The organism is Falsirhodobacter sp. 20TX0035 (assembly GCF_028307215.1).
Lineage (GTDB): Bacteria > Pseudomonadota > Alphaproteobacteria > Rhodobacterales > Rhodobacteraceae > Falsirhodobacter.
Window position 1 is genome coordinate 1 of sequence record NZ_JAQMHV010000014.1, and the last position, 83,175, is coordinate 83,175.

General features: G+C 65.7%; 110 protein-coding genes. 50 read left to right on the forward strand and 60 right to left on the reverse strand.

Annotated features, from left to right (window positions below):
- Positions 1-16: 16 nt before the first annotated feature.
- The 6 genes from PIJ50_RS13480 to PIJ50_RS13505 are packed head-to-tail and all read right to left on the reverse strand — an operon-like array spanning position 17 to position 9,411.
- Complete coding sequence (locus tag PIJ50_RS13480; protein WP_271975953.1) at positions 17-811, reverse strand: hypothetical protein; 795 nt, start codon at positions 809-811, stop codon at positions 17-19.
- A gap of 14 nt (positions 812-825) precedes the next feature.
- The gene (locus PIJ50_RS13485; protein WP_271975954.1) at positions 826-2,838 is read right to left on the reverse strand and encodes a hypothetical protein; all 2,013 of its coding nucleotides are present in this window, start codon (positions 2,836-2,838) and stop codon (positions 826-828) included.
- Positions 2,839-2,845: 7 nt separating this feature from the next.
- The gene (locus PIJ50_RS13490) at positions 2,846-3,385 is read right to left on the reverse strand and encodes a hypothetical protein (protein ID WP_271975955.1); all 540 of its coding nucleotides are present in this window, start codon (positions 3,383-3,385) and stop codon (positions 2,846-2,848) included.
- 19 nt (positions 3,386-3,404) lie between these two features.
- Positions 3,405-4,235: a hypothetical protein gene (locus PIJ50_RS13495; protein WP_271975956.1), complete on the reverse strand. Its 831-nt coding sequence runs from the start codon at positions 4,233-4,235 to the stop codon at positions 3,405-3,407.
- Complete coding sequence (locus tag PIJ50_RS13500) at positions 4,235-5,122, reverse strand: hypothetical protein (protein ID WP_271975957.1); 888 nt, start codon at positions 5,120-5,122, stop codon at positions 4,235-4,237. The genes PIJ50_RS13495 and PIJ50_RS13500 overlap by 1 nt, the downstream gene beginning before the upstream one ends.
- Positions 5,119-9,411, reverse strand: a complete 4,293-nt coding sequence (locus PIJ50_RS13505; RefSeq protein ID WP_271975958.1) for a hypothetical protein — start codon at positions 9,409-9,411, stop codon at positions 5,119-5,121. Before PIJ50_RS13505 ends, PIJ50_RS13500 begins: the two co-directional genes overlap by 4 nt.
- Before the next feature lie 65 nt (positions 9,412-9,476).
- Between PIJ50_RS13505 and PIJ50_RS13510 the strand changes: the two genes are divergently transcribed.
- Positions 9,477-9,851: a hypothetical protein gene (locus PIJ50_RS13510; protein WP_271975959.1), complete on the forward strand. Its 375-nt coding sequence runs from the start codon at positions 9,477-9,479 to the stop codon at positions 9,849-9,851.
- 26 nt (positions 9,852-9,877) lie between these two features.
- Here the strand turns inward: PIJ50_RS13510 and PIJ50_RS13515 are convergent, their stop codons facing one another.
- Genes PIJ50_RS13515 through PIJ50_RS13530 form a run of 4 tightly spaced genes read right to left on the reverse strand, consistent with a single transcriptional unit; the run spans position 9,878 to position 11,361 of the window.
- Complete coding sequence (locus PIJ50_RS13515; protein ID WP_271975960.1) at positions 9,878-10,048, reverse strand: hypothetical protein; 171 nt, start codon at positions 10,046-10,048, stop codon at positions 9,878-9,880.
- Complete coding sequence (locus PIJ50_RS13520) at positions 10,045-10,404, reverse strand: hypothetical protein (protein WP_271975961.1); 360 nt, start codon at positions 10,402-10,404, stop codon at positions 10,045-10,047. Before PIJ50_RS13520 ends, PIJ50_RS13515 begins: the two co-directional genes overlap by 4 nt.
- Positions 10,401-11,156 (reverse strand): phage antirepressor KilAC domain-containing protein, encoded by a 756-nt coding sequence (locus tag PIJ50_RS13525; protein ID WP_334212731.1) that lies wholly within the window; start codon positions 11,154-11,156, stop codon positions 10,401-10,403. Before PIJ50_RS13525 ends, PIJ50_RS13520 begins: the two co-directional genes overlap by 4 nt.
- Before the next feature lie 40 nt (positions 11,157-11,196).
- Positions 11,197-11,361 carry an Arc family DNA-binding protein gene (locus PIJ50_RS13530; protein ID WP_271975962.1) on the reverse strand — a complete coding sequence of 55 codons (165 nt, stop codon included), beginning with the start codon at positions 11,359-11,361 and terminating at the stop codon, positions 11,197-11,199.
- 103 nt (positions 11,362-11,464) lie between these two features.
- Between PIJ50_RS13530 and PIJ50_RS13535 the strand changes: the two genes are divergently transcribed.
- Both PIJ50_RS13535 and PIJ50_RS13540 read left to right on the forward strand, forming a co-directional pair.
- Positions 11,465-11,866: an Arc family DNA-binding protein gene (locus PIJ50_RS13535; protein WP_271975963.1), complete on the forward strand. Its 402-nt coding sequence runs from the start codon at positions 11,465-11,467 to the stop codon at positions 11,864-11,866.
- A 72-nt stretch (positions 11,867-11,938) separates the two neighbouring features.
- Complete coding sequence (locus tag PIJ50_RS13540; protein ID WP_271975964.1) at positions 11,939-12,100, forward strand: DUF2256 domain-containing protein; 162 nt, start codon at positions 11,939-11,941, stop codon at positions 12,098-12,100.
- A gap of 179 nt (positions 12,101-12,279) precedes the next feature.
- On the opposite strand, the gene PIJ50_RS13545 is transcribed toward PIJ50_RS13540, so the two are convergent.
- Positions 12,280-12,627 (reverse strand): PRC-barrel domain-containing protein, encoded by a 348-nt coding sequence (locus PIJ50_RS13545; protein ID WP_271975965.1) that lies wholly within the window; start codon positions 12,625-12,627, stop codon positions 12,280-12,282.
- 407 nt (positions 12,628-13,034) lie between these two features.
- Between PIJ50_RS13545 and PIJ50_RS13550 the strand changes: the two genes are divergently transcribed.
- Entirely contained in the window at positions 13,035-13,520 is a 486-nt protein-coding gene (locus tag PIJ50_RS13550) for a hypothetical protein (protein ID WP_271975966.1), read from the forward strand.
- 183 nt (positions 13,521-13,703) lie between these two features.
- On the opposite strand, the gene PIJ50_RS16450 is transcribed toward PIJ50_RS13550, so the two are convergent.
- From PIJ50_RS16450 to PIJ50_RS13575, 5 genes are all read right to left on the reverse strand, one after another.
- On the reverse strand, positions 13,704-13,952 hold the full coding sequence (locus PIJ50_RS16450; RefSeq protein ID WP_442900743.1) for a phage tail assembly chaperone: 249 nt from the start codon (positions 13,950-13,952) through the stop codon (positions 13,704-13,706).
- A 203-nt stretch (positions 13,953-14,155) separates the two neighbouring features.
- Entirely contained in the window at positions 14,156-14,560 is a 405-nt protein-coding gene (locus PIJ50_RS13560) for a hypothetical protein (RefSeq protein WP_271975968.1), read from the reverse strand.
- A gap of 83 nt (positions 14,561-14,643) precedes the next feature.
- Positions 14,644-15,093 carry a phage tail protein gene (locus tag PIJ50_RS13565; protein ID WP_271975969.1) on the reverse strand — a complete coding sequence of 150 codons (450 nt, stop codon included), beginning with the start codon at positions 15,091-15,093 and terminating at the stop codon, positions 14,644-14,646.
- A gap of 86 nt (positions 15,094-15,179) precedes the next feature.
- Entirely contained in the window at positions 15,180-15,431 is a 252-nt protein-coding gene (locus tag PIJ50_RS13570; RefSeq protein WP_271975970.1) for a hypothetical protein, read from the reverse strand.
- Positions 15,432-15,444: 13 nt separating this feature from the next.
- Positions 15,445-15,861 (reverse strand): phage tail terminator-like protein, encoded by a 417-nt coding sequence (locus tag PIJ50_RS13575; protein ID WP_271975971.1) that lies wholly within the window; start codon positions 15,859-15,861, stop codon positions 15,445-15,447.
- 14 nt (positions 15,862-15,875) lie between these two features.
- On the opposite strand from PIJ50_RS13575, the gene PIJ50_RS13580 reads away from it, so the two are divergent.
- On the forward strand, positions 15,876-16,082 hold the full coding sequence (locus PIJ50_RS13580; RefSeq protein WP_271975972.1) for a hypothetical protein: 207 nt from the start codon (positions 15,876-15,878) through the stop codon (positions 16,080-16,082).
- Here PIJ50_RS13580 and PIJ50_RS13585 read toward each other — a convergent pair.
- The 8 genes from PIJ50_RS13585 to PIJ50_RS13620 are packed head-to-tail and all read right to left on the reverse strand — an operon-like array spanning position 16,039 to position 21,078.
- The gene (locus tag PIJ50_RS13585; RefSeq protein WP_271975973.1) at positions 16,039-16,506 is read right to left on the reverse strand and encodes a hypothetical protein; all 468 of its coding nucleotides are present in this window, start codon (positions 16,504-16,506) and stop codon (positions 16,039-16,041) included. The genes PIJ50_RS13580 and PIJ50_RS13585 overlap by 44 nt on opposite strands.
- On the reverse strand, positions 16,506-17,531 hold the full coding sequence (locus PIJ50_RS13590; RefSeq protein ID WP_271975974.1) for a putative phage head morphogenesis protein: 1,026 nt from the start codon (positions 17,529-17,531) through the stop codon (positions 16,506-16,508). The genes PIJ50_RS13585 and PIJ50_RS13590 overlap by 1 nt, the downstream gene beginning before the upstream one ends.
- A complete protein-coding gene (locus tag PIJ50_RS13595) occupies positions 17,531-17,890 on the reverse strand; it encodes a hypothetical protein (protein WP_271975975.1) in 360 nt (119 codons plus the stop codon). The genes PIJ50_RS13590 and PIJ50_RS13595 overlap by 1 nt, the downstream gene beginning before the upstream one ends.
- Positions 17,890-18,363 carry a DnaT-like ssDNA-binding protein gene (locus PIJ50_RS13600; RefSeq protein ID WP_271975976.1) on the reverse strand — a complete coding sequence of 158 codons (474 nt, stop codon included), beginning with the start codon at positions 18,361-18,363 and terminating at the stop codon, positions 17,890-17,892. Before PIJ50_RS13600 ends, PIJ50_RS13595 begins: the two co-directional genes overlap by 1 nt.
- A 4-nt stretch (positions 18,364-18,367) precedes the next feature.
- Positions 18,368-18,556 carry a hypothetical protein gene (locus tag PIJ50_RS13605; RefSeq protein WP_271975977.1) on the reverse strand — a complete coding sequence of 63 codons (189 nt, stop codon included), beginning with the start codon at positions 18,554-18,556 and terminating at the stop codon, positions 18,368-18,370.
- A 3-nt stretch (positions 18,557-18,559) separates the two neighbouring features.
- Positions 18,560-19,504, reverse strand: a complete 945-nt coding sequence (locus PIJ50_RS13610; RefSeq protein WP_271975978.1) for a DUF2184 domain-containing protein — start codon at positions 19,502-19,504, stop codon at positions 18,560-18,562.
- A 20-nt stretch (positions 19,505-19,524) separates the two neighbouring features.
- Positions 19,525-19,956 carry a structural cement protein Gp24 gene (locus tag PIJ50_RS13615; RefSeq protein ID WP_271975979.1) on the reverse strand — a complete coding sequence of 144 codons (432 nt, stop codon included), beginning with the start codon at positions 19,954-19,956 and terminating at the stop codon, positions 19,525-19,527.
- 3 nt (positions 19,957-19,959) lie between these two features.
- Positions 19,960-21,078, reverse strand: a complete 1,119-nt coding sequence (locus PIJ50_RS13620; protein ID WP_271975980.1) for a DUF2213 domain-containing protein — start codon at positions 21,076-21,078, stop codon at positions 19,960-19,962.
- Positions 21,079-21,132: 54 nt separating this feature from the next.
- Between PIJ50_RS13620 and PIJ50_RS13625 the strand changes: the two genes are divergently transcribed.
- Positions 21,133-21,399: a hypothetical protein gene (locus tag PIJ50_RS13625; RefSeq protein WP_271975981.1), complete on the forward strand. Its 267-nt coding sequence runs from the start codon at positions 21,133-21,135 to the stop codon at positions 21,397-21,399.
- Between the two features lie 92 nt (positions 21,400-21,491).
- Here PIJ50_RS13625 and PIJ50_RS13630 read toward each other — a convergent pair whose 3' ends face one another.
- The 5 genes from PIJ50_RS13630 to PIJ50_RS13650 form a co-directional block, all read right to left on the reverse strand.
- Positions 21,492-22,052: an HNH endonuclease gene (locus PIJ50_RS13630; protein WP_271975982.1), complete on the reverse strand. Its 561-nt coding sequence runs from the start codon at positions 22,050-22,052 to the stop codon at positions 21,492-21,494.
- Positions 22,053-22,122: 70 nt separating this feature from the next.
- On the reverse strand, positions 22,123-23,526 hold the full coding sequence (locus tag PIJ50_RS13635) for a DUF1073 domain-containing protein (protein ID WP_271975983.1): 1,404 nt from the start codon (positions 23,524-23,526) through the stop codon (positions 22,123-22,125).
- Positions 23,511-24,902 carry a PBSX family phage terminase large subunit gene (locus tag PIJ50_RS13640; protein WP_271975984.1) on the reverse strand — a complete coding sequence of 464 codons (1,392 nt, stop codon included), beginning with the start codon at positions 24,900-24,902 and terminating at the stop codon, positions 23,511-23,513. The genes PIJ50_RS13635 and PIJ50_RS13640 overlap by 16 nt, the downstream gene beginning before the upstream one ends.
- The gene (locus PIJ50_RS13645) at positions 24,850-25,323 is read right to left on the reverse strand and encodes a DUF2280 domain-containing protein (RefSeq protein WP_271975985.1); all 474 of its coding nucleotides are present in this window, start codon (positions 25,321-25,323) and stop codon (positions 24,850-24,852) included. Before PIJ50_RS13645 ends, PIJ50_RS13640 begins: the two co-directional genes overlap by 53 nt.
- A gap of 255 nt (positions 25,324-25,578) precedes the next feature.
- The gene (locus PIJ50_RS13650; RefSeq protein ID WP_271975986.1) at positions 25,579-26,193 is read right to left on the reverse strand and encodes a putative metallopeptidase; all 615 of its coding nucleotides are present in this window, start codon (positions 26,191-26,193) and stop codon (positions 25,579-25,581) included.
- Between the two features lie 608 nt (positions 26,194-26,801).
- Between PIJ50_RS13650 and PIJ50_RS13655 the strand changes: the two genes are divergently transcribed.
- Positions 26,802-26,927, forward strand: coding sequence for a hypothetical protein (locus PIJ50_RS13655; RefSeq protein WP_271975987.1), 126 nt, complete (start codon positions 26,802-26,804; stop codon positions 26,925-26,927).
- Between the two features lie 18 nt (positions 26,928-26,945).
- On the opposite strand, the gene PIJ50_RS13660 is transcribed toward PIJ50_RS13655, so the two are convergent.
- The 19 genes from PIJ50_RS13660 to PIJ50_RS13750 all read right to left on the reverse strand — a co-directional run bounded on the left by PIJ50_RS13660 (position 26,946) and on the right by PIJ50_RS13750 (position 34,893).
- Entirely contained in the window at positions 26,946-27,071 is a 126-nt protein-coding gene (locus tag PIJ50_RS13660; RefSeq protein WP_271975988.1) for a hypothetical protein, read from the reverse strand.
- A 49-nt stretch (positions 27,072-27,120) separates the two neighbouring features.
- Positions 27,121-27,366: a hypothetical protein gene (locus tag PIJ50_RS13665; RefSeq protein ID WP_271975989.1), complete on the reverse strand. Its 246-nt coding sequence runs from the start codon at positions 27,364-27,366 to the stop codon at positions 27,121-27,123.
- 164 nt (positions 27,367-27,530) lie between these two features.
- Positions 27,531-28,136: a hypothetical protein gene (locus PIJ50_RS13670; protein ID WP_271975990.1), complete on the reverse strand. Its 606-nt coding sequence runs from the start codon at positions 28,134-28,136 to the stop codon at positions 27,531-27,533.
- The gene (locus PIJ50_RS13675) at positions 28,133-28,282 is read right to left on the reverse strand and encodes a hypothetical protein (protein WP_271975991.1); all 150 of its coding nucleotides are present in this window, start codon (positions 28,280-28,282) and stop codon (positions 28,133-28,135) included. The genes PIJ50_RS13670 and PIJ50_RS13675 overlap by 4 nt, the downstream gene beginning before the upstream one ends.
- Positions 28,282-28,479 carry a hypothetical protein gene (locus tag PIJ50_RS13680; protein WP_271975992.1) on the reverse strand — a complete coding sequence of 66 codons (198 nt, stop codon included), beginning with the start codon at positions 28,477-28,479 and terminating at the stop codon, positions 28,282-28,284. The genes PIJ50_RS13675 and PIJ50_RS13680 overlap by 1 nt, the downstream gene beginning before the upstream one ends.
- Positions 28,479-28,979: a winged helix-turn-helix domain-containing protein gene (locus PIJ50_RS13685; protein ID WP_271975993.1), complete on the reverse strand. Its 501-nt coding sequence runs from the start codon at positions 28,977-28,979 to the stop codon at positions 28,479-28,481. Before PIJ50_RS13685 ends, PIJ50_RS13680 begins: the two co-directional genes overlap by 1 nt.
- A 102-nt stretch (positions 28,980-29,081) precedes the next feature.
- Positions 29,082-29,366: a hypothetical protein gene (locus PIJ50_RS13690; protein WP_271975994.1), complete on the reverse strand. Its 285-nt coding sequence runs from the start codon at positions 29,364-29,366 to the stop codon at positions 29,082-29,084.
- Positions 29,363-29,953, reverse strand: a complete 591-nt coding sequence (locus PIJ50_RS13695; protein ID WP_271975995.1) for a hypothetical protein — start codon at positions 29,951-29,953, stop codon at positions 29,363-29,365. Before PIJ50_RS13695 ends, PIJ50_RS13690 begins: the two co-directional genes overlap by 4 nt.
- Positions 29,946-30,236 (reverse strand): hypothetical protein, encoded by a 291-nt coding sequence (locus tag PIJ50_RS13700; RefSeq protein WP_271975996.1) that lies wholly within the window; start codon positions 30,234-30,236, stop codon positions 29,946-29,948. Before PIJ50_RS13700 ends, PIJ50_RS13695 begins: the two co-directional genes overlap by 8 nt.
- Complete coding sequence (locus PIJ50_RS13705; RefSeq protein ID WP_271975997.1) at positions 30,236-30,439, reverse strand: hypothetical protein; 204 nt, start codon at positions 30,437-30,439, stop codon at positions 30,236-30,238. The genes PIJ50_RS13700 and PIJ50_RS13705 overlap by 1 nt, the downstream gene beginning before the upstream one ends.
- The gene (locus tag PIJ50_RS13710; RefSeq protein WP_271975998.1) at positions 30,436-30,651 is read right to left on the reverse strand and encodes a hypothetical protein; all 216 of its coding nucleotides are present in this window, start codon (positions 30,649-30,651) and stop codon (positions 30,436-30,438) included. Before PIJ50_RS13710 ends, PIJ50_RS13705 begins: the two co-directional genes overlap by 4 nt.
- Entirely contained in the window at positions 30,648-30,899 is a 252-nt protein-coding gene (locus tag PIJ50_RS13715) for a helix-turn-helix domain-containing protein (RefSeq protein ID WP_271975999.1), read from the reverse strand. Before PIJ50_RS13715 ends, PIJ50_RS13710 begins: the two co-directional genes overlap by 4 nt.
- Positions 30,896-31,168 (reverse strand): DUF6378 domain-containing protein, encoded by a 273-nt coding sequence (locus PIJ50_RS13720; protein ID WP_271976000.1) that lies wholly within the window; start codon positions 31,166-31,168, stop codon positions 30,896-30,898. Before PIJ50_RS13720 ends, PIJ50_RS13715 begins: the two co-directional genes overlap by 4 nt.
- A complete protein-coding gene (locus tag PIJ50_RS13725; RefSeq protein WP_271976001.1) occupies positions 31,165-31,734 on the reverse strand; it encodes a hypothetical protein in 570 nt (189 codons plus the stop codon). The genes PIJ50_RS13720 and PIJ50_RS13725 overlap by 4 nt, the downstream gene beginning before the upstream one ends.
- Complete coding sequence (locus PIJ50_RS13730; protein WP_271976002.1) at positions 31,731-33,023, reverse strand: class I SAM-dependent methyltransferase; 1,293 nt, start codon at positions 33,021-33,023, stop codon at positions 31,731-31,733. The genes PIJ50_RS13725 and PIJ50_RS13730 overlap by 4 nt, the downstream gene beginning before the upstream one ends.
- Positions 33,020-33,496 carry a hypothetical protein gene (locus PIJ50_RS13735; protein WP_271976003.1) on the reverse strand — a complete coding sequence of 159 codons (477 nt, stop codon included), beginning with the start codon at positions 33,494-33,496 and terminating at the stop codon, positions 33,020-33,022. Before PIJ50_RS13735 ends, PIJ50_RS13730 begins: the two co-directional genes overlap by 4 nt.
- Before the next feature lie 67 nt (positions 33,497-33,563).
- Positions 33,564-34,283, reverse strand: coding sequence for a helix-turn-helix domain-containing protein (locus tag PIJ50_RS13740; RefSeq protein WP_271976004.1), 720 nt, complete (start codon positions 34,281-34,283; stop codon positions 33,564-33,566).
- Positions 34,280-34,630, reverse strand: coding sequence for a hypothetical protein (locus PIJ50_RS13745; RefSeq protein WP_271976005.1), 351 nt, complete (start codon positions 34,628-34,630; stop codon positions 34,280-34,282). The genes PIJ50_RS13740 and PIJ50_RS13745 overlap by 4 nt, the downstream gene beginning before the upstream one ends.
- Positions 34,627-34,893, reverse strand: a complete 267-nt coding sequence (locus tag PIJ50_RS13750) for a hypothetical protein (protein WP_271976006.1) — start codon at positions 34,891-34,893, stop codon at positions 34,627-34,629. The genes PIJ50_RS13745 and PIJ50_RS13750 overlap by 4 nt, the downstream gene beginning before the upstream one ends.
- Before the next feature lie 189 nt (positions 34,894-35,082).
- On the opposite strand from PIJ50_RS13750, the gene PIJ50_RS13755 reads away from it, so the two are divergent.
- From PIJ50_RS13755 to PIJ50_RS13860, 22 genes are all read left to right on the forward strand, one after another.
- The gene (locus tag PIJ50_RS13755; RefSeq protein ID WP_271976007.1) at positions 35,083-35,529 is read left to right on the forward strand and encodes a helix-turn-helix domain-containing protein; all 447 of its coding nucleotides are present in this window, start codon (positions 35,083-35,085) and stop codon (positions 35,527-35,529) included.
- A gap of 202 nt (positions 35,530-35,731) precedes the next feature.
- Positions 35,732-36,088, forward strand: coding sequence for a hypothetical protein (locus PIJ50_RS13760; RefSeq protein ID WP_271976008.1), 357 nt, complete (start codon positions 35,732-35,734; stop codon positions 36,086-36,088).
- A 1-nt stretch (position 36,089) separates the two neighbouring features.
- The gene (locus PIJ50_RS13765) at positions 36,090-36,317 is read left to right on the forward strand and encodes a hypothetical protein (RefSeq protein WP_271976009.1); all 228 of its coding nucleotides are present in this window, start codon (positions 36,090-36,092) and stop codon (positions 36,315-36,317) included.
- Positions 36,318-36,392: 75 nt separating this feature from the next.
- Complete coding sequence (locus tag PIJ50_RS13770) at positions 36,393-36,929, forward strand: hypothetical protein (RefSeq protein ID WP_271976010.1); 537 nt, start codon at positions 36,393-36,395, stop codon at positions 36,927-36,929.
- A 321-nt stretch (positions 36,930-37,250) separates the two neighbouring features.
- Entirely contained in the window at positions 37,251-37,463 is a 213-nt protein-coding gene (locus PIJ50_RS13775; RefSeq protein WP_271976011.1) for a hypothetical protein, read from the forward strand.
- 2 nt (positions 37,464-37,465) lie between these two features.
- Positions 37,466-37,828: a hypothetical protein gene (locus PIJ50_RS13780; protein WP_271976012.1), complete on the forward strand. Its 363-nt coding sequence runs from the start codon at positions 37,466-37,468 to the stop codon at positions 37,826-37,828.
- Positions 37,828-38,046, forward strand: coding sequence for a hypothetical protein (locus PIJ50_RS13785; protein ID WP_271976013.1), 219 nt, complete (start codon positions 37,828-37,830; stop codon positions 38,044-38,046). The genes PIJ50_RS13780 and PIJ50_RS13785 overlap by 1 nt, the downstream gene beginning before the upstream one ends.
- 115 nt (positions 38,047-38,161) lie before the next feature.
- Positions 38,162-38,620 carry a hypothetical protein gene (locus PIJ50_RS13790; RefSeq protein WP_271976014.1) on the forward strand — a complete coding sequence of 153 codons (459 nt, stop codon included), beginning with the start codon at positions 38,162-38,164 and terminating at the stop codon, positions 38,618-38,620.
- A complete protein-coding gene (locus tag PIJ50_RS13795) occupies positions 38,617-38,850 on the forward strand; it encodes a hypothetical protein (protein ID WP_271976015.1) in 234 nt (77 codons plus the stop codon). The genes PIJ50_RS13790 and PIJ50_RS13795 overlap by 4 nt, the downstream gene beginning before the upstream one ends.
- On the forward strand, positions 38,847-39,335 hold the full coding sequence (locus PIJ50_RS13800) for a siphovirus Gp157 family protein (protein WP_271976016.1): 489 nt from the start codon (positions 38,847-38,849) through the stop codon (positions 39,333-39,335). The genes PIJ50_RS13795 and PIJ50_RS13800 overlap by 4 nt, the downstream gene beginning before the upstream one ends.
- Entirely contained in the window at positions 39,335-40,012 is a 678-nt protein-coding gene (locus PIJ50_RS13805) for a Rad52/Rad22 family DNA repair protein (protein ID WP_271976017.1), read from the forward strand. Before PIJ50_RS13800 ends, PIJ50_RS13805 begins: the two co-directional genes overlap by 1 nt.
- Positions 40,012-40,311: a hypothetical protein gene (locus tag PIJ50_RS13810; protein WP_271976018.1), complete on the forward strand. Its 300-nt coding sequence runs from the start codon at positions 40,012-40,014 to the stop codon at positions 40,309-40,311. Before PIJ50_RS13805 ends, PIJ50_RS13810 begins: the two co-directional genes overlap by 1 nt.
- A gap of 2 nt (positions 40,312-40,313) precedes the next feature.
- Positions 40,314-40,607 carry a hypothetical protein gene (locus tag PIJ50_RS13815; protein ID WP_271976019.1) on the forward strand — a complete coding sequence of 98 codons (294 nt, stop codon included), beginning with the start codon at positions 40,314-40,316 and terminating at the stop codon, positions 40,605-40,607.
- Positions 40,585-40,779, forward strand: a complete 195-nt coding sequence (locus tag PIJ50_RS13820; RefSeq protein WP_271976020.1) for a hypothetical protein — start codon at positions 40,585-40,587, stop codon at positions 40,777-40,779. The genes PIJ50_RS13815 and PIJ50_RS13820 overlap by 23 nt, the downstream gene beginning before the upstream one ends.
- Positions 40,779-41,243, forward strand: coding sequence for a DUF1367 family protein (locus PIJ50_RS13825; protein WP_271976021.1), 465 nt, complete (start codon positions 40,779-40,781; stop codon positions 41,241-41,243). Before PIJ50_RS13820 ends, PIJ50_RS13825 begins: the two co-directional genes overlap by 1 nt.
- Positions 41,240-41,641, forward strand: a complete 402-nt coding sequence (locus PIJ50_RS13830; RefSeq protein WP_271976022.1) for a DUF968 domain-containing protein — start codon at positions 41,240-41,242, stop codon at positions 41,639-41,641. The genes PIJ50_RS13825 and PIJ50_RS13830 overlap by 4 nt, the downstream gene beginning before the upstream one ends.
- Positions 41,638-42,036, forward strand: coding sequence for a hypothetical protein (locus PIJ50_RS13835; protein WP_271976023.1), 399 nt, complete (start codon positions 41,638-41,640; stop codon positions 42,034-42,036). The genes PIJ50_RS13830 and PIJ50_RS13835 overlap by 4 nt, the downstream gene beginning before the upstream one ends.
- Positions 42,033-43,235, forward strand: a complete 1,203-nt coding sequence (locus tag PIJ50_RS13840; RefSeq protein ID WP_271976024.1) for a Lar family restriction alleviation protein — start codon at positions 42,033-42,035, stop codon at positions 43,233-43,235. The genes PIJ50_RS13835 and PIJ50_RS13840 overlap by 4 nt, the downstream gene beginning before the upstream one ends.
- Before the next feature lie 179 nt (positions 43,236-43,414).
- Positions 43,415-44,005 carry a hypothetical protein gene (locus tag PIJ50_RS13845; protein WP_271976025.1) on the forward strand — a complete coding sequence of 197 codons (591 nt, stop codon included), beginning with the start codon at positions 43,415-43,417 and terminating at the stop codon, positions 44,003-44,005.
- Positions 44,002-44,664 (forward strand): hypothetical protein, encoded by a 663-nt coding sequence (locus PIJ50_RS13850; RefSeq protein WP_271976026.1) that lies wholly within the window; start codon positions 44,002-44,004, stop codon positions 44,662-44,664. Before PIJ50_RS13845 ends, PIJ50_RS13850 begins: the two co-directional genes overlap by 4 nt.
- On the forward strand, positions 44,657-44,827 hold the full coding sequence (locus PIJ50_RS13855) for a hypothetical protein (RefSeq protein WP_271976027.1): 171 nt from the start codon (positions 44,657-44,659) through the stop codon (positions 44,825-44,827). Before PIJ50_RS13850 ends, PIJ50_RS13855 begins: the two co-directional genes overlap by 8 nt.
- Entirely contained in the window at positions 44,824-45,807 is a 984-nt protein-coding gene (locus PIJ50_RS13860; protein WP_271976028.1) for a tyrosine-type recombinase/integrase, read from the forward strand. Before PIJ50_RS13855 ends, PIJ50_RS13860 begins: the two co-directional genes overlap by 4 nt.
- 230 nt (positions 45,808-46,037) lie before the next feature.
- Here PIJ50_RS13860 and PIJ50_RS13865 read toward each other — a convergent pair whose 3' ends face one another.
- Positions 46,038-46,727: a superoxide dismutase gene (locus PIJ50_RS13865; protein WP_271976029.1), complete on the reverse strand. Its 690-nt coding sequence runs from the start codon at positions 46,725-46,727 to the stop codon at positions 46,038-46,040.
- A 304-nt stretch (positions 46,728-47,031) separates the two neighbouring features.
- Here PIJ50_RS13865 and PIJ50_RS13870 point away from each other — a divergent pair, with 304 nt between their 5' ends.
- The 12 genes from PIJ50_RS13870 to PIJ50_RS13925 all read left to right on the forward strand — a co-directional run bounded on the left by PIJ50_RS13870 (position 47,032) and on the right by PIJ50_RS13925 (position 62,837).
- Complete coding sequence (locus PIJ50_RS13870; RefSeq protein ID WP_271976030.1) at positions 47,032-48,207, forward strand: PP2C family protein-serine/threonine phosphatase; 1,176 nt, start codon at positions 47,032-47,034, stop codon at positions 48,205-48,207.
- A complete protein-coding gene (locus tag PIJ50_RS13875) occupies positions 48,204-48,545 on the forward strand; it encodes an STAS domain-containing protein (RefSeq protein WP_271976031.1) in 342 nt (113 codons plus the stop codon). Before PIJ50_RS13870 ends, PIJ50_RS13875 begins: the two co-directional genes overlap by 4 nt.
- Position 48,546: 1 nt before the next feature.
- Entirely contained in the window at positions 48,547-48,951 is a 405-nt protein-coding gene (locus PIJ50_RS13880; RefSeq protein WP_271976032.1) for an ATP-binding protein, read from the forward strand.
- Positions 48,952-48,955: 4 nt separating this feature from the next.
- On the forward strand, positions 48,956-51,859 hold the full coding sequence (locus PIJ50_RS13885; protein WP_271976033.1) for an ATP-binding protein: 2,904 nt from the start codon (positions 48,956-48,958) through the stop codon (positions 51,857-51,859).
- Positions 51,860-51,865: 6 nt separating this feature from the next.
- Positions 51,866-53,953 carry a DUF3131 domain-containing protein gene (locus PIJ50_RS13890; protein ID WP_271976034.1) on the forward strand — a complete coding sequence of 696 codons (2,088 nt, stop codon included), beginning with the start codon at positions 51,866-51,868 and terminating at the stop codon, positions 53,951-53,953.
- A complete protein-coding gene (locus PIJ50_RS13895; RefSeq protein ID WP_271976035.1) occupies positions 53,950-55,110 on the forward strand; it encodes an acyltransferase in 1,161 nt (386 codons plus the stop codon). Before PIJ50_RS13890 ends, PIJ50_RS13895 begins: the two co-directional genes overlap by 4 nt.
- A gap of 4 nt (positions 55,111-55,114) precedes the next feature.
- The gene (locus PIJ50_RS13900; protein ID WP_271976036.1) at positions 55,115-56,962 is read left to right on the forward strand and encodes a glycosyltransferase; all 1,848 of its coding nucleotides are present in this window, start codon (positions 55,115-55,117) and stop codon (positions 56,960-56,962) included.
- Positions 56,959-58,284 (forward strand): DUF3131 domain-containing protein, encoded by a 1,326-nt coding sequence (locus PIJ50_RS13905; protein WP_271976037.1) that lies wholly within the window; start codon positions 56,959-56,961, stop codon positions 58,282-58,284. Before PIJ50_RS13900 ends, PIJ50_RS13905 begins: the two co-directional genes overlap by 4 nt.
- Entirely contained in the window at positions 58,284-59,330 is a 1,047-nt protein-coding gene (locus PIJ50_RS13910) for a peptidoglycan-binding domain-containing protein (RefSeq protein ID WP_271976038.1), read from the forward strand. Before PIJ50_RS13905 ends, PIJ50_RS13910 begins: the two co-directional genes overlap by 1 nt.
- Positions 59,331-59,338: 8 nt before the next feature.
- The gene (locus PIJ50_RS13915) at positions 59,339-60,889 is read left to right on the forward strand and encodes a hypothetical protein (protein ID WP_271976039.1); all 1,551 of its coding nucleotides are present in this window, start codon (positions 59,339-59,341) and stop codon (positions 60,887-60,889) included.
- Between the two features lie 15 nt (positions 60,890-60,904).
- Positions 60,905-61,801, forward strand: coding sequence for an alpha/beta hydrolase (locus PIJ50_RS13920; RefSeq protein WP_271976040.1), 897 nt, complete (start codon positions 60,905-60,907; stop codon positions 61,799-61,801).
- Between the two features lie 64 nt (positions 61,802-61,865).
- Positions 61,866-62,837, forward strand: coding sequence for a nucleoside hydrolase (locus tag PIJ50_RS13925; RefSeq protein ID WP_271976041.1), 972 nt, complete (start codon positions 61,866-61,868; stop codon positions 62,835-62,837).
- Here the strand turns inward: PIJ50_RS13925 and PIJ50_RS13930 are convergent.
- From PIJ50_RS13930 to PIJ50_RS13965, 8 genes are all read right to left on the reverse strand, one after another.
- Entirely contained in the window at positions 62,834-63,643 is an 810-nt protein-coding gene (locus tag PIJ50_RS13930) for a glycosyltransferase (RefSeq protein ID WP_271976042.1), read from the reverse strand. The two genes, PIJ50_RS13925 and PIJ50_RS13930, sit on opposite strands and share 4 nt — an antisense overlap.
- 250 nt (positions 63,644-63,893) lie before the next feature.
- A complete protein-coding gene (locus PIJ50_RS13935) occupies positions 63,894-64,754 on the reverse strand; it encodes a DMT family transporter (protein ID WP_271976043.1) in 861 nt (286 codons plus the stop codon).
- Between the two features lie 14 nt (positions 64,755-64,768).
- The gene (locus PIJ50_RS13940) at positions 64,769-65,782 is read right to left on the reverse strand and encodes a DctP family TRAP transporter solute-binding subunit (protein ID WP_271976044.1); all 1,014 of its coding nucleotides are present in this window, start codon (positions 65,780-65,782) and stop codon (positions 64,769-64,771) included.
- 24 nt (positions 65,783-65,806) lie between these two features.
- Entirely contained in the window at positions 65,807-67,084 is a 1,278-nt protein-coding gene (locus PIJ50_RS13945; RefSeq protein ID WP_271976045.1) for a TRAP transporter large permease, read from the reverse strand.
- The gene (locus PIJ50_RS13950; protein WP_271976046.1) at positions 67,081-67,617 is read right to left on the reverse strand and encodes a TRAP transporter small permease; all 537 of its coding nucleotides are present in this window, start codon (positions 67,615-67,617) and stop codon (positions 67,081-67,083) included. Before PIJ50_RS13950 ends, PIJ50_RS13945 begins: the two co-directional genes overlap by 4 nt.
- 1 nt (position 67,618) lies before the next feature.
- Positions 67,619-68,785, reverse strand: coding sequence for a fumarylacetoacetate hydrolase family protein (locus PIJ50_RS13955; RefSeq protein ID WP_271976047.1), 1,167 nt, complete (start codon positions 68,783-68,785; stop codon positions 67,619-67,621).
- A gap of 123 nt (positions 68,786-68,908) precedes the next feature.
- Positions 68,909-69,625 (reverse strand): FadR/GntR family transcriptional regulator, encoded by a 717-nt coding sequence (locus PIJ50_RS13960; protein ID WP_271976048.1) that lies wholly within the window; start codon positions 69,623-69,625, stop codon positions 68,909-68,911.
- 25 nt (positions 69,626-69,650) lie between these two features.
- Complete coding sequence (locus tag PIJ50_RS13965) at positions 69,651-71,081, reverse strand: FAD-binding oxidoreductase (protein ID WP_271976049.1); 1,431 nt, start codon at positions 71,079-71,081, stop codon at positions 69,651-69,653.
- A gap of 96 nt (positions 71,082-71,177) precedes the next feature.
- Between PIJ50_RS13965 and denD the strand changes: the two genes are divergently transcribed.
- The 3 genes from denD to PIJ50_RS13980 are packed head-to-tail and all read left to right on the forward strand — an operon-like array spanning position 71,178 to position 74,817.
- The gene (denD, locus tag PIJ50_RS13970) at positions 71,178-72,161 is read left to right on the forward strand and encodes a D-erythronate dehydrogenase (RefSeq protein WP_271976050.1); all 984 of its coding nucleotides are present in this window, start codon (positions 71,178-71,180) and stop codon (positions 72,159-72,161) included.
- Positions 72,158-73,039: an NAD(P)-dependent oxidoreductase gene (locus tag PIJ50_RS13975; protein WP_271976051.1), complete on the forward strand. Its 882-nt coding sequence runs from the start codon at positions 72,158-72,160 to the stop codon at positions 73,037-73,039. The genes denD and PIJ50_RS13975 overlap by 4 nt, the downstream gene beginning before the upstream one ends.
- A complete protein-coding gene (locus PIJ50_RS13980) occupies positions 73,036-74,817 on the forward strand; it encodes an IlvD/Edd family dehydratase (protein WP_271976052.1) in 1,782 nt (593 codons plus the stop codon). The genes PIJ50_RS13975 and PIJ50_RS13980 overlap by 4 nt, the downstream gene beginning before the upstream one ends.
- Positions 74,818-74,841: 24 nt before the next feature.
- Here PIJ50_RS13980 and PIJ50_RS13985 read toward each other — a convergent pair whose 3' ends face one another.
- The 3 genes from PIJ50_RS13985 to dld all read right to left on the reverse strand — a co-directional run bounded on the left by PIJ50_RS13985 (position 74,842) and on the right by dld (position 77,837).
- A complete protein-coding gene (locus tag PIJ50_RS13985) occupies positions 74,842-75,006 on the reverse strand; it encodes a hypothetical protein (RefSeq protein ID WP_271976053.1) in 165 nt (54 codons plus the stop codon).
- Between the two features lie 314 nt (positions 75,007-75,320).
- A complete protein-coding gene (locus PIJ50_RS13990; protein ID WP_271976054.1) occupies positions 75,321-76,112 on the reverse strand; it encodes an SDR family oxidoreductase in 792 nt (263 codons plus the stop codon).
- A gap of 81 nt (positions 76,113-76,193) precedes the next feature.
- Positions 76,194-77,837 (reverse strand): D-lactate dehydrogenase, encoded by a 1,644-nt coding sequence (gene dld, locus PIJ50_RS13995; RefSeq protein WP_271976056.1) that lies wholly within the window; start codon positions 77,835-77,837, stop codon positions 76,194-76,196.
- A 128-nt stretch (positions 77,838-77,965) separates the two neighbouring features.
- On the opposite strand from dld, the gene PIJ50_RS14000 reads away from it, so the two are divergent.
- From PIJ50_RS14000 to uvsE, 6 genes are all read left to right on the forward strand, one after another.
- A complete protein-coding gene (locus tag PIJ50_RS14000) occupies positions 77,966-78,361 on the forward strand; it encodes a VOC family protein (RefSeq protein ID WP_271976057.1) in 396 nt (131 codons plus the stop codon).
- 51 nt (positions 78,362-78,412) lie between these two features.
- A complete protein-coding gene (locus PIJ50_RS14005) occupies positions 78,413-78,928 on the forward strand; it encodes a hypothetical protein (RefSeq protein ID WP_271976058.1) in 516 nt (171 codons plus the stop codon).
- A complete protein-coding gene (locus PIJ50_RS14010) occupies positions 78,925-80,490 on the forward strand; it encodes a GMC family oxidoreductase (protein ID WP_271976060.1) in 1,566 nt (521 codons plus the stop codon). The genes PIJ50_RS14005 and PIJ50_RS14010 overlap by 4 nt, the downstream gene beginning before the upstream one ends.
- A gap of 54 nt (positions 80,491-80,544) precedes the next feature.
- Positions 80,545-80,916, forward strand: coding sequence for a ribbon-helix-helix domain-containing protein (locus tag PIJ50_RS14015; protein ID WP_271976062.1), 372 nt, complete (start codon positions 80,545-80,547; stop codon positions 80,914-80,916).
- A gap of 74 nt (positions 80,917-80,990) precedes the next feature.
- The gene (locus PIJ50_RS14020) at positions 80,991-82,040 is read left to right on the forward strand and encodes a DHH family phosphoesterase (protein ID WP_271976064.1); all 1,050 of its coding nucleotides are present in this window, start codon (positions 80,991-80,993) and stop codon (positions 82,038-82,040) included.
- Positions 82,037-83,098, forward strand: a complete 1,062-nt coding sequence (gene uvsE, locus PIJ50_RS14025) for a UV DNA damage repair endonuclease UvsE (RefSeq protein WP_271976066.1) — start codon at positions 82,037-82,039, stop codon at positions 83,096-83,098. The genes PIJ50_RS14020 and uvsE overlap by 4 nt, the downstream gene beginning before the upstream one ends.
- The last annotated feature ends 77 nt before the right edge of the window (positions 83,099-83,175 follow it).

Sequence of the window (83,175 nt, forward strand, 5' to 3'; positions counted from 1 at the left end):
GAAGGTTCGTCATGGCTCAGGCCCCATAGGTGGCGGCGTAGCGGATCAGGTCCGCGCGCAAGTTGTTCATGGCCGCGGTGCCGTCGAAGATGTCGCCTTGGATCAGCGCAAAATCGAGGATGGAGCCGCTGAAGGGCTGGTTCCCCTGCCCTTGGCCGACGGTCCACTGCCAGACGGTACCTCCGGTCGCCAGAAGTTCGCTCCACCGGCCATAGGTCACGCTGGTGGGCGCCTCTGCCCCGTGCGCGCCGGACACCGCCCCGGTGGTGAAGTCGAAGGACACGAAGCCCACGTCCCGGGTGTTGAGGGCCGGGGCATTGGGATAGGTCAGCAGCGCGTTGATGGCCGGGTTGATCAGCACCCCGCGCACCTGCGAGGCGCCTGCGGTGCTGCGGGCGACGTGGAACACGCGGGCGCCGTCCCCTTCGGCTACGGACGGATCGGAGTTCCGCAGGCTGATACCCCAGTCCTCGGTGTCGATGGCTGCCGCCTTGCGGACGCTGAACATCGTCCACCGGCCGGTCAGCTTGGCGGTGTCGAAACCGAGGACCGGCTGGCCCTGCGTTCCGGCGAAGCTGGCCGCCTCGTAGCCCCCATCCGCGACCCACGGCTGCACGCCGGTGCCGTCGAGGGTCAGCGTCCCGATGCGCGGGGCGATCCGGGTGCGTCCGGTTGTGGCGTCGGCCGTGGCCTGCCCCTTGGTCAGGGTCCACCAGTTCTTCAGAGCCGGATACTTGGCGAAGACCTCCTCCCAGACGAAGGCGTCGGTGATCGGGCGGGCGATTATGCCGGGAAGCGTGGCGATGGGCATGGTTCAGCGCCTCCTCAGCGCACAACAGGGGCGCGGCCGGAGCGCGCGTAACGGTAGTGGGTGGCGCCGTTGACGACGCGGCTGGCTTGCGACCACTGGTCGGTGAGAGACCCGCGGTTGGCCGTGAAGCCGTCGCCCCGGTCGCCGGTCTGGCCCCAGGCATAGCGGACCGTCAAATCGCCCAAAGGTTCGGCCGTCATGGTGATCAGAACGCTCGTGCCGGTAACGGCGACACTCTCGATCGTCGCGCCGTTCGTAACGCCGGCCACGGTAAAGCCGTGATTGGCCGGATCGCGCAGGATCAGGTTGCTCAGGGCCGTGAAGGGCGCGGTGATGACGCGCCCGGCGATGCTGCATTGCGCGTCGATGCAGGGGCCATACCACGAGCGCCGTGCCAACCGCTCGGAGACGGCAATTGCCTCCAGCTCGCTCAGCAGAAGGGCGGATTGCGCCGTCAGGGTGGCGGCGGTGCCCGGCTCCAGAGGATACGGGTAGCGCGGCCCGGCGATGACGAAGGCCAACGAGAAGTGCGCGAAGTCCAGTTCCCCCTCGGCCAGAATGACCTCCGACGTTCCGTCCGTGCGCGTCCCGGCCGACTGCGACACCACCACCATCGGCAGCGGCGCCTGCCCTGCGGCTTCGGCCACCTCCATCCGCAGGCCGTTCGCGACAGCGGCATAGTGCAAATCCGCCGTGGCCTTGGGTGTGGCCGGCGCGCCTTCCAGCAGCGCCAGCGAGATGCGGTCGATGAACAGTTCCTTCCCCCACGGCGCGAGGGCGGCCTTTGCAGCGGCGATGCGCTGGATCAGCGCGGTACGGGCCGGGGCACCGGGCAGCGCGTCCGCTTCCACGGTCGACGACAGCACCTGCGTCAACGCCACGACCGTCGGCAGCCCGCGATAGATCGCCCGTTCTCCGGTCAGATGCGCGACCGCCTGCGCCGTGGCCGCCAGACCGTCCTTGGGGGCCAGCAGGGTCTCGTTCACGACGTGATACGGGAAATCATCCGGCAGCGCGCGGATCACGCCAGCCGACCCGCCCCCGAACGACACGATGCCAAGCGCCGGGTTCTGGGTCTGGGCGAGTGTGATGGTTCCTCGCTTCTCGAAGCCCCAGACGTTGCCGTCCCATTGCGTGGACAGGTAGCGGAAGACCTCGCCGCCGGCGTCCGTCGTCTTGATGCTGTTCCACGCCTCGCCCACGTTGTCAGGGTCGGCGAACTCGACGGCCGATCCGCCGCCACCCCCGCCGCCGGTGTCCTCAAGGCCGAGGATGTCTTCGGCGAGGAAAGTCCCGCGCAGAACCCCGTCCTGGCGCATCGTCAGCGCCGGCCCGTTCGCGGCTTCCACCAGAACGATGGAGTCGCTGGGCTTGGCCACCTCCGGCGGCTCCGGGGCCGCCAGTTCCTCCAGCTTCGGCACAAGACCCTTCACGTCGTCGGGGAGGAAGTTGCCGCGCGTGGTGCCGTCCTTCAGCGTGACGAGCGCCGGGCCGTTCGGGGCCGCCACGATGACCACGCTGTCGCCGGGGGCCGCGATGTTGCGAAGATCGAGGACATCCTGCGCGATGGCGGCCACCTCCGCCTTGTTGGCCTTCGCTGCCAGCGCGCCCTGGCCGATATAGGCCCACGCCGTCCCGCTGTAGCTGTAGTAGCCGCCCCCGCTGGCCTCGGGTGCCGTCACGAAGCCGATGTCGTTGACGACCGCCCCTTGCACCTCGTCCAGCTTTGCCTTCGTCGCAACGGTGTATTTGGCGGGCAGCACATTTTCGGCAGCCGCCGCAGCAGCTTCAGCTCGGGCGGTGCTTGCGATCCCCTCGTTCACCTTTGCGGCGACAGCCTCTTGGAGCAGCGTGATCGCATCGGGCGACAGGGAAGCGACATCCGCCAGGAACTTGCGGATCGATGGGCGTGAGTGGCCTTCGGCGTCCTGCCACTCCTCCGCCTCGCCGCCGTTGGCAAAGGCGTCGAACCGCTCTTCGTTTGTAAAGAAGCGCCGGACGGCCTCATCAATGGGAAGCTTTGCCATTTCTACCTCATGCCGCAGCGCTAAGCGTTTCGGAAAGCCGACGCATCGTGGCGTCGAACAGATCTTCGATGGTCAGGAAGGTGTCGCCCGGCAGCCCGGCCACAGTGCGATACCGCACGATCGGGGTCGGCTCGATTTCGATGCTGATGGTGCCAATCACCACGTCGTCCGCGCCATTCACCCTCACTCGGAAGGACATGACGACGCCAGCAAACCAGTAGACGAGGCCATCCTGAAGGGTGACGCGGAAGAACGCCGGTGATCGACGCTCCTTAGCCGCCTCAACTGCGTCCTGCCCTGCGTCCGATGGGTCAAGCGCCAGCGTCGGTGACACCGCGCCGTTGTTGAAGGCGCCTTTGCGCTTGTCGGTGCCGCGCCGATCTAGCGCCTGATGGGTGACAGTGGAAAACTCGCGCCCAAAGCTCCCGATGTTGGTCACCTCGCCGATGGTGACGGGCTGTAAGGCACCAAATCCATCCGCATCATAGGACGCAGGCGCAGCAAGGCTGATCGCCAGCGAGACGCCGGCGCCGGTTTGCGCTGTCATAGTGGTGATCCTTGGAGATTTAGCCGACGACCATGAACATGACGCGGCCAGATGCGAAGTTGTTCGCGCTCGTCCGAAGCGTCAAGGTGAACTCGGTGGCGGTTTTACCCTTGCCGTCCTGTAGGGCAACAAGCGAGAACGCATTGTCCGTCCTCTGACCGCTTACTGCTACAGCGTAATTCGCGCTTGGCATCGCCTTGGCCAGAGTGATGCGGTACCCCCCACCATCCGTCACGATGGAGGCCACGTTTCCCGATCCGTTGATGGTGATCGCCCCGTCTGCTTCCGCAGTAAAATCGCCCCACGCCCGCACCGCATAGATCGGGGCCATGCCCTCGGCGTTCACCGCCTGACGTGTGGCCGCCGGCGTCATGATCTTCGTGGTCAGCGTTCCTGCCGCCGCTTCCGCGGGCGTGGGTCGCTGGCCGCCGAACCAGTCCTGTGTGCGCAAAGGCGTCATAAGTACGTCATTGGCATCGGCAGCGGCCGCCTGTGTCGAGGACGCCAACCTCGTGGTAAACCACGCCGCGATCAGCTTCGCGAACTGCTGCGCCCCGCGTAGAGGCGACAGGACCTTCGTTGTCGCGGCTCCCGCCTCGGCTTCTGCTTGGGTGGCATAATCCATCCCCAGCGACGCGCGCGCTTGCTGGGCATTCGTCGCCTTGAAGAAGGTGTAGACGTAGCTGGACATGTCGCCGAGCTGGAGTTGGTTCAGTTCCACCGCGAAGTTGTTGATCCCCGCCATGGTCGCAGGCATCGCTCCCACGAAAGCCTCGGCCCGGTTGTTGAAGGACGCTGGGTCCGCCAATGTGGGCGGTACGGGAAGCGGAGGGATACTGGAGAATGCCATCAGACAAGTCCTTCGATCTCAAGGGTGGCGAAGCTGGACCCATGGGTCAGCGGAATGTCGAAGTCCGAGAAGAAGCCGAAGACCGTGGCGCCCAGATCGGTTGCCGTCTCGTCAACGAAGTAGACGGCCGCCGTGGCCCGCAGGCGGGACAGCAGCGTCTTGACGCGTCGGGCATCCGTGGGCGGCATCTCGAACTGGAACGTGGTCGTGTCGGCGAAGGCGCGCTGCACGATGACGGGGTTGCCCCACTCGTCGCGCTCCTTGATTGAGTAATCCGTGATGCCGATCGAGGTGCCTTCGAGGCTGGTGCCCAGACGGTTGACCCGCCCTACGACGATCTCCGAGATGCTGGTAAACGCTCCGACCGACTGCAGCGTGATGGCGATCTGGGAGCCCGCCAGTCCTGGAAGGCCCGTCAGGATCATCTGGGTGTCGTATTCCGGCTCGTAGGTGAAGAAGGAATACCAGTCGACGATGGCAGATGTGTCGAGGATCTGGAACGTCTGGTCATAGAGGGTCGAGCCGGACGCTGTGATCTTCACGTTGACCGACGACGCTCCCACACCAAAGAGCGCCAGCCCGTCAGCGCGCGAAACCGGCGTGACGGTCCAGCTCATGTTCATCTGCCGGGTCACGGCGTCTGAGAGCTTGGCGTCGAAGGGCTTGTATCGATCCGTCGCCCCCACCAGCACCCACCATGTTCCGTCGTCGGTGGTGGGGCTGTGTCCGGTGTTCGCTGCTTGAACCGATTGCCAAACCTGGTGGGAGGCCGCCGTGATCACCCGCGCGCCCGACGCGTATGTGGTGCCGTTCGCCCAGGCTGGGTAATCGTCCTCCGGCACGTTCGTGGTCAGCGAGGCGATGGGATCGGGAACGATGACCTTCATGCGGCAGTCCCCGTTGCGGCTTGCTCGGGCGGTTGCCCGATGGTGTCCCACTTCTTCGCGATCTTGGCGGACTTCGACGTGTCCGAACGGATCGCCATCAGCAGCTGCCGGTTCTCCTCGCGAAGCGACCGGACTTCTGCCACCAGATCCGCCGATGCCGATGCGTCGACCGGCGAGGCGGCCGTGTAGATCGTCGCCGGGCCCGCAGCGGCCATTCCCGGGGTAGCATCGGTCACCAGACGGGCCTGCGTCACCTCGGGCTGGGTGATGCGGCTGGCGGACATGAAATCGCCGCTGGCGTAGGTGCGGTTGGATGCTCCCTGCCCGTTCTCGGCCAGATACGCTTGCCGCAGCGCTTCAATCGATGCGGCCAGGGTGCCGATGCTCGTGCCGATGGCCGAAGGCGACAGGGCGATGATGGCTCCCTGCACCGACGTCATGGTGCCGCTCAGCATCGCCAAGGTGGAGCCCAGGTCCATCAGATCGGTGCCATTGAGGTAGTCGCGGATCGCCGTCAGGGCGTCCAACTGATCCTCATAGAGCTTGGCCAGCTTCTCCTCGGTGCTACCCTGCCCTTCGGCGTAGTCCGCTGCCTGACGCACCCCCGCCACCACCTGCGCCGCCATCATCGCGTAGTCGATCTGCGACGACGACGCTTGGCGGTATCCGGCGAGCAGAGTGGAGGCCGAACCGGTCAGCCCCTGCGCGGCCTCGTTGTCGCCGGCAAGTGCCCGCGCCAGCTGCGTGTCGAACTGCGACCGCTGCCCCACAAGCGCCTGCGCGGCCGACACATAGGCCAACTGGCTGCTGTTCAGATCGTGCAGGAAGCTGCGCAGGCTTTCTGCGGTCCGATACCATAGCGCCGACGACTGCGCGTGCGTCTGCGCCGCCTGCTGTGCTCCGTCCATGGCCGCCGTCAGATCCGTCGCGATGGTGCCGGCGATCTTGGCCATCTCCTCGGTGAAGCTGCCGATTGCCGGAAGGACGGTATCCATTCCCGCGGCCAGCTGGATCAGGGCGGCATAAGCCTCCCGGCCCTTCTCCGTCGTCAGGTCCTGCGCCTCGATCATCGCCATGTAGGCGTCCCGCGTCCGCGGCATCGCGATGTCGAGCTTGTCCAGCTGCTCGGTCATCTGCCGCTGAAGGGTCAGGCGCCGCTGCTCCTCCGAATAGAAGGCGTTGTAATAGGTCTGGGTGGCTGTCCCCATTGCATCCAGGCCGCCGAACAGTTCGGCCAGAGCTGATGCCATATCCGCGCCCGCGAGACCGGTGGCGCTGAAGCTGTGCCCGAGCGTGTCCATGATGCTGGTCACACCAACGAGGGACTGGGAAAGGCGGGTAAGCGTGTCGAGCGCCTCCTCCCCGCTCTTGGCGTACTTGTCGATGCCGGCGATCATGTCCGCCATGGCGTGACCAGCATCCTCAAGCTTCGCCTGAAACTTCTCGGCGATCTCCTCAGACGACTTGTCGTCGGTCGAGAAGCGGAACTTGTAGATGAAATCGTCGAACGTGTTCCCGGCGAGGCCCAGCGTGTCGGCCATGCCCACGACGCTCTTGCGCAGCTCGGCGAAGCTCTGGGACAGCGTGTCCTGCGTGGCCTTATCCAGCGCTTGCCGTTCCGTGCTGTCGCTGCCGAACACGCCGCCCTTGTAGTCCTGATAGGTGCTGCCGCTGAACCCGTCCGTCCCGTAGAACTTCCCTTCGATGCCGGCGCCCGCCAGCCGCTTGCCGAACAGCCGGTTGGTCAGGCCGCCCAAGGCACCACCCACAAGCCCACCCAGAGGTCCGCCGATCAGCGCGCCGAGGCCAGCGCCGATCATCGACGTGGTGGATCCGCCCAGACCGGCGATCTTGTAGTCGCCCGCCAGTAGGCCGCCGATGGCCGTGCCCGCGATGGCTGGGCCAAGGTAGGCGCCGATCTGCATGCCCAGGCCGTTGAAGCCCGCGGCGTTGGCGCTCAGGCTCGTGGAATAGGACTGGAAGCCCTGCATGATGCCGCCGCTGGTCGCGCTGGAAAGGGCCGCTTGCAGGGGTGCCGTGATGCCCGACAGGATGGAGGAGCCGAAGCCGGTGATCTTGCCCAGCAGCCCGGCACCTTGCATCAGGCCACCGAGCCCACCGCCACCGGTAGCCGCCGAAGCCGCACCCGCCACACCCCCAGTCCCGCCCATGCCAACGCCGATCACCAGCTTGTTCTGCGCTGCCAAGCGGATCATGCTGACCAGCATCGTCCGGAAGCCGCCGATCATCGCAGACTTGAACGATGCGAAATCAGCCGCCCCACGCTCCAAGAAGTCCCAGAACGAGTTAGACAGCTGCTCCATCAGCGGGTTGCCCTCACGTACCTCCTCGTTGATGAGGTTCTGCGCCCGGGCGAACTGCTCCGCCGTCAGCTTGCCGGCCGCCTGCAGCGACGTGATCTCGGCAAGCTGCTCGGCATATTTCTCCGTCGGCGTCTGGATGCGTTTTAGCCAGCTGTCTGTCAGAGACTGAAGCTCTTTCGTTTGCTTCATGGCAGAAGACGCGCCAGATTTAGCGGCCCTTCCGGCTACAGCCTGAGCTTCGGTTTCCGTGCGGATCAGGCCCAGCAGCTCCTGCCGGCGTTCGATCGACGCATTATCCAGCGCAAGCTGTGCATCCGCGATGACCGCAAGCTGTCCAGAAGCCACTTGGCGATCTCGGTTGGCCTGTGCCTCCAACCTGAGGCTCTCGATGGCGACTGCCGCGGACGCATCGGCCTTATTCCTCACCGCATCGAGTTGAACCTCCAGTAGGTGGACGCCCTGATCGAGGTTCGCCGAGAACCCGGCTGCCGTTGCAATGGCTTGAGCAAGACCACGCGCGGCATTCGCTGCATTGTCCAGTGCGCCAGCAGTTCCATTGCTGGTCGCTGTCATGCGCTCGCTCTCAGCTACCGCCTGCGTCAGGTTGCTTGCGAGAGCCTGGATGCTGGGCGGCATGCTTTCAACCGTGCCGTATGCCTGCTCTAGGAACGTGAGAAGATCGCGAGCCGCAGACGTGACTTGTTCGGGTCCCTTCGATTGACCCAGCCGGTCCACTCCCTGCCCTAGGGTCACCACCTGATCGGCGCTCAGCTTGGTCTCCCGCAGAAAGCCCCTCATCTCGTTGGTGAGCAGACCAAAGCCCCCGGCTTTCTCGATCAGGGCGTCCATTTCCTTCGCCATGGTGGAAAGGCCGGTCATGCTTTTCACGGTCTCGCGCAGAGACCTCAGCGCGGCTTGTTGGTCCAGTTCTGCCTGAAGGCGGAGAATGCCCCGCATGGCCTCCGCTTGCGATCCAAATTCCGCCGTCAGGTCAGCTACAGAAGCACGTGACTGATCGGCGGATGAAGAATATCGATCCACGGCGCCCGCCAAGTCGCCGAATAGATCGGAAGTTTTCTTGGCTTTATCGCCCATGTCGAAGAGCATCGGCGCGACAGCGGAACCCACTGCAATCAGGGTTGCGATACCAGCCACAGCGACCCCTAGCGGGCCCGACATCCCCAACACGCCGAGGGCTTGCGGAGCCTGCTGCCCGATTACCATCATGGCATTGGCGCCCATCGCGAGTTGAACCGCAGCGTCTTGGACTTGGTAGCCGACCTGCGTGAAGGTCTGCCCGAACGCACGAGACCCGCTGGAGGCTGACTTCTGTGCGCTTGAGAGCTGGTTGGTCGCGCGCACCAGCTGCTCAGTCGGTGCTACGTTCCCTTGATATTGTTGCCGCGCGACAGCCAGAACGCTGTTCGCCTCGGTGCGTGAGATAGCGCCAGCGCGCACCGCAGCATTCAGTTGCTCCTCTGCTGCTTCAAGTCGCATCGTAGCGGCATAGGCGGGGTCCAGCGATGCCTTCAGACTGTTCACAGCATCCCGATGCGCTTGTACCGCATTGGATACACCAAGGTAACGGTCCTGAGCTTGAGCCAAGACGCGGTTGGCCTGATCCTGTGTTGCCTCTCCGCGCTTCACCGCTGCCGTAAGTTCGTCTTGGATCTTTGCGTATCGCTGCGTTGAGGCGAAAAGCGGATCTAGGCTGGCCCGGATGTCGTCGAACGACCGCGCCGCCTGCTGGGCTGGCCGCTGCGCCTGCTCCAAAGCCTTCGCGATCGTGGATGAGTATCCAGCAAGCCCGCTAGACAGGTTGTTCAAAGCATCAGTGGCCTTGCGAACAGCCTCAACGACGCCCTTCTCACTTCGGCCGGCAGAAGCCGTGAGCTTGTCCAGATCGACGGCCGCTTTCGCGGCAGGTGCGCTGTCAATCGATAGGCTGAGGGCCGCGTCGGTCATGTGGCGCTTCCTTGATGAACGTGAAAAAGCCCCCTACCGTTAGTGGGGGGCTGGAGGAGTTTGCTTTGAAAGCGATTGTTGTTTTGGCGGCGCTGGCTTGGGCACATCCGGCATTAGCGGATGATCGCCAGTCTGAGATCATGGTCGAGTTGCTCAATCAGTATGCCGAACACGCGGGAAGTCTTGATGCCTGCGGTCAAGGGCCGGGAAAATCTGGCGTGTCTGATCTGTCTGATCGGATCGCTGAATGGCGCTTCCCGGGCCTATGGGCAGCATGGTTTGGAGGAAGATCCTCGTTCCGTGACGACCTTCAAGTTTCGTCTGATCTGTCGTTCAGTTTGGGCAGGCTTAACGGCTGCCCTTCCCCAATCTTCATTGGAACGACACGCATGCTTGTCGATACTATCGAGCAGACATTGGAAAGCGAGATGGACGGATAGCGGCCCCGTTACAGGGCCGCTTGTCGTCACACGACCAAACTGTCCCTATGCCGTCGAAGGGCATCCAGCATCTGCAACGCCGCCGGGCTGCGGAAGTCTCGGTTCGCCTCCAGCTTGCCGATCATGAAGCTCACATCGGCCGAGTTGGCCGAAGCCAGGAACCAGCTCCACTTGTCCTGATCCGTGGCGGTGATCATGCCGCCACCTCGACCATGGCCGCCATCTCGGCCCAGAGCTCCGGCATCACGCTGTCCGACAAGGCGAATGCTCCGAACGACGTGTAGGCGCAGATCTTCGCGGCCAGATCCTGCATGCTCTGGCAGGGCATCGCGATCATCTGGTTCTCGATCTCGATAGCCTCGGCCAATGCTGCGTCGGCCGTCTCCTCATCCAGGCCGCGTTCGTTCGAGTAGTCGTGTGCCTGCTTCCATTGCTGGAACATCGCCATGATGGGCGTCTCGCCCTGCGCTTGGGCGATGACCGGCACTGCGCCCGCCAGCAGCGCGGCCATGCCCGCGGCGGGGGCGCAGCGGATCAGGGAACGGCGGTTCATGCTGCACCCCCGATCAACCGGACTGTCGGGAAGATCAGTTTGGCCAGGAGCGACAGCCCCTTCGGCGTGATGCGGACTTGCTCGCTGATCTTCTCACTTCCGTCGGCCCGGATCACGGTCGTGCTCTTGTGTTCCAGAAGGCCCTGATTGCACTTGGTCTGATAGCCGAGCCAGTTGGAGGCGCCGGGGCGCTTGTAGGTCCAGCCATTGTGCGACAGCCAGTCGAACAGTTCCTTGGGCCGGATGCCGAGATTCTTCGCCGCCTCGGTCACGTTCAGCGATCCCTCAGCCTTCGTCAGGCGCTCGTGGGCAGCCACGTCCTCCTTCATGCCCTCGATCTGCGCGGCTTGCGCCTTCATCGTCGCGTCGGCCTCGATCAGAGCTGCCGCCATCAGTTGCGGCCCGGTTAGCGCCGCCGTGCGCGGCCCCTGCCCTTCGAGTTCAAGCCAGCGGTCAATGATCCGTTTGCGCAGCTTCACGTTGTAGCCAGCGACCAGCGTCAGCGTTAGGTCTTTGGGCAAATTGAAGCAGGGGTTCTGCTTGCCGTTGCTTGCGATGTAGTAGCCCGCAAAACTGCTGGCTACTTCGTCCAGCTGCTCCAGCATGACACGGATATCCCGAAGGACGTCTGCGTGGTTCTTTTCACAAAGCTCTGCGACCTCGCGAGACGACATCGTAAGAGGACCATTGAAATCTTCTGTGTTCACAAGCATATTCATGGCCGAAGCCCTTTCGTAGTTGGTTGGGTTCATCGAGGCCGTTGGGGTTGCAGCCCCGGCGGCCTTTCTCGTTTCAGGATGCCGCCTCAAGCTGCACTCCCTTGATCCGCATCGCCGTTTCGATGGCCGCGATGATCTCCGCGTTCATCGACCGATGGGACTTTTTCGCCTCGCTCTTGATCGTGTCGCGCCAACCTTCCGGCAGACGAACCACGAACTTGTTGAGGTCTTTAGACACAGGATTCTCCTTTGTGGCACCGTGCCACCTATACATGGCACCGAGCCACTAGTGCGTCAAGGGCTGATTTAAGGCACGGTGCCACCAGCACGGAGATTCGTAGATGTCAGTTCCCACCAACCGCGATAGCGACAAGTTCGTCCTCCGCCTCCCGGATGGGATGCGGGACAGGATCAAGGCTGCTGCTGAGGCTAACAGCCGCAGCATGAATGCAGAGGTCGTGGCGACGCTGGAGGAGAAGTATCCAGCGCCGGAGCCTGAAGATCTCGGCGAACGTCTCAAAAATCTAACGATAGAAATAGCAGAGATGCCCGACCCTGACGAACGGGCGGAAATGTGGGATTACCTTCGGGGAACCCTTCTTGAGATGGCTGACAACATACTGACGGCCAAACGGGCATCGGGAAACCTCACCACGGAAGAGGAGCAACGGCATATTGATCGACGAAAGAAGATCGCTGACTCGGACATATCTCATTTCGATTTAAGTAAGCTCAAACGGTGATGGTGCCGCCGGAGCGCGTTCAGCATCCGCAGGTTCGTAGAACGTTCGTGTGGGGACGAAAGGTACTCTCGCATGAAGATGAAGAAGAAGTCCGAGCTGCCAAGTAAGGTCTGCCCAGTCTGCGGACGACCGTTCACTTGGCGCAAGAAATGGGAACGCGACTGGGATCAGGTGGTCTACTGCTCCGAACGGTGCCGCCGGGAGGTGAAGGGCAAGCTGGCTAGCGGCAAATAGGCCTAACAAACCTGTGCCTAAATCCTATGGCTCCCCAAGCCCGCAGCACCTCGTTTCCCATCCTGCGGAAGATAACCCCAAGGTCGCCTTGTTAGCCCCGCCAGCGCGGGCGATACAAAAAGCCCCGCACTGGCGGGGCTTGGTACTCTCAGGTTTCAGGACTTGAGCCTGATCTACCCTCAGACGAGCGGAGGAGCGTAGACCGTAAAGCCCACGTCGTCATCGGTCCTCACGTGCTCCGGCCGGTCCTTGAGTTCGTCCTTCGTCCAACCGATGTGCGCATGGATGTCGCCACCCACACCGTCGTGTACGAACTGAAGCGCTTCGAAAGGAACGGCCACGTGCTTGGCGCCGATGCCCAGGAAGCCTCCGACATCGATCACCGCGGAACGGATCGTTTCGTCTGCCGACAGCAGCAGATCGCCGACAACGCCCACCTTCTCGTGTTCCGGACCATAAACGGAAACGCCCGTCAGGTTTTCGATCGTCAGTTCAGCGCCCGTCAGGATAACGTGTTCATGTGCCATGGGTTGTCTCCTTCTGGCGCACAAACAGCGATGGAAGTCATTGCGTTCCACGTTGCGTCGACATCTTTCAGTCGGGATCTTCTGGTGGGGGGGAACGTTCCCGTAGCCGCGTGCTCTGTAATGGTAGGCGGCGAAGCGATGTGTGCCCTCAACCTCGCCTCTCGCCTAAGCCGACTCGTGAACATCTATGGTGGGGGCTAATCTTGGACCGATCCAAGCGAGCCGGTTGCATCCTTCATATGTGTACTCTGATTGTCATCGGCCCCTCGATGGGACCGCTCTCTCACACCACCAAGCCATCCCGGTGCCGCCGTAGGGCATCCTACCGATCGCGGTTAGCGGAACGTTCCCGTAGACGGATCATGTGATTCTCGTCGAGCGTGCATATACATCGGCGGGAGGGATACATGGGCGAGCTTTTAGACCGGGAGTATCAGCTGCACCTGATGAGGCGCTTTGCCGAGTTTTACCCCCAGACCCCGATACTTCGCCGGGAATTTCCGGATCGGGACAACAAGTTCAACGTGAACGTCATGTATCTGACGGAGAATGGCCTGCTGAAATCCGAATGGATCGAGCCCTTGCATGGGGGCAAGCAGCCAACGACTGTCGAGATCACCGCACGTGGTCTAGACTTCCTTCAAGATGATGGGGGTCTTTCAACAATTCTAAACGTAATGACGGTGCGGCTTCATGACGACACAATCCGTCAACTTCTCATCGCCAAGGTCAATGCCTCCGATGCCGAGGCATCTGCCAAAGATCAGATGATCGCTGCGATCAAGGCGTTACCAGCTGCTTCGCTGACATCATTGGCGCAGAAGGCCATGGATGCTGGTCTGGAGAACCTGCCGGCAGCAATTGGACCACTTCGAGGATGGCTTGGCCTTTGATGAAGGCGATGTAGCTCAAGAGCGCTTGGCCGATCGGTCCATGCGGCCCCGAAAGATCAACCAACAACTGTTGCCCCTCGTGGAAATAGAACCCAGCTGCATGCTCTGGGGAAACTGCCAACCTGATCTTCGTGCTTTTCCCATCATCCGATAGGTCCGGCCACATCTCGTCGATTATCAGCATCATCGCCTCTTTTTCTGCTCCGCCATCAGCGCATCCAGCAGCTTGCCCAGATCCTGGCTCACCTGCGCCGCGCTCTCTTGCACCGGGGCATACGGCGCCGGCACCCGCTCTCCGTTGCTGTCCTGCACTTGCGCAAGATAGACGCGCGACAGGATCATCAGGGTGTCCGCCTCCCAAGGGGAAGGGCTGTATCCGGTGAGAGACGCCCAGGCTTGGATCTCCGTCCACGAGACAGGGGATGCTGACATCCCTCCGGACGCCAGCGGTCCGACCTGCAGCAGCCAGATCGCGATGTGATCGTCGAACCCCACGTCGGGCAGGTCGACGCCCTTCCCCGCCTTCTCCAGCTTCTGCCAGCGCGTGGGCTGGGGCGCCGGGGTCGATCCGTCCTTCTGCTTCGGAGGCTTGTCCTCGGGCGTCGACAGCCACGCGTGCTGCCGCGCCCACAGGATCAGGCGGGCTTGCCGTTCCCGAAGAAGTTTCCCCGGTTACCGATGAAGCGGTCGATCTGCTCCCGGATGAAGGGACGCTCGCGGTAGAGCATCGCCGCGTTCTCGCGGGTGAACTCCAGCGGCACGCCCTTGTAGACGATGCCTTGCCAGCCGAGGGTTAGACGGGCCAGCAGGTCGACCGAATGTGCCTCGGCGGCGGCGAGCGACTGGCGCTTTTTGCCGGCCTGCTTCTCGGCCAGATCGGACAGTGCAGCCCGGAATTCGCGGCTGTCGTTGCCCAGCAGGCGGATGGTGATCTCCTCGCCCGTGTCGGTCACTAGCGGCTCGCCGGTCACCGGGTGTTCCAGCTGCATGTCGGCGCCACGATCGGCCGCGGCGGTCAGGTCGAAATCTGCGAGATCCATGTGAATGTCCTTTGGTCTGGGGATGATCCGGGTTCATGAGGTGGGCGGCGCGCCCCGAACCACACGCGCCGCCCGTTCCCCGCTCAGGCGGCGGGGATCTTGACGATCGGGGTGCTGTCGACCTCGATCGTGCAGGCGGCGGTCACGACGTCGTCCACGCCGCCTACAGTCGGGCGGTAGGACATCACGAGACCGGCCAGCCAGTAGGCGGTGCCGTCCTGCAGCGTGACCTGGAAATAGGCGGGCTGATCGCTCTCCAGCGCCGTTTCCATGTCCTGCTGACCCTCGTCGGAGGGGTCCAGCGCCATGGTGGGCGACAGGGTGCCATTGTTGTAGCTGCCCTTGCGCTTGCCGGTGCCGCGCTCGGCCAGCGGGTTGTGAGTGACGAGGGCGAACTCCTTGCCGAACTCGCCGACGTTGGTGACTTCCCCGACGACCTTCGGCGTCAGGGCGGAATAGCCGGCTTCCGTGAAGGTCGCGGGCGCGGTCAGGCTGATCGCGAGGGACGCGCCAGCTGCGGTTTGCCATGCCATCAGCATGTCTCCTATGGATGTGAAAAGCGCCGCGCGGGCGCGGGGGTATCCGGAAGCCGGATGAGGTGTCGCCCGAAGGCGGAATGTCAGTAGGTCAGGGGCCCGTCGAACTCGACCAGCACGTCGCCGTCCAGATCCGTCACGGCCAGCACCTTGCCGGTGTAGGTCACGCCGTCAGCCAGAGTGAAGGCCAGCTTGCTGCCCTTGCGGGGAGCCTCGCCCTTGAGGCGCGCGTGCGGCTTCATCTCGTTGCCGACCCGCATCGGGATCAGCTTCACGCCGGTCATGGGCGCAGCATCGGCCTTCACTTCGGTCTTGGTGTCGTCCTTCGCAGCCATGGGGGCTCTCCTGTCAAAGGGATGTTTCGTAGCGGACCTGCACGGTTTGGTGCCACCAGCCGCCGTCCTGATAGGCGCCGGTGACGGACGCCTTCTCCCGGACCCGGACGCTCTGCCCGTCGTATTCCAGCAGCAAGTCGGCCGGGAATGCTGTCGCGATCTGAGCGGCGGCCTCACGCCACACTTCCCGCTCCTGCTTGTCGCTCATCGGGATGGAGAGGCGCAGGAGGAGCGAGCCGCGGAGCCGATGCGGATCTGAAGCGCGCAAGGATCGCCGTTCCGCGGGGGTCATCACCTCGGACACTGCAAGGAACGTGCCGGTGGGCTCGAAAGCCTCCCCCGGCCAGGCCACGGGAATATCGCCGGCGGCGACTTCAATCTGCCGCTTCAGCGCGAGCCAGATTTTCGTCGCGGCGGTCGGTTCAGCCATGCTATGCACTCTCCATGTCGAAACCGCCCATGACGGATCAGGAAATCTACGAAGCCCTGCATGACGCCCTGAGGCCCTTCTTCGGGCGGTCGGGGGCCACTCCGCATGGGGACACGGTGATCAAGGCGACGATCAAGGCGCTCAGCGGCATGCAGATCGGCCTGCTGATGATCGAGGCTAAGGGCGAGCAAACGCCCCCGCCACCTGCCCTTGAAGCCTGACGGCCTCCTCGGCCACGATGCGTTGCCACTGCTGGGCCACGCCCTCGATGAAGTGGTAGCCTTCCTGGTTGTAGCTGCGGCCTTTGCTGTCCTCACCCACGAAGCCGTTGTTCAGGCGCCGGGCATAGGCGGCTTGGAAGCCCAAGTAGACCGTCTGACCAAGCTCGGCGGTCCCGATGGTCAGGGCGATCTCGCCGGACTGGTCGCTGAAGTCCTTGGCCGTGCTCACCGTCGGGAGTGCCGTGGTGGACGCCAGCAGGGAGCGTCGCAGGTTGCCGGTCTTGATCGGCAACCGGCCGCCTTCATTAACCGTCTGCCGCACCTCGTTCGCCACCCGCTGCGCGCTGGACCGGAACACGGCCGTCTGGCGCTGCTTCGTGGCGGCCGCCCAAGCGGAGATCGTTGCTGCGAAGCCCGTGGCCATCAGGTCAGTCCCCAGCTGTAGTCCACGTTCAGTTCAAGGTCACATGTGCAGCGCGCGCAATGACGGGCGCCGCCGGCCGGATCGAGCGGGTGCATCATCCGCGTGCCGTCCGGCAGGATGAAGGGCTCCGTCAGCCCCTGCACGGTCTTCCCGTTCATCTGGATGTGCAGCAGCCGCGGCTCCAGCCCGCCGCCGCCATGACGCCACTTCCGGATTACTGCCTGCTCGGGATAGCCGGTCTTGCCCAGCCCCTGCCGGAAGCTCTCCTGGCGCGCCGCCATGACGGCCATACCCGTTTCCGTGCGGGCGATGGTCTCCGCGCGCAAGGACAGCAGCCGGTCGCTGTAGCGGCCCGTGATCTTGGCCACGTCATCCTGCGAGAGCTTCTTGCCGTCGCGGATCGCCTTAGAGATGGCGCGGTCGAAGCGCTTGTCGCGGCGGGTCATCTCCAGGACCTTCGCCATTTCGGCAGGATCACCGGACAACAGCCGGGCGCGCATGGAGGCGACGTAGCCCTCCTGTGGTCCCGACAGGCCGATGATGCCCCCGGTGCGTTGGTTCTGCCCCTTCCCCACCCGGCCCGCGAGATCCAAGGCGATGCGGTTCGGGTGCCGTCCCTGCTGGAACCCCGACAAGATCGCGGAGCGTGCCGCTTGGCGGTCCGTCTCGATGATGTTGGTCACCCGATCGGCGGTCACCTGACGGATGACCCGCTGCGCCGCTGGATCGGCCACATCGAAGCGGAAGACCACGCGTTGCCCGGGCGGCTGGGGAATGTTCGACGACTGGAGCATGCCCGCCGCCGTGAATGTCTCGTTCAGCACCATCCGGAAGCTGGCATAGGCAGCAGGATCAAGGTTCAGCGCCTCAATGGCCCCGTCCAGATCCTGCCGCTCCAGCCGCTCGACCAGGAGGCGGATCTGCACCCCGTTGCGCAGGTCGGCGATGGCGGCTTCGAACGCCTCCCGCACCCGCGGCTCCAGTTTGGCAAGAAGTTCGGCGAATTGCGCCAGCAGCGATGCCATCAGCCCCTCACGATCAGTCGCAGGACAGCTGCCTGCCCTGCGGCCGGGATCGGCGTCACACGCACGATGGCCGCGCGCTTGCCGTCGATGATGATCGTATCCGTGACGTCCACGCCCATCGCCGGCGGCACGCACAGCACCTCAAGGTCGGAGGCCAGCACCGCGGTACCGTCGACGAAGGCCGCCGATACACCTTTCACGGTGGCGGTCAGGCCCTCGGTCTGCACGGTGAGCTGCACAGGCACCCACGGCTTTGCGGGGTCCACCTGCCCCGGCACCTCGCGCGACAGGACGACGACGCCCTGCTGCGCGCCGGTCAGCAGGCGCTTGGCTGTGGCGGCTGCGCGGGCGTAGTCCATCAGACCACCCACCCGCCGATCATGCGGACGTTGTCGGGGCGCAGGAACGGCGCCAGCAGTCCGTCCAGACCCGGCACCAGTGGCGCAGCCGAAGCCGCATTAGCGGGGGGCTGGAAAAACTCTTCTTCGATCACGTCCACCTTGGATCGCTTCACGATCGGCGCCGTCGGGTCGACCGTGCGGGACAGGCTGAACCCCTGCCCCTCGGCCAGCGCGGCCCGGTAGGACGCCTGCACGACGGCCAGCGGCACCGCGTTGTCGGGCAGAGGCCGCCCGTTCACGACGACGCTGGAGCGCGGCCACTGGTTGGGCTGGTCCACGGCCGTCGTCACACCCTTGAAGCGGGCCCCGAATGTGGCGTCGATGTGGGCGCTGCCCCGCGCGCGCAGGACAGCCAAGCTGGGCGCCGACACGGGCAAGCTGATGCCTTGGCTGTCGAGCCATGCCGCAAAATCTTGATCCGTGCCATACATGCCGTCAGCCTTTCGCCGCAGCTTTCGCCTCGACCTTGAAGACGCCCGAGGCGACCGCAGCCTTGTAGCTGGCCGTCTCGACCGGCTCGCCTTCGCCCGTCGCGCCGGGCTCGATGGTCAGCGGCTTCACCTTGCCGTTGACCTTCACGTTGATGATGCGCACCGCGCGGGAGGTGTTGGTGATGCTCGCCATGGCTCAAATCCCATCCAGGTAGATCGCTTCCTTCGGAAGCAGGAAGTCGACACCGCCGATGCGGAACATGCCCGGCACGTCGAAGCGGAACGGGCCCGTCTGCCAGACCGGGAAGAAGCGGAATGGCATCGGCATGTTCAGCTTCACGACCTCTTCGCTGTTGCGATAGGCCATTGCCCGAGCCACGCCGCCGTCGCCGGCCGTTTCCAGCCCGCGGATCGCGCGGATGGTCAGCGGCTGACCCGTCTCCATCGTGTAGACGTTGTTCTCGCGCAGCCATTCGAGGATCGTCGTCTCGCGGTTGTCGCTGACGGTCGTAGTCCCGATGTAGTGCATGCGCGTCGGGGGCAGCAGCAGCGTGTCGGAGACGACCGTGGTGGCGGTGGCCGTGTAGACGCCGGTCAGCAGAGCGTTGACGTCGCCCATGATCTGGCCGGGGGTCTTGTCCTCCCATTCCGTGGAGGAACCGGCGCCGGTGGCGGCCGCGTCCTGCACGGTGACATCCGGGTTGTTGACCATGCCGGTCAGGCCCTTGGACGCATCACCCAGGAAGGCCACGCGATCGGTCATTTCCTCGGCGGCACGACGGGCGGCGATGCCCTTCTGCGCGTTGAGGTCGATGCCCAGCAGCTGCGCCTGACCCAGTTCGCTCAGGCTCCAGCCGTAGCCGATGCCGGCTTCATGGACCGTGGTTTCCATGCGACCGCGGGTCAGCTCCGCCTTCGGCACATCGTCCGAAGCGGCGTTGATCCAGTCGGCGGCGCCCACGCCGTCCAGCGAGAAGTAGGTCACGGACTTGACCCATTCGGGGCCGGTCGTGTCGACGGGCACCAGCCCGCGGTAACGGACGGCCGGATACTGGGTCCGGTAGACCGTCGCGTTGATGCGCGAGGCTTGGCTGACCGCGTAGGCCATCGCCACCTGTGCATCGAAGGTTTTCATCTGCATCGTCATTTCCTCTCAGATGCTCAGGTGATGTTCAGAACGGCGAGGCCGCCGGCGGCTGCCGAGGTCTCGAACTTGCCGATCTGGGTGTTGCTCGTCGCGACGTTCGTCAGCACGCCGGTGGCGGGCACGTAGAACGCGGGCTGCCCGGCCTGAACGGCAACCGAGGCGGTGACGACGACCGGGCCCTTCGTGCGCACGCGGGCTGTGGCATAGCGGGGATAGCTGTCCTGCAGCTGGGTGGTGTCGAGCACGGTGATACCGATGAAGGCGGCCGAGGCAGCCGAGACCTTGATCTGATGATCGAGGGTGCCCTGCACGGCGACTTTGCCGAAGCCGATGCCGCCGATCGTCTCCACGTTGCGGGAAACGTCTTGGCCGGGCGTGCGCATGTCGGGGATCATGCCCTCGATGAAGCGCGGCTGCGAGGCGGTGTAGGTGTCTTGCAATGCCATGTCTCAGGCCTCCTTGCGAGCGGGGTTGAGGCCGGCGAGGTAGTCCTTGAAGGCGGCGTCCTCGTTGGCGGCGTCGGTGACGATCGGCTTGGCCGTGCGAAGGGCCGTGGCGACCGGATCCGCGGCCTTGGCGGCATCCTCGGTCAGGATGTCGAAGCGCGCGTCGATGTAGGCGGCGGGCTTGTCCTTCATCGCGTCGCCCAGCTTGGCCACGACCACGGCCTTGCGGATGTCGGCGTCATTCAGGCCGGCGGTCTGGATCTCGGGCGCGATTGCCTTGGCCTTGCCCAGAAGATCGGCCCGGTCCGCGACCAGCTTGTCGATGGCGGCGGCGTCCAGCACCTTCGCCTCGGCCGCGTCCTTGGCGGCATTGGCCTTGGCCAGATCGGCATCCTTGGCGGCAATGGCCGTTTGGTGGGCCGCGTCGGCGGCGGCGATGGCGGCATCCTTGGCTGCGATGATGCCGGTCAGCTTCTCGATGGCCTGAGCGCCTGCATCGGTCGTTTCAACCGAAAGCCCATCCACCATGATTTTGCGCAGGGTCACGTTGACCTCCTTGGTTGCGTCATGGACGGGGCTGACGCCCCACTCGACCGCACCGTCGCCGATGCGGAACTCGGTTCCCGCCCGCCCGTGAGGGACGATGGCGAGGTGATTTGCTCTGATCTCGCGTTGCACGGCGTCGTAGGACTGGCCGTCCTCGGTCACGCCATCCACGAATTCCACACGGCAGGTGTATCCAGCCGACAGCTCGCGCGTGCCATTCTCGACGGCGGCGATGCTGGTGGCATCCTTCAGGATCAGGGGCAGCTTGATCTTGCCATCCTGCCAGGCGGCCTCGGTGCTGACCTCTCCGACCGCCAGCTGCTTCCAGTTGGTCGCGTCGACCATCACGTCGGGGTGGCCCATGGTCACCGGCGCATGGCTGAAGGTCCGCAGGCTGTCCGCGGCGCGGACCTCGGACTCGGGCCGGTAGACCCGGACAACGTCCTTCTCGGGGTGGCCCATCTCGGCGCCGCTGTAGAGCTGGATGCCGGTGCGGACGGCGAAGGCATCGGCCACGAGATATCCGTCGCCCGTCCGGCGGGTGCCAGACAGCGAGGCTGCGTCGGTGAATTTCATAGCGAATCGCCTTATGGCTGTTCCAAGCTTCTTGAACACAGCTTGGAGTTACTTATGGCTATCTATGTTGTTGCTTATGACCTGAACCAGACAGGTCAGAATTACGCGCGCCTCATTGAAGCGCTTCGCCAAATGCCGCACTGCAAACCGCAAAAATCGCTCTGGTTTGTTGATTACGCTGGAACGGCTGCCCAGCTTCGTTCTCAACTCAACGTTCATCTCGACGGTAACGACACCGTATTCGTGGATCGGGTATCCACGGGATGGGCGAGCTACAACATGCAAAATTGCGCGAAATGGCTGAATGACAGGGGATTGTAAGATTTAAGATAAAGAGCCGGCTCTTCTTTCGAGCCGGCTTCATAGTCCAGCACGCTTAATGCCGAATACCGTTGTCGTACTTGGGCGAAGTATTAAACGGCACGCGCGAAGTCACCATGCAAGGCAGCAGCAGCGCGATTATAAGCTGCCTGCGCCGCCTCCATGGTCTCAAACCTGCCTAAATTGGTCCTTTTGGACCCCCGACAGATGCTGGCCATCCACTTGCCCCGGTTCTTGTCGAAGCAGACGCCTTTGACGCCAGAGGTGCTGTTGATCTGAGCGCCCCGGTTCATGCCGTTCTCAGACGTGCTGGCCTGGCGCAGATTGCAGATGCGGTTGTCTGTCTCGTCACCATTGATGTGGTCTATCACGCCAGTAGGCCAAACACCGAAGTGCATGGCCCATGCAACCCGATGAGCGCGTAGTTTTACATATTGGACTGTGCCTTGCCGATAACCAAGATTGTCGACCGATGCGAAAGCCTCTTGGCCCGCGTAGCGAGTGTTCCACTTCTCCATCGACCACTCAGCGGAGAACCGTCCCACCGTAAACCACTCGATGCCCCGCCGCTTCCAGACGAAGCGACCGGTATCCGGGTTGTAGTCGAGCAATTGACGAAGAACCTCCGGGGAGGGTAATTCTTTAGCAGCCATGACGCGATCCTGCCGATCCGTTGCGGTTAGGCTCGTCGATGTGTTGCAAGCACTCGACGGGCTGTTCTACTTATACCCCATTGCTCCTGCCGGGTGAATCCTCTTCCGCAACAGATGTGGCGACTGCTTGTTCAGCGTCCGAGCCGTCATCTTGCTCCGCCTGCTCTGCGAGGCTTCCGTATTGCTCTATGGCTGCCTCCAAGCCTGCCATGACGCCCTGCTCGACCAGTTCGTTGACCAGCGCATCCGACAGTGCCTCGATCGGCAGCAGCGCGGGGGACGTGCCACCCGTGCCGGCCAGCGTGCGGGCGGCAGTGGCCGTCTTCGCGAAGATGTCGGCCCGTTCGCTTTCCGTGATCTGACGGAGCGGCTGCCACCTGAAATGGATCTCTGCAGGTCGGGCGCCGAGGGCGGAGCGGATCAGGCACTCGTCCAGCACCGCCATGGCCGGCTGCATCTCCAGCTCCTGCATCGCCTGGATGCGGTCGAAGTACGTCCGCTCATCCCCGTCACCGGAACCGGACAGCCCCGCAGCCGACCGGCCGAACAGACGCGTCACCGGTATGCGGGCCGCGCCGGACACGTTCAGCATGAACCGGTCCCAGACGTCCGACAGGCTGCCGAAGCTGGCGTTCTTCTGCTGGTAGTCATCCTCCCCGTCCAGCACGAGGGCGCCGTTGATGCCCTTGAGCGTGGCCATGTTGGTAAGTCGGCGCGAGATCATCAGGTCCGTGGCTGGGTCGTTCTCGGCCAGCTGCGTCGCCAAGCCCTTCAGCTTGAAGACGTCGACCTTGGCCTCATAGATCAGCGACGCGATGTTGGCGCTGGTGCCGTCGGCATGCCGTACAGCGTCCATGGCGGCCAGCAGCACGCTGTCACCCCAGCCGTTGTTCGTGGCCAGCGCGACGTCCGGAACCGGCACGCCGCAGAAGATGACCAGGCGCGAGGCATGGATGCGGACCTGCCCGTTCTCCCCCGACAGGTTGTAGAACTCGGGCCGCCCGTAGTAGCCGCTCTCGATGTCCCGGCTGATGGCCTCGGGCGACAGCTGCATGGGCGTCAGGACCGTCAAGCTGCGGATGCCTTCCTTGCCAATCCGAGCCGGCTCCAGCTTCTCGGCCGGAACAGCATCACCCGTGCCGATGTAAAGCGCGGCGCCGCCGAACAGCCGGGCCGCCACCATGCCCTCCTGCACCCGCTCGCGGAGGTTCAGCCGCTTCTCCTCGGCTTCCAGCGCCGTGATCTTGCCGGCCTCGGCCTGCCATGCCCGCCACTTGCGCACGGTGTCCAGCGCGGGGATGTCCACGATCGCCTGCGGCAGCCACGACGAGCGGTAAGCCGTCAGCGCCTGCTGGTAGTCCAGCATGGACGCCGTGTAGCTGCCCGCAGCCGCTTTGTCTCTCGACGTGCCGAGGTTGGCGACGACGTTTTGGAAGCCGTCCCAGATACGTGCCAGCATCAGAAGCCCGCCCATGAATAGCCAACCTGCTCACGCGGCGCGAAGGCCATCACGAAGGCGTCGGCGAGGTTTGGCGACGGGATGTCGCGCTTGCTCAGGTCTTTCTTGCTTTCGACCTTCGACTTGCCCGCATTGTCGAAGTCCTTCCGGGGCGTGGACAGTTCGTCCACCAGCCGGTCGATGTGCGCGCAGCCGCTCGCGATCGCGATCAGATCCGCCGGATCGTGCGCCTCGCCCTTGTGGACCGCGTTGAAGGTGTTGCGGAAGCGCTTGCCGACCTCCCACCACGTCTGGGCCTTGAGGTTGGCGTAGAAGTCCTTGTTCGTCGGCGACCGCGGGTCCTTCGGGTCGATCCGCGTCTCCGGGTTCAGCACCGCCCCGCCCGCGTTGAAGCGGTGGTAAGCGATCTTGACCCCGTGCTCCCCGTTCAGCGCCTGGAAGTGAGCACCCGCGAAGGCCCCTACCCCGATGCTGTCGTAGTCGATGCTGGCGCTCAGCCGACGCGCCATGCCGTGCACCCGGCCGGCCGATTTCAGCAGTTCGTCCTCGCCCGCCTTCCACTCGTCCACATCGGTGGCGAGGAAGCCGTGCGCCGCGACCGCCGCGTTCTTGTCGTCGCCACTGTCGGCCACGTCGAACCCGATCCGCTTGGCCCCGCTTGGCGCGATCCCAAGCTTCTTGTGGGCGTCGATGGCGGCGAGGATCCACGACCGCTTGATGATGACCGCGTCGTCGTCCTCGCGCGGCTCGCCGAGGTAGATGTGCCGGAACTCCTCCTCATCCTCAGCCTTCTTCGCCGCGATGATCCGCTGCATGGTCGAGGACAGGAACGGGTTCTCGTTGTAGTTGATGTGCCGCTTGATCGTGTCCGGCGGCGTGTTGGTCACGAACCGGCGCCACACGAAGTCCGTCACAAGCCGCGGGTTGAACAGGATCCAGACCTGCGACCCCTCCTTCCGGATCGTAGGCTCCAGGATGTCCCACTGCTCGGCGGTGAGGTTGTGGGCCTCCTCCAGCCAGAGGATGTCGATCCCCTCCAGCGACTTGATCTCGTCGATGTGCCGCCACAGGCCGTAGAACATGAACTCCGCGCCGGTGGTCCGGTGGCGGATCGCGTTCTCAGTGATGATGAACTCGTCCTGAAGCCCGAACCGCTCGATCTGGATCTTCAGCAGCGTGTAGACGCTCTCCGCGATCTTGTTCTGAAACTGCCGCGCGCACAGCACCCGGATCCGGCACTTGGTGGCGAGGAAGATGGCAAAGCCTGCGGCATCCCATGACTTTGAACTGGACCGGCCCCCATAGAGGACGCGGTTCCGCGCCGGAGTCAGCCAGAAATCACGAAGCGCCGGGTTCAGAGTTGGGCGTGAGGTCAGCGTAGAAGTCTGCAAGGGATTTGACCTCCACCGGCCCGCCGCCTGGCCCTGATAGCTCCCGCCTGTTGGTGTAGCTGCCGCCGACTTCCTTCGCCGCCTGCTCCAGCAGCGAGGACGCCAACACCATGTTGCCCTGGGTTTCAGCCTTCTCGCTCATGCGCTGGAGGGCACGAAGACGAACCGCACGATGGCTGATCCCGATGCGGCTGGTGTCCTCCAGGAATGCCTTACGGGTCTCCTCGAACAGCGCTCGCCACTTGGCCGCGCAGTCCCGCCCCGCCCGTTTCGTGGGGTCGTATCCCTCCACCGTCTGGCGGGTGATCGTCTCGCCGAACTCCTGCCTGACCGCCGTCACCACCGTGGACGGGCTGTCGAAGCACGCGAGGGCCTGCACGATGAAGGTTTTGACCTCCTCGGCCAGCTTTCCTTGTGCCATAGACGGTCAGGCTCCTGTCAGGATGGAAATCTCAATGCAAACAATCGACTTGAACCAAAGCGCCGACGTGCACATAGGCTTCGACATGGAACGCCTGAGCCCCCTTAGGGAAACCCGTTCGTTTGGCACGCTAGCGCAGGCCGTAGCGTGGGCGATGCAAGAGATGCCTCGCGACCGGCGATATGGCGCATTCATCCGAACCCCGAATGGCGATCTCGATTGGCCACAGATCGAAGATATTGCCCGAAGCCTGACTTAGGCCTTCATGCAGGTGCCGCAGCATTGCGCAATCGACGCTGCGGCTACCTCCGGCCCAGCGTTAGCCGCCTCCACCAGAGCCCGCACGTGGGTAGCGTCCGCACCATAGCGCCGGACCACGCCGACGAACTCCTCGACATCGTGGCCGCGCATCGCGAAGATCGGGCGTCCCGTCTCCTTGCTGAACTTCGGCGCACCGAACGCATCCACGTCCTGGGCACAATGGTATAGCTCATGTTCCACCAGCGCGCAGGCCTCGGCATCGGAGGCCTGTAGCCACCAGTTGGCATCGATCGTGATGATGAAGTCCGGGATGTCGCCGAACCACTCCGTCACCTGAAGCACAGCGCGGGCGCGGCTCCACTTGCCCATCGCCCCCTGCGGTGATCCGGGCTCGGCCGTGCCGATGACCATGCGCCCCTTCTTGGCGTTGGACACGTTCGTCCAGAGGAAGCCGATGTGAGCATGGCGCAGATGCTCGTGATCCTCGTTCAGCAGGTCTGCCGCCTCAGCGATGAACGTGGACGTGGCCCACTCGGCCAGATCGGGAGCCGGAGCAAACCAAGCATCATGTCCCTCCACCCGCTCCATGTCGGGCATGGGACGTGCCATGTGGTGTCTCCGTGAATGGTGATGTGAGCACGGCGGTGGCGATCAACTCCACAGGGCCAGTATCGCGGCGGCTTCCCAGACCTCGGGAGCCCAGCCTATGCGAGCAGGACGTAAGCAAACACGCTCACGTAGATCAGCACGATGAGAGCGAGCAACTTCCTGTCAATCATGCGCCGACCCTAGCGCAGGCGCGTCGCCGCATCAACGTTCATGTTTGGTTCCGAAGATCTAAACCGCAGCTATCCGCAAATTATCACCGCGCACCCAATCACCGTTATGGCGAAGAAAGCGCCAAGAACCCATACCCACACCATAAGACACTCTCGCCCGTTCGTTTCTTGTCAGTCAACGATTAGTTGCCGGGTTAGTTCGCATCCTATGCAAAGACAACCGGCGAGTGACCATATGATCCATCCTCTGGAGGATGACGCCGCATATCGCTTAGCCCGAACCCTCGAGGTGCACCTGAGACTTGAGAACGTCACCCACCAGAAGGCGGCATTGAGAGCGCGGCGCTAGGTGACCACGCGAATTGTGTATCTATCCTGCGGCAAAGGCGTAGTGTGGGCGACCCGTCGATCCCCGGCGGACCATACAGGAGCCAGGCCATGGCCAAGGGCATGAATAAGCGTAAACGCGACGAGAAGAAGCCCAAGAAGGAAGTGCCGAAGGTGATCGCGGCAGCACCCAGCTTGAAGGACGCCGTGTCCAAGGTGGTCGCGAAGGGCCGGTAAGACGAACGCGCGGCGCCGTCAGAGGTAGCCGCGCCACCACACCCGCAGCTTGCCGAACCACGACAGGGCTGCGTACAGATCGTGAAGGCGGACGGCCATGTCCTCGGTCTGAAAGGTGATGGCTGAGATGCTTCGGCTTTCCATGTGATCCTACGAAAAAGCGCGGCGCCATCACTGGCCCGCGCGTATCACCCTACTCCTGCTGTCCGTCGATGTAAGCCGAGATGCCGTGAAACATTCGCGTTTCCAAGGCCGGATAGGCCGCGCGAACATCAGCTTCCGAAATGCCGCTTGCCTCTGCATCTGTCAGGCATTTGGCCGCATAGTCCTGCGCAGCGTCTTCCCAGTCGTATTCGTCGTCGTCAGAATACACGGGGCCGTTGATGTTCTCGGCGATCCAAGCTTCGACAAAGGCTTCCGCAGCATGCTGATCTAACATGGGCTTCCATTCACTGGTGATCGGAAGCAGATGTAATCATGCAACTTTCGGTTGTCACTGGACCGATTGTCGCAGAAGCAAAAAGCGCGGCACCCGAAGGCCCGCGCTGTGCGTTGGACATACGTCCTCAAGCAGAAAGATAGCACCGATTTTTGGATCTGCAACTACTTCTTGCCACCCATCCAGTATTTCGCCGCTACATCTAGCCCCTCGCGCAACCGGTCGAGACGGTCCGGCCAAAACCCTTGGTGACAGACCATCCGCATTTCGCTCCAGACCCACGAACCCATGCGCTTGTTCAAGTCGCGGCGCTCCTCAGCGTCTCGCAGTTCGCTATGCGTCGGTTCCGCATCACCCTCGTGCCCCACCGGATCCATGTTCAGGCAGGACCGCCCACCGGCGACAAGGCGCGTGCGCTCCATCAGCGCGGCGAAATCGTGCCCCGCTTGGCACTGATTGCTGTCGATGATCCCCTTGGCCGCCAGCTGGTCGAGGACGTGGGCGTGCTCGTCCACCGCCACCGTGACCCCGGCATCCTCCCCATCCCGCAGCACCCATGACCCTTGCCGGCGGCGTTCCTCGGTAGGGCGCGCCTTCCCTTCCCGATCCTGCCAGATGTCGGCCGTGACGGCGGCGGAGGCGGCATCCTTCATCCGACGTTTCTCGCGCTGCCGCGCCTTCTTGGCGTGGTCCTTCGACACCTGCTTGGCTGCCGTGACCTTCGACTTGCTGACGGCGGCGATCTGCTGGGCGTAGCGGTCGATGCTCATTGGTCCTCGTCCTCTCGTTCGTCATGGGTGGCGCGGTATTGATCACGCTCGTGCTGCTGGCGGCGCTCTTTGCGCTTGGCGAGCCGGGTGGCGTCCCGGAGCATGGCTCTCTGGGCGGCGGTGAGGTGGGGCTGATGGTCCTGCATCAGTGCTTCCTCCTGCGGAACGGCTTGGCGGGGGCGTGGGTGACGTGATGCTGGCCACAGTGCTTGCAGCGATACACATCGAACTGCTTGCCCGGACGGCGGGCGATCTCATGCGCCTGCGCCGGGGTCAGGCGATCCTTGCCGGCGCATTGGGCGAGGATGGCCTGCTCAGGCTGGGGAACGGTGTGGATGCCCATCACGCCTTCCTCCCGCGGATGCGGCGCCACCGGTCGGCCACCGAACGCTCGCTGCGGTCCATCTCGTCGGCGATGACGTGCAGCTCGGAGCCGTTCTCCATCATGCGGCGCAGGTCCTCGTCGTCCTGCTCCGTCCAGGGGTCGCCGGCGTTCTCGCGGCCGGCCACCGGATCCATGCCGACGTCCAGCTTGCGGGTCAGGCGGTAGCCGGTCCCCCAGACCGTTTCGATCAGGTCCGGGTGCTTTTCGCGGATCTTAGCCGCCATCACAGTGACCGATCGTATATCCTGCTCCCACCCCGGACCGTGGATGGCGGTCATCACCTGCTCCTTCGTCAGCGTGCGGGGGAACGCGGCGTTAAGCGCGAGGAGCATCTGCGCGTGCTTCTTGGAGACGCCCAGCTGCTTGCGGACGCGGACGACGTCATCCGCAGACTGCCCCGTCAGCTGCTGGAGGAGTTCCAGCGCGAAGGGCAGCCGTTCGGCGGCGGGCAGTGCCATGATCTCCTTGTGGATGGCGTTCATGTCACCCCCACTGGATTGCGATGAGGGCGACGAAGACCACCAGCCCGATGCCGAAGGCGTGGATCCAGCGGAGGCGCATCATGCGTCCTCCCGCTCCCTGATCGGCGCAAGCAAATTCTCCACCATGTCGATCAGCTGCTGGAGGGCGCGGGGCTTGCGGATGCGATAGCGCCGAAACTTGAACGCGTCGGTAGCCTTCCAGATGCTGCTGTTTGCCAGGAACTCGGACACTCGCCCGACGTGATCGCCCTCTTCATCGTCCCGGAACTTCCAGTGGAAGTGGATCACCGTTCCAATCGGAACTGGGCAGGCATCGCCCTTGTGCTCAATCCACGGGCCCCATTCGTCACACTGGGCCATCATGCGTCCTCCTGTGGGGCGGGATGCATGGCCAACGACCGGATGAAGCTATCCAGCATATCGTATGGCCCGTCCTTCAGGAGCGCTGTAGACGCCGCAAGCTCCATCATACGCGCGGTCCGGGGCTCCGGCTCATGATCGAGGTCGAAGTATTGGATGATGACCTTTGCCGCCTCTTGCAGTTGCTGCCACCCCTGCATGGGCGCAGGCTCAAGGGCTGACAGGATGCGGGCCTCGTAGTCGGCTTGGGCTGCGGCCTTGGCGGCTTCCTCTGTTGGGTATCTTGAACGTCTCACGGCATAACGAACGTCTGTCGCAAGGTGGAAACCTCCCAGGCACGACGGCAGGACGAAGTAATCCCCAATCGAGGTTTCAGCGCACCCTTCGTCCCACACGAGCGCCTTTACCCGCCCCTGCACGGGCGCGGCCTCGGGGGCGGCACGGGCTTGTGCCTCAAGCGCATCAGCGGCGGCTAGAAGTATGCACCCCATCGTGCGGTGGTCACGGACGTTGCCGCGTAGATGGGCGTCGCCTTCGCCCCGAAGTTGCCGAACCAGCGCCTCCATAGCAGCTGGGGATGTATTAGTCATGGCGGCTCTCCTCTTTCGCCAGCCGCTGCCGGACGACCTCGGTGAAAGGCAGGTTGCGGTCCTTGGCTTCCCGATTGATCCGGTCGAACATGTCCGACGGCAGGCCGACGACGATGCGACGCATGTCGACCTTCCAGGAGTCGTCGACGTGGCCTACGGCTCCGACATGGCGGCTGCGGGTGGTGAAGCGATGAGGTTCTGTCATGCCAGCCCCCGGATGATTGCGGCGGGCGCGGATCGCGGGGTCGATGCCGTCTCGGTCATGGGGGAAGTCGCCGGGCATCACTGGACCTCCACTGCAGTGATGGCTGCCAGCAACCGGAAACGCAGCGTGTCATCATTCTCGCCATCGCGCATCTTGGTGGAAACCAAGTCCCCCGCCCGGTTGAACATGAATGCGCGGTCGTCGCTGTAGGACATGCAGTGCTCGTGTCCGTCCGGGACAGCGGGTGCAAAGCGATCCATCATTTTGACTAGGGTGCTCATATTGCCTCCTTTGGCGGGTAGGCCTCGGCCAGCCACCCGGTGAACGTGTCGTGGTTGCGAATGCGGCCGCTGGCGTCGAACAGGTGCGGCTCGGTGCGGCGGGCGCGGCAGAGGATCGGGCGGATCCACTCGTTGAAGTCGGTGGAGCGCAGGGCCTGCTTGCAGACCGGCAGCCCATGGTGGCGGAGGAAGATGGCCTCGCGAGGGGTCATGCGAGATCCCTCGCGATCCGGGCGCGAGCCTGCTGGATGCTATGGACCACCGTGGAATGGTCACGGTTCACCATCTGACCGATGCGGGTGGTGGACCAGCCGAACCGCTCCTGAGCGCGCAAGCAAAGCTCCTGACGCGGATGGACGACGCGAGGATGGCGGCGGGTGCCGAGCAGCTCGCAGCGATTGATGCCATGGGCTTCAGCGATCTCGTCCGCCAGAGCCATGAAACGAGCAAGAGCCGTCACAGCGTCACCTCCGTCATGATTTCGCCGCCACAGGCCGCGTAGCCGGCGAGGTCCACCCAGTGATCCGACTTCTCGGGGCTGGACTTGATGCGGGCGATCTTTAGCAGCGCCATCATCACGGCCACGTCGGAAGAGGTGATCGAGGCGTCGAGATGCGCCGACCAGTAGGCTGCGATCAGGCCGAAGCTGTCCTCCGGCTCGCCATAGGCCGTGTTCCGGTCGGTGGTGATGATGTCGGAGGCCGTAGAGAGGATTTCGGTGCGCTTCATGCCGCGGCCCTCGCCTTGTAGGCCTTCATGTCCTTCTGGCTCTGCACCGCCATGGCGCGGGCATACAGTTCGTCGGTGCGCCCCTGCTTCTTGAGCAGCGAGATCTTCTCGGGGCGAAGGCCCAGCTCTGCCGCAGCCTGCCGATGGCTGTCCCAGTGGAAGGGGCCGAGGATCAGCGGGACCGACTTGTAGCGGCTGTTCGCATGGGCGCGGGAAACGCTCAGACCAATTTTGTCGGCGTCGCCGCGGCAGACCATGGAACGGACCGTCTGGACGTGGAGGCCGAAGTGCGCGGCGCACGCGGCGGCGTCGATGAAATCCATGTCCCGGACCCGGACCGGCATACCGACGCGGAAGGCGACGCCCCGGCGGTCGGGAAGGCTCCAGCGCTGTGCCAGCTTGGTGAGCCATGCGCGGCTGATGCCGAGACGTTCGGCCATGTCGCGCACCGTGACGGTTCGATCGGGCCACCATTGACGCATCAGGCGCTCGGCCTCGGCGTAGCTGACCTTCATGGAACGAGAGACGTTGGGCGACCCTGCCCCGATGTTGCGGCTCTTGGTCATGCTGCGGCCTCCTGCGCCCGCGGCGCCCATTCTCTGTAGATGCTGGTGTTCACGTTGGTGCCGCTCTCGGCGAAGGATCCGACCGGAAGGTCGATCCAGCGCTCGCGGTAGCGATCCTGCTCCGGAAGGGCGCCGTGGTCGTAGCGGGCCGTCGACGGCAGGATGGCCACAAGCCGACCACCGGGCTTTAGGAAGCGCCGGGCATGATCGATGTGTTTCAGATAGTGCCGTCCATAGAACGGCGGGTTCATCAGCACGATGTCGTAGATCGGGCGCGGCTCGACCTGCAGGAAGTTCGCGGTCAGGACATCGTGCCCCTTCGCGCGGCATTCGGCAGCGCGGCCCGGGTCGACCTCGATGCCAAAGACCCCGGCCCCCGCCTTGCGAGCGGCGTCCATGATGCGTCCACAGCCGCAGGACGGCTCCAGAACCTTCGTGCCGGCTTCAATGCTGACCTGATCCAGAAGCTTCGCCACAGCCGCAGGCGGGGTTGGGTAATACTGCAGGTCCTTCGACACGGCCGTGCCGGTGCGTCGCTTGGCGTTTTCGTCCGGTGTGTCTGGAAGCACCTCGCCGTAGAACTCGCCCAAGGCGCGGTTCACCTGCAGCAGCATCTCGGGCCCGAAGAAGAGATGGCCGTTCCCGTTCTGGAAAGTGCGGAGCCAAACGCCGAACTCTGCCGCCTGCTGTTCCTCGGTAAGGTCGCAGAAACGAATGGCAGCCGCGCGATCGAACATGGGACGTCCCTCCGCAACGCGTGCGGCGTTGATGATGGACTGGACGTGCTCCCGGCCGTGCTCACGCCAGGTGCCAAAGCCGGACACGATGACCCGCTTCGGAAGGCCCTTGACCCCGATCCTGACCTTCTCGTGGCTGCGGAACGCCGGGTCGAGATCTGCGAAGACTTCGGCCAAGCCTTTGAGGATGTGGTAGCGGCTGCGGAGGAGGTAATCGCCGAAGACCTCGCGCAGTTGCAGCATCGTGAACGCGGGGGGCTGCTCCAGCATCTGCTCCAAGCGCCCGCGTTCCTTCGCGCCGGCGATGGCGGCGATCTGCAGGCCGTCATAGACCTGCCGCCACGCGGACTTGAGCAGGCTCTTGCGGATCTCGGTCACGCTGTAGCTGTCTCGGCTCGACAGGCCGCCATAGGCCGTGCCGACCACAGACGCGGCGCGCAGTGTGCCTTTGGCGTCTTCGAATGCCTGTGCAGCTTCCGGAGCGGCGTCATACTTGCGGTCGTACTCGTCGACCAAATCCGACAGGCTGATACGGAGGGCGGGCGCGTTCATGCTGCCCCCCGCATGCAGTCGCCCTTCAAGGCTTCGTCGACCGCGCGCTGACGCATCTCGGGCGAGCGGTTCGGGAACATCTCGTCGACCAGAGCTTGGATGCGCGCCCGCTCTTCGTCGGTGGCGGCGCGGCGCGGCTGTTCCTTCGGAGCCGGCCCGACTTCCATCGCATGGATCATGTGGCGGCGGGGACCGGTCATCGCCTCGCAGCGCTTCTCCAGCTCCTCCCAGGTCGGCCAGAAGCGATAGGTCTGGCGCAGAAGCACGTCCCGCACCACGTCGGCCGGGTAGCGCCCGAGGCGGCCGGCATAGGCCGCGATCCGCAGCTCCTCGCCGAACTCGTCATCGGCCCGCCGGGCGACGATCACCGACAGTTCCGCCAGCCACGCCTCGATCTCGCGCGCCGGAGCCGGGGTCATGAAGTTGCGGAGATCCTCGATGGCGGCCTCCAGCGCGGCGGGCGACCCGTTCACTTCGCAGCCCACGGCGACCTGGTAGGACGGCAGGTGCTCACCGTTCGGGCCGCTGGGGAAGCGAAGCTCATACCTGACCTTCAGCCCGACGCCGTGCGACGATGCTCGCGAGACTGCTGCCGCGTCCATGTACGCCGGGCGCTGCTTGGCGAGCCACGCCGCCACTTGGGTATCGACGGGCGTTGCCAAGCCACGTCCGCCAGCCGGCGTCCCAGTCGCGGAACGTGGTGCCTTTGGCGAGGTGGTAATCACGGAAGCGATCGGCTTCATGCTGGATTTCCTCTGCTGAGAAATTGCGGGCTTGGGCGTCGGCGACGTTGCGCTCTGACGGGACCCAGTTGTCGGGAAGGGAAATTGCGCGTTTCCGCTTTGCGTCCGCTTGGGGGACCAAAGGGGGTTCTTCTGATGGTTCAGTGGTGGTTCTTGACGGTTTGGGTGCATCTGGTGCGGGGGTTTTGGAACGAGATGCGGGGGTAGAGGTGCACGTGGTGCGGGGGTGCACCTCGTGCGGGGGTGCATCTGGTGCGGGGGTCGGGCGGACGAAATACAGGTTCGCCAGCCCCTGCCCCGCGTTCGGAACGATGCTGATGTAGCCGGCCTCGACCAGCGCCCGGATGTTATTCTGGACGGCACGCTCACCCAGCCCGGTGCGCTGGCATAGACGTGCTATCGACGGGTAGCAGCGACCGCTGTCGTCGGCGTGATCCGCCAGTGCCAGCATGATGAGCCGCTGCGTCGGGCCTAGTGTCTCGCTTTCAAACACCGCCGACATGATTTTGATGCTCACGGCGCCACCTCGATATCGGCCAGCACCGCCCCGCCCCTCCGGACTGGGCCGCGCGCCAGGGTGATGGTGTAGGTGCTGTCGTCGATGCCCGTCGCGTCCGCGATACCGTCGATCCCGGCCTTCATGGAGGCCAGCAGGTTGTCGGCATCACGGCGGCGCTTGCAGGGCGGGCAGAACGTCAGCGTGAGGTGGATGGCAGAGGCATCGAGCTTGCCCAGCCCGTTGGCGATGCAGATGGCCCATGCGGCCTTGCGATAGGCGGCCTTGGCCTTGGCCACGATGCTCCAGTGACCCCGGGCATTGGGCGAGAGCGCCGACGACGGCCAAGGAAGCTCGACGCGTGTCATCGGCCCCTCCGCAGGATGTCATGGCGGGCCGAATAGATCGCGCTGTTCAGCTTGCCCCGGCGGGGATCGTTCGGGTGCAGGGCGGCGCGTTCCGCCAGCAACTCCGACAGCGGCTTGCAGGCGGGCTTCGGCGTCGGCGCGGTGATCGGCGCAGACGAAGAGGTAGCCCTTGCGGACTTGATCAGCCCAGCGACCGGGGCGGCGATAGCCGAACGGAGCAGACGGTGAGCCACAGACATGACAGGGGTGATCGACGGGTCCATTCACGCGGCTCCCCGAGCTTTTTTAGCCTCTGGGGATTGAACGTCGGCCTTAGAGCCAACATTCTTAGCACCCGATTTCCAGTTGAATGCATTGAGAGGACAAGGGATTCCTACCTCGTCACACATAGTTTTGAGCGGACCATACCAGCTCGCAGGAAATACGCCCTCAGTCCGGGCGTATCGAATGGAGTGCTGCCCAACTTCCAGCGCGGCGCAGATCGCAGCGCTTGTCAGGGTGTCGGTGATCTGATGGACGGAGCGCTTATTCATAGTCTCGACTATGCTAAACCATTTAGCATTCGTCAAGCCAACATCGCATTGCTGCGCCAACTCAGTTGGCACGATAAGCTTGCCCACATGCAGCAGGACAAGCCCAGACCCTTCGCCGACATAGCCGAGCGCATCAAGTGGCACCGAGAGGTGGTGCTAAAGTGCCCGCGGCAGGAGGACTATGCCACAAGCATTGGGGTAAAGCGTTCGGCGCTGTCCCTATGGGAGGCCGGCACTCATCGCTTGTCTCTGGACGGCGCGCTTGCGCTGCGAAGCAAATACGGGCTGTCGCTGGACTTCATGTATGAAGGCATAGACGACGCCTTGCCCATGACACTCAGGAACGCCTGGCGAGAAAGGTCGTGAGTTAGATGCTCCAGCAGATCGATGGTCAAGCCGGATGCTGCTGCCGCAGCTTTCAACGCATCGATCCGTTCGTCGTCGCCCACCGTCCCAAGCCTACCTGTTTCCTGTTTGTTCTTCACTCTAAGCGGAACGTCGCACGTCGGTCAACCGTGGAGGGAGCGGGAATGACAGCTTTCGCGCTAGCGCAATGATCGGGTCTGAGTTGGACAATGTGATCGTGGGTTGGCGCTTCATTGCAACCATGCAGCGGCGGACCCCGTTAGCCTGGCTCTCTCAGCACCTCCGCCAAGCAAGCGCGCCTTCAGAAGTACCAAAGCAGTACGGAATATGGGTTCCGCAGACGAAGACCCTCCGCGAGTTGGGCATCGACATGGACGAACTGCCGCCTCCGACGATGGCCAGCGAGATCGGGCAGATCCCGCAGGATGGCGGCGACTTCCTCCCTTTTCTCGTTGCGTATCGGCATGTCGTGGAGACCGGCGAAGGCGACTTGATGAATTTAGCCAAGGCACATCCCGCTTACGCCCATCTGTGCCACCCATTGGTGAGAGATCGTTGACATGACCGACGCCGAACGCATCGAGCAGCTTGAGCGCGATCTGAACGAGACACTAGAGGCCGCCCTGACGATCATCGTGGGCATGGCGGATGCGATCGCTCCGTCAGCCGAGGCGAAGGAGGATCTGGCGCGGGGTTTTGCGGCGGCGGCGGAGGGCCAAGATGGCGCCATCCCGCGGCTATCACGAGCTGTTGCTGATCTGTTGATAAGGGTGGCGGATGAGCAATAGGTGCCGGCGCCATATCGTCGGCGGGTACACCTTGCAGGCGGCAATGCTATCAGCGTTGAGTGGCCGGAGCCGAGAATGACGTGGACGATTTTAGGTTACGAGATAGCTGAAGCGCGTCTTGCCTTGATCGTCGCAATCCTCGCTGCATGCTTCACGGGGTGGCAAGCATGGAGCGGACACCTGACTGCTCGTGTCGCTCTAGCATCGCAGCGCCGAAAGGATCCAGCTTTCGAGATTTCATCCCACCCGATCGACAAGACTGAGGGGTGGGTCAAAGTTGATATCGTGGCCAGGAACTTTGAAGAAGTTGGGTTCACGATCACAGGATATCGCTACAAGCACCGTGGTGCAGGCCTAGTGCATCCGGATGAGATTGCGCGCGATGACGGATTTTCGTCATGGGAGCCTCAACCGCTTCTTCTTGCGAAAAACATGGCGAAAAAGGAACTCACCTGCCAGCATGGGGTCGGGGCTGGCGGACGACAAACGTCCCTATCCAATGCCCCTCATGCGCTTCGGCCAACTAGGCATCTTTCGATCTACGCGACCGATGCATTCGACAAAAGGCATCTTCAGGTACTATGGGAGTGGGCTGATGGCACGAAGCGTTGATCATCGCAACCAATCGAACCAGCCGTCTGCCCATAGGGCAAGCCCCAAAGACACTAGGCTCACGCCAAAACTGATGTAGCTCCTGTTTCGCGCCCGGACCACCATTCTAACCTGATCGTCTGTCATCATCCCGCCCCGCCCCTCGCGGGGCTTTTTCACGTCCGCCAGCACCACGCTGGCAGGGGTAGGATAGCAGGCGCAGAAATAAAAGCTAACTGATTTAGCAAATAGCTCTTGCCGTGCTAAATTTCTTGGCTTACCTTCATCTCATCAGCAGGCGGCAACGTGAACCCTGCGACCGACATTGAGATGGAGCCACCCATGACCTACCACCCCGCCTTTGACCTCGACCCGGACTGCCCCGCGCCGATCCCCGCAGTCCTCGTCGGCCTGGCCCTCGCCAGCTATCGCAGCACCCGCGTCTCGCTGGCCCCGCTGCCCGCATTCTACCCGGTGTATCCGGTGCACCCCGCCTCCGACGTCATCGACCTCGACCGCAGCCAGTGGTCGCCTGTCGAAGAAGTGCGGTGCTGATCATGGGCATCCACGGCCGCATCGCGCTTGACCAGAACCTGCGCCTCGTTGCCGGTCCTCCGGCACGCCGTCGCAGCCGCTTCTACCCCTCGACCGTCACCGTCACCATCGAGCCGGACTTCCCCGGCGCCGGTGACAGCGAGTTCGAGGCCACCTTCGACACCGAGACCGGCAATCTGGTCAACGTGCAGATGGGCGGTTGGACCTGCCCGCCCCACACCTTCGCGCTGATCGTCGGGGATGCCGAGTTCGACCGGTGCTGCGAGGCGGTGGCGGACCGGATCGACCAAGCGGCGGCGGAGGCCGCTCAAGACGCCGAGGCGGACTGGGCGGATCACCAGAACGACCTGCGGAGGGATCACTGATGCCGCTACCCACAGATCACGCCGGCGCCATGCTCGACCTGCTCAAGACCCACCACCCTGACGCCGGGGACGCCGTCTCCGACCGCGAGCTGCTGGGCTATGCGCTGGCCGACATGTGCCTGCTGGCCGCGCGCCTTGGCAGCGACTGGGGCGCTGTGACCGCCAACGCCGCCGTGGATGCCCGCTACATGCGCAACCTTAGCATCGCCGCCGAATAGCTTTCCCCGCCGCAGCCTCTGCCCGTCCCGGCACCGCGGCGCACCTCTCCAGCCACACTGACCCCGCCGCTTAGTCGGCACGTGGCTGGAGCCTTTCATTCATCGGAGCCACGCCATGACCTGCGAAGTGCTACCCCCCGCCCTGTCCACCCGCCGCACCCGCGCCGCCTCCCGGATTGCCAGCGCCGCCTCCGTCCTGCGCCACGGTGGACGCGACGCCGAGATCGTCCTGCTGGACGGCACCACCTGCACCAACGCCACCTTCGCCGAGCGCGTGGCCTTCGCCCTGCGCCACGACGGCGACGCCATGCCCGAGGTTCAGGAGGAGATCGACCGCGTCCTGACGCTGGCCGGCTACGCCCCGACCTACTGGGAGCGCCGCATCGACCGCTTCACCGCGGCAAGCGCTGACGACGAACCCCGCTGGCGGGCCACGGCGCAATACGGCGCCATCGCTCTGGTGTTCTGCCTCAGCCTGATCGGCATCCTCGGCATCGCGTCCGACACCGACCGCCGCACCGACGCCACACTGGCACAGGCCACCGAGGCCCGGTTCGTGGAGTGGTCGGAATGATCAGCGCCCCGCCCTTCTACCGCGACGAGTTCGGCATCGGTCAGATCCGCCTCGCCCGCATCCGCCACGATGCCGCCGAGGCCGAGTTGGCCGAGTGCGCGCCGATCGCTTTCACCCGCGGCTACGTGCCGGATCTGGTCCGCGCCTCGGCCCGCCGCCGCTTCACCGCCGCCCGCGCCGAGCATGACCGGGCCAAGACCATCCTCCGCCACATGGGAGCCTCCCAATGAACATGCGCATCGACATCCCGCTGATCGAGCGGATCGCCGCCCTTCTCGACCCCTACCGCGACGACGGCGACCTGTTCATGGACAGCCTGGACAGCCAGACCGACGTGCTGGACCTGATGGACCGGTCCCTCACCGCCATGCAGGCCGACGAGGCGCTGGCTCAGGCAATCAAGGCGCAGGAAGACGCGCTGGCCAAGCGCCGGCAGCGGATCGAGAGCCGCCGCGATGCCCACAAGGCCGCCGTGCGCGAGATGCTGCGGGCGACCGGCCAGAAGAAGGTGGAGCGCCCCCTCGCCACCCTGTCCATGCGACAGGGGTCGGTGGCCGTCCACATCCACGACGACGCCTCTGTGCCAACGCAGCTTTGCAAGGTCACGCGAACCCCCGACAAGGCCGCGATCCGCAAGCAGATCGATGCGGGCGAGGACGTGCCGGGAGCCTACCTGGTGCGCGGCGAAGACACCCTCAGCGTGCGGGTGCTCTGATGAATTGGGAAAAGGCCTCGGCCGAACTCACCCGCAAGTTGGACCCGGCGCACGTCAAGCAGCGCACGCAAGGCGGCTCAGGCGTCTCGTATGTGGAAGGCTGGCACGCGATCGCCGAAATGAACCGCATCTTCGGCTTCGGCGCGTGGGACCGGCAGACCGTCGACATTCGCCAGCTGGGCGAGCCGCGCGACGTGTCGGGCAAGATCCGGGTCGACTACATGGCCCGCGTCCGCGTCACGGTCACGCTGGCGGATGGTCGCACGGTCACCCGCGACGGATGCGGCTTCGGCCAAGGCATCGACCGCGATGTGGGGCAGGCCCATGAGAGCGCGCTGAAGGAAGCCGAAACCGACGCCATGAAGCGGGCGATGATGACGTTTGGCAACCCCTTCGGCCTCGCCCTCTACGACAAGAGCCGGGAGAACGTGGGCGTGGATGCCCCGCCAGTCAACGTCGCGGCCATTTCCGAGCGCCTGATGGCCGGCATCGCCAAGCGCAAGACCAAGCAGGACCTGTCGGAATACTTCGCGGCCGAGCGCGAGGCCCGTGAGGCCCTGCATCGCGCGGACCCCGCAGCCTATGAGCAGATCAAGGCCGCGTTCAAGGCAGCAGGTGAAGCCGCCATCGACGATCCCGCCCGCCAATCCCCCGACAGCTATAACGAGGCCGCCTGATGCAGCGCTTTGACCTGATCTCCCCCCGCCCCCGCAAAGACGGCAAGACCAACTGGGTCAAGATCGGCGCGGCGTTCCCGCGCGACAAGGGCGGCTTCTCCCTCGTATTCGACGCCCTGCCGCTCCCCGACGCCGAGGGCCGCGTGACCGTGCTGATGACGGAGCCGAAGCCCCGCGAGGATGATCGTGGCCAGCAGGAACCGCGTGGCGGCAATGGGTATGGCGCCGGCGGCCGCCCCTCGGGCCGGTCCAATGATTTCGACGACGAGATCCCGTTCCAATGCGAATGGAGGGTCTGATCGTGTGGAACTTCGACATGGCGTCCGCGCCCCGCGGCGAAACCCGCACCGAAATGCGCGTGATCGGCAAGAAGGAGGTGGAGCGCAGCATCCACACCGCCCCCACTATCTTCGCTGCCGCCTCCGACGGTCAGACCGTCACCATGACCCGTTGGCTGCCGAAAGAAGAACGCTGGGTGATGTTCTCCAAGGATCATCCGCCGATCGCTTGGATGCACCTTCCGTCTCATCCTCGCCCTGCCCCTCACCCCCCCACCGAAGGAGCCGATAGCGATGCCCCACATCCCTCAATGTGACACCGGCATGTGGGCGCTGATCCAGCCCATCATTGCGGACGGCTGGATTGCCCGCTCGCTGATCGAGGACCGCATCCTTGCCGTGCTGGAGGTCGAGGACGACGCCCAGGCGGAGGAAGTGCGCGCGTGGGTTCACCGCGTGCTGGACGCGCGGGAGGCGATGGGAGCGTGATGCCAACCATCTGGGGACAACGTGTCGGGCAGGCCATCGTGCCCTACGGCAAATACCAGGAGGATCTGGCAGATCTTCCCGAGGGCTGCCGCCTGCGCATCAAGCTGGACAAGGATCGGAACGGCAAGTTCTCGTCGCTGTTCCACCTGATGCTGGGCAAGCTGGCGAAGGCGATCAATCGCGGCCCGGCTCAGACGAACATCGATGCACTGAAGCAGTGGGTGAAGCTGAAGAAGGGCTGGTATGATGCCGTGCCCCTCCCCCAGCCTGCACCGGACGGCACCAGCCACGCCATCGTGTTCCGCAGCACCAACTTCGCCAGCATGGGCGAGGAGGAGTTCCACGCCTTCTGCACCGACGCCTGCGAACTGATCCGCGCCGAACTGGCCCCGTGGGTGTCTAGCGCGCCGGAATGGCCGGAGATCCGGCAGATCATCGCCAGCATCACGCCGGAGGCCGCATGACCTTCATCGCCCGTATGAAAGGCGCCCTCGGCCTGAAGCCTGAAAGGGTCGAACGGATCGAGCCGGTCTTCCGGCAGCGCAAGCCGATCAAGGTCAAGCCGAAGCGCACGTCGCCCGACGCCAAGGCCCACATGGCCGCCGTGGCCGCCTGCCCCTGCGTCATCTGCGGCGCACGTCCGGTCGAGGTCCACCACTGCATCTCGGCGCGCTATGGCAGCCGCAAGCGGAGCGACTTCGAGACGATCCCGCTGTGCGTTGCCCATCACCGGATCGGCCCCGAGGCCATCCACCAGAACAAGGCCGCGTGGGAAGCCGCGAATGGGCCTGACACCGATTATCTCCCCGTGGTCGCAGACATGCTGGCCGGGGAATTCACAAGCCCATGGAGGCAGTCATGAACAGCATCGCTGTCGAGTTCGAGACCATGTCCGGCGTCTTCCACAAGATGCACCTGCGGGATCTGCCCTCGCGCGCGATCCTGCACTGGTTCACCGGCGCAGATGAGGGCAACGCCCACGATCACCCATTTGATATCGACATCCTCATCCTGATGGGCGGCTACGTCGAGCGGGTGTGGCAACCGGACGGCACCTACGAGGACATCACCCGCAGCATTGGCGACAAGTTCATCACCTCGGCCGACAAAATCCACAAGATCATCGAGCTGCTGGATGGCCCCTGCCTGACGATCGCCACCTATGGCCCGGGCGTGAAGGCTGCCGGCTTCTGGCGCTGGATCGACGGCAAGGCGCAGCGCCGTGACTGGAACGGCGAATGGGAGGACCGGCTTTGACCCACACGACACAAGCAGGGCTGCGGGCGCAGATCGTCGCCGTCAAGGAAGGATCTATCCGTGCCACGGCCAACATGGACGACACCCCCTGGTCGATCGCCGAAATGATCGGTCTGTTGCAGGACTGGCATGCGGTAGATCCCAAAAGAACGATCGAGGTGCGCCTGTCCCCGCTCGCCGCGCGGGGCATCACGAACCTTGATGAGGTGGAGGTGGGGAAACCTGTCGTGCTGCGTCTTTGGGACAACGGCGCAGGTGCTTGCTACTTCGAGCCGTTCACCCCGCCCGCCCCGCAGGAGACAGCGCCCGCAGCGGAGCCGGTGGACGGTGAGATGCTGCCGTGCCCGTTCTGCGGAGGTCCCCCGGATCGGCTTACTCTGGACGAAGACGACGGCAAGCATAACGCCGGCGGCGATGTGATCTACTGCAAGCGGTGCGGTGCATCCTCTCACGTCGAGTTCGGCTTTAAAGAGAACCTTGTTGACCGCTGGAACACGCGCACCTCACCCCCGCCCTCTGCCGCGCCCACGGACAGCGAAGAAGGCCCGTGCGTTGAGGATGACGGATGCCCGACCGAAATGGCCGTCCTTAAGCGGTTCTGGCGTAAGTATCATCCGCTGTTCAAGGATGCCGCGCCCACGGACAACACGGCGCTGGTGGAGGCGGCTTATTCCGAAGTCATGCGCCGACAGAAGGATATGCAACAACGTGTCCCTGTCCAGATGACGGAAAGGGAAATCGGGCGGCGAGAAGGTAGGCAAGAAGCATATCGTGACTGCCTCGCGATTTTCCGAACAGTCTTCGGGCTTCGTATCGGTGACAACGCCGCCCTTGCCAGCCGCCCCGCCGCGCCCAAGGCCGATACCGATGTGGCGGCGGACATCATCGACCGCATCCCGAAGCTGTCTGATGATGATCTGGCCGAGGCGTTCCGGCACTCTTCGCCGGACGCCCCCTTGGCCGACCGGCTACGGCATCCTCCGTCACCATATCAACCTTCGCGCCTTCGATTAGAGGCAGCCGACGCCTTGGACGCTGCGCACCGCGATCTGGAAACACTCCTGGTGCAGCTGGACGCCCACCAAGCCAATACCGGCGAATATCTTGAGGGGGAGGATTGGGCCGTCGTGGAGCAAATCCGCGCCGCCCTCACCGATCCGGCGAACAACCGCAGCGCGGGGGAGCGGGACGATGAATGAAGCAAAGCCAGCAACGCAACTGCCCTGTGAAGGGTGCGGCCAGCCTACCGGCAGCACATGCTGGATCGATTGCGGAATGAGCCTGTGTGGTGCGCCCTTGTGCGGAAGCTGTCGTCATGTGGATCACCCGTTTCTATTGCTACACGAGCCCGCCCCCAGAGCCAGCAACGAGGCGCGCCATGACTGACCGGACCCCCACCAACGACAACGCGACGGCGGGGCTGGTGGCCGACAGGCTGCGTGACCCAAGCACCCAACTTCTGTGGAGCGACAGGATAGACGCCGCCGAGACCATCGAACGCCTGCAAGCCCGCGTGGCCGAGGTGGAGGCGGAACTGGATGCGGCGGGTCGAACCTTGGCTTATTGCGAGAGGAATTGGGCAGCTACCGACGCAAAGACGCTTGATCTTCTTGCCGAGGCGAGGAGCCAACGCGATGCCGCCCTATCGCGCGAGAAGGAGGCGAAGGCCGAGGGGATGCGACTGTGGGAAGCAGCCAAACCCATAGCCGACCTGAGCGAACAAGCCGGGCCGGAGCATCATTTTGTCACAGTGCCGGTCATGCAAGTTGACGCACTCCGCGCCGCCCTCGCGCAATCCGGCGGGACCGATCCGGCGCAAGGCAAGGGGGACATCGCGACCACCGCCCTCGCCTACCTGGTGAACGCCCAGCACGACCTGCGCACGGGCAGCGATCCGGCGCGGGCACTGGCCACCCTCAGCGAAGGGGTGGCTGCGGTTGAGGCCGGAATGGCGGGAGGTGGAGCATGACCCCGATGCGGATCCTGATCGGCTGCGAGACGAGCGGCACCATGCGGCGCGCTTTCGCCGCGCGGGGGCATGACGTCTGGTCCTGCGACCTCCTGCCGGCCGACGACGGCAGCAACCGCCACATCATGGGCGATGTGCGGGATCACCTGAATGACGGCTGGGATATGCTGATCGTGGCGCACCCCCCCTGCACCCGACTCTGCAACAGCGGTGTGAGGTGGCTGAGCGCCCCGCCCCGCGGTCGGACGCTGGACGAGATGTGGGCCGAGCTTGCGGAGGGCGCCGACCTGTTTGCGGCCTGCTGGAAGGCTCCGGTGCCGCGGATCGCGGTAGAGAACCCGATCATGCACAAGCACGCCAAGGCTCTGATGCCGGCCGACCTGCCCCGGCCCCAGATCGTTCAGCCGTGGTGGTTCGGGGAAGAAGCATTCAAGGCGACGGGCTTCTACCTGCGCGGCCTGCCGCAGCTGGCGCCCACAAACCGCCTGACCCCGCCGCGCAAGGCCGAGGAACCGGCCCGCCACGCCGCCTGGTCGAAGATCCACCGCGCCAGCCCCGGCCCCGATCGCTGGAAACTGCGCAGCGCCACCTTCCCCGGCGTGGCCGCCGCCTGCGCCGAACAATGGTCGCCTATGATCGAGGATAAATGCTATGGGTGAATTGCGTCCCATCATGAAGCCCGCAGACATCCGGCGCGCCGTGTCGGAATGGGCAGCTCAAGGACTTCGCGTCCAAGTGAAGCCCGACGGCACGATCACGGTCGAACCAGCAGCAATGCCGCAGACGGGTGATGCCTTCGACGCAGTGGACTTCACCCGATGAAGCGAGGCCTGCCTGCCCACGTCTACAACAAGAAGGGGGTGCTGTATTTTCAGCGGCGCGGCTATCCCACCGTCCGCATCCAGGCAGAGGCCCATACCCCAGCCTTCGCCGCCGAGTACGCGCGGCTGCTGGCTGGAGAGAGGGCGAGCTATTCCGGCCCACGCACGTTCAACGCGCTGATCGCCAGCTACGTGGCCAGCGATCGGTATAGACGCCTCAGCCTAAGGACGGTTCAGGACTATGATAAGGTGCTGGCCTGGACGAAGGAAAAGGTCGGAACCCTGCCGGTCGGCAGTCTCCAGCGCAAGGATGTGATCCGGGCGCGGGACGCGAACCGGAAGACGCTGCGCTTTGCCAACTACATCGTCCAGATCTGGCGCATCCTGATGGAGCACGCGATCGACATCGGATGGCGAGATGACAACCCCGCCAAGGGTGTCTCGCTGCTGAAGTCAGATGCGGATCCTCGGGAAGCATGGCCGCAGGACAAGATCGATGCGTTCCGCACGGTGGCGACCGGTCGTGCGCTGCTGATCTTCGAGCTGTGCCTCGGGACCGGTCAGCGGATCGGGGACGTGCTGAAGATGCGATGGAGCGACATCGAGAACAGCGGAATCAACGTCCAGCAGGGCAAAACGAAGGCCAAGCTGTGGGTGCCTCTGACGCCGAGGCTTGCCGGTATCTTGGGCGCGACGCCCCGTATCGGGCTGACGATCTGCGCCTGGGGGACAGCTGGCAAGGCCACCTCCTACCGCGGCGCGGCCGACATGGTTCTGGAGGTGCGGCGGCAGATCGGCGCGGAGGCATATGACCTGCACGGGCTTCGCTACTCGGCGGCGGCAGAATTGGCGGCGGCCGGGTGCAGCGACGAGATGATCATGGCGATCACCGGCCACAAAACCTCCGCCATGGTGGCGCGATACGCGGGGCCGGCACGGCAGAAAGCGCGGGCCACAGAGGCTCAGGAACGGCGAAAATAGCGTCGCAACATTCTCGGATTGTTCACGCTCTGTCCGGCGCTTTTCTCAACACGACATCAGGGAAAATCATGGGGTTGCGCGGGGATTTGCAATCCGGTGCATAGCCTGCCTGCCCACCCGCCGTAGACCAAGACTGAGGGGTATGTAGCTGACGAAGAAACGGGCTGCAAGACCTTCCTTGCACGCCCGCGCGGCAAGCGGGGCGGTTGGCCCGCCCCTGCTCCGATACCTTAATCAGCCAGGGCGGCTTCGTAGCGTTCCGACACCTTGTCCCAGTCGACCACGTCCCACCACGCCGTCAGATATTCCGGGCGCCGGTTGTTGTAGGTCAGGTAATAGGCGTGCTCCCACACGTCATTTCCAAGAAGCGGTGCGCCCTGCGTTTCGGCCACGTCCATCAGGGGGTTGTCCTGATGGGGTGTCGTGGTGATCTCCAACTCATTCTCGTCGTTGACGATCAGCCAGACCCAGCCGGACCCGAAGCGGGCCGCACCGGCCTCCTCGAACGCCGCGCGGAACTCCTCCTTGGACCCGAAGGAGGTGGTGATCGCCTCCGACAGCTCGGCCGACATCTCACCCGTCTGGCCGACCGGGGCCATCGTTTCCCAGAAGAAGGTGTGGTTCCAGACGCCGCCCGCGTTGTTGCGGATCGCGGGCGTGAAGGTTCCCGCCTGTGCGACCAGTTCCTCAAGCGAGGCCTCTTTCGGCGCGTCACCCGCCTCGACCGCCTTGTTCAGGTTGTCGACATAGGCCTTCTGGTGCTTGCCGTGGTGCAGCTCCATCGTCTCGGCGCTGATCACGGGGGCAAGGGCGTCCGTGGCGTAGGGCAGATCCGGAAGCTCGAATGGCCCCTGCGTCTGCGCAGCCGCGACGACCGGGCATAGAACCAAGGCGCCGGCGAAAATGGTCTTGTGGAACATGACGTGTCTCCTCCTCATGAAAAGAACGAACACGCGTCAGCCAAGACCGTTCCAGCCGCCCGCTGTGGCAGGATGCCGCTGAGGGGCCGAAATCCGGCATATAAAATTTTATCTACCGCGTCTTTGAAGCCACAGCCGGCAGGCGCGCCGATGCCGTCCAGCCAACCGGGCAAGCCAACACACGCGCAGGCTGCACCTAGCAGGCGTGGAACATCCGAAACATTTGCATGCGCTCAGCAGGCCAAAGCTGGTGGCAGAACAAAGACACAACTATAGATTGTCATGAAGAAGTCCATGACAGGTCATGATGCTGATCATCGTTGCAGATGACGACGCGCTCCAACGCCGCTACGTGTCGGTCGTGATGACGAAACTCGGTCATCAGGCGCTGGAGGCGTCCGACGGGGCGGAGGCACTCGCCCTTCTGATGCAGACCGAGGCGCAGATTCTGGTCTGCGACCTCGACATGCCTTTGATGAACGGCCTGCGCCTGACGCAGGAGATCCGGGCCCTGAACCTGGATCGCTACGTCCACATCATCATGATCACCGGCAGCGAACAGAACGAGGATCGCAAGCACGCGCTGGACGCGGGCGTGGACGACTTCATGACCAAGCCCTTCGACGCGGCCACGCTTCGGGTGCGCATCGGCGCCGCCGCCCGGCTGGTGGAACACGAACGGCAGATGAAGGAAAAGACCCGCATCCTGCACGAGGCGCATGAACGCATCCGCACGGATCTGGAAGCCGCGGCAACGGCCCAGCGCCGGATGCTGCCGCTGGGCGTGCGGTCCATCGGCGACTATGGCTTTGCCGCGGCCTTCCAGCCGTCCACCTTTGTGTCGGGCGACATGTTCGGGCATTTCACGCTGGGACCCGGCCGCATCGGCTTCTACGCGATCGACGTGTCCGGGCACGGGATCAAGGCCGCGCTGACCTCGGTCGCGTTCGGGCACCTCGTGACCTCCGAATATTTCGCGACGCACGCCACCGACGAAGACGGCCGCCCCGACCCTGCCCGTCTGGCGCGCGTGCTGAACGGCCGCTTCCACAAGCCGGACGATGAAACCTACCTGACGATGTTCGCGGGCGTGCTGGAGGAAGCCTCCGGCGATCTTGTCTTCTGTCAGGCGGGCTATCCTATGCCGATGCTGGCCCGGCCCGACCGGACGGTGCGCCTGATCGGCGAGGGTGGCTTCCCCATCGGGCTGTGGGAAGGGGCGGAGTATCACAACCTGTCCCTGCGCCTGCAGCCCGGCGAACGCATCGTCCTGTGCTCGGACGGCGCGACCGAGGCGGAAGACGCCAGCGGCACCGCCTTTGGCGAGGAGCGCCTCAGCGCCCTGATCGCCCAAGAAACCGACCGCCGCACCGAGGATCTGCCGGCCCGGGTCGCCGCCGCATTGGCCGAATGGCGCGACGGCCGCCCCTTGGAAGACGACCTGACCGTTCTGGCACTGGAGAGGAGACCCACAGCATGATCACCACCGACACCCACGGGCAAGGCATCTGCCTTGTCACTCCGAACATGCCGCGCCTGACCGCCGCCACCGCCACCGCCTTCAAGGACGAGGTGGTGCAGATGATCGACCAGGGCTACGACAAGCTGGTGATCGACCTTGCCGAGGTGTCCTTCGTCGACTCCTCCGGCCTTGGCGCGCTGGTGGGCCTGCTGAAGCGGGTGGGCACGCGGGGGGAGATCATCCTGTGCCAGCCCGCCGACAGCGTCATGCAGATGTTCCGCATCACCCGCATGGACCGCGTGTTCCGCTTTCTGCCCGACCGCGCGCAGGCGCTGGACGCGTTGAACGCGGGCTGAGATGCAGCTGTTCAGCGCCACCATCCCCCCGGATCTGGCCGAGGTCGACGCCATCGCCCCGCAGCTGACGGCGCAGGCGCAGGCCGTCCTTCCCGAGGACCGGCTGCCCGCGTTCGAGATCGCGGTGGTGGAGGCCCTGACCAACGTGATCCGCCATGGCGGGCTGGCGCCGGGCCAGACCGTCAGCATCGCCCTGCACCGCACCCCCGCCGGGATCGAGGCTGCGATCACCGACGAAGGCCCCGCCCTGCCCCCCGATCTTTTCGCCCCCCGTCCCGAGGAGGAGGAGCCAGACCCCTTCGCCGAATCCGGGCGCGGCATCGGCCTGATCCTGATGTGCACCGACGGCGTCACCGCCACGCGGGAAGGCGGCCGCAACCGCCTTGTCCTGCGGTTTGACGGGTGACGCGATGAGACCCCCGCGTCCGCCGTCGGATTTCCGCATCGCCCTCGGCCTTGTTGTCTTTCTGGTGATGATGACGCTGGCCATGGTGCTGGCGGCCCCCTTCGTGCTGCACCGCGAGTTGGAACCCGTCGACGTCTCGGCCATGCGGAGCGAGCTGTTCGACCTGAACCTCAGCTACAACAACGCGCTGCACGCGTCCGAGGACTGGTTCCGCGGCGAAGGCGACGTGCTGCTTCTGGGCGAACAGGCGCGCCAGCTTCTGCACCGCACCAACGTGTTCCTGGCCCGCCCCGGCGTCGGCGACGTGCTGCCCGACAACGCGGCCCCCCTGCACGAAACGGCGCGCCTGCTGCGGGCGCGGCTGGAGGACGCCTCCTCGGCCGACCGGACGCTGACCACGGCGGGCGCGTCGCGGGTCGCGGACGCCATCACCATGCGCAGCGGACCCTACCTGCGCTACGTCTCCGAAGCGTTCCACCGTCTGGGCGCCGTCGCCGCGCAGGAACGCACCCGCATCGACAACGCGCGCCAAGCGGTGCAGTGGCTGTCGGGCCTTCTGCTGGCCATCATGGCGCTGGCCGCCACCATCCTGATGCTGCAACGCCGTCGGCTGAAACGCACGGGAACCTCGCTTCAGACCACGGCGCAGGAACTGTCGGACGCCCACCGGATCGCGCGCATCGGGTCCTTCCGGTGGAATTTCGTGCGGGACGAGGTGCGGTGGTCCGACCGGCTGGCCGACATCTTCGGGCTGGAACCCGGCGGCCGGATGACCGGCGCAGAGTTCGAGGCGCTGGTGCATCCCGAAGATCTGACCAAGGTCCGCGAAAGCGAACGCCAGGCCACCCAGCGCGCCACGGAAAGCGGCCGCCCCGCCCAGCGCGAGATCAGCTATCGCCTGCGCCGCCCGGATGGCCGCATCGTGGACGTGCACGCCATCTCCGAGATCACCTCGGACGAGGAGAACCGGCCCGTCTTCATGACCTCCACCGTCCGCGACGTGACCGAGGAGATGGCCCGCCGCCGCGCGCTGGCCGAAAGCGAACGCAGCCTTGCCGAAGCGCAGCGCATCGCGGGTCTGGGCAGCTTCCGCCGCAACGTCGCCACCGGAGAGATCGTGTGGTCGCGCGAGATGTACCGGATGGTCGGGGTCGAACCGGGCACCACCCCGCCGCATGTTGACACGATCATCCATCCCGACGATCTGCCGCAGCTGAAGGCCGACCTGAACGTCCTGAACGAGGATGGCCCTCCGGGAGGTCGCCGCCCCACCAGCATCCGCTGCCGCATGCTGCACCGCGACGGCTCCCTCCGCTTCGTTCATGGCGCGGCCGAGATGAGCTATGACGATGTGGGCCGCCCCGTCACGCTGACCGGAACCCTGCGCGACATGACGACCGAGGTGGCGCAGCAGGAAGCCATCACCCGCGCCGCCGAGGAAGCCCGCCGCGCCAATGCCGCGAAAAGCGACTTCCTTGCCGTCATGAGCCACGAGTTGCGGACGCCGATGAACGGCGTTCTCGGCATGCTCAGCGTGCTGTCGGACACGCCCCTGAACGCCGAGCAACGCGGCCAGCTGGCCATCGCCCGGTCCAGCGCCGAGGCGTTGCTCGCGATCCTGAACGACATCCTCGACATGTCCAAGATCGAGGCGGGGCGGATGGAACTGGAACGCGCCCCGTTCGATCTGCCCCTGCTGATCGAAGCGGTCGTGGCGCTCTACACCCCGCAGGCGCAGGCCAAGGGGCTGGCCCTGCGGCACGAAATCGCAGTCGGCGTTCCTACCTGGGTGGAAGGCGATCCAGGCCGTCTGCGCCAGATCCTGCTGAACCTCGTCAGCAACGCGGTCAAGTTCACGGCTCAAGGGTCCGTCACCCTGTCGGTGGCCGTGGCGGAAGGCGGCGATCCCGTGCGCCTTGTGTTCCGGGTGCGCGACACCGGCATGGGCATTCCCGCCGAACGCCAGCCGCTGGTCTTCGAACGGTTCAACCAACTGGACGCCACCTACAACCGCAAGTTCGGCGGGACGGGCCTTGGCCTTGCCATCAGCCGCAACCTGACCGAACGGATGGGCGGCACGATCCGTTTCTCCAGCATCGAGGGTGAAGGGACGGAGTTCGTGATCGAGATGGCCTTCCCCCTCGCCCAGCCCGAGGTGAAGGAGGACGCGACCGTGCCGCGCGCCGCCCGCCCGCTGGACATCCTTGTGGCCGAGGACAACGCCACGAACCAGATCGTCGTGCGCACCATGCTGGAACGGCTGGGGCACCGTGTGTCCATCGTCGACAACGGCCGCAAGGCGGTGGAGGCGGCGGACCGGCAGGCCTACGACCTCGTCCTCATGGACCTGTCCATGCCCGAGATGGACGGGCTGGAGGCGACGCGCCGCATCCGCGCCGGGCGGGGGCCGTCGCGCGCCGTGCCGATCCTGGCGCTGACCGCCCATGCCGGCCCCGACGAAGGCGACCGCTGCCGCGAGGCCGGTCTGGACGGCCTTCTGAGCAAGCCGATCCGCCGCCAGACGCTGGAAGAGGCGCTGGCCCCCTATGCCGGCGGCACCCCGGCCGAGGCCGCCCCCGTGACCTTCCGCCTTGACGATCTGCGGGCCGAGTTCTCGGACGAGGAGCTGTCCGGCCTGATCGAGGTGGCGCTGTCGGATCTGGGCCGCCACGCCGACACACTGGCCGACCCGCAGGCGCCGGATGCGGACATCGCGCGCGCCTGCCATTCCATCTCGGGCTTGGCACGGACTTTCGGGGCCAAGGATCTGGGCAGCGCGGCCTCCGTGCTGGAACGACAGCTTCGCGCGGACGGGCCGGCGGGCCATCGGGACGCGCTTCGCACTTTGCACGCTGACTTGATGCAGGTCATGCGGGCCCTACGTGAACTAAATACAACTGGGGGTTGATAAATCATGCCACAACGCGCGTTGACCCGGCGGAAGCCCTGGACCCATCTGGGGGCGGCGGCCTGCCTTGCCTGCACCTTCGGCTGGTCCGCCCTGGCCCAGGATCGGGGGGTGACCGATGCCCCGACGACGGACCCGGCCACCCCCGAAACCGCCCTGCCCACGAACGAGGATCCGACCCCGGCCCCCACTGCGGCAGAGGCGCCCCCCATCGACATGACCACCCCCATCGGGCGGCGCGGGCCCCTGACGGACCGCGAACGCCGGATGGCCGAAACCGCCTGGGCCTATTTCGTCGAACGCTTCCAGGAAAAGACAGGCCTCGTGAACGCGGTGGGCTCCTACCCCTCCACCACGATGTGGGACACGGCCTCCTATGTCAGCGGGCTCGTCTCGGCTTATGAACTCGGCATTATCGACAAGCGCGAATTCGACCGGCGCGCGAACCTGCTGATCGACACGCTGCGCAACCTCAACCTCTTCCGCGGGGAACTGCCGAACAAGGTGTACAACACCCAGACCGGGGAAAAGGTGAACTACGCCAACCAACCGGGGGAGGTCGGGTTCTCCGTCCTCGACATCGGGCGGCTGATGGTCTGGCTGCGGATCATGAAGGAACGCTACCCCTATCTGGCCGCCGGAATCGACAACATTCCGATGCGGTGGAGTTTCTGCAACCTCGCCAACGAGGATGGCCGCCTTTTCGGCTCCATCGTGACGGGCAAGGGCGAGACGCGCTATGTGCAGGAAGGCCGTCTAGGTTACGAGGAATATGCAGCCAAGGGCTTTGCGCTGTGGGGCTTCGATCCCTATGCCGCCCTGAAGGCGGGGCCCTACACGTTCGTGGACATCTACGACATCGACGTGCCCGTGGACGCCCGCGACCCGCGCATCTTCAACAACCAGAACTACGTGCTGACGGAAGGCTATCTTCTGGACGGGCTGGAGATGGGCTGGGACCTGCCCGGTGACCGCGACAGCGGCCCCGGCGTCGCAAGCCAGGGCTGGCGCGCTGAATTCGCCAACCGCATCTATCTGGTCCAGCAGCGGCGGTTCGAACGCACGGGCATCCTGACCGCGCGGTCCGAACACCAGGTCGAAGGCGCGCCCTTCTTCGTCTATGACGCGATCTATGCCGACGGCTACCCGTGGAACACGCTGGACCCGAGCGACGTCTACCAGCCCGATCGTTCGGCCATCGCGGCAAAGGCCGCCGTGGGCATGTGGGCCCTGTGGGACACCCCCTATACCGACCTGCTGTTCGATTCCGTGGCGGACCTGTCCACCCCGGAAAGCGGCTTCTACGAAGGGCTGTACGAAAACGGCAACGGCATCATCCCGCTGGAAACGGCCAACAACAACGGCATCATCCTTGCCGCGCTGCTCTACAAGGTGCAGGGCCCGATCCTGCAATATCGCAACACCAACACGCAGCTGTGGAACACCGCGTTCGAGAATGCGGACACCCGCGCCCGCAAGTGCATGCCCGACCCGATGAAGGCCGTGGAAGCCCCCTGCTGCAACTGCGGCACCTCGCCCGCGCTTGAGCCGGACGTGCCCGCCGCAGCGTTCGAGTTCTGCCGCCCCATCGTGGACGCAACCGGCATCTCCGCCGCCGCCTGTGCGCCCACGCCCCACCTTGTGCCGCCGCCCGAGCCTGCGCCCGCCCTGACGAACGCTTGTCCGATGCCGCCCCTGTCGCCGACCCTGTCCCCCCCGCCACCCACGCCGGATGCGGTGACGCAGTCGACCAACCCGGTCTTCGTACCGTCCCTCCTGCCCGCCCCCGTCCCGGCCGCCGCACCAGCGCCGGCGGCTGCCCCGCGCGCGGCAACACCCGCCACCCCAGCCGCACCCGCGGCCGCCCGACCGCAGGCCGCTGCACCGGCGAACGCACCCGCGCGCTCCACTACGCCGGCACCGGCCAACCCACCAGCGGCGGCACCTGCCACCACCCCGGCCACACCCGCCCAAGTTCCGGCACCCGCCGCCCCGGCGGCATCCGCACCCGCGGCGGCACCGGCTACGACTCCAGCCGCACCCGCGCCAGCACCCGCCGCCACCCCGGCACCCGCTGCGGGGGCGGCGCAATGAAGGACGCAACCACGGCCGCCGTCGGCACCGTCAAGCCGCGCCTCGTCTGGTTCGACGCCAACCGGGCGCTGGCCGCGGTGGGGGTGGTGCTGATCCATTCCACCACCGACTTTTCCGGTGGTGTCTTTCCGAACGCGGACCCCGCGGAACGCTTCGTCCCCGTCTTCCTCCGCTCCCTCGCCGAACTGTCGGGGTCGGAGATGTTCTTCACCTTCTCGCTGTTCCTGATGGCCTTCAAGCTGGACCGCCGCCGACCGGCCTATGGCGAGGCGATCCGCGAACAGGCGCGGCGGCTGCTGGTGCCCTTCGCGGTCTGGACACTGTTCTACGCCTTCTTCCGCCTGATCAAGGCGACCGAGTTCGGCTATCCGCAGGCCATCTGGGCGCAGCTGGCCGATCCGGAGAAATGGCTGGGATATTTCGTGCTGGGCGAAGCGCAGTATCACATGCACTTCCTGCCCACGCTGTTCCTTCTGTTCCTGTTCTTTCCGCTGATGCGGCTGGGCCAGCGCTTCCCGCTGTTCGGCCTTGTCATCATCGCCACGCTGGGCGTGATGCAATACGCGCAGGGCTGGATCTGGGGGCTGGGGCTGGAACCGGACCTGCGCGACTACATCATCCGCACCACGAAGGTTCTGGGCTATGTCGGCTACGGTCTGGCGGCCTTCGCGCTGTTTGGTCTGTGGAAGGACGGCATCCCGCGCGGGGAGTCGCGGCTCCTGCGCCGGGGCGCGATCTACATGATCGCCATCGCCTATATGGCGACGCTGCCCTTCTTCGGTGCGGCGCTGTTCAACGGCACGTGGAACGTGCGGCAGAACTGGGCCTACTACGGCCACTTCCTGATGCCGCTCTTCGTGTTCCTGGGGTTCATGGCCAGCCAGTACGGCAACTGGTCCCCAAGGTGGAGCTGGTTCGCCCGCTACACCTTCGGGGTCTACCTGATCCACCCGCTGGTGATCGACCTTTACGACGTGGCGATGCACCGCGCCGGCCTGACCGGGATCGAGCCGTGGATGATCGTCATCTCGCGCTTTGCCGTGGCCCTGCCCGGCGCGTTCCTGATCGCCTTTGCGCTGTCGAAAATCCCGTTCCTCGCCTGGACGATCGGTCTTGGGCCCGCACCGTGGGAACGGCGCGGCGCCGTGCGGGACTGACGCCATGGCCGATTTCTACTTCCAGCGGTTCGAGGATCGCAGGCCTCCCGCGCCACTTCCCTATTCCATGTGGCGCGAGATGGCATGGCAGTTCCTTGCCACGCTCGCCCTTGTCATCGGGGCCTGGTACATCCACTGGCGCTGGACGCAGTCGCTGAACTGGGACGCGCTGTGGTTCGCGATCCCACTCGTGCTGGCCGAAACGCTGGCCTATGTCGGGCTGATCCTGTTCGTCATCAACCTGTGGCGCGACCAGCCGGTGGTGCTGCCCGATCCCCCCGCGCTGGTGGAGGACACGGACCCCGCGACGCCCGAGCCGGGACGCGCCATCGCGGTGGACGTGCTGTTCGCCACCTACAACGAGGATCCAGACCTTGTCCGGCTGGGCATCCGCGACGCCAAGGCCATCACCTATCCCCATCCCATCGACATCCGCATCCACGTGCTGGACGACGGCCGCCGATCGGAAATGCGGGCCGTCTGCGAGGAGGAAGGCGTCGGCTACATCACCCGCAGCACGAACGAAGGCTACAAGGCCGGCAACCTGCGCAACGCAATGGAGCGGACATCGGGCGACTTCATCGTGATCTGCGACGCCGACACGCGCCCCTTCCCCACGATCCTGCAGCACACGCTGGGCCATTTCCGCGATCCGCGCGTGGCATGGGTGCAGACGCCGCAATGGTTCTACGACCTTCCGGAAGGCGAGACGCTGACCCAGCGGCTGGGCCGTCGCCTCGGCCGCCTTGGGCGGTGGACGGGCCGTGCGGTGGAATCCGTGACCGGCACCATCGCCTTCGGCGCCGATCCCTTCGTCAGCGACCCGCAGATGTTCTACGACGTGATCCTGCGCCGCCGGAACTGGGCCAACGCCGCCTTCTGCTGCGGTGCGGGATCGATCCACCGGCGCGAGGCTGTGATGGAAGCCGCCCTCCGGTCCTTTGGCGCCAGCGTCGAACGGCGCGTGATCCAGACCGAGGAAGAGGTCACCCTTGCCAGCCGCGAACGCAGCGTCGCCCCCGAACTGATGGCCGCCATCCGGACCGAGGCGGTGGTGGCCGAGGTGCTGACTCCCTACCGCTTCCACGTGTCCGAGGACATCTACACCTCCATCGTGCTGCATTCGGATCGGGAACGCGGCTGGAAGTCGGTCCTGCACCCCACCATCGAAAGCAAGATGCTTTCGCCTCAGGACCTGCTGTCCTGGACGATCCAGCGCTTCAAGTATGCAGGCGGCAGCCTCGACATCCTGTTCCACGACAACCCGCTGTTCCGCCGCGGCCTGACGCTGCCGCAGCGGCTGATGTACGGATCCACCTTCTGGTCCTATCTCGGGTCGATCTGGAACGTCATCTTCCTGCTGGCGCCGGCGATCTATCTGTTCACCGGCATCGCGCCCGTGTCGGCCTACACCGCCGACTTCTTCGTCCATGTCATCCCGTTCCTTGTGATGCTGGAACTGGCGATGATGATGGGCACGTGGGGGATCGCGGGGTATGCCAGCAAGACGTCCTACCTCGCCTTCTTCCCGATCGGGCTGAAGGCGCTGTGGGCCGTGGCGCGGGGCCAGAAGATCTCGTTCCCCGTGACGCCCAAGGACCGGCAAAGCGGCACCTTCCTGCGCCTTGTCCGCCCGCAGATCGCGGTGATCGTGCTGACCGCCGTATCGGCCGTCTGGGCCGTGACCTGGCTGCTGCTGGGCCATGGCAGCTGGAGCGTGACCGGCGTCGTCACCAACATCCTGTGGGGCATCAACAACTGCCTGGCGATGGCGGGCATGATCCGCGCCGCCCTGTGGAACCCCGAGCCCGAGCCCACGACTGTGACTGAGACCGAGGAGATCACCGCATGAGCACGTTCCGCCGCAACCTGGCCCGCGCCCGCAGCCACATTGTCTTCATCGTGGCGCTTCTGGCGGGGCTGGCGCTGGTACTGTATCTTGAAGGGCTTCTGCGCAACCCCTTCGTGCGCCCGCCGCCCGAAAGCCCCCTGTCGCTGATCGAATCCGTGCCCATGCCCCTGTCCGTACCCGGACCCGCGACCAAACCGCAGCTGGAACAGGCCCGCATCGCGTGGAAATACTTCCAGAACAACATCAACCCCGACACGGGGCTGGCCAATTCGGCCAACAACTACCCGTCCACCACCATGTGGGAAACGGGGTCGTTCCTGATCGCCCTGATCTCGGCCCACCGCCTCGCCCTCATCGACGATGCCGAGGTGGAGGCGCGGCTGTCGCAGGCCTTGGACAGCCTGGCGAAGCTGCCCTTGTTCGAAGGCAGCCTGCCCAACAAGGCCTATGACGTGCGCAGCCTTGCCATGGTGAACTACCTGAACGAACCGACCGCCGTGGGCCTTGGCTGGTCCGCGCTGGACATGGCGCGCCTTCTGTCCTCGCTGGAGGCGGTGGAGCGGAACTATCCCGATCAGGCCGCCCGGGTGGACAATGTGGTGTCGCGCTGGGAACTGTCGCGGCTGGTCAGCGAAGGCCGGCTCAACGGCGCCAGCGTGGTGGAAGGCCTGACGGTGGAAAATCAGGAGGGCCGCGTCGGCTATGAACAATACGCCGGCAAGGTCCTGATGATGTACGGCCTTGACGCCCTGCACGCCCTGCGGACCGAAGACAACCTGACCGTCCGCGACGTGGAAGGCGTCAACGTGCCCGCCGACACCCGCCTGAACCGCAACCAGGTCCCCGCCTTCATCACGAGCGAGCCGTTCCTGTTCGACGGTCTGGAATTCGGCTTCGACCAGACCTCGCACCGCCTCGCCTCCGCCGTCTATCGCGCGCAGGAGATGCGGTATCGCAGCACGGGCATCCTGACGGCCGTGACGGAAGGGCATATCACCGTGGCCCCCTATTTCGCCTATTCCACCGTCTGGGGCGGCGGCGCCCCTTGGGCCGTGCTGACGCTGGCGGGCGACCGGCTGGACAGCCGCCGCACCCTTTCCACAAAGGCCGCCTTCGGCTGGGACGCGCTGTTCGACACCGAGTACACGGACGAGCTGGTGGAAGGCGTCGCAGAGCTTGCCGATCCCGAACTGGGCTGGGCCGAAGGCATCTACGAGGCGTCGGGCGAGATGAACACCTCCCGCACCGCGAACACCAACGCCGTGGTGCTGGCCGCGCTGGCCTTCCGCAGCCACGGCCCGCTTCTGGGGGTGGGACGGTGATGAAAATCTGGGCTGCCACTCTCCTCGTGCTGGTCTGCGCGTCGGGTGCGGCGGCCCAGAATGCGGCGGCTCCTCAACCGCCCGCACCCGAAGCCGCGCCCACGGGCACGCCGCGCAACCTTCTTGTGTCACCCCCCAACTCCGGTGACATCGCCTGGGGCGAGGCGGACGTCCCCTCGGCCCGCTTTCCGGGGCCTTGGCAGACGGGGTCGTTCGAAACCTACCGCTTCCGGCGGTTTTCCGACGCCACCGCCTCCCTCGGGGCGGACCGGCAGATGACGGAATGGCGGATCGACATCGCTTGTCTTCCCACAACGGGCGTCTGCACCTATGCGTCCCAAGGCACGCCGGATGGCGGCGGGATGGCGGCGGCCGAACGGCTGGGCGACTGGCTGGTGTCGCTGCCGCCCCCGCCGCCCGTGCCGGAACCCGAACCGCCCGCGCCCCCGGCCACGCCGCCGGCCGCGATCCCCAGCGTGCAGGCCACGGCCGAACCAGACGTCGCCCCCCAGCCCGACGCCCCCCAACCGGACGCACCCGACACGGTGGAGGATCCGCTGGACCTGCCCCCGGCGGTGTCCGGGCCATCGCTTTTGCCGGAAACCGAGGGCACGCCCGTTACGGCGGATGCGGCACCCGTGGCACCCCCACTTCCCCCGCGCACACCCAGCGCGCCCACGGCGGATGCGGCTCCGGCACCTCCTCAGCCCCTGCCGCCGCGCAGCTTAACTCCGTCCACGCCCCCCGCCCTCCCCACCACGCGCACGGCGGCGGTCCCCGCACCGACTTCCGCCGCGCCCGCGCCGCCGGCGGCCGCGCCCACGGTCATCGACGTCTGCGGCCGGCTGGAAGGTCTGGAGGGCGACACGCCGATGGAACGGCTCCAGCGCCTTCTGGCCGAAGAAGGTTTCGACCCCGGCGCCCCGGACGGACAGGCCGGCCCCCGCACCGTGGCCGCCGCACGCGCCGCACTGGACGCGCCCGTCGACGTTGCAGCCCTAGCCCAGGCGGTGGAACTGGTCGACCGCCTTCTGTGCATCGACTGAGCGCGCCCATGTCCCCGCGCGGCCTGCGCCTTTCCGCCTCGCTGGTCTGCCTTCTGGCCCATCCGGCGCTGGCGCAGGACGATCTTCCCGCGGCACCGGGGCCGCGCGTGCTCGACACCTCGTCGGACTTTGCCTCGGGGGCCAGCGAGGTGCTGATCGACACGCCCAGCGCCCTTGTCTGGTCCACCTACCAGTCGGGAGAAAAGGACGGCTGGTATTACCGCATCTTCCCTGACGGGAACGGGATCCTCAGCCGCCATCCGAATTTCAGCCGGGGGGTGACGCCGATCCGCTGCGAACCGCCCACCGGCTGCCGGCCCGTCACCCCACCCCCCGCCGCCCCCGTCCCCGCGACCGAGGTTCTGGCCGAGATGGAGGGCTGGGTCCTCCGCAGCGGCCTTCCGCCTGCCGTGGCCGTGGCGCCTGCCGAGCTGGCGGCGCCCGGTGCGTCTGCCCGACCAATGCTGCCCGCGCCCGGGACCGCGCCGGAGGTGGGCGCGGTTCCGGGAACAAGCCTTGCCACTGTTACGGACTGGAGGCCATCCGCCCCCGCCGCCCCTTCCCAGACGCCCGCCGCTATGCCTTCCGTCCGGGCCGCTCCCCCCAGGCTTGCCGCCGTGGCACCCCCACCCGCCACTGCCCCGACCGACACGCCATACATGTCAGCCACCCCTTCCCAGCCTGCCGCCGCAGCACCAGCGCCCGCCGTGCCCCGGATCGCTGTGCCGCCCGTAGCTGCACCCTCTGTCGCCGTGACCCCGGTTGCCGCACGGCCCGCGACGCTCCGCGCGCTGCGAACCGGCCCAATCGCGCCGACGCGCCCCAGCGTGGTCCGCCGGGCGGTGCCCGCCGCGACATCGCCCCCCCAGACCGCCGCCGCAGCACCGGACCGCTTCACTTGCACGCTCAGCGGCAACATGGGGCTGACCTATCTGGACCCGCAGGGCGGAGACGTCCGCTTTGGCAAGCTGTCCGGCACCTTCGGATGCAGCTACCGCCACTCCTCCGGGCTGAACATCCGGCTGTCGATGACGGGCTATCCAGTCGCCAGCCAGCGGTCGGACTCGGATGCGAGCTTCTCCTACGCGCTGTCCTACCCGCTGCCCGGCGGCTACAACCTGCAATATGCCAGCTACTCGGCCCAGTTTCCGCGCCAGCCGCAAAGCGTGATCAATGCCTTCGGCGGGGGCGGGTTCCGGCTGTCGAAATCCCTGCCGCCACTGGACATGGGCAAGATCACCGGCTGGGATGCGCTGGGCAAGCTGAACTGCCAGGGCTTTGCCGCTCTGACACCCGGCGAAAGCCCCAATGGCGGGTTTTCCTGCGGGCTGACGGCCTTCGGCAAATTCACCTTCCGAGCCACCGCCAACGTCTATTCGCCGGGCACACAGACCGAATACCAGCCCGACTATTCCTATTCCGCCAGCTACGTCGTGAACGACCGGGTGGCGATCGAGTATTCGAACTATGCCGGCAACCGCTTTCCGTGGAACAGTGGCGGCAACAGCCGTGGCCTTGCCAGCGGGGCGCTGCGGGTCACCTACCGCTTCAGCTTCTGAGGGAAGAGTGTTTCGATGAAGACCCTGCTCGCCACCCTGATCCTGTGCCTCTGGACGCTGCCGGGGCATGCGCAGACCGGACGCGTGCAGGAAAACGCCTCCATGCACAGCCGGATCCTGAACGGGAACGTGGGCTATGCCGTCTACCTGCCGCCCGGCTTCGGCGGGGCGGTGCGGCGCTATCCGGTGATCGTGCTGCTGCACGGCGCGGCGGACGGGCAGCCGGCCGACTGGTTCCGCTTCGTCGCGCTGGACCGCATGCTGGACCGCATGATCGAAGCCGGAGAGATCCCCCCCGTAATCGCCGTGGCCCCCGACGGACGGCGCCCCGACGGCGATCCACGCAACACCTACTTCCTGAACGACGCCGACGGCGCCTACCTTTGGGAGGAGATGTTCCTGCAGGAGTTTCTTCCTCATATCGACCGCTTCTATCCCACGATCGCCACGGCCGAAAGCCGGACGCTTCTGGGCATCTCCATGGGCGGGTTCGCGGCCACGGTCCACCACATGCGCCACCCGGACCTGTTCGGTGCCGCGGCGGTGCTGAGCGGGGCGTTCCGCACGGACGACGACACGGTGCAGATGGCGCAGCCCGCCTTCGACCTGCGCTTTGGCGGCGCATTCGGCGCGGGGCTGGAAGGCCCCGAACGCCTGAACGAGGTGTATCGGGCCGCCGATCCGGCCCGGCTGGCGGAAACGGTGGTGGCCAAGGACGTGCACCTGTCCATGGATGTCGGCGCCGAGGATCCGTTCTTCAACGGCAACGCCGCCCTCCACCTTGCCCTGCGGAACAAGGCCATCCCCCACCGTTTCGTCGTGCGCGACGGCGGACATGACTGGTCCTACTGGGACAGCGGGCTGCCAGAGGCGCTGCGCTTCCTGTCCGCGCACATGCGCCGGCGCGACTAGGCCGCGGTTTACACCCACGGTCCGATCCGCCAGAAGGTGCGGCGCAACCATCCGGAGCCTGCCCATGTCCCATTCGCCCGCACGCGGATCGCGTCCCATGCACAAGGTGATCTTCGACACCGATCCCGGCGTGGACGACGCGCTGGCGCTTCTGTATCTGGCGCGCCACCCGGACATCGACCTGCTGGGCGTGACCACCGTCTTCGGCAATGCGCCTTTGTCCATGACGTTCCGCAACGCCCGCGTCCTCGCGCGCGCCTTCGGCGCGACCGCCCCCGTCCATGCCGGCGCGGCCGAGGCGCTGGTTCCCGTGGCGGAGGACTTCCCTTGGCACATCCACGGCAACAACGGCCTTGGCAACCTTCCGGTGGGGGAACCGGCCGACCCCCCGACATCCACTGCCGTCGCCTTCCTGATCGACACCATCCGCGCCCATCCCGGTGAGGTGCGGATCCTCGCCGTAGGGCGGATGACGAATCTTGCCCTCGCCTTGGCGGAGGCGCCGGAGATCGCTGGGCTGGTCCGGGACGTGGTGCTGATGGGCGGGGCCTTCGGCACGCATGGCAACATCACCCCGGCGGCCGAGGCGAACATCTTCGGCGATCCCTTGGCGGCCGATCACGTCTTCCGCGCCCAATGGCCGGTTACCGCGATCCCGCTGAATGTGACGCGTCGCACCGTCATGACCCGGCAGGCGCTGGCGGACCTGTGCCGGACGGGCGACGACGCAATGCGCATGGTGGGCGCCCTGTCGCAGGACTACATCGGCTTTTACGAAAGCAACGGCGAGGCCGGAATGCTGGTCCATGACTGCACCGCCGGGGTCTTCCTGACCGATCCAGACCTGTTCGACCTGCAGGGCGGCAGCGTCCGCGTCTGCGACCACGGCCCCTTCCGCGGCCAAACGCTGCAACGCCCCGACGGGATCGGCTTCCCGCCCTCGGACTGGGACGGGCGGCGGTCGCAGCAGGTGGCGATGGATGGCGACGGGGCGGCGATCCTTGACCGGATCGCGAAGGTGTGCGGCAACGCCTAGGCGGTCGCCGCGTCGAAACGGGCCAGATCGATGCCAAAGCGGGTGGCCAGTTGCGCCTCGCAGGTGGCGGCATCCATGTCGAGGCGGACGCCCCCATGCCTGAACTGGCCGCCCGTGCTGTCGTTCAGTCCGTTCTTGCCGCGCACATACATGTAGGGGTCGGTGAAGGCCAGGCCGTTCATGACCTGATGGATCTTATTGTGGGCGAAGTCCATCACGCAGGACCCGTCGCCGGGCCGGAACGCCACCGCCAGCCCCGCCGCCACCCGATCGGCCACCTGTGCCAGGATCTGGCGGCCTTCGGGCGGGGTCATCAGGGTGAAGCCGCGGTTGTAGTCCAGATACAGCCGGCCGTCGCGGTCCATCAGCCCCTGCGCCAGCGCAAGGTCGGCGCGCAGCCGTTCCACGAAGTCGAAGGCCACCGCGTCGTCATCGTCCAGCCGGAACTGCAGCACGGCCCTCGCCGCCGGATCCACCGCGGCCCGCAGGACCCGGCGGCAGGCGGGGCGGTGACGTTCCGGCGGGATCTGGTGCAGGACGATCTGCGGAATGTCGCGCGTCGCCTCGCGCAAGCGCGCCAGCGCCCAATCGGGAAAATCAACGCCGGTCAGCAGGATCAGGGTGAAATTGGGGTCCGTCTGCCGGCGGAGGGAGGGAAGGCACACCTCCTCGAACCACACGAAACGCAGGGCCAGCCGCTCCGGATCGTAGAGCATGGCACGCCGCGCATCCAAATTCTCATGCTCCACCTGAAAGCCCCCTTCCACCAGAAGGGAGAAGCGGCACAAGCCGAGAACCTGATACATGCGCCGTCCCCTGAACTGTTCGTGACACATCCTATGCGCAAGGGAACCCGATACAAGCCCAACCTGTTGTGCCCTCGACAAACGACACACCGACCGCCACGGGCATCCTGCCTAAAAGTTTGCTGGACGTAGCACGCAATCTGGCGGAGAGTGTAATCGGTTGCAGTTCTTAACGAGTGTCACGTCGCGCCGGCCCCCGGGACCGGACGGGATGTTTTTCAGGTGGCGGTGGCGAAGGTCACCGCCACCTTTATCCGTTCGCAGGCGTGCGGCGCAGGACGATCAGGCCCGACCCAACGATCAGCGCCGCACCCCCAAGCGTGTTGCGGTCCGGCACGTCGCCGAACAGAAGAAAGCCGAACAGCGCCCCCCACAGCAGCAGCGAATATTGCAGAGGGGCCACCACCGACGCCTCGGCCAGTTTGAGCGAACGAGTCACCAGAAGATGCGCGGCCGTCGCCACCACGCCCAGCAGGAACAGCAGTCCCAGATCGCCCGCCGAAGCGACCGGCTGCCAGTCCAGCGGCGCCAGCACCAGCCCGGCCAGCCCCGCCGCCCCAATCTGGAACAGCACGAGGTCGCGGTCCGGCGTCTGCCGCAGCGACCGGCCCAGCACCATGATCACGGCAAAGGCCGCCGTGCCCATCAGCGCGAACACCGCCCCCGGCGTCGCGACGTGACCCGAGGGGGCGAGCAGGATCAGCACGCCCGCAAATCCGGCCGCCACCGCCGCCCATGTGGCCGCCCCCACCCGCTCCCTCAACAACAAAGGGGACAGGGCGAGGATATAGATCGGCGCTGCCATCCAGAAGGCCATCACCTCGGCCAGCGGCATGTGGGACACGGCAAGGTAGAACAGGAACACTTCGGCCGTGGCGCAGGCGGCCCGCAGCGCCTGCAGGCCCGGGCGCGGCATGGCGCGAAGGCGGGCCATCGTCCCACCCCCGCGCAGCAGGAACGGCGCCATCATCACACCCGCGGCGAGCGAGCGCAGAAGAACCACCTGCGCCACGCCGTAATCGGCCACCAGCCACTTGCCCAGCGCGTCGTTCATGGCGAAGGCGGCCATGCCCAGCAGCATCAGCACCGCCCCCGCCCGGTTGCCGGACATCGCCGGTCCCGGCGTCAGTTCGCGGCGCGCAGCTCGGCCAGGATGCCCTGCACCTGGTCCACCACATCCGCGCCGATGTCGGCCTTGTGCTTGTCATAGACGACCTGCGACTTCGCCAGCATCTCCTCCTGCGCCTCCGGCGTCAGAGTGTTGAACTTCAGCCCGGCGGCTTCCATCTTCGCCAGCGACTGCTTGTTCAGCTCTTGGATCGCCTCCCGCTCCACGTCCCGTCCGACGGCGGCGCAGTCGCGCAGGGCCTGCTGTTCCTCGGGCGCGTAAGTGTTGAAGATCGCCTTGGAGAAGAGGAACAGGAACGGCGTGTAGGCGTGCTTGGTCTCGGAGATGTATTCCTGCACCTCGTAGAATTTCGAGGTGTCGATGGTCACGTAGGGGTTCTCCTGCGCGTCGATGGCCTTCGTCTCCAGCGCCGAGAACACCTCGCCGAAGGACATCGGCGTCGCGTTGGCCCCGAAATTGGAGAAGGTGTCGAGGAAGATGTTGTTCTGCATCACCCGCACCTTCATGCCCTCGAAATCCTCCCATGTCTGGATCGGGCGCTGCGAGTTCGACATGTTGCGGAACCCGTTCTCCCAGTAGCCGAGGTTCACGAGCCCGATCGCGTCCAGCTTCTCGGTGATCGTCTCTCCGAACGGGCCGTCCATGACGGTGTAGGCCTCCTCGGGGCTGCGGAACAGGAAGGGCAGATCAAAGACGCCCAGCGCCGGCAGCATCCCCACGAGGGGCGAGGAAGAGGTGACCACCGCCTCCTGCAGGCCCGAACGCACGGCCTGGGTGGCCTGAAGGTCACCCCCCAGCGCGCCGCCCCAGAAGCCCTGCATCTTCATCTTGCCGCCCGTCTTTTCGTCCAGGCAGGCCTGCATCGCCTTGATGCCGTTGTTGACGGGATGATCCTCGTTGATGCCGTTGGAGACACGGAAGCTGCGCTCCTTGAACTCGGCCAAAGCGGGGCCGGTCGCGGTCATCAGGGTGGTGACGCACAGGATGGCCTTCAGCGCGGTATGTTTCATTGGTTTTCCTCCCTTTTGTTGTTGTCAGTAGAACCAGTTGGCCGGCACGATGACGATGTCGGGGAACAGGACCAGCAGCAGCAGCACGACCACCTGCGCGATCAGGAACGGCCAGACGCCTGTGATCACCTTGCCCAGGGGCACGCGGCCCACGCTGCTGACCACGTTCAGCACCACGCCCACCGGCGGGGTCAGCAGGCCGATGCAGCAGTTCATGATGAACATCACCCCGAAATAGATCGGATCGATCCCGGCCTTGGCGATGATGGGCATCAGGACCGGGGTCAGGATCAGGATGGTGGGCGTCAGGTCCAGCGCGGTGCCCACGATAAGCACCAAAACCATGATCACCAGCATCAGCAGCTTCGGGTTGTCGATCAGCGGCTCGATGTATCCCGCGATGCCGGCGGGGATGTTGGCGGCCGTGATCAGCCAGGCCGACACCAGCGCGGCGCAGACCAGGAACATGATCGCCGCCGTGGTCCGCCCCGCCGCGATCAGCACGTGCGGCAGATCCCGGGGCTTCAGCTCGCGGTAGACGACCATGCCCACGAACAGCGCGTAGAAGGCGGCGATGACCGCGGCCTCGGTCGGGGTGACGACACCCAGCTTGATGCCGCCCAGGATGATCACCGGCATGCCCAACGCCCAAAGCGCCTTGGCCGAGGTGCGCCCGCACTCCCCCCAGCTGGCGCGCGGCAGGGTCGTGACCTTGTCGTTGCGCGCCACGATCATCCAAGTGACGACCAGCACCAGCCCCATCAGCACGCCCGGCACGATCCCCGCCATGAACAGCTTGGAGATGGACAGGTTCGCCGCCACCCCGAAGATGATGAAGGCCATGGAGGGCGGGATGACCGGCGCGATGATCCCGCCCGCCGCGATCAAGCCCGCCGACCGCGGCACGTTGTAGCCCGCCCGCGCCATCATCGGGATCAGAATCGCGGCCAGCGCCGCCGTGTCCGCCGCGGCCGAGCCCGAGATCGAGGCCATGATGACCGCCGCGATGATCGCGACCAGCCCCAGCCCGCCCCGGATGTGGCCCACGCAGGTTATGGCGAAGTCGATGATGCGCTTGGACAACCCGCCCGCGTTCATCAGCTCTCCGGCCAGGATGAAGAAGGGGATGGCCAGCAGCGTGAAGGTGTCGGCCCCGATCAGCATGTTCTGCGCGATGATCTGGGTGTTGAACATGCCCATGTACGACATCAGGACGACGCCGCAGAAGATCAGCGCGAAGGCGACCGGCACGCCGATGGCCATGGACCCCAGAAGCGAGACGATGAAGACGAGAAGCGTCATTCGCCACCTCCGCGCACGCCCTCGGCCGGGTCCATCTCGCCGCAGAAGCTGCGGATCTCCGCCTCGGTCACGCGTCCGGCCAGAAGGCGCGCCAGCCGTTCGACGGTGATGAGGATGATGCCCACCCCCGTGAACAGCCCGATCCCGTAGACCCAGGCCATCGACAGGCCCGACACGGGCGCATTCATGCTGGCGTTGATGGGCAGCTGCTTCCACGTGCCGGTGGTCAGCACCGCCGCGCACCCGATGATCAGCACGTCCGACAGCCCCATCAGCACAAGGCGCCCCCGGCGGCCGAAGCGGGCCACGAACGTCTCCATCCCCATGTGAAGATGGTGGTGATGGGCCACCACCGCGCCGATGAAGGTCAGCCAGACAAAGGCGAAGCGGGACAGTTCGTCCGACATGGCGATGCCGGAATTCATGGTGTAGCGCAGGACCACGTTGACGAAGACCATGATCGCCATCGTCGCCAGCAGCAGCGCCAGAAGGATGTCGAGAAAGCGGAAGAAGATCCGGACCGCGGATGCCATCTCAGACCCTCTCGGCCAGATTGCGGGCGGCAAGGTTGCGCATCAGCTCCCGCACGCCGAACCGCCATTCGGGGCAGCGGTCGGTCCGGTCCACCCAGTTGACCAGACGGCCCAGCCGGGGGGAGGCGATCTCCACCCGGTCGCCCACCTCGTGTGTGAAGCCCTGCCCGGGGGCGCGGCGGTCCTTCACCGGCGCGAACATGGTGCCAAGGAACAGCACCGCCCCGTCGGGATACTGGTGCGACCGGTTCAGAAGCTGGCCCACCAGATCGACGGGGGATCGGCTGATCGCGGCCATGGCGCTTTCGCCCGTCATGACGAAGCCGTCTTCCCCTTCCACCACCAGCGACACGAGGGATCGGTTCAGGTCGTCCATCGTGTAGCCGTCGTCAAACAGGCGAAGGAACGGCCCGATCGCGCAGGACGCGTTGTTGTCCTTGGCCTTGCCCAGCAGCAGGGCCGAGCGGCCTTCCACGTCGCGCAGGTTGACATCGTTGCCCAGCGTGGCGCCCAAGATCGCGCCGTCGGACCGGACCACGACCACGACCTCCGGTTCGGGGTTGTTCCAGTCGGACATGGGGTGGATGCCGACACGGTCGCCGCATCCGACCGACGCCATGGGCTGGGCCTTGGTGAAGATCTCGGCGTCCGGGCCAATCCCGACCTCAAGATACTGGGACCACAGCCCCATCTCCTGCAACAGGGCCTTGATCTGGCGGGCCTTGTCGGATCCAGCCTGCACGCCGCGCAGGTTTTCCCCGATCACGGGGGCCAGACGGGCCCGAACCTCCTGCGCGCGGGCGCTGTGGCCGCGGGCCTGTTCCTCGATCACGCGTTCCAGCATGCTGTCGGCGAAGGTGACGCCCGCCGCCTTGATGGCCTGAAGGTCGACCGGTGCCAGCAGATGCCCGGCCTTGCCGTCCAGAAAATCCTGCAAGGGGCCCAGATCCGGCAGGTCCGGCGCGGCCAGCACCGCCGGCAGATCCTCCCGCTCCAGAAGGCCGGACATCGTGGCGGACAGGGCGCTCAGGTCATGGACGTTCCCGTTGCGCAGGACGACGGGACAGGGCCCGCCCTCGCGGCTCGACCAGACCCGTCCGACCAATGTCGCACGCTCCGCATCCTGCGGCAAAAGCGCGGACGCGTTCAAAGGCTGCCGTGAAGCCACCTTGCTCCCCCCCATGTGACGGCGCCCTCCAGCACCGCGTCGCCTGATGATGTCAGACAACAGTATCACATGACCTTAAGCGGGAGGCCGCCGACCTGTCCACCGGAATCTTGGAGCGCCCTTTCAGGGGTGAAGGTCCAGTTCCAGCGCGACGCGCCGGGTGGACCCGATCATGTGCGTCCGCATCGCCGCCCGGGCGCGCGCCGCGTCGCCCGCTGCGATCGCGTCCCGCAGTTCCGCATGTTCGCGGCCGACCACGTCCACGATCTCCTCCAGCGGCGTCCGGCGACGGGAGGCGACGATGGTGTGCAGGATCCGGTCCGAGATGGCGCCGAGGAACTGCACGAAATAGTCGTTGCCCGTCGCCGCCGCGATCGTGCGGTGGAAGTCCAGATCGGCCAGCATCCCGTCCTGCGCCCCCTCGCCCGTGTCGGCCATCCGGACCATCGCCTCGTCCATCTGGCGCAGATGCTCCGGCCCGTGGTGAAGGGCGGCAAGCCCCGCCGCCTCGATCTCCAGCGGGACGCGCAGCTGGAACAGGTGGCGGAAGGCCCCCTCGTCCATCTGCCCGCCATCGTCCAGCCGGATGTGGCGCGTCGGGCGTTCGATGACGAAGGCCCCCACGCCCTGCCGCGTCTCGATCATGCCTTCGTTGCGCAACTGGGCGATCGCCTCGCGGATGACGGTCCGGCTGACGCCGAAGTTCTTCGACAAGGCGTGTTCGGTGGGCAGCTTGTCCCCGGGCTTCAGCGCGCCCTTCTGGATCTGCTGCGTGAACTGCGCGGCGATCCGCGCCGGAAGATGCTCGGCCCGGGGGATCTGGGTGAAATCGGCGCTCATTCTTGCTCCTTGCGGGTCGGGCGGGTCAGGACAGGTCGATCTGGCAACCGGGGTTCATGCTGGCCGCCGGATCCAGCGCCTGCCGGATCCGAGTCAGAAGCCCGCGATGTACCGCAGGCAGGCGCGCTTCGAAATCATCCTTTTTCAGGCGGCCGATCCCGTGTTCGGCGCTGATCGAGCCGTCATAGCGGTCCAGCACGGCGTTCACGATCTTCTTGGCATTCAGGATCTGCGGATCCACCCGGTCCGGTCCCAGCGTGTAGTCGGGCAACACGTTCAGATGCACGTTCCCGTCCCCCACATGGCCATAGGACACGCAGACGCAGCCCGGCATCTCGGCCAAGACCGCCGCCTCGGCCTCCGCCACAAAATCGGCCAGCCGCGACAGGGGGACGGAGATGTCGGTCCGCATGTGCCGCCCGCGCTGCGCTTGGCCCAGGTTCATCCCCTCGCGGATGGCCCACAGGTTGCGCGCCTGCGCCGTCGACTGCGCGATCACGCCGTCCAGCGCGAGGCCGCTTTCGAACGCCGCCTCCAGGAACCGCTGCATCAGGTCCTCCACATCCACGAGGCCAGAGCCCGAGATCTCGATCAACGCATAGGCGGGACAGGTGGCGTCCATCGGGATGGGCAGGTCGGGCATCGCCTCCCGCGCCAGAACGATCGCCAGCGGAGGCATGAATTCAAAGGCCGACATCAGGTCGCAGCAGTCCCGGCGGGCGCGGCGATACAGGGCGATCACATCCTCCAGCCCCGCCAGCCCGACCAGTGCGGTGGCCACCTGATCCGGCGCGGGCAGCAGCTTCAGGGACACCGCGGTGATGATCCCCAGCGTCCCTTCGGCACCGATGAACAGCTGCTTCAGGTCGATCCCCCGGTTGTCCTTGCGCAGCGTCGACAGCCCTTCATACAGGCTGCCATCGGGAAGGACGACCTCCAGCCCCAGCACCAGTTCGCGCGTCATCCCATAACGCAGGACGTTGATCCCGCCTGCATTGGTCGACACGTTGCCCCCAATCCGGCAGCTGCCCTGCGCGCCAAGGGACAGCGGAAAGAACAGCCCCGCCTCGGCCACCCGGTCCTTCACGACCTCCAGCACCGCCCCCGCCTCCACCACGGCCGAGAAGTTGTCGGCATCAAGGCTGCGGATGCGCGTCATGCGTTCCAGGGTGATCACGACCTGACGGGCCGGCGCGTCGGGCGTGGCCCCCAGCACGAGGCCGGTGTTCCCGCCCTGCGGCACGATGGCCAGCCCCAGCGCCACCGCGGTGCAAACGCAGGCCTGCACCTCGACGGTGTCGCGCGGACGCAGGACGGCCACGGCACCGGTCTGCACATCGCCGTGCCAGTCGCGGCAATAGGGCAGGACCGCCTCCCCCACCAGCACCAGATCGGGGCCCAACCGCGCGATCAGCTGCGCATCCAGCGTCGTGTCCACATCCTTGGTCAACATCATGACGTCGTCCATGTCTTAGGGTTTGCAGGTCGTCAGACAATCATACTATCCTATCCGCAGCAGATTGCGATGCGTGATTTGGAGGGAGGGAACGGCATGCACATCCTGATCATCGGCGCGGCCGGAATGCTGGGGCGCAAGCTGACACAGCGGCTGGTTCGCCACGGCGCGCTTGGGGAACGGGCGTTGGAGGCGCTGACGCTGGCGGATGTGGTGCGCCCGGACGCGCCGGAAGGGTTCGAAGGCCGCACGAACCGCGTGACCGCCGACCTGTCCGCCCCCGGCACCGCCGCGCGGCTGATCGAAGGGCGGCCCGACGTGATCTTCCACTTCGCGGCCATCGTCTCGGGCGAGGCGGAGGCGGAGTTCGAGAAGGGCTACCGCATCAACCTCGACGGCGCGCTGGAGCTGTTCGAGGCCATCCGTCACGCCCATAGGGCCGAGGGCTACCACCCGCGCGTGGTCTTCGCCTCCTCTATCGCGGTGGTGGGCGCGCCCCTGCCCTTCCCCATCCCCGACGATTTCCACACCACCCCGCTGACGAGCTATGGCACGCAGAAGGCGATCAGCGAGCTGCTGCTGGCCGACTACACCCGCCACGGCTTCTTCGATGGCATCGGCATCCGCCTGCCCACGATCTGCATCCGGCCCGGCGCACCGAACAAGGCGGCGTCGGGCTTCTTTTCCAACATCCTGAGGGAGCCTCTGGTCGGCCAGCCCGCCATCCTGCCGGTGCCCGACACCATCCGGCACTGGCACACCTCTCCCCGCTCGGCCGTGGGGTTCATGATTCATGCTGCCACGATGGACACGGGGGCCATCGGCCCACGGCGGAACCTGTCGATGCCCGGCCTCAGCGCGACAGTGGGCGATCAGATCGAGGCGCTGCGCCGCGTGGCCGGCGACAAGGCCGTCGCGCTGATCCGAAGGGAGCCGGATCCCCTCATCACCCGGATGTGCGAAAGCTGGGCCCCGGGGTTCGAGGCGACACGCGCCCGCGCCCTTGGCTTCACCTCTGAGGACAGCTTCGACGACATCATCCGCGTTCATGTCGAGGATGAGCTGGGGGGCACGCTGTGACCCGCCGCATCGCCTTTCTGGGCAACGGCCTGATGGGGGCGCCGATGGCGCGGAGGCTGCTGGCCACGGGCCACCGCGTCACCGTCTGGAACCGCGCCACCGCGAAGGCCGAGGCGCTGGTGCCCGACGGCGCGACGCTGGCCACCGATCCTGCGCAGGCCGTGACCGGGGCGGAGATCGTCTTCACCATGCTGGCGGACGGCCCGGCCGTGGCCTCCGTGCTGTTCGAACAGGGGGTGGCGCAGGCGCTGTCGCGCGAGGCGGTGATGATCGACACCTCGTCCATCGCGCCGATGCAGGCACGCCTTCACGCGCAACGACTGGCCGATCTGGGCGTCCATTACGTCGATTGTCCGGTTTCGGGCGGCGTCGTGGGGGCGCGGGAAGGAACACTCGCCCTGATGGCGGGGGGCGACGCGGCGGTGATCGAAGGCGTGACGGACGTTCTGTCGGCCTTGGGGCGGGTGACCCATGTCGGCCCTTCGGGCGCCGGTCAGGTCTGCAAGCTGGCCAACCAGCAGATCGTGGCCATCACCATCGGCGCGGTGGCCGAGGCGATGATCCTCGTCTCTGCCGGGGGCGCCGACCGCGCCCGATTCCGCGAGGCGATTCGCGGCGGGTTCGCCGAAAGCCGCATCCTCGATCTGCATGGCGGGCGCATGGTCGACCGCGACTTCACCCCCGGCGGCCCGTCGCGTTTGCAGTTGAAGGATCTGGACAGCGCCACAGATCTGGCGGCAACGGCGGGGCTGACCCTGCCGCTGACGGACACGGTGCGGGCCGCCTTTCGCGACTTCGTCGCCAGCGGCCATGGCGACACCGATCACAGCGGGCTTCTCCTGCATCTTGAAGCGATCAACCACAAGGACGAACCATGACCTCCGACCAGACCCCGCGCCGCCTGCGTTCGCAGGACTGGTTCGACAATCCCGACCACGCCGACCTGACCGCGCTGTATCTGGAACGGTTCATGAACTATGGCACCACCCCCGAGGAGCTGCGGTCGGGCAAGCCCGTCATAGGGATCGCGCAGTCGGGCAGCGACCTGAACCCCTGCAACCGCCACCATCTGGACCTGGCCAAGCGCGTGCGCGACGGCATCCGCGACGCGGGCGGCATCCCGATCGAATTCCCGTCGCACCCCCTATTTGAAAACTGCAAGCGCCCCACGGCCGCGCTGGACCGCAACCTCGCCTATCTGGGGCTGGTGGAACTGCTGTACGGCTATCCCTTCGACGGGGTGGTCCTGACGACGGGCTGCGACAAGACCACGCCTTCGGCTCTGATGGCGGCGGCGACGGTGGACCTGCCGGCCATCGTGTTGTCGGGCGGGCCGATGCTGGACGGCTGGCACGAAGGCAAGCTCGTCGGCTCCGGCACGATCATCTGGCAATCCCGGCGCCGCTACGCCGCCGGAGAGATCACGCGGGACGAGTTCCTGCAGACCGCCCTCGATTCCGCGCCGTCCATCGGGCATTGCAACACCATGGGAACGGCCTCGACCATGAACGCCATCGCCGAGGCGTTGGGCATGTCGCTGACGGGGGGCGCGGCCATTCCCGCCGCCTATCGCGAACGGGGGCAGATCGCCTATCGCACCGGGCAGCGCGCGGTGGAACTGGTGCGGCAGGACATCCGCCCGTCGCAGATCATGACGCGGGCCGCCTTCCTGAACGCGATCAAGGTCACCTCCGCCATCGGCGGATCGACCAACGCGCAGCCACACATCATGGCGATGGCCCTGCATGCGGGGGCGGAGCTGCATCCCCATGACTGGCAGGTCCACGGATACGACATCCCGCTTCTGGCCAACGTCCAGCCGGCCGGCGCCTATCTGGGCGAACGCTTCCACCGGGCGGGCGGCGTGCCGGCCATCATGTGGGAACTGCTGCAGGCGGGGCAGCTGAACGGCGACTGTCCCACCGTGACCGGCAAGACGATGGCCGAAAACCTCGTCGGCCGCGCCAGCACGGATCGCGAGGTGATCAAGGCCTACGACGCCCCGATGATGGAGCGGGCGGGCTTCCTCGTTCTTTCCGGCAACCTTTTCGATTTCGCGATCATGAAAACCAGCGTCATCTCGGACGGATTCCGCGAACGCTACCTGTCCCGGCCGGGGCATGAGGGGGTGTTCGAGGGCAAGGCCGTCGTCTTCGACGGATCGGCCGACTACCACGCCCGGATCAACAACCCCGAGCTGGACATCGACGAATGGTCCATCCTCGTGATCCGGGGGGCCGGGCCGCTCGGTTGGCCCGGCTCGGCCGAGGTGGTGAACATGCAGCCGCCGGACCACCTGATCAAGCGGGGCATCCGCAGCCTGCCCACCATCGGCGACGGACGCCAGTCGGGCACGGCCGACAGCCCGTCGATCCTCAACGCCTCGCCCGAAAGCGCGGCCGGCGGGGGGCTGGCCTGGCTGCGGACCGGCGACACCATCCGCATCGACCTGAACCAGGGCCGCTGCGACATGCTGGTGACGCCCGAGGAGATCGAGCGGCGTCAGACGGAGGGCCTGCCCCCCGTCCCCGCCTCCGCCACGCCGTGGCAGAAGATCTACCGCGACACGGTCACCCAGATGGTGGAGGGCGCGACGATCCGGGACGCCGAAGCGTTCACGCGCATCAGCGGTAACCTGCCGCGGCACAATCACTGAACGGCGGGCCGGAAGGCCCGCCCGCTACCGCCGGAACCCCGGCACGTCCCACCACGCGGGGGAACGGTCGGGTCCGGGCGACAGGCCGATATCGGCCCGCTGCCGTTCATCCAGATCGGAGGGAAGCGGCTTCGGCGCAGGCCAAAGCGCCGGGATGGCGGACGCCATCTTCAACAAGATCGAAAACACTGGGAAAGTCCTTCAGATGCACGGACATGCAGCGGTGGCTGCAGATGCGGGCAGATCGAAGAACCGGAAAAGGCGTTCGATCAGCCCTGCGAGGTGGCGGGATGCCAGCGACGTCGCAGGGCACCCCTGGGACCGGAGCGGTCGTGTCGATCGATCTTATGATGCATGTGACCCTCCTTTCTCGCAGTGGGCGGATTCGCGTCTTTCATCACGCGGGCGTGATGGGCGAAGGTCTGCCCCCTCCCCCACCACCTGTCAAGACAATAATGCCGCCCGCTGTCCGGATCCGTTCCCTTAGCAGGCAGCGGCAGGATCTAGCTGAACTGGATGCCGCCATCGATCATGATGGACTGCCCGGTCATGTAGTCGCTGTCGGGCGAGGCGAGGTAGGACACCAGCTTGGCCACGTCCTCGGGCACCGACACGCGGCCCAGATGGATGCTTTCGGAGTATTTCTTCAACGCTTCGCCGCGCTGCATCCCCTCCTCGGCGGCCAGCTTCTGGTCGATCAGGTCCCACATGGCCGTGCCGACGATGCCGGGGCAATAGGCGTTGACGGTGATGCCGTGCTTGGCCCATTCCATCGCCGCGCCCTGCGTCAGCCCCCGCACGCCCCATTTCGACGCCGAATAATGCGACAGCAGCGCAAAGGGCCGATACGCCACGATGGACGCCGCACCGATGATCTTGCCGCCCCCGCCCTGCGCGATCATCTGGCGCGCGGCTTCGGTATAGCACAGGAAGACGCCGCGCAGGTTCACGGCCATCACCTGGTCCCACTCCTCCACGTCCGTTTCCAGAAGCGAGGTGACGCGGGCGATGCCGGCGTTCGCGACCATCACGTTCAGGCGGCCGTGATCGGTTGCGGTTTTGGCCACCATCTCCTTCACCTGTGCTGCGTCCGACACGTCGGCCAGCGCCGTGGTGACCTTGCGGCCGCTGGTGCGGATCTCCTCGGCGGTGGTTTCCAGCAGATCGGCGTTCTGGGACACGTCGTTCAGAACAAGGTCGTGCCCGTCCGCCGCCAGCCGGGCCGCGATCGCCTTGCCGATGCCACGACCCGCGCCTGTGACCAGCGCCGTGGATGATGAAACCGTGGTGACCATGATGTTCTCCTCTCCAGTCGGGGCTCCTCCGGCCCCTTTGGAAAGGCTAGCCGCATCCGGCGCGCAGCGGGTAGTAGCGCCCTAATACGGGTGGCGATGGCGTGGTGTCTTGCCGATGCCGGGGTTGAAGCAGTTGGTCGGATCCAGCGCCGCGTAATGGGCGGCCAGCGCGGGCTTGGCCTTATAAAGATGCCCGACATTGTGTTCGGCGGGATATTCCGCCCCCCGCGCGTCCAGCCGTTCCAGCATGGCGGCCTTCACGGCGGCGGCGTCCGCGCCGGGCTTCAGCACGTAATCCTGATGCAGCACGTGGCACAGGAAGTGGCCATAATACAGCTTCTGTTCCACCTGCGAGTCGAATTCGGGGGGAAGCCGCTCAAACCACTCCGTGTCGTTGCGGCGCAGCGCGATGTCGAGGGCGAGGATTTCGCCCCTCCGGTGCACGGCGCCGTAGCGGACGGCGGCGCCCGCGGCGGCGAAGCGGTGCAGTATGGCCTTGCCGGCTTCGTCCTTGTCACAGGCGAACCAGCCCTGCCCCACAGTCTGCGTCAGGATGTCTTCCGTCTGCGCCGCCGTGGCGCCCGACACCTTCAGGATCAGGTGATGTTCATAGCAAGCGCGAAACTCCAGCATCCGGCGCGGCAGGGCCTCCGGCAGCAGGCGCGACAGGCCCTGCAGCACGCGATCCGTCAGCCCCTTCGGCAAGCGCGCGTCCAGCGCCCCCTTCAGCGCGAAGAAGCGCGGCAGCCGGTCCGTGCCCAGCCAGTGGATCATCAGCACCGTGTCCTTGCCATAGCGATGGGTGATGTCGAAACAGTCGCGGTGCAGGTATTCGCCGCTGACCGGCAGCTCCGGCAGTTCGGTCAGCAGGCGGCGGCGCAGGTCGGTCAGGGCAGCCGTGTCGTTGGTGCCGATGTAGTAGATCCGGTCCCCCGCCTCGGCCGCGAAGGTGTCCAGCCGCACGGCGAAGACCGCGACCTTTCCGGCCGAACCCGACGCCTCGTGCAGGCCGCGCGGGTCGGCGTTGAAGCGGGCGGGCGTGGCCGCCTGCACGTCGCGCACGCGTTCGGCATAATTGTGGTCCGAGGCGCGGCCCGCCTGATGAACTGTTCCGATCTCCCCACGGTCTAGGCGGTCCAGCATCTCCTGGGGCGTGTCGCCCAGGTCGATGCCCAGATGGTTGACCAATCGCAGCACGCCATCCGCGCCCACCTGCGCGAACAGCGCGCATTCGGTGTAGGACGGCCCCCGCCGCACCAGCGCGCCGCCCGAATTGTTGCACACGCCCCCCACGATCGACGCGCCAAGGCAGGACGACCCGATCACGGAATGCGGGGTCCGCCCCTCCTTCCCCAGCAGCCGTTCCAGCGTGTAGAGCGTTCCGCCCGGCAGGCTCAGGATCTGGCGGCCGCCGTCCAGCAGGTGGATGCGGTCCAGCCGCAGGGTGGAGATGATGACCACGGGCCGGTCATACGCCCCCTTGGGGGTCGATCCTTCGGTCAGCCCCGTATTCGCCGCCTGCAGGATCAGGATGGCCCCCGCCTCCACCGCCGCCTGAAGCACGGCCCACATCTCGCGCAGCGTGCCGGGGATTACGACGGCCGCCGCCTCTCCCTCGCCCGACCGGAAGCCCTTGCGGAAACGCTCGGTCGCGTGGGGTTCGGTCAGGCAGTGGCGCGCGCCCACAATGGCGGTCAGGCGCTGGGTCAGGCTGTCATGCGGCATCGGTCGTCTCTCCCCTTCATTCGGTCCAGCATAAATTTTCCACGATCCTGCGGGTAGTATGGGCATAATACCCGCAGGCCGGTTTCCGCGCCTAACATCGGTCCCATATGAGGATGAGGAGGGAACGCTTGGCGAAATTCGTGCACAGCATGATCCGGGTTCTGGACGAAGGGCGCTCCGTCGCCTTCTACGACCGCGCCTTCGGGCTGAACGTGGCCGACCGGATCGAGTTCGACGACTTCGTGCTCGTCTACCTGTCGAACGCGGAGAACACGTTCGAACTGGAGTTGACGATCAACAAGGGCCAGACTGAGCCTTACGATCCGGGCAAGGGCTACGGCCATTCCGCCTTCGTAGTGGAGGACGTGGACGCCGAACATGCGCGGTTCGAGGCGGAGGGGCTGGCTCCGCGCAAGCTGGTGGATTTCCAGCATGAAGGGCGCACGCTGGCACGGTTCTTCTTCGTGCAGGACCCCGACGGCTATCAGATCGAGGTGATCGGACGCGGAGGACGGTTCGGCTGAGGGATGAATGCGGCCTGTGGAGGGGCCGCGGGAGTTTTGGGAGGAGACACCATGGAAATGACGCGCAGCGTGCCTTCGGGCAGCGCGTCCTCGGTGGCCGTGTCGACGGTCGCCGACGACAACTACAAACGCATCCCGATCGGGCTTGAACGCGGATCGGGATCGCGCAAGCTTCTCGCGCGGATGCTGCGGGTGATGTTCCCGCATCCGCAGATCGGCGACGACCCCTATATCCGCACCGCCGAGGCCGTGCTGAACATGGCCTGCGAAAAGCCGGGCCGGCAGGTGGCCTTCGCCGCCGCCATTCAGGACCTGATGAACCTGAAGTTCGAGGAGATGGACGACGCGGCCGCGCTGGACCATCTGCGCGGCATGCAGGGCCACGACTTCTTCACGCAGGTGCAGGGTTCGGCGCTTCTGGCCTTCTATGACGATCCCGAGGTGTGGGAGGCGCTCGGCTACGAGGGGCCAAGCTTCGACAAGGGCGGTTACGTGAACCGGGGGTTCAACGACCTCGACTGGCTGCCCGAGCCGCGGATCGAAGAATATCAGGGGGGTGAGGCATGACACAGATCGCACAGGACGAACCCGCCGTTGTCATCATCGGATCGGGCGCGGGCGGCGGCACGCTCGCCTATGAGTTGACGAAGCAGGGCATCCCTTGCGTCGTGCTGGAAGCCGGTCCCTACCTGAAAAACGAGGATTACGAGAACGACGAGTGGAAGGCCTTCCACCAGATGGCCTGGCTCGACCCGCGCACGACCTCGGGTTCGTGGCGCATCGCGAAGGACTTTCCCGCCTTGCCCGCCTGGATCGTGAAGGCCGTGGGCGGCACCACGACGCACTGGTCGGGCGCCACGCCCCGCTTCAAGGACCACGAGTTCAAGGCCCTGTCCACCTATGGCAAGGTCGAAGGCGCGAACCTGCTGGACTGGCCCATCACACTGGCCGAGATGGAGCCCTATTACGACCGGGCCGAGATCGCGATGGGATCGACCCACCGCCACGGGCGGAAGGCGCTGCCGGCCAACAACAACTACAAGGTATTTGCCAACGGGGCAGAGCGTGTGGGCTACAAGATGTACGCCACGGGCCCCTATGCCACCAACGCCGAACCCTATGACGGCCGCCCCGCCTCCATCCAGGACGGCTTCAACTTCCAGGGCGACAAGAGCGGGGCGAAGTGGTCGATCATGGTGCGGGAAATCCCGCGCGCGCTGGAGACGGGCCTTCTCGACCTGCGCCCCGACAGCCACGCGGTGCGCATCACGCATGACGCGGCGGGCAAGGCCGACGCGGTGATCTATGCCGACAAGGACGGGCATCTGCAACGTCAGGCGGCGCGCGTGGTCTGCGTGGCCGGCAACTCGATCGAGACCGCTCGCCTTCTGCTGCTGTCCGACAGCTCGCGGTACCCCAAGGGGCTGGCCAACGGGTCGGATCAGGTGGGCCGCAACTACATGCGGCACCTGACCGGATCGGTCTATGCCCGCTTCGACAAGCCGGTGCGCATGTACAGGGGCGAAACCATGGCCGGCCTGATCGCGGACGAAGCGAGGCACGATCCCTCGCGCGGCTTCGTGGGTGGCTTCTACATGGAGACGATCTCCCTCGGGCCGGCCTTCCTGGCAGCCTTTGCCGAACCCGGCGCCTGGGGGCCGGAGTTCGCCGAGATCATGAACGCCTATGCCAACACCGCGGGCATGTGGATCGTGGGCGAGGACATGCCGCAGGAAACGAACCGCGTCACCCTGTCGGAAAAGGTGCGCGACCAGTGGGACCTTCCCGTGGCAAACGTGCATTTCGACGATCACGCCAACGATGTCGCGATGCGCGAATATGGCTATGGCCGGGCCGAGGCGATCTATGGCGCGGTGGGCGCCATCGGGCATCACCGCACGCCGCCCTACCCGTCGACCCACAACCTCGGCACCTGCCGGATGAGCGCGGATCCTTCGGACGGCGTCTGCGACCGCAACGGCCGCACGCATGAGGTGGAGAACCTCTTCATCTCGGACGGGTCGCAAATGACCACGGGGGCGGCGGCGAACCCGACGCTGACCATCGTGGCGCTGGCGATGCGGCAGGCTGACCATCTGGCGGGTGAACTGAAGCGCGGCAACCTGTGAACCGGCGGGGGCGTCCGCGCCCCCTGCCGCGAACGATCTGAAGGAGAAGGCAAGATGTGCAGGGTCTTCATCGGGGCCGATCCCCAGCTTTGGGAAAGCCACACCCGTTCCCTCCGGATGGACGGGATGGTCACCAGCGTGCGGCTGGAAAACATGTTCTGGACCGTGCTGGAGGAGATCGCGGCCAAGGACGACATGAACGTGCCGCAACTGCTTCACCAGCTTTACAATGAATCCATCGACGAGGGGCATGATCTGGGCAACTTCACCTCGTTCCTGAGGGTGTGCTGCCTGCGGTTCATCGATTTGCGACTGAAGGGCCTGCTGCGCGAAGGGGCGGACGCGCTGCCGGCCGACCGCATCCTGAAGATGGAGGCGGAGGAGACGCTGCGGCGCGCACGTCCCGCCCCGGGCCGTCCGAACTGAACATGTCATCGGCGGCGGGACACATCCGCCGCCGATGACAGGAAACCAAACGCCCGTCCCGCCCGTTGACGGGCATGTCGCACAGCCCCATCCAGACCCCGGCCGATGTGGAACCCGCCTTCCGGGCGGCGCTGGACCGCTTCGATCCCGCCCGCCGCCCCCTGATTCTGGGCCATTTCGACGCCGACGGCCTGTCCGCCGTCGCGACCCTGGCGCGGGTGCTGGAACGCCTTGGCCGCCCGGCCGACATCCGCATCACCGGCAAGGGGGAAAACCCCTGGTCTCCCGCCCTTCGGGCCGAGCTGGAGGCGCGCCGCCCCGGTGGCCTGATCGTGACCGATCTGGGCGTGCGCGCGGGCGACATCCTGCCCGGAACACCCACCGTTCTGATCGACCACCACGTGCCCACCGGCGCCCCGGGCGAGGCCACTGTCATTTCCGGCAACGGCTGGACGCCGGAGCCGACCTCCTCCCTTCTGGCCTGGTGGTGCGCGGGCGCGCCGGAGGATCTGTCCTGGCTGGCCGCTATGGGCCTGATCGGCGACATGGCCTCCGACGCGTTTCCCGAACTGGCCGAGGCGCAGGCCCGTTTCGGCAAGACGGCGCTGCGGGACGCCGTGTCGCTGGTCAATGCCCCGCGCCGCACGGCACGGGCCGATGCCGGCCCGGCGCTGGCGCTTCTGCTCCGCTGCACCTCCCCGAAGGATCTGCTGAAGGGCGGGCATTCGGAAACGGCCGATCTGCACGCCGCCAAGGCCGAGGTCGCGGCCGAGATGGAGGTCGCGAAACGGGTGCCGCCCAAGGTGCGCGGAGATGTGGCGATGATCCGCTTCGCCTCCCCCTGCCAAGTGCATCCCCTGGTGGCGCAGGGCTGGCGTGGGCGGCTGAAGGACAAGATCGTGCTGGCCGTGAACACCGGCTACCGCCCCGGCTGGATCCATTTCGCGGCCCGCACGGCGACGGGCACCGACCTCATCCGCTTTCTGGCCGAACATCGCCCGCCCGGTGCGGGCGAGGAATACGGCAGCGGCCACGTGCAGGCCACGGGCGGCGCGCTGCGGCCCGCCGACTGGAACGACTTCGCCACCCGCATCGGCTTTCCCGACGAAAAGGTCCCCGAATGAACACCCGCCCCCTGCGTCTGGGCTTTCCCGTCAAGGTGATGGGCAAGCCGGATCTGAAAAGCAACGACACGCGGCGCTGGCAGCAGAACCCGCATCTGAAGACCTCGCTGGAATACCTCGACGCGATCCTCGACTACCTCGTGAAGGTGGACATCGACATGTACCGCATGTCGTCGGACCTTGCCCCCTATGCGACCCATCCCGACATGCCGCAATTCCATAGCATGGTGGCAGAAAGCGATGCCGAACTGGCGGCCCTGGGCCAGAAGGCGCGATCGCTGGACATGCGGCTGTCGTTCCACCCGTCGCAGTTCGTGCTGCTGAACAGCCCCGACGCGGCGCTGACGACGAAAAGCATCTGGGACCTGAGTTCGCAGGCCGAGATGCTGGACCGAATGGGCATGGGGCCGGAGGGTGTGCTGGTGACGCATGTGGGCGGCGTCTATGGCGACCGCGAACAAAGCCGCGCCCGCTGGATCGAGGGGTATGAGCAATGCCCCGAGCCCGTGCGTCGGCGTCTTGTGCTGGAAAACGACGACATCCGCTTTTCGGCGGCCGACGTCCTGTGGATCCACGAACGCTGCGGTGTGCCGCTGATCTTCGATCACCAGCATTATTGCTGCCTGAACCCCGAGGGGCTGGAGCTTCGGTCGACCGTGGAGCAGTTCGTCCGGTCGTGGCCCGAAGGGGTGCGGCCGAAGATCCACTTCTCCTCCCCCCGGACGGAGCTGCGGGAGATCAAGCGCAAGCTGACGGAAAAGGAACGCGCGGCGCTGACAGCCAAGGGCGGCAAGTCCACCGCCCGCACCAAGACCGTGCTTCTGCCCCCGATCTGGACCGGGCACGCCGATTTCACCAACCCGTTCGAGTTCATCACCTTCATGCGGACGGTGGCGGGACTGGAGTTCGACGTGATGCTGGAGGCGAAGACCAAGGATCTGTCGCTTCTGAGGCTGCGGAGCGACCTGCTGCGCTATGCCCCCGACATCGCCGCGCGCTTCGGCGTGAAGGGCAGCGCCGCCGAAGAGACGTTCGAACTGGAAAGCGTCGAGGAGTGAGGCGGGGGGGGGGGGGGGGGGGGGGGGGGGGGGGGGGGGGGGGGGGGGGGGGGGGGGGGGGGGGGGGGGGGGGGGGG

Coding starts and splice junctions, on each gene's coding strand:
- PIJ50_RS13650 (WP_271975986.1), bottom strand. CDS start 26,193: ATGGCACGTCCCATGCCCGACATGGAGCGGGTGGAGGGACATGATGCT.
- PIJ50_RS14005 (WP_271976058.1), top strand. CDS start 78,413: ATGGAAATGACGCGCAGCGTGCCTTCGGGCAGCGCGTCCTCGGTGGCC.
- PIJ50_RS13900 (WP_271976036.1), top strand. CDS start 55,115: ATGGCCGATTTCTACTTCCAGCGGTTCGAGGATCGCAGGCCTCCCGCG.
- PIJ50_RS13685 (WP_271975993.1), bottom strand. CDS start 28,979: ATGGCACTGCCCGCCGCCGAACGGCTGCCCTTCGCGCTGGAACTCCTC.
- PIJ50_RS13620 (WP_271975980.1), bottom strand. CDS start 21,078: ATGAAATTCACCGACGCAGCCTCGCTGTCTGGCACCCGCCGGACGGGC.
- PIJ50_RS13980 (WP_271976052.1), top strand. CDS start 73,036: ATGACCTCCGACCAGACCCCGCGCCGCCTGCGTTCGCAGGACTGGTTC.
- PIJ50_RS13845 (WP_271976025.1), top strand. CDS start 43,415: ATGACTGACCGGACCCCCACCAACGACAACGCGACGGCGGGGCTGGTG.
- PIJ50_RS13820 (WP_271976020.1), top strand. CDS start 40,585: ATGCCCCACATCCCTCAATGTGACACCGGCATGTGGGCGCTGATCCAG.
- PIJ50_RS13935 (WP_271976043.1), bottom strand. CDS start 64,754: ATGTCCGGCAACCGGGCGGGGGCGGTGCTGATGCTGCTGGGCATGGCC.
- PIJ50_RS13875 (WP_271976031.1), top strand. CDS start 48,204: ATGATCACCACCGACACCCACGGGCAAGGCATCTGCCTTGTCACTCCG.
- PIJ50_RS13710 (WP_271975998.1), bottom strand. CDS start 30,651: ATGACCCCTCGCGAGGCCATCTTCCTCCGCCACCATGGGCTGCCGGTC.
- PIJ50_RS13690 (WP_271975994.1), bottom strand. CDS start 29,366: ATGATGGCCCAGTGTGACGAATGGGGCCCGTGGATTGAGCACAAGGGC.
- PIJ50_RS13700 (WP_271975996.1), bottom strand. CDS start 30,236: ATGCCCGGCGACTTCCCCCATGACCGAGACGGCATCGACCCCGCGATC.
- PIJ50_RS13545 (WP_271975965.1), bottom strand. CDS start 12,627: ATGGCACATGAACACGTTATCCTGACGGGCGCTGAACTGACGATCGAA.
- PIJ50_RS13780 (WP_271976012.1), top strand. CDS start 37,466: ATGGGCATCCACGGCCGCATCGCGCTTGACCAGAACCTGCGCCTCGTT.
- PIJ50_RS13490 (WP_271975955.1), bottom strand. CDS start 3,385: ATGACAGCGCAAACCGGCGCCGGCGTCTCGCTGGCGATCAGCCTTGCT.
- PIJ50_RS16450 (WP_442900743.1), bottom strand. CDS start 13,952: ATGTCAGCATCCCCTGTCTCGTGGACGGAGATCCAAGCCTGGGCGTCT.
- PIJ50_RS13570 (WP_271975970.1), bottom strand. CDS start 15,431: ATGGCTGCGAAGGACGACACCAAGACCGAAGTGAAGGCCGATGCTGCG.
- PIJ50_RS13940 (WP_271976044.1), bottom strand. CDS start 65,782: ATGAAACATACCGCGCTGAAGGCCATCCTGTGCGTCACCACCCTGATG.
- PIJ50_RS13920 (WP_271976040.1), top strand. CDS start 60,905: ATGAAGACCCTGCTCGCCACCCTGATCCTGTGCCTCTGGACGCTGCCG.
- PIJ50_RS13945 (WP_271976045.1), bottom strand. CDS start 67,084: ATGACGCTTCTCGTCTTCATCGTCTCGCTTCTGGGGTCCATGGCCATC.
- PIJ50_RS13850 (WP_271976026.1), top strand. CDS start 44,002: ATGACCCCGATGCGGATCCTGATCGGCTGCGAGACGAGCGGCACCATG.
- PIJ50_RS13835 (WP_271976023.1), top strand. CDS start 41,638: ATGAACAGCATCGCTGTCGAGTTCGAGACCATGTCCGGCGTCTTCCAC.
- PIJ50_RS13630 (WP_271975982.1), bottom strand. CDS start 22,052: ATGGCTGCTAAAGAATTACCCTCCCCGGAGGTTCTTCGTCAATTGCTC.
- PIJ50_RS13600 (WP_271975976.1), bottom strand. CDS start 18,363: ATGTATGGCACGGATCAAGATTTTGCGGCATGGCTCGACAGCCAAGGC.
- denD (WP_271976050.1), top strand. CDS start 71,178: ATGCACATCCTGATCATCGGCGCGGCCGGAATGCTGGGGCGCAAGCTG.
- PIJ50_RS13830 (WP_271976022.1), top strand. CDS start 41,240: ATGACCTTCATCGCCCGTATGAAAGGCGCCCTCGGCCTGAAGCCTGAA.
- PIJ50_RS13750 (WP_271976006.1), bottom strand. CDS start 34,893: ATGGACCCGTCGATCACCCCTGTCATGTCTGTGGCTCACCGTCTGCTC.
- PIJ50_RS14020 (WP_271976064.1), top strand. CDS start 80,991: ATGTCGCACAGCCCCATCCAGACCCCGGCCGATGTGGAACCCGCCTTC.
- PIJ50_RS13505 (WP_271975958.1), bottom strand. CDS start 9,411: ATGACCGACGCGGCCCTCAGCCTATCGATTGACAGCGCACCTGCCGCG.
- PIJ50_RS13660 (WP_271975988.1), bottom strand. CDS start 27,071: ATGGAAAGCCGAAGCATCTCAGCCATCACCTTTCAGACCGAGGACATG.
- PIJ50_RS13675 (WP_271975991.1), bottom strand. CDS start 28,282: ATGCAGGACCATCAGCCCCACCTCACCGCCGCCCAGAGAGCCATGCTC.
- PIJ50_RS13825 (WP_271976021.1), top strand. CDS start 40,779: ATGCCAACCATCTGGGGACAACGTGTCGGGCAGGCCATCGTGCCCTAC.
- PIJ50_RS13535 (WP_271975963.1), top strand. CDS start 11,465: ATGTCAGTTCCCACCAACCGCGATAGCGACAAGTTCGTCCTCCGCCTC.
- PIJ50_RS13880 (WP_271976032.1), top strand. CDS start 48,547: ATGCAGCTGTTCAGCGCCACCATCCCCCCGGATCTGGCCGAGGTCGAC.
- PIJ50_RS13990 (WP_271976054.1), bottom strand. CDS start 76,112: ATGGTCACCACGGTTTCATCATCCACGGCGCTGGTCACAGGCGCGGGT.
- PIJ50_RS13585 (WP_271975973.1), bottom strand. CDS start 16,506: ATGGCCACGGGCTTCGCAGCAACGATCTCCGCTTGGGCGGCCGCCACG.
- PIJ50_RS13770 (WP_271976010.1), top strand. CDS start 36,393: ATGACGTGGACGATTTTAGGTTACGAGATAGCTGAAGCGCGTCTTGCC.
- PIJ50_RS13720 (WP_271976000.1), bottom strand. CDS start 31,168: ATGAAGCGCACCGAAATCCTCTCTACGGCCTCCGACATCATCACCACC.
- PIJ50_RS13540 (WP_271975964.1), top strand. CDS start 11,939: ATGAAGATGAAGAAGAAGTCCGAGCTGCCAAGTAAGGTCTGCCCAGTC.
- PIJ50_RS13645 (WP_271975985.1), bottom strand. CDS start 25,323: ATGGCACAAGGAAAGCTGGCCGAGGAGGTCAAAACCTTCATCGTGCAG.
- PIJ50_RS13595 (WP_271975975.1), bottom strand. CDS start 17,890: ATGGACTACGCCCGCGCAGCCGCCACAGCCAAGCGCCTGCTGACCGGC.
- PIJ50_RS13915 (WP_271976039.1), top strand. CDS start 59,339: ATGTCCCCGCGCGGCCTGCGCCTTTCCGCCTCGCTGGTCTGCCTTCTG.
- dld (WP_271976056.1), bottom strand. CDS start 77,837: ATGCCGCATGACAGCCTGACCCAGCGCCTGACCGCCATTGTGGGCGCG.
- PIJ50_RS13795 (WP_271976015.1), top strand. CDS start 38,617: ATGATCAGCGCCCCGCCCTTCTACCGCGACGAGTTCGGCATCGGTCAG.
- PIJ50_RS13560 (WP_271975968.1), bottom strand. CDS start 14,560: ATGGATCTCGCAGATTTCGACCTGACCGCCGCGGCCGATCGTGGCGCC.
- PIJ50_RS13785 (WP_271976013.1), top strand. CDS start 37,828: ATGCCGCTACCCACAGATCACGCCGGCGCCATGCTCGACCTGCTCAAG.
- PIJ50_RS13580 (WP_271975972.1), top strand. CDS start 15,876: ATGTCGAAACCGCCCATGACGGATCAGGAAATCTACGAAGCCCTGCAT.
- PIJ50_RS13965 (WP_271976049.1), bottom strand. CDS start 71,081: ATGATGTTGACCAAGGATGTGGACACGACGCTGGATGCGCAGCTGATC.
- PIJ50_RS13870 (WP_271976030.1), top strand. CDS start 47,032: ATGATGCTGATCATCGTTGCAGATGACGACGCGCTCCAACGCCGCTAC.
- PIJ50_RS13500 (WP_271975957.1), bottom strand. CDS start 5,122: ATGAAGGTCATCGTTCCCGATCCCATCGCCTCGCTGACCACGAACGTG.
- PIJ50_RS13725 (WP_271976001.1), bottom strand. CDS start 31,734: ATGACCAAGAGCCGCAACATCGGGGCAGGGTCGCCCAACGTCTCTCGT.
- PIJ50_RS13610 (WP_271975978.1), bottom strand. CDS start 19,504: ATGCAGATGAAAACCTTCGATGCACAGGTGGCGATGGCCTACGCGGTC.
- PIJ50_RS13930 (WP_271976042.1), bottom strand. CDS start 63,643: ATGTATCAGGTTCTCGGCTTGTGCCGCTTCTCCCTTCTGGTGGAAGGG.
- PIJ50_RS13515 (WP_271975960.1), bottom strand. CDS start 10,048: ATGATCACCGCCACGGATCAGGACAAGTGGAGCTGGTTCCTGGCTTCG.
- PIJ50_RS13800 (WP_271976016.1), top strand. CDS start 38,847: ATGAACATGCGCATCGACATCCCGCTGATCGAGCGGATCGCCGCCCTT.
- PIJ50_RS13575 (WP_271975971.1), bottom strand. CDS start 15,861: ATGGCTGAACCGACCGCCGCGACGAAAATCTGGCTCGCGCTGAAGCGG.
- PIJ50_RS13775 (WP_271976011.1), top strand. CDS start 37,251: ATGACCTACCACCCCGCCTTTGACCTCGACCCGGACTGCCCCGCGCCG.
- PIJ50_RS13885 (WP_271976033.1), top strand. CDS start 48,956: ATGAGACCCCCGCGTCCGCCGTCGGATTTCCGCATCGCCCTCGGCCTT.
- PIJ50_RS13680 (WP_271975992.1), bottom strand. CDS start 28,479: ATGGGCATCCACACCGTTCCCCAGCCTGAGCAGGCCATCCTCGCCCAA.
- PIJ50_RS13665 (WP_271975989.1), bottom strand. CDS start 27,366: ATGTTAGATCAGCATGCTGCGGAAGCCTTTGTCGAAGCTTGGATCGCC.
- PIJ50_RS13950 (WP_271976046.1), bottom strand. CDS start 67,617: ATGGCATCCGCGGTCCGGATCTTCTTCCGCTTTCTCGACATCCTTCTG.
- PIJ50_RS13695 (WP_271975995.1), bottom strand. CDS start 29,953: ATGACTAATACATCCCCAGCTGCTATGGAGGCGCTGGTTCGGCAACTT.
- PIJ50_RS13705 (WP_271975997.1), bottom strand. CDS start 30,439: ATGAGCACCCTAGTCAAAATGATGGATCGCTTTGCACCCGCTGTCCCG.
- PIJ50_RS13925 (WP_271976041.1), top strand. CDS start 61,866: ATGTCCCATTCGCCCGCACGCGGATCGCGTCCCATGCACAAGGTGATC.
- PIJ50_RS13855 (WP_271976027.1), top strand. CDS start 44,657: ATGGGTGAATTGCGTCCCATCATGAAGCCCGCAGACATCCGGCGCGCC.
- PIJ50_RS13730 (WP_271976002.1), bottom strand. CDS start 33,023: ATGAACGCGCCCGCCCTCCGTATCAGCCTGTCGGATTTGGTCGACGAG.
- PIJ50_RS13485 (WP_271975954.1), bottom strand. CDS start 2,838: ATGGCAAAGCTTCCCATTGATGAGGCCGTCCGGCGCTTCTTTACAAAC.
- PIJ50_RS13590 (WP_271975974.1), bottom strand. CDS start 17,531: ATGGCATCGCTGCTGGCGCAATTCGCCGAACTTCTTGCCAAACTGGAG.
- PIJ50_RS13520 (WP_271975961.1), bottom strand. CDS start 10,404: ATGAACCGCCGTTCCCTGATCCGCTGCGCCCCCGCCGCGGGCATGGCC.
- PIJ50_RS13625 (WP_271975981.1), top strand. CDS start 21,133: ATGGCTATCTATGTTGTTGCTTATGACCTGAACCAGACAGGTCAGAAT.
- PIJ50_RS13895 (WP_271976035.1), top strand. CDS start 53,950: ATGAAGGACGCAACCACGGCCGCCGTCGGCACCGTCAAGCCGCGCCTC.
- uvsE (WP_271976066.1), top strand. CDS start 82,037: ATGAACACCCGCCCCCTGCGTCTGGGCTTTCCCGTCAAGGTGATGGGC.
- PIJ50_RS13960 (WP_271976048.1), bottom strand. CDS start 69,625: ATGAGCGCCGATTTCACCCAGATCCCCCGGGCCGAGCATCTTCCGGCG.
- PIJ50_RS13525 (WP_334212731.1), bottom strand. CDS start 11,156: ATGAACCCAACCAACTACGAAAGGGCTTCGGCCATGAATATGCTTGTG.
- PIJ50_RS13605 (WP_271975977.1), bottom strand. CDS start 18,556: ATGGCGAGCATCACCAACACCTCCCGCGCGGTGCGCATCATCAACGTG.
- PIJ50_RS13635 (WP_271975983.1), bottom strand. CDS start 23,526: ATGGGCGGGCTTCTGATGCTGGCACGTATCTGGGACGGCTTCCAAAAC.
- PIJ50_RS13910 (WP_271976038.1), top strand. CDS start 58,284: ATGAAAATCTGGGCTGCCACTCTCCTCGTGCTGGTCTGCGCGTCGGGT.
- PIJ50_RS13805 (WP_271976017.1), top strand. CDS start 39,335: ATGAATTGGGAAAAGGCCTCGGCCGAACTCACCCGCAAGTTGGACCCG.
- PIJ50_RS13745 (WP_271976005.1), bottom strand. CDS start 34,630: ATGACACGCGTCGAGCTTCCTTGGCCGTCGTCGGCGCTCTCGCCCAAT.
- PIJ50_RS13865 (WP_271976029.1), bottom strand. CDS start 46,727: ATGTTCCACAAGACCATTTTCGCCGGCGCCTTGGTTCTATGCCCGGTC.
- PIJ50_RS14015 (WP_271976062.1), top strand. CDS start 80,545: ATGTGCAGGGTCTTCATCGGGGCCGATCCCCAGCTTTGGGAAAGCCAC.
- PIJ50_RS13670 (WP_271975990.1), bottom strand. CDS start 28,136: ATGAGCATCGACCGCTACGCCCAGCAGATCGCCGCCGTCAGCAAGTCG.
- PIJ50_RS13810 (WP_271976018.1), top strand. CDS start 40,012: ATGCAGCGCTTTGACCTGATCTCCCCCCGCCCCCGCAAAGACGGCAAG.
- PIJ50_RS13615 (WP_271975979.1), bottom strand. CDS start 19,956: ATGGCATTGCAAGACACCTACACCGCCTCGCAGCCGCGCTTCATCGAG.
- PIJ50_RS13550 (WP_271975966.1), top strand. CDS start 13,035: ATGGGCGAGCTTTTAGACCGGGAGTATCAGCTGCACCTGATGAGGCGC.
- PIJ50_RS14010 (WP_271976060.1), top strand. CDS start 78,925: ATGACACAGATCGCACAGGACGAACCCGCCGTTGTCATCATCGGATCG.
- PIJ50_RS13790 (WP_271976014.1), top strand. CDS start 38,162: ATGACCTGCGAAGTGCTACCCCCCGCCCTGTCCACCCGCCGCACCCGC.
- PIJ50_RS13890 (WP_271976034.1), top strand. CDS start 51,866: ATGCCACAACGCGCGTTGACCCGGCGGAAGCCCTGGACCCATCTGGGG.
- PIJ50_RS13765 (WP_271976009.1), top strand. CDS start 36,090: ATGACCGACGCCGAACGCATCGAGCAGCTTGAGCGCGATCTGAACGAG.
- PIJ50_RS13655 (WP_271975987.1), top strand. CDS start 26,802: ATGGCCAAGGGCATGAATAAGCGTAAACGCGACGAGAAGAAGCCCAAG.
- PIJ50_RS13905 (WP_271976037.1), top strand. CDS start 56,959: ATGAGCACGTTCCGCCGCAACCTGGCCCGCGCCCGCAGCCACATTGTC.
- PIJ50_RS13495 (WP_271975956.1), bottom strand. CDS start 4,235: ATGGCATTCTCCAGTATCCCTCCGCTTCCCGTACCGCCCACATTGGCG.
- PIJ50_RS13860 (WP_271976028.1), top strand. CDS start 44,824: ATGAAGCGAGGCCTGCCTGCCCACGTCTACAACAAGAAGGGGGTGCTG.
- PIJ50_RS13480 (WP_271975953.1), bottom strand. CDS start 811: ATGCCCATCGCCACGCTTCCCGGCATAATCGCCCGCCCGATCACCGAC.
- PIJ50_RS13565 (WP_271975969.1), bottom strand. CDS start 15,093: ATGGCATGGCAAACCGCAGCTGGCGCGTCCCTCGCGATCAGCCTGACC.